At 69.5% G+C, this 113,046-nt stretch carries 100 protein-coding genes, 5 tRNA genes and 1 pseudogene (2 of these 106 cut by a window edge); 53 read left to right on the top strand and 53 right to left on the bottom strand.

Annotated features, from left to right (window positions below):
- A protein-coding gene (locus ACIPYT_RS07080; RefSeq protein ID WP_401072016.1) for a recombinase family protein crosses the window boundary here: on the bottom strand, positions 1 to 34 show its start. Its footprint begins 437 nt before the window's first position; only the first 34 of its 471 coding nucleotides appear in the window; its start codon is at positions 32 to 34; its stop codon lies beyond the left edge, outside the window.
- 52 nt (positions 35 to 86) lie between these two features.
- The gene (locus ACIPYT_RS07085) at positions 87 to 1,076 is read right to left on the bottom strand and encodes a malate dehydrogenase (protein WP_401072018.1); all 990 of its coding nucleotides are present in this window, start codon (positions 1,074 to 1,076) and stop codon (positions 87 to 89) included.
- Positions 1,077 to 1,139: 63 nt separating this feature from the next.
- Here ACIPYT_RS07085 and ACIPYT_RS07090 point away from each other — a divergent pair, with 63 nt between their 5' ends.
- Positions 1,140 to 2,018: a neutral zinc metallopeptidase gene (locus ACIPYT_RS07090; protein WP_401072020.1), complete on the top strand. Its 879-nt coding sequence runs from the start codon at positions 1,140 to 1,142 to the stop codon at positions 2,016 to 2,018.
- Positions 2,019 to 2,036: 18 nt separating this feature from the next.
- Here ACIPYT_RS07090 and ACIPYT_RS07095 read toward each other — a convergent pair whose 3' ends face one another.
- Entirely contained in the window at positions 2,037 to 2,666 is a 630-nt protein-coding gene (locus ACIPYT_RS07095; protein ID WP_401072022.1) for a hypothetical protein, read from the bottom strand.
- 48 nt (positions 2,667 to 2,714) lie between these two features.
- Here ACIPYT_RS07095 and pip point away from each other — a divergent pair, with 48 nt between their 5' ends.
- A complete protein-coding gene (gene pip / locus ACIPYT_RS07100) occupies positions 2,715 to 3,683 on the top strand; it encodes a prolyl aminopeptidase (RefSeq protein WP_401072024.1) in 969 nt (322 codons plus the stop codon).
- 28 nt (positions 3,684 to 3,711) lie between these two features.
- Here pip and ACIPYT_RS07105 read toward each other — a convergent pair whose 3' ends face one another.
- Genes ACIPYT_RS07105 through ACIPYT_RS07115 form a run of 3 tightly spaced genes read right to left on the bottom strand, consistent with a single transcriptional unit; the run spans position 3,712 to position 7,223 of the window.
- Positions 3,712 to 5,490 (bottom strand): aldehyde dehydrogenase family protein, encoded by a 1,779-nt coding sequence (locus ACIPYT_RS07105; RefSeq protein WP_401072026.1) that lies wholly within the window; start codon positions 5,488 to 5,490, stop codon positions 3,712 to 3,714.
- Positions 5,491 to 5,518: 28 nt separating this feature from the next.
- Positions 5,519 to 6,925, bottom strand: a complete 1,407-nt coding sequence (locus tag ACIPYT_RS07110; protein WP_401072028.1) for an MFS transporter — start codon at positions 6,923 to 6,925, stop codon at positions 5,519 to 5,521.
- Positions 6,926 to 6,959: 34 nt separating this feature from the next.
- Positions 6,960 to 7,223, bottom strand: a complete 264-nt coding sequence (locus ACIPYT_RS07115; RefSeq protein WP_401072030.1) for a glutaredoxin family protein — start codon at positions 7,221 to 7,223, stop codon at positions 6,960 to 6,962.
- Between the two features lie 90 nt (positions 7,224 to 7,313).
- Between ACIPYT_RS07115 and ACIPYT_RS07120 the strand changes: the two genes are divergently transcribed.
- Complete coding sequence (locus ACIPYT_RS07120) at positions 7,314 to 7,703, top strand: SIP domain-containing protein (protein ID WP_401072032.1); 390 nt, start codon at positions 7,314 to 7,316, stop codon at positions 7,701 to 7,703.
- Between the two features lie 88 nt (positions 7,704 to 7,791).
- Here ACIPYT_RS07120 and ACIPYT_RS07125 read toward each other — a convergent pair whose 3' ends face one another.
- Positions 7,792 to 8,250 carry an adenylyltransferase/cytidyltransferase family protein gene (locus tag ACIPYT_RS07125; RefSeq protein WP_401072034.1) on the bottom strand — a complete coding sequence of 153 codons (459 nt, stop codon included), beginning with the start codon at positions 8,248 to 8,250 and terminating at the stop codon, positions 7,792 to 7,794.
- 125 nt (positions 8,251 to 8,375) lie between these two features.
- Between ACIPYT_RS07125 and ACIPYT_RS07130 the strand changes: the two genes are divergently transcribed.
- The gene (locus tag ACIPYT_RS07130; RefSeq protein WP_401072036.1) at positions 8,376 to 9,587 is read left to right on the top strand and encodes a glycosyltransferase; all 1,212 of its coding nucleotides are present in this window, start codon (positions 8,376 to 8,378) and stop codon (positions 9,585 to 9,587) included.
- Here ACIPYT_RS07130 and ACIPYT_RS07135 read toward each other — a convergent pair.
- Genes ACIPYT_RS07135 through rfbA form a run of 3 tightly spaced genes read right to left on the bottom strand, consistent with a single transcriptional unit; the run spans position 9,584 to position 12,914 of the window.
- Positions 9,584 to 11,047, bottom strand: a complete 1,464-nt coding sequence (locus ACIPYT_RS07135) for a sugar nucleotide-binding protein (RefSeq protein WP_401072038.1) — start codon at positions 11,045 to 11,047, stop codon at positions 9,584 to 9,586. The two genes, ACIPYT_RS07130 and ACIPYT_RS07135, sit on opposite strands and share 4 nt — an antisense overlap.
- Entirely contained in the window at positions 11,047 to 12,045 is a 999-nt protein-coding gene (rfbB, locus tag ACIPYT_RS07140) for a dTDP-glucose 4,6-dehydratase (RefSeq protein ID WP_401072040.1), read from the bottom strand. Before rfbB ends, ACIPYT_RS07135 begins: the two co-directional genes overlap by 1 nt.
- On the bottom strand, positions 12,042 to 12,914 hold the full coding sequence (gene rfbA / locus ACIPYT_RS07145; protein WP_401072042.1) for a glucose-1-phosphate thymidylyltransferase RfbA: 873 nt from the start codon (positions 12,912 to 12,914) through the stop codon (positions 12,042 to 12,044). Before rfbA ends, rfbB begins: the two co-directional genes overlap by 4 nt.
- A gap of 137 nt (positions 12,915 to 13,051) precedes the next feature.
- Here rfbA and ACIPYT_RS07150 point away from each other — a divergent pair, with 137 nt between their 5' ends.
- The 7 genes from ACIPYT_RS07150 (at position 13,052) to ACIPYT_RS07180 (ending at position 26,495) form a co-directional block, all read left to right on the top strand.
- Positions 13,052 to 14,260, top strand: a complete 1,209-nt coding sequence (locus tag ACIPYT_RS07150) for a hypothetical protein (protein ID WP_401072044.1) — start codon at positions 13,052 to 13,054, stop codon at positions 14,258 to 14,260.
- Positions 14,261 to 14,319: 59 nt separating this feature from the next.
- Positions 14,320 to 15,642 carry a hypothetical protein gene (locus ACIPYT_RS07155; protein ID WP_401072046.1) on the top strand — a complete coding sequence of 441 codons (1,323 nt, stop codon included), beginning with the start codon at positions 14,320 to 14,322 and terminating at the stop codon, positions 15,640 to 15,642.
- Positions 15,626 to 16,888 (top strand): O-antigen ligase family protein, encoded by a 1,263-nt coding sequence (locus tag ACIPYT_RS07160; RefSeq protein WP_401072048.1) that lies wholly within the window; start codon positions 15,626 to 15,628, stop codon positions 16,886 to 16,888. Before ACIPYT_RS07155 ends, ACIPYT_RS07160 begins: the two co-directional genes overlap by 17 nt.
- A gap of 83 nt (positions 16,889 to 16,971) precedes the next feature.
- Complete coding sequence (locus ACIPYT_RS07165; RefSeq protein ID WP_401072050.1) at positions 16,972 to 17,604, top strand: hypothetical protein; 633 nt, start codon at positions 16,972 to 16,974, stop codon at positions 17,602 to 17,604.
- A gap of 107 nt (positions 17,605 to 17,711) precedes the next feature.
- Positions 17,712 to 23,042 (top strand): PKD domain-containing protein, encoded by a 5,331-nt coding sequence (locus ACIPYT_RS07170; RefSeq protein WP_401072052.1) that lies wholly within the window; start codon positions 17,712 to 17,714, stop codon positions 23,040 to 23,042.
- Positions 23,043 to 23,113: 71 nt separating this feature from the next.
- Positions 23,114 to 23,755, top strand: a complete 642-nt coding sequence (locus ACIPYT_RS07175; RefSeq protein WP_401072054.1) for a CDP-alcohol phosphatidyltransferase family protein — start codon at positions 23,114 to 23,116, stop codon at positions 23,753 to 23,755.
- Positions 23,756 to 23,924: 169 nt separating this feature from the next.
- Positions 23,925 to 26,495 (top strand): right-handed parallel beta-helix repeat-containing protein, encoded by a 2,571-nt coding sequence (locus ACIPYT_RS07180; RefSeq protein ID WP_401072056.1) that lies wholly within the window; start codon positions 23,925 to 23,927, stop codon positions 26,493 to 26,495.
- A gap of 38 nt (positions 26,496 to 26,533) precedes the next feature.
- Here ACIPYT_RS07180 and ACIPYT_RS07185 read toward each other — a convergent pair whose 3' ends face one another.
- From ACIPYT_RS07185 to ACIPYT_RS07215, 7 genes are all read right to left on the bottom strand, one after another.
- Entirely contained in the window at positions 26,534 to 31,246 is a 4,713-nt protein-coding gene (locus tag ACIPYT_RS07185) for a PKD domain-containing protein (RefSeq protein WP_401072058.1), read from the bottom strand.
- Positions 31,247 to 31,310: 64 nt separating this feature from the next.
- Positions 31,311 to 31,922 carry a hypothetical protein gene (locus ACIPYT_RS07190; RefSeq protein ID WP_401072060.1) on the bottom strand — a complete coding sequence of 204 codons (612 nt, stop codon included), beginning with the start codon at positions 31,920 to 31,922 and terminating at the stop codon, positions 31,311 to 31,313.
- A 210-nt stretch (positions 31,923 to 32,132) separates the two neighbouring features.
- The gene (locus tag ACIPYT_RS07195) at positions 32,133 to 33,272 is read right to left on the bottom strand and encodes a glycosyltransferase family 4 protein (protein WP_401072062.1); all 1,140 of its coding nucleotides are present in this window, start codon (positions 33,270 to 33,272) and stop codon (positions 32,133 to 32,135) included.
- Position 33,273: 1 nt separating this feature from the next.
- Positions 33,274 to 34,161 (bottom strand): hypothetical protein, encoded by an 888-nt coding sequence (locus tag ACIPYT_RS07200; protein ID WP_401072064.1) that lies wholly within the window; start codon positions 34,159 to 34,161, stop codon positions 33,274 to 33,276.
- Position 34,162: 1 nt separating this feature from the next.
- On the bottom strand, positions 34,163 to 35,278 hold the full coding sequence (locus tag ACIPYT_RS07205; protein ID WP_401072066.1) for a Gfo/Idh/MocA family protein: 1,116 nt from the start codon (positions 35,276 to 35,278) through the stop codon (positions 34,163 to 34,165).
- Positions 35,275 to 36,423: a DUF1972 domain-containing protein gene (locus tag ACIPYT_RS07210; protein WP_401072068.1), complete on the bottom strand. Its 1,149-nt coding sequence runs from the start codon at positions 36,421 to 36,423 to the stop codon at positions 35,275 to 35,277. The genes ACIPYT_RS07205 and ACIPYT_RS07210 overlap by 4 nt, the downstream gene beginning before the upstream one ends.
- 99 nt (positions 36,424 to 36,522) lie before the next feature.
- The gene (locus tag ACIPYT_RS07215) at positions 36,523 to 38,055 is read right to left on the bottom strand and encodes a sugar transferase (protein WP_401072070.1); all 1,533 of its coding nucleotides are present in this window, start codon (positions 38,053 to 38,055) and stop codon (positions 36,523 to 36,525) included.
- 353 nt (positions 38,056 to 38,408) lie between these two features.
- Here ACIPYT_RS07215 and ACIPYT_RS07220 point away from each other — a divergent pair, with 353 nt between their 5' ends.
- The 7 genes and pseudogenes from ACIPYT_RS07220 to ACIPYT_RS07250 all read left to right on the top strand — a co-directional run.
- The gene (locus tag ACIPYT_RS07220; protein WP_401074763.1) at positions 38,409 to 39,554 is read left to right on the top strand and encodes a low temperature requirement protein A; all 1,146 of its coding nucleotides are present in this window, start codon (positions 38,409 to 38,411) and stop codon (positions 39,552 to 39,554) included.
- 88 nt (positions 39,555 to 39,642) lie between these two features.
- Complete coding sequence (locus ACIPYT_RS07225; protein ID WP_401072072.1) at positions 39,643 to 40,623, top strand: intradiol ring-cleavage dioxygenase; 981 nt, start codon at positions 39,643 to 39,645, stop codon at positions 40,621 to 40,623.
- Positions 40,624 to 40,659: 36 nt separating this feature from the next.
- Positions 40,660 to 40,902: a twin-arginine translocase TatA/TatE family subunit gene (locus ACIPYT_RS07230; RefSeq protein WP_401072074.1), complete on the top strand. Its 243-nt coding sequence runs from the start codon at positions 40,660 to 40,662 to the stop codon at positions 40,900 to 40,902.
- A 2-nt stretch (positions 40,903 to 40,904) separates the two neighbouring features.
- Positions 40,905 to 41,696 carry a twin-arginine translocase subunit TatC gene (gene tatC, locus ACIPYT_RS07235; protein ID WP_401072076.1) on the top strand — a complete coding sequence of 264 codons (792 nt, stop codon included), beginning with the start codon at positions 40,905 to 40,907 and terminating at the stop codon, positions 41,694 to 41,696.
- 2 nt (positions 41,697 to 41,698) lie between these two features.
- The gene (locus tag ACIPYT_RS07240; RefSeq protein WP_401072078.1) at positions 41,699 to 42,121 is read left to right on the top strand and encodes a twin-arginine translocase TatA/TatE family subunit; all 423 of its coding nucleotides are present in this window, start codon (positions 41,699 to 41,701) and stop codon (positions 42,119 to 42,121) included.
- 191 nt (positions 42,122 to 42,312) lie between these two features.
- On the top strand, positions 42,313 to 42,597 hold the full coding sequence (locus ACIPYT_RS07245; RefSeq protein ID WP_401072081.1) for a hypothetical protein: 285 nt from the start codon (positions 42,313 to 42,315) through the stop codon (positions 42,595 to 42,597).
- Positions 42,598 to 42,758: 161 nt separating this feature from the next.
- Positions 42,759 to 42,947: pseudogene (locus tag ACIPYT_RS07250) on the top strand (acyl-CoA desaturase); the annotation flags it as partial.
- A 13-nt stretch (positions 42,948 to 42,960) separates the two neighbouring features.
- On the opposite strand, the gene ACIPYT_RS07255 reads toward ACIPYT_RS07250, so the two are convergent.
- The 7 genes from ACIPYT_RS07255 to ACIPYT_RS07285 all read right to left on the bottom strand — a co-directional run bounded on the left by ACIPYT_RS07255 (position 42,961) and on the right by ACIPYT_RS07285 (position 49,763).
- Positions 42,961 to 43,584, bottom strand: coding sequence for a response regulator (locus ACIPYT_RS07255; protein ID WP_401072083.1), 624 nt, complete (start codon positions 43,582 to 43,584; stop codon positions 42,961 to 42,963).
- Complete coding sequence (locus tag ACIPYT_RS07260; protein WP_401072085.1) at positions 43,581 to 44,786, bottom strand: sensor histidine kinase; 1,206 nt, start codon at positions 44,784 to 44,786, stop codon at positions 43,581 to 43,583. Before ACIPYT_RS07260 ends, ACIPYT_RS07255 begins: the two co-directional genes overlap by 4 nt.
- A 41-nt stretch (positions 44,787 to 44,827) precedes the next feature.
- Positions 44,828 to 45,664 (bottom strand): ABC transporter permease, encoded by an 837-nt coding sequence (locus ACIPYT_RS07265; protein WP_401072087.1) that lies wholly within the window; start codon positions 45,662 to 45,664, stop codon positions 44,828 to 44,830.
- Entirely contained in the window at positions 45,661 to 46,551 is an 891-nt protein-coding gene (locus ACIPYT_RS07270; RefSeq protein ID WP_401072089.1) for an ABC transporter ATP-binding protein, read from the bottom strand. Before ACIPYT_RS07270 ends, ACIPYT_RS07265 begins: the two co-directional genes overlap by 4 nt.
- Positions 46,552 to 46,695: 144 nt before the next feature.
- Complete coding sequence (locus ACIPYT_RS07275) at positions 46,696 to 48,111, bottom strand: cell division initiation protein (RefSeq protein WP_401072091.1); 1,416 nt, start codon at positions 48,109 to 48,111, stop codon at positions 46,696 to 46,698.
- 168 nt (positions 48,112 to 48,279) lie between these two features.
- Positions 48,280 to 48,801: a hypothetical protein gene (locus ACIPYT_RS07280; protein WP_401072093.1), complete on the bottom strand. Its 522-nt coding sequence runs from the start codon at positions 48,799 to 48,801 to the stop codon at positions 48,280 to 48,282.
- A 41-nt stretch (positions 48,802 to 48,842) separates the two neighbouring features.
- Positions 48,843 to 49,763 carry an AEC family transporter gene (locus ACIPYT_RS07285; RefSeq protein ID WP_401072095.1) on the bottom strand — a complete coding sequence of 307 codons (921 nt, stop codon included), beginning with the start codon at positions 49,761 to 49,763 and terminating at the stop codon, positions 48,843 to 48,845.
- Positions 49,764 to 49,826: 63 nt separating this feature from the next.
- Here ACIPYT_RS07285 and ACIPYT_RS07290 point away from each other — a divergent pair, with 63 nt between their 5' ends.
- Entirely contained in the window at positions 49,827 to 51,128 is a 1,302-nt protein-coding gene (locus tag ACIPYT_RS07290; protein WP_401072097.1) for a peptidoglycan DD-metalloendopeptidase family protein, read from the top strand.
- A gap of 69 nt (positions 51,129 to 51,197) precedes the next feature.
- A complete protein-coding gene (locus ACIPYT_RS07295; protein ID WP_401072099.1) occupies positions 51,198 to 52,064 on the top strand; it encodes an alpha/beta fold hydrolase in 867 nt (288 codons plus the stop codon).
- Positions 52,065 to 52,170: 106 nt separating this feature from the next.
- On the opposite strand, the gene ACIPYT_RS07300 is transcribed toward ACIPYT_RS07295, so the two are convergent.
- From ACIPYT_RS07300 to ACIPYT_RS07310, 3 genes are all read right to left on the bottom strand, one after another.
- Positions 52,171 to 52,243, bottom strand: a tRNA-Phe gene (locus tag ACIPYT_RS07300).
- A 68-nt stretch (positions 52,244 to 52,311) separates the two neighbouring features.
- Positions 52,312 to 52,385 (bottom strand) — tRNA-Asp (locus tag ACIPYT_RS07305).
- Between the two features lie 29 nt (positions 52,386 to 52,414).
- Positions 52,415 to 52,487, bottom strand: a tRNA-Glu gene (locus ACIPYT_RS07310).
- 212 nt (positions 52,488 to 52,699) lie between these two features.
- Here ACIPYT_RS07310 and ACIPYT_RS07315 point away from each other — a divergent pair.
- Entirely contained in the window at positions 52,700 to 54,052 is a 1,353-nt protein-coding gene (locus ACIPYT_RS07315; RefSeq protein ID WP_401072101.1) for a M23 family metallopeptidase, read from the top strand.
- Positions 54,053 to 54,139: 87 nt separating this feature from the next.
- On the opposite strand, the gene ACIPYT_RS07320 is transcribed toward ACIPYT_RS07315, so the two are convergent.
- On the bottom strand, positions 54,140 to 54,631 hold the full coding sequence (locus tag ACIPYT_RS07320) for an inorganic diphosphatase (protein WP_017204665.1): 492 nt from the start codon (positions 54,629 to 54,631) through the stop codon (positions 54,140 to 54,142).
- A gap of 42 nt (positions 54,632 to 54,673) precedes the next feature.
- Positions 54,674 to 55,312 (bottom strand): TMEM175 family protein, encoded by a 639-nt coding sequence (locus tag ACIPYT_RS07325; protein ID WP_401072104.1) that lies wholly within the window; start codon positions 55,310 to 55,312, stop codon positions 54,674 to 54,676.
- A gap of 66 nt (positions 55,313 to 55,378) precedes the next feature.
- Here ACIPYT_RS07325 and tilS point away from each other — a divergent pair, with 66 nt between their 5' ends.
- A complete protein-coding gene (gene tilS / locus ACIPYT_RS07330; protein ID WP_401072106.1) occupies positions 55,379 to 56,359 on the top strand; it encodes a tRNA lysidine(34) synthetase TilS in 981 nt (326 codons plus the stop codon).
- Position 56,360: 1 nt separating this feature from the next.
- On the opposite strand, the gene ACIPYT_RS07335 is transcribed toward tilS, so the two are convergent.
- Positions 56,361 to 56,945: a DUF937 domain-containing protein gene (locus tag ACIPYT_RS07335; protein ID WP_401072108.1), complete on the bottom strand. Its 585-nt coding sequence runs from the start codon at positions 56,943 to 56,945 to the stop codon at positions 56,361 to 56,363.
- Positions 56,946 to 57,059: 114 nt separating this feature from the next.
- On the opposite strand from ACIPYT_RS07335, the gene hpt reads away from it, so the two are divergent.
- The 10 genes from hpt to ACIPYT_RS07385 all read left to right on the top strand — a co-directional run bounded on the left by hpt (position 57,060) and on the right by ACIPYT_RS07385 (position 65,648).
- A complete protein-coding gene (hpt, locus tag ACIPYT_RS07340; RefSeq protein WP_401072110.1) occupies positions 57,060 to 57,611 on the top strand; it encodes a hypoxanthine phosphoribosyltransferase in 552 nt (183 codons plus the stop codon).
- A 74-nt stretch (positions 57,612 to 57,685) separates the two neighbouring features.
- The gene (gene ftsH / locus ACIPYT_RS07345; protein ID WP_401072112.1) at positions 57,686 to 59,686 is read left to right on the top strand and encodes an ATP-dependent zinc metalloprotease FtsH; all 2,001 of its coding nucleotides are present in this window, start codon (positions 57,686 to 57,688) and stop codon (positions 59,684 to 59,686) included.
- A 2-nt stretch (positions 59,687 to 59,688) separates the two neighbouring features.
- Positions 59,689 to 60,291: a GTP cyclohydrolase I gene (folE, locus tag ACIPYT_RS07350; protein WP_401072114.1), complete on the top strand. Its 603-nt coding sequence runs from the start codon at positions 59,689 to 59,691 to the stop codon at positions 60,289 to 60,291.
- On the top strand, positions 60,288 to 61,088 hold the full coding sequence (gene folP / locus ACIPYT_RS07355) for a dihydropteroate synthase (protein ID WP_401072116.1): 801 nt from the start codon (positions 60,288 to 60,290) through the stop codon (positions 61,086 to 61,088). Before folE ends, folP begins: the two co-directional genes overlap by 4 nt.
- A gap of 4 nt (positions 61,089 to 61,092) precedes the next feature.
- Positions 61,093 to 61,485: a dihydroneopterin aldolase gene (gene folB, locus ACIPYT_RS07360; protein WP_401072118.1), complete on the top strand. Its 393-nt coding sequence runs from the start codon at positions 61,093 to 61,095 to the stop codon at positions 61,483 to 61,485.
- Positions 61,482 to 62,033, top strand: coding sequence for a 2-amino-4-hydroxy-6-hydroxymethyldihydropteridine diphosphokinase (folK, locus tag ACIPYT_RS07365; RefSeq protein ID WP_401072120.1), 552 nt, complete (start codon positions 61,482 to 61,484; stop codon positions 62,031 to 62,033). Before folB ends, folK begins: the two co-directional genes overlap by 4 nt.
- Positions 62,030 to 62,527 carry a DUF3180 domain-containing protein gene (locus ACIPYT_RS07370; protein ID WP_401072122.1) on the top strand — a complete coding sequence of 166 codons (498 nt, stop codon included), beginning with the start codon at positions 62,030 to 62,032 and terminating at the stop codon, positions 62,525 to 62,527. Before folK ends, ACIPYT_RS07370 begins: the two co-directional genes overlap by 4 nt.
- On the top strand, positions 62,463 to 63,059 hold the full coding sequence (locus ACIPYT_RS07375) for a PH domain-containing protein (protein ID WP_401072124.1): 597 nt from the start codon (positions 62,463 to 62,465) through the stop codon (positions 63,057 to 63,059). Before ACIPYT_RS07370 ends, ACIPYT_RS07375 begins: the two co-directional genes overlap by 65 nt.
- On the top strand, positions 63,056 to 64,954 hold the full coding sequence (locus tag ACIPYT_RS07380) for a PH domain-containing protein (protein ID WP_401072126.1): 1,899 nt from the start codon (positions 63,056 to 63,058) through the stop codon (positions 64,952 to 64,954). The genes ACIPYT_RS07375 and ACIPYT_RS07380 overlap by 4 nt, the downstream gene beginning before the upstream one ends.
- A complete protein-coding gene (locus ACIPYT_RS07385) occupies positions 64,947 to 65,648 on the top strand; it encodes a DUF2520 domain-containing protein (RefSeq protein WP_401072128.1) in 702 nt (233 codons plus the stop codon). The genes ACIPYT_RS07380 and ACIPYT_RS07385 overlap by 8 nt, the downstream gene beginning before the upstream one ends.
- A gap of 143 nt (positions 65,649 to 65,791) precedes the next feature.
- Here the strand turns inward: ACIPYT_RS07385 and ACIPYT_RS07390 are convergent, their stop codons facing one another.
- A complete protein-coding gene (locus tag ACIPYT_RS07390) occupies positions 65,792 to 67,633 on the bottom strand; it encodes a DUF2207 domain-containing protein (RefSeq protein ID WP_401072130.1) in 1,842 nt (613 codons plus the stop codon).
- A gap of 105 nt (positions 67,634 to 67,738) precedes the next feature.
- Between ACIPYT_RS07390 and lysS the strand changes: the two genes are divergently transcribed.
- Complete coding sequence (lysS, locus tag ACIPYT_RS07395) at positions 67,739 to 69,265, top strand: lysine--tRNA ligase (protein ID WP_401072132.1); 1,527 nt, start codon at positions 67,739 to 67,741, stop codon at positions 69,263 to 69,265.
- Here lysS and ACIPYT_RS07400 read toward each other — a convergent pair.
- Entirely contained in the window at positions 69,258 to 70,109 is an 852-nt protein-coding gene (locus ACIPYT_RS07400) for a hypothetical protein (protein ID WP_401072134.1), read from the bottom strand. The two genes, lysS and ACIPYT_RS07400, sit on opposite strands and share 8 nt — an antisense overlap.
- Before the next feature lie 368 nt (positions 70,110 to 70,477).
- On the opposite strand from ACIPYT_RS07400, the gene ACIPYT_RS07405 reads away from it, so the two are divergent.
- From ACIPYT_RS07405 to ACIPYT_RS07415, 3 genes are all read left to right on the top strand, one after another.
- Positions 70,478 to 70,651, top strand: a complete 174-nt coding sequence (locus ACIPYT_RS07405) for a hypothetical protein (protein WP_401072136.1) — start codon at positions 70,478 to 70,480, stop codon at positions 70,649 to 70,651.
- 91 nt (positions 70,652 to 70,742) lie between these two features.
- Positions 70,743 to 72,203, top strand: coding sequence for a cardiolipin synthase (gene cls, locus ACIPYT_RS07410; RefSeq protein ID WP_401072138.1), 1,461 nt, complete (start codon positions 70,743 to 70,745; stop codon positions 72,201 to 72,203).
- Between the two features lie 56 nt (positions 72,204 to 72,259).
- On the top strand, positions 72,260 to 72,982 hold the full coding sequence (locus ACIPYT_RS07415) for a hypothetical protein (RefSeq protein WP_401072140.1): 723 nt from the start codon (positions 72,260 to 72,262) through the stop codon (positions 72,980 to 72,982).
- 36 nt (positions 72,983 to 73,018) lie between these two features.
- Here the strand turns inward: ACIPYT_RS07415 and ACIPYT_RS07420 are convergent, their stop codons facing one another.
- Positions 73,019 to 74,020, bottom strand: a complete 1,002-nt coding sequence (locus ACIPYT_RS07420; RefSeq protein ID WP_401072142.1) for a diacylglycerol/lipid kinase family protein — start codon at positions 74,018 to 74,020, stop codon at positions 73,019 to 73,021.
- 74 nt (positions 74,021 to 74,094) lie between these two features.
- On the opposite strand from ACIPYT_RS07420, the gene serS reads away from it, so the two are divergent.
- The 9 genes from serS (at position 74,095) to ACIPYT_RS07465 (ending at position 83,867) form a co-directional block, all read left to right on the top strand.
- The gene (serS, locus tag ACIPYT_RS07425; protein WP_401072144.1) at positions 74,095 to 75,378 is read left to right on the top strand and encodes a serine--tRNA ligase; all 1,284 of its coding nucleotides are present in this window, start codon (positions 74,095 to 74,097) and stop codon (positions 75,376 to 75,378) included.
- Positions 75,375 to 76,193: an HAD family hydrolase gene (locus tag ACIPYT_RS07430; protein ID WP_401072146.1), complete on the top strand. Its 819-nt coding sequence runs from the start codon at positions 75,375 to 75,377 to the stop codon at positions 76,191 to 76,193. The genes serS and ACIPYT_RS07430 overlap by 4 nt, the downstream gene beginning before the upstream one ends.
- Positions 76,194 to 76,235: 42 nt before the next feature.
- Positions 76,236 to 76,320 (top strand) — tRNA-Ser (locus ACIPYT_RS07435).
- 50 nt (positions 76,321 to 76,370) lie between these two features.
- A complete protein-coding gene (locus tag ACIPYT_RS07440; RefSeq protein WP_401072148.1) occupies positions 76,371 to 77,612 on the top strand; it encodes an LCP family protein in 1,242 nt (413 codons plus the stop codon).
- 99 nt (positions 77,613 to 77,711) lie between these two features.
- On the top strand, positions 77,712 to 78,716 hold the full coding sequence (locus tag ACIPYT_RS07445; protein WP_401072150.1) for a LacI family DNA-binding transcriptional regulator: 1,005 nt from the start codon (positions 77,712 to 77,714) through the stop codon (positions 78,714 to 78,716).
- 116 nt (positions 78,717 to 78,832) lie between these two features.
- Positions 78,833 to 80,530 (top strand): alpha-amylase family glycosyl hydrolase, encoded by a 1,698-nt coding sequence (locus tag ACIPYT_RS07450; RefSeq protein WP_401072152.1) that lies wholly within the window; start codon positions 78,833 to 78,835, stop codon positions 80,528 to 80,530.
- A gap of 53 nt (positions 80,531 to 80,583) precedes the next feature.
- The gene (locus ACIPYT_RS07455; protein ID WP_401072154.1) at positions 80,584 to 81,954 is read left to right on the top strand and encodes an ABC transporter substrate-binding protein; all 1,371 of its coding nucleotides are present in this window, start codon (positions 80,584 to 80,586) and stop codon (positions 81,952 to 81,954) included.
- Between the two features lie 3 nt (positions 81,955 to 81,957).
- A complete protein-coding gene (locus ACIPYT_RS07460; RefSeq protein WP_401072156.1) occupies positions 81,958 to 82,923 on the top strand; it encodes a carbohydrate ABC transporter permease in 966 nt (321 codons plus the stop codon).
- The gene (locus ACIPYT_RS07465; RefSeq protein ID WP_401072158.1) at positions 82,920 to 83,867 is read left to right on the top strand and encodes a carbohydrate ABC transporter permease; all 948 of its coding nucleotides are present in this window, start codon (positions 82,920 to 82,922) and stop codon (positions 83,865 to 83,867) included. The genes ACIPYT_RS07460 and ACIPYT_RS07465 overlap by 4 nt, the downstream gene beginning before the upstream one ends.
- 3 nt (positions 83,868 to 83,870) lie before the next feature.
- Here the strand turns inward: ACIPYT_RS07465 and ACIPYT_RS07470 are convergent, their stop codons facing one another.
- On the bottom strand, positions 83,871 to 84,461 hold the full coding sequence (locus ACIPYT_RS07470; RefSeq protein ID WP_401072160.1) for a TetR/AcrR family transcriptional regulator: 591 nt from the start codon (positions 84,459 to 84,461) through the stop codon (positions 83,871 to 83,873).
- 92 nt (positions 84,462 to 84,553) lie between these two features.
- Here ACIPYT_RS07470 and ACIPYT_RS07475 point away from each other — a divergent pair, with 92 nt between their 5' ends.
- Positions 84,554 to 86,842, top strand: coding sequence for a glycoside hydrolase family 3 C-terminal domain-containing protein (locus ACIPYT_RS07475; protein ID WP_401072162.1), 2,289 nt, complete (start codon positions 84,554 to 84,556; stop codon positions 86,840 to 86,842).
- Between the two features lie 19 nt (positions 86,843 to 86,861).
- Here the strand turns inward: ACIPYT_RS07475 and ACIPYT_RS07480 are convergent, their stop codons facing one another.
- The 9 genes from ACIPYT_RS07480 to rhaI form a co-directional block, all read right to left on the bottom strand.
- Positions 86,862 to 88,259: a rhamnulokinase family protein gene (locus ACIPYT_RS07480; protein WP_401072164.1), complete on the bottom strand. Its 1,398-nt coding sequence runs from the start codon at positions 88,257 to 88,259 to the stop codon at positions 86,862 to 86,864.
- A gap of 101 nt (positions 88,260 to 88,360) precedes the next feature.
- The gene (locus ACIPYT_RS07485) at positions 88,361 to 90,397 is read right to left on the bottom strand and encodes a bifunctional aldolase/short-chain dehydrogenase (protein ID WP_401072166.1); all 2,037 of its coding nucleotides are present in this window, start codon (positions 90,395 to 90,397) and stop codon (positions 88,361 to 88,363) included.
- Positions 90,394 to 90,783: an L-rhamnose mutarotase gene (locus tag ACIPYT_RS07490; protein ID WP_401072168.1), complete on the bottom strand. Its 390-nt coding sequence runs from the start codon at positions 90,781 to 90,783 to the stop codon at positions 90,394 to 90,396. Before ACIPYT_RS07490 ends, ACIPYT_RS07485 begins: the two co-directional genes overlap by 4 nt.
- The gene (locus ACIPYT_RS07495; RefSeq protein ID WP_401072170.1) at positions 90,783 to 92,228 is read right to left on the bottom strand and encodes an arabinose isomerase; all 1,446 of its coding nucleotides are present in this window, start codon (positions 92,226 to 92,228) and stop codon (positions 90,783 to 90,785) included. The genes ACIPYT_RS07490 and ACIPYT_RS07495 overlap by 1 nt, the downstream gene beginning before the upstream one ends.
- 94 nt (positions 92,229 to 92,322) lie before the next feature.
- Entirely contained in the window at positions 92,323 to 93,378 is a 1,056-nt protein-coding gene (gene rhaS, locus ACIPYT_RS07500) for a rhamnose ABC transporter substrate-binding protein (RefSeq protein ID WP_401072172.1), read from the bottom strand.
- A 25-nt stretch (positions 93,379 to 93,403) separates the two neighbouring features.
- Positions 93,404 to 94,486: an ABC transporter permease gene (locus ACIPYT_RS07505; RefSeq protein ID WP_401072174.1), complete on the bottom strand. Its 1,083-nt coding sequence runs from the start codon at positions 94,484 to 94,486 to the stop codon at positions 93,404 to 93,406.
- The gene (locus ACIPYT_RS07510; RefSeq protein WP_401072176.1) at positions 94,479 to 95,510 is read right to left on the bottom strand and encodes an ABC transporter permease; all 1,032 of its coding nucleotides are present in this window, start codon (positions 95,508 to 95,510) and stop codon (positions 94,479 to 94,481) included. Before ACIPYT_RS07510 ends, ACIPYT_RS07505 begins: the two co-directional genes overlap by 8 nt.
- On the bottom strand, positions 95,507 to 97,033 hold the full coding sequence (locus ACIPYT_RS07515; RefSeq protein WP_401072178.1) for a sugar ABC transporter ATP-binding protein: 1,527 nt from the start codon (positions 97,031 to 97,033) through the stop codon (positions 95,507 to 95,509). The genes ACIPYT_RS07510 and ACIPYT_RS07515 overlap by 4 nt, the downstream gene beginning before the upstream one ends.
- Positions 97,030 to 98,196 carry an L-rhamnose isomerase gene (gene rhaI / locus ACIPYT_RS07520; protein WP_401072180.1) on the bottom strand — a complete coding sequence of 389 codons (1,167 nt, stop codon included), beginning with the start codon at positions 98,194 to 98,196 and terminating at the stop codon, positions 97,030 to 97,032. Before rhaI ends, ACIPYT_RS07515 begins: the two co-directional genes overlap by 4 nt.
- Positions 98,197 to 98,349: 153 nt before the next feature.
- Between rhaI and ACIPYT_RS07525 the strand changes: the two genes are divergently transcribed.
- Entirely contained in the window at positions 98,350 to 99,366 is a 1,017-nt protein-coding gene (locus ACIPYT_RS07525; protein WP_401072182.1) for a LacI family DNA-binding transcriptional regulator, read from the top strand.
- Between the two features lie 28 nt (positions 99,367 to 99,394).
- On the opposite strand, the gene ACIPYT_RS07530 is transcribed toward ACIPYT_RS07525, so the two are convergent.
- Genes ACIPYT_RS07530 through ACIPYT_RS07555 form a run of 6 tightly spaced genes read right to left on the bottom strand, consistent with a single transcriptional unit; the run spans position 99,395 to position 105,309 of the window.
- Entirely contained in the window at positions 99,395 to 100,267 is an 873-nt protein-coding gene (locus ACIPYT_RS07530; protein WP_401072184.1) for a phosphogluconate dehydrogenase C-terminal domain-containing protein, read from the bottom strand.
- A complete protein-coding gene (locus ACIPYT_RS07535) occupies positions 100,264 to 101,058 on the bottom strand; it encodes a sugar phosphate isomerase/epimerase family protein (RefSeq protein ID WP_401072186.1) in 795 nt (264 codons plus the stop codon). Before ACIPYT_RS07535 ends, ACIPYT_RS07530 begins: the two co-directional genes overlap by 4 nt.
- Positions 101,055 to 101,828 (bottom strand): triose-phosphate isomerase family protein, encoded by a 774-nt coding sequence (locus tag ACIPYT_RS07540; RefSeq protein ID WP_401072188.1) that lies wholly within the window; start codon positions 101,826 to 101,828, stop codon positions 101,055 to 101,057. Before ACIPYT_RS07540 ends, ACIPYT_RS07535 begins: the two co-directional genes overlap by 4 nt.
- On the bottom strand, positions 101,828 to 102,298 hold the full coding sequence (locus ACIPYT_RS07545) for a ribose-5-phosphate isomerase (protein ID WP_401072190.1): 471 nt from the start codon (positions 102,296 to 102,298) through the stop codon (positions 101,828 to 101,830). The genes ACIPYT_RS07540 and ACIPYT_RS07545 overlap by 1 nt, the downstream gene beginning before the upstream one ends.
- A gap of 12 nt (positions 102,299 to 102,310) precedes the next feature.
- Entirely contained in the window at positions 102,311 to 104,038 is a 1,728-nt protein-coding gene (locus ACIPYT_RS07550; protein ID WP_401072192.1) for a dihydroxyacetone kinase family protein, read from the bottom strand.
- Entirely contained in the window at positions 104,035 to 105,309 is a 1,275-nt protein-coding gene (locus tag ACIPYT_RS07555; RefSeq protein WP_401074765.1) for an MFS transporter, read from the bottom strand. Before ACIPYT_RS07555 ends, ACIPYT_RS07550 begins: the two co-directional genes overlap by 4 nt.
- A gap of 204 nt (positions 105,310 to 105,513) precedes the next feature.
- On the opposite strand from ACIPYT_RS07555, the gene ACIPYT_RS07560 reads away from it, so the two are divergent.
- The 4 genes from ACIPYT_RS07560 to ACIPYT_RS07575 all read left to right on the top strand — a co-directional run bounded on the left by ACIPYT_RS07560 (position 105,514) and on the right by ACIPYT_RS07575 (position 108,298).
- Positions 105,514 to 106,242 (top strand): FadR/GntR family transcriptional regulator, encoded by a 729-nt coding sequence (locus ACIPYT_RS07560; protein ID WP_401072194.1) that lies wholly within the window; start codon positions 105,514 to 105,516, stop codon positions 106,240 to 106,242.
- Between the two features lie 95 nt (positions 106,243 to 106,337).
- Positions 106,338 to 106,427 (top strand) — tRNA-Ser (locus ACIPYT_RS07565).
- Between the two features lie 511 nt (positions 106,428 to 106,938).
- The gene (locus ACIPYT_RS07570) at positions 106,939 to 107,289 is read left to right on the top strand and encodes a hypothetical protein (RefSeq protein WP_401072196.1); all 351 of its coding nucleotides are present in this window, start codon (positions 106,939 to 106,941) and stop codon (positions 107,287 to 107,289) included.
- 34 nt (positions 107,290 to 107,323) lie between these two features.
- On the top strand, positions 107,324 to 108,298 hold the full coding sequence (locus ACIPYT_RS07575; protein WP_401072198.1) for an NAD-dependent epimerase/dehydratase family protein: 975 nt from the start codon (positions 107,324 to 107,326) through the stop codon (positions 108,296 to 108,298).
- On the opposite strand, the gene ACIPYT_RS07580 is transcribed toward ACIPYT_RS07575, so the two are convergent.
- Positions 108,295 to 108,690 (bottom strand): VOC family protein, encoded by a 396-nt coding sequence (locus tag ACIPYT_RS07580; RefSeq protein WP_401072200.1) that lies wholly within the window; start codon positions 108,688 to 108,690, stop codon positions 108,295 to 108,297. The genes ACIPYT_RS07575 and ACIPYT_RS07580 overlap by 4 nt on opposite strands.
- 136 nt (positions 108,691 to 108,826) lie before the next feature.
- Between ACIPYT_RS07580 and ACIPYT_RS07585 the strand changes: the two genes are divergently transcribed.
- Positions 108,827 to 109,651, top strand: coding sequence for a sugar phosphate isomerase/epimerase family protein (locus ACIPYT_RS07585; protein ID WP_401072202.1), 825 nt, complete (start codon positions 108,827 to 108,829; stop codon positions 109,649 to 109,651).
- Positions 109,648 to 110,772, top strand: a complete 1,125-nt coding sequence (locus ACIPYT_RS07590) for a Gfo/Idh/MocA family protein (protein WP_401072204.1) — start codon at positions 109,648 to 109,650, stop codon at positions 110,770 to 110,772. The genes ACIPYT_RS07585 and ACIPYT_RS07590 overlap by 4 nt, the downstream gene beginning before the upstream one ends.
- Positions 110,773 to 110,857: 85 nt before the next feature.
- On the opposite strand, the gene ACIPYT_RS07595 is transcribed toward ACIPYT_RS07590, so the two are convergent.
- From ACIPYT_RS07595 to xylB, 3 genes are all read right to left on the bottom strand, one after another.
- Complete coding sequence (locus ACIPYT_RS07595; protein ID WP_401072206.1) at positions 110,858 to 111,472, bottom strand: TetR/AcrR family transcriptional regulator; 615 nt, start codon at positions 111,470 to 111,472, stop codon at positions 110,858 to 110,860.
- A 70-nt stretch (positions 111,473 to 111,542) separates the two neighbouring features.
- Positions 111,543 to 112,478, bottom strand: coding sequence for an NAD(P)-dependent oxidoreductase (locus tag ACIPYT_RS07600; protein WP_401072208.1), 936 nt, complete (start codon positions 112,476 to 112,478; stop codon positions 111,543 to 111,545).
- A gap of 130 nt (positions 112,479 to 112,608) precedes the next feature.
- Positions 112,609 to 113,046, bottom strand: partial view of a xylulokinase gene (xylB, locus tag ACIPYT_RS07605; RefSeq protein WP_401072210.1) — the 3' end only. Its footprint extends 849 nt past the window's final position; 438 of the gene's 1,287 nt are visible here — the last part of the coding sequence; its start codon lies off the right edge, out of view; its stop codon occupies positions 112,609 to 112,611.

Here is a 113,046-nt window from a genome sequence, read left to right on the forward strand (position 1 = left end):
CCGTCGCAGTCGTGGGTTCTGTCGTCTCGCTCATCGCGCACCTCCGGCATCCATTCTGCCCTGAAAGCGCCGCGAACGGTGACCGATCAGAGCAGTCCGAGGGCGCGGACCGCGTCGCGTTCCTCCACGAGCTCGGCGACCGAGGCGTCGATGCGAACGCGCGCCCGCTCGCTCACGTCGAGTCCCTCCACGACCTGCCAGGCGCCGTCGACGGCACGCACGGGGAATGAGCACACGAGTCCCTCCGGCACTCCGTACTCGCCGCGAGAGACGACGCCGGCCGACGTCCAGTCGTCGGTGCCGTGCACCCAGTCGCGCACGTGGTCGAGCGCCGCGTTGGCGGCCGAGGCGACCGACGACGAGCCGCGCACCTCGATGATCTCGGCGCCGCGCTTCGCGACTCGCGGGATGAACGTGTCGTCGAGCCAGGTCGGCACGTCGCCCACGATGGCCTCGAGCGCGTCGGCGACGGGCCTGCCGGCGACGGTCGCGTGCGACACATCGGGGAACTGCGTCGCGGAGTGATTGCCCCAGATCGGCACGCGGCGCACGGTGTCGACCGGCACCGCGAGGGTCTGCGCGAGCTGTGCCCGCGCGCGGTTCTCGTCGAGGCGGGTGAGGGCGGTGAACCGCTCGGCGGGAACGCCGTCAGCGGATGCCGCGGCGATCAGCGCGTTCGTGTTCGCGGGGTTGCCGACCACCGTGACACGCACGCCCGGTGCGGCGTTCGCGGCGATCGCGGAGCCCTGCGGCCCGAAGATGCCGCCGTTCGCCGCGAGGAGGTCGCCGCGCTCCATGCCCGGTCCGCGCGGCCGCGCGCCCACGAGCAGGGCGAGGTCGCAGCCCTCGAAGGCCACGCCCGCGTCATCCGTCACCTCGACGTGGTCGAGCAGACCGAAGGCGCCGTCCTGCAGTTCCAGCGCGGCGCCCTCTGCCGCGCCCAGCCCCTGCGGGATCTCCAGCAGCCGCAGCCGCACCTTCTCGTCGGCGCCGAGCAGATCTCCTGCGGCGATGCGGAACAGCAGCGCGTAGCCGATCTGTCCGCCCGCGCCGGTGATGGTGATCGTGGTCGTCATGCGTCGAGCCTACGTCGCATCCCCTGCTCGGGGGCAGGCGTCGGGCCGGAGTACTCTCATGGCATGACCTTCAATCCCGACGCCGACGTCTCCGGCAGCACCGCCCGTCGCAAAGGCCGCGGCGCCGTCATCGCCGGCGCCGGCGGCGTCGGCATCCTGGGCATCATCGCTCTGATCGCGGGTCCGCTGCTCGGCGTCGACCTCACCGGTCTGCTCGGGGGCGGAGGAGGGGGCGGAGGCACGGAGCCCGCCGAGGGCAGCGTGATCGAGAACTGCCTCACGGGCGAGGACGCGAACGAGAGCGTCGACTGCCGCGTCGCGAGCTCTCAGCTCGCGCTCGACCAGTACTGGGGCGAGAACGTCGAGAACTACCGCGCGCCCGGGTTCACGATCGTCGACGGCGCCACGTCGACCGCCTGCGGCACGGCCTCGAACCAGGTCGGCCCGTTCTACTGCCCGCCCGACGAGACCGTCTACATCGACCCCACCTTCTTCCAGCTCATGCAGCAGCAGTTCGGGGCGTCGGCGGGCAACCTCGCGCAGCTGTACATCGTCGGGCACGAATGGGGTCACCACATCCAGAACATCACGGGTGTCATGACGCAGTACCCGAACAACGGCACCGGTCCCGACAGCAACGGCGTGCGCATCGAGCTGCAGGCCGACTGCTACGCCGGGGCGTGGATAGGGCAGATGACCGAGCAGGAGGATGCCAACGGCGTCCCGTACCTCGAGAAGCCGACCGAGTCGCAACTGCAGGATGCCGTCAACGCCGCGTACACGGTCGGCGACGACCACATCCAGGAGCAGTCCGGGTTCGTGAACCCCGAGAGCTTCACCCACGGCACGAGCGAGCAGCGGAAGTACTGGTTCGCGAGCGGTTACCAGAACGGGCTCGACGTCTGCGCGCAGCCGCTCACCCTCGCCGGCGACCGCCTCTGACTGGACACATCTCCCGACTCAGACGTCGGTGATGCTCGTCTTGCCGAGCGTCGCGGCGAGGTCGTGCTTCTTGGCGTCGAAGTAGCGGTCGGGGTCGAGCGTGATCGGCTCGCTGTCGAGCCACTGCACGTTGCCGTCGACGCGCAGCACGCCGATGTACATCGCGCGGTCGGCATCCGACGACCAGATCGTGAGCAGGCGTTCGTCTCCGGCATCCTTCTGCAGAGCGGCGAGAGCGGCGATCACACCCGCGCTGTCGGCACTGCCCTCGCGCAGGGCGGTGATCGCGCGGTCCACAGGGAATCGCGCGCTGAACCCGTGGATCACCGGGTTCAGCAGCACGCCGCCGCCCTTCACCCGCCATCGCCGTGCTCCGACGAAGATCATGATCACGCTCACGACGATGATGATGGGCGGCAGGGCGAAGGCGCCCGCGATCGCGAGTCCGCCGCGGATGCGTCCGCCGAGCATCTCCACCGTCGCGTCCGGATTCAGGTACACGAGCAGCGCCACGACGGCCATGCTCCCAGCGACGATCGCCCACCCCGTCGTCTTGCGCGGCGAGCGCTCCGAGACGAACAGGTCGGGACGTGTGGCGAACCACGCGTAGAGGTTCCGCGACTTCGACCGCAGGGGGGTGAAACTCATCCGTCCACGCTAGCGTGGAGTCGAGGTAATGCTTCGACCAGGGGGCCGATGACGATGAACCTGGATGCGCTGTATCCGCCGATCGAGCCGTACGACAGCGGCGAGCTGCTGGTCGGCGACGGCCATCGCGTCTACTGGGAGGTCAGCGGCAACCCGGAGGGCAAGCCCGTGGTGTTCCTGCACGGTGGTCCCGGCAGCGGCACCTCGCCCTGGCAGCGCCGGTTCTTCGATCCGGAGCGCTACCGCATCGTGCTGTTCGACCAGCGCGGATGCGGGCGAAGCACCCCGCACGCGAGCGCTCCCGACGCGGATCTCCGCCACATCACGACCGCGCACCTGATCGCCGACATCGAGCTGCTGCGCCGCAACCTCGGCATCGCCGCGTGGCAGGTCTTCGGCGGGTCGTGGGGGAGCGGACTCGCGCTCGCGTACGCGCAGGCGCACCCGGATGCCGTCACCGAGCTCGTTCTGCGCGGCATCTTCACGCTCCGTCGCGCCGAACTGGAGTGGTTCTACGAGGGCGGCGCCGCCGCGCTGTTCCCCGACCTGTGGGAGGAGTTCCTCGCGCCGATCCCGGTGCTGGAGCGCTCGCACATGATCCACGCGTACCACCGTCGACTCTTCGACGCCGACCCCGCGGTGCATGAGCCCGCAGCCGTCGCGTGGTCGCGCTGGGAGGCGTCGACCGTGACACTGCGATCCGACGCCGCGCAGATCGCCGCGATGTCCGATCCGCGCACGGCCACGGCCTTCGCCCGCATCGAGAACCACTTCTTCGTGCACGGCGGGTGGTGGCGCGAGGGGCAGCTGATCGACGAGGTCGCACGCATCCGCCACATCCCCGCCGTCATCGTGCAGGGGCGCCATGACGTGTGCACGCCGATGATGACCGCGTGGGATCTGCATCGCGAGTGGCCCGAGGCCGAGTTCGTCGTGGTCGACGACGCGGGTCACTCGGCGGCGGAGCCCGGCATCCAGAGCGCACTCCGGGCGGCGACCGACCGCTTCGCCGGCTGAGCACGCCACCGGCTGAGCGTCGAGGGCGTCAGGCGCGCAGCGCCCGGGCGAGCGTCTTCACGAGGCCGAGCACTCCGCCGTCGGCGCGGAAGCGCGTGAGCCCCTCGCTCACGGCCGCCCCCGTGCGCGCCGAGACGAACCAGGGCGGCGTGGGGAGGATCGTGAAGCGCCCGCCGCCGTTCACGACCGGGAGGGCGCGCGGGAGGGGGCGGAACGGCCCGCGCAGCACCGAGCGCTCCACGCGGTCGAGAAGCAGGGCGTTGTGCACGACGCCGATGCCGCTCCCGACGTCCTGGATCGTGTTCCCGGGGAACGCGCCCCACGACAGCGTGGGCGTGAGGAAGGCGAAGGCGGTCCACCCGTTGATCGCGATCGATCCGTAGCGCAGGGCGGTGATCGCACGCTCGAATCCGGCGCCCAGCGCCTTCTCGGTCGCCGGGTCGATCAGGAGGTTGGCGCCGAGCGTGCCCTGCAGCGCGTCGTTCGCATGGGCCACGGCCGCGTCGAGGAACTCCTGGCCGGTGCCGGGCAGGCCCACGATGCCGAGCACGGGCGAGAAGTATTCCGTGTTCTCGAGCGCGCTCGCGTCGTCACCCGCACCGATGTCGACCAGCATCCGGTCGCCGAGCACGAGGGCGTCGGGATACGCGTCGCTCGCGAACTCCATGCGCGACGTCGATCCGGGGTACCAGATCGGCCGCTCGGGCGCGTTCGCGTACGCCCGGCGGAGAGCGGCACGGAAGGCGTCGGCCTGATCCCAGTCCTCCGACAGGATCACGACCTGGCCTGCGATGCAGTTGTGGCCGCCGTTCTGTAGGCGCATGGTCGCGATGTGCTCGGCCTGGTACGCGAGGTCGGCTTCGGTCCACCGGCCGGGCACGACGATGATCGGCGAGACCCCGCCGAGCTCGGCCGTGATCGGCTTCTTCAGCTGCGGTCGGTCCTCCCGGCGTCGTCGGGTCGCGGCGGAGCCGGTGCCCCACACGATCGCGTCGAAGGTCGCCGCGGATCCGGTGATGTGCACGTGCACGAGGTCGCGATGCCCGGTGAGGTAGGCGCCGACAGCCGGGCCGCCGCGCACGATGCGCAGGAACCCGGGGCCGATGAGCGGGGCGAGCGCGCGCGTGAACACCGGCACGAGAGCATCCTGGGTCGGGTTGACCTTGAGCAGCGCCGTGCGGTTGTGCGCGAGCAGTTCGTACAGCACGTCGAGCACCGGGATGGAGGTGACGTTGCCCGCGCCGAGCACGAGCCCGACCCCGCCGGATGCGGTCGGCGTGCGCTGCGCGAGGCCGGCTGCCGCCCTGGCGTCGTTCGGTGTGACCCCGGGCTCGAGCCAGACCTCGCCGGTGAAGCCCGAGAGCAGGAAGCGGTCGATGCCGGTGAGCGGGAAGGCGTGCACGCGGGTGCGTCCGCCGGGCGCGCGATCGATGCGCACGTCGTCGAGCGGATTGCGTCCTGCGGCGAGCCGCGACAGCGTCTCGATCGACGCGTCGAGGTAACCGAGCACGGCGTACGGTCCGCTCAGCCACTCCTCGCCCCGGAGCGGATGCCGGGCGTCCAGACCCTTCGACGCCGCGGCCGTGACGGCCCAGTCCTCGGCCGCGGCGGCGACGTTCGTGCGGACGGCGCGCAGCAGCGTGATCCGCTGGGCAAGCGTCAGGGCGGCCCACGTCGCGGCGCCTGTGCCGAGGTCGGCGATCGCGTCGTCCAGCCGAGCCCGCTCCGCCTCATCGATCGACGGCGCGGTCGTGCGCGGCTTCGCCGAGGCCTTCGCGGGCGCGGAACGGGTGGTCGCAGAAGTCATCGGCGTCTCCTTCGGACGGGTCTCCAGCTTAAGCCGCGGGTTCCTGATCGATGTCTGCGCGGCGAAGCCGGTAGCCGCGCAGCGTCAGCAGGCTCGCCGCCATGAGAACCGCGGGCAGGATGCTGAAGCTCAGCACGATCCCGACCACGGCGGCGGGTGGCTGGGTCGTCGTGGTGCCCGCGACGGTCGACACGTACCCGGTGGCGGCGAGGGTCAGCGACACGACCGACGCGCCCAGGGCGAACCCGATCGTCTCGCCCGCGGTCCAGATGCCGGTGAAGCTGCCCGCGCGGCCGGGCCCGTTCGCACGTCGATCGTGCGAGATCACGTCGGGCAGCATGGCCATGGGCAGGCACTGCAGGCCCGCGTAGGCGACGCCGGCGACGGCCACGGATGCGTGGATCCAGGCGCCCGGTGCCCATGCCGCGCCGATGATCGTCGCCGACGCGATCAGGAACAGCGCCCCGGCGGCCGCGAACGCGCGCTCCTTGCCGACTCGGCGGGCGATGAGCGTCCAGAGCGGCGTCGCCACGAGCGCCGGGCCCACCAGCGCCGCGAACAGGAAGGTCACCGCTCCTTCGGCGCGCAGCACCCAGGTCGCGACGTACTGGGCGGCGGCGAGCATGGTGCCCGTCGCGAGAGCCTGCAGCAGGAAGGTCGACAACAGCGCCCGGAACGGCTGACTGCCGCGCAGCGTCCGGATGGCGTCCGCGTACTGGGCGCGGAGGCAGGGGGCATGGCCGACCGACGCTCGAGCGACGGGCGACGGTGCGGATGCCGGGGTGCGCCGCGCCGCGGCATCCGCCGTCCTCGCCGCGACGAGCATCCCGGCGCCGATCACGATGCCGGCGACGACGCCCATCACGAGGTATCCGGTGACCTGGTCGGGCCCGGCGCCGCGGAGCTCGGGTCCGCCGGCGCCGAACAACAGGATGGCGGCGGTCAGGACGATGACGCGCCAGCCGAGCAGTCGCGTGCGCTCGTCGTAGCTGTCGGTCAGCTCGGCCGGGAGCGCGACGTACGGCACCTGGAACAGGCTGAACGCGGTGGCGGTGGCGAGGAACGCGAGCAGCACGCACGTCGCGCCGGCGGCCGGGCCCCACGACGGCGGCACCGCGAACGTCAGTGCGAAGAACAGCGGCAGCGAGAGCGCGCCGATCACCATGAAGCCGCGACGGGATCCGGTGCGCGCGAGCTGCCGGTCGGAGGCGGCCCCGATCACCGGGTCGATCACCACGTCCCAGATCTTCGCGAGAGTGACGATGAGCCCGGCGGCGAGGGCCGCGACGCCGAGGTTGTCGGTGAGGAAGTACGTGAGCACCAGGCCCGGCAACGTGGCGTACCCGCCCGTGCCGAGCGAGCCGACCGCGTAGAGGGCGATCGTGCGCGCGGGAAGGCGGGAGGTCGCCCTGTCGGGCCGAGCCGCGGTGCTCATCGCGCCAGTGTAGCGGCGGCGCGGAGCCTAGGCGTCAGATGAGCGAGAGCTCGCGGAGCTTGGCCTCGACGTCGGCGTTGGACGGCTCGACGTGGTGCGAGGAGTCGGGGTACAGCACGACCGGGATGTTCGTACGGCCCGAGATCTCCTTCGCGACGTCGGCAGCCGAGGGGTCGGCCACGAGGTCGACGTAGGTGTACTCGACGCCGAGTTCGTCGAGCTGCTTCTTGGTGCGGATGCAGTCGCGGCACCAGTCGGCGCCGAACATCGTGATCGCGGAATCTGCGGGAGAGGTCATGCTTCCAGGGTACGGCGAGTCGAGGGCTCCGGCGCCGGATCACGACACGGAGGTTGATGAGTAAGGCAAGCCTTACCTATACTGATCGGCATGAGCGCGTGCGAGCATCTCGTGGATCCGGACTGGGAGAACATCCAGGGGGCGTTCCTCGTCGCGGGGGATGCGGCGGACGTCGCGGTGATCGCCGGCATCGCGGCCCGGCTGCCCTGGGACGCCGAGGGCGTGATCCTCGTCGAGGCCGCTGCGCGCATCCAGTTCCGCCACATCGACGTCCCGGAGGGTGTCTCGGTGCGGTGGCTGCTGCGCGGCGACGGCGTGCGTCAGCACGCCAAGGGCGAGCGGCTCGCGAACGCCGTGCACTCCTGGTGCGTGGAGTGGACGTGCTCGGAGCCGCCGGCGCAGTGGACGGTCTGGCTCGGTGCGCACACCCCGCCGCACGTCGCCCGCATGGCGCGCAGCCTGCTCGGCGTCGCGCTCTGACCGTTCGGCGACCTCCCGCGGTCTGCGGCTGAGGGCGCCCCGCCGGCGCACGGCCCGTTTCGGGGCGGACCGTGCGCGGCTCGGCGGGTCAGCGGGCCGCGAGTGCGGGTGCCGCTGCGGCGGTGGCCCCGGAGGAGATCGCATCGAGAGCGCGTCGCAGCGACGAGCTCGAGGTGTGCGCGGTGTACGGGAAGTAGACGACCTCGACGCCGACCTGGGCGAACTCGCGCTCGAGGCGCAGACCCTTGTCGGTGCCGCGCCAGTCGTCGCCCTTGAAGAAGTGCGTGAAGTGCACGTCGTTCCACGAGTCCATCTTCGACGGCGTGGTCTCGACGTACACATCGTCGACGAACGAGATGTGCTTGACGATCTCGACGCGCTCCGCTGTCGGGATGACGGGCTCGATGCCCTTCACCTGACGCAGCATCTCGTCGCTGACGACCCCGGCGATCAGGATGTCGCACTGCTGCTTGGCGTGACGAAGAAGGTTCAGATGCCCGACGTGAAACAAGTCGAAGGCACCAACGGCATAGCCGATGCGCTGCATGATCTCCCCAGATCAAGTAGTTCCCCAGAGAGCGGATCCCCATCCGCTCAGCGACTCCCACAGCCGCATTCGGGCAGTCTAGCAGGATCCGGTTTCGCTGCCCATAGCAACCCGTGGAACTATGGATGCCGCAGCGGGTGCCGCCGCGGTCGAAGGGGGAACTCGTGCAGTCAGCGGTCACGGTGATCGTGCCGACGTTCAACGAGCGCGACAACGTCGCGGAGCTCGTCGCACGCACCTCCGCCGCGCTCGCCGGCCACGACGCCGAGATCCTCTTCGTCGACGACAGCACCGATGACACCGCCGCCGAGGTCGAGCGCGTCGCGGCGACGGCATCCGTGCCGGTGCGCGTCATCCACCGTGCCGACAACAGCGGCGGACTCGGCGGGGCCGTGGTGGTCGGACTGGGGGCCGCCTCGCACGACCTGTGCATCGTGATGGACGGCGACCTGCAGCATCCGCCCGAGCTCCTCCCCGCCCTGATCGAGAGGCACGCGGCGGGGGACTCCGACGTGGTCGCGGCGTCGCGCTACATCGGCGGCGGCGACACGAGCGGCCTCGGCACGGCCATGCGCTTCGGCGTCTCGCGCGCCGCGACATGGCTCACCCGTGCGATGTTCCCGATCCGCCTCGCGCGCAGCAGCGATCCGATGACCGGGTTCTTCCTCGTCGATCGCACGCGCCTCGACCTGCCGACGCTCAAGCCGCAGGGCTTCAAGATCCTGCTCGAGATCCTCGCCCGCACGGATCTGCGCATCGCCGAGGTGCCCATGGAGTTCGCGGAGCGCCGCCACGGCACCTCCAAGGCGAGCCTGCGCCAGGGCGCGACGTTCATCGCGCACCTCGCGCGCCTGCGCTTCGGCAAGATGTCGTTGTTCGCCCTGATCGGCGTGATCGGGGCGGTCGCGAACCTCGGCATCATGTGGGCGCTCACCGCGGCCGGCGTGCCCTACGTGTGGGCGGCGATCGTCGGCGCCGAGGTCACGATCATCGGCAACTTCATCCTGCAGGAGCGCTACGTCTTCGCCGACATGCGCACGGGCGCACGCGCGCTCTGGGTGCGCTTCGCCACATCGTTCGCGTTCAACAACGTCGAGGCCGCGCTGCGCATCCCGGTGATGGCGCTCATGGTCGAGACCTGGCACATCTCGAGCGTCCTCGCGACGGCGCTCTCGCTCATCGTCGCGTTCTTCGCGCGCTTCCTGTTCCACTCGCTCGTGGTCTACGCGCCCTCGCGGAGGAGGCCGACGGATGCCGGTGAGCCGAAGCCCGACACGGCGACCCTGCGGGTGATCCGCGCGATCGACGCCGAGGCGATGAAGCCGGGCGAGCTCTAGGAGCCGGGCGCGCTCTCGGACCCGGGCGCGCTCTCGGATCCGGGCGATCGATCGGCCGCGAGGTACGCCTCGAGCGCCTCTGCGCCGTCGCGCGGCGTCCACCCGGTCGCGGTGACCCGCGTGAGGTCGAGCACGCTGTTGCGGGGGCGCGGTGCCACCGGGGCGTCCTGGCCCGCGAAGTACTCCTCGGTCGTCACGGCCGTGACGGACTCCGCGTCGTGCCCCGTGAGGCGGTACACCGTGCGGGCGATGTCGGCCCAGGACTGCGGAGTACCCGCACCCGTGACGTTGTAGACGCCGTACGGCGCCTGCGTCGACAGCAGGTGCACGATCGCTGCGGCGAGGTCGTCGGTGAACGTGAGGCGGCCGATCTGGTCGCCGACCACACGCGGCGCCACGCCGCGGTCGGCCAGCGAGGCCATGGTGCGCACGAAGTTGCGGCCGTCGCCGATCACCCACGAGGTGCGCACGACATAGTGCCGGGGCACGGTCGCTGCGACCACGTCGCCGGCGGCCTTCGTCTGCCCGTAGACGCCGAGCGGCGCGAGTGCGTCGGCCTCGGTGTAGGCGTCGGGGTTCGAGCCGTCGAAGACGTAGTCGCTCGAGACGTGCACGAGGGTGATGCCGTTCTCGGTCGCGATGCGTGCGAGCGCGGCGACGCCCGACGCGTTCGCGCTCCACGCCGCTGCGCGACCGTCGGCCGTCTCGGCGAGGTCGACCGCGGTGTAGGCGGCGGCGTTGACGATGGCGCCGTAGTCGCGCCATCGTCGGGCGGTGGCGAGGTCGGGGGAGGAGAGGTCGAGGTCTGCCCTCGTCGCGTACTCGACGTGCGCGCCGTCGCCGAGCGCGGTGCGCAGTGCGCGCCCCAGCTGCCCGGAGGCCCCCAGGACGAGCGTCGTGCGCGGCGGGATCGGTGCGACGTCGGCGAGGCGCGGGTGAGCCAGGTCCTTCGCGGAGATCTCGACCTCGGCGAGCGGGATCGGCCAGTCGATCGCGGCCGTCTCGTCGGCCAGGTTGAGGAACGAGTACGCGGCGTCGGGAGACCAGTGGTCGTTCACCAGGTACGTATACGCGGTGTCAGCCTCGAGCGTCTGGTACGAGTTGCCCACCCCGCGCGGCACCAGGATCGCGCGAGAGGGATCGATCTCCGCCGTGAAGACCGCGCCGAACGACTCGCCCTCGCGCAGATCGACCCAGGCGCCGAAGATGCGGCCGGTCGCGACCGAGACCCACTTGTCCCACGGCTCGGCGTGGATGCCCCGGGTCGTGCCGACCGCGTCGTTGAACGACACGTTGTTCTGCACCGGGCCGAAGTCGGGGAGCCCCGCGGCGACCATCTTCTCGCGCTGCCAGTTCTCCTTGAACCACCCGCGGGAGTCGCCGTGCACCGGCAGGTCGACCAGCAGCAGGCCGGGGATCGTCGTCTCGGTGACGGCGAGCGCCTTGCCGAACGCCGTCATCACTGCCCCTTGGCGGCGTAGAACGACTCGGTGGCGTCTTTCGACGGCGCCCACCACGCCTCGTTCGCGCGGTACCACTCGATGGTCGATGCGAGGCCGGACTCGAAGTCGGAGAACTGCGGACGCCAGCCCAGCTCGGTGCGCAGCTTGGTCGAGTCGATCGCATAGCGCAGGTCGTGCCCCGCGCGATCGGTCACGTGGTCGTATGCGTCGGCCGGCTGCCCCATCTGCGTCAGGATCAGCTCGACGACCGACTTGTTGTCCTTCTCGCCGTCGGCGCCGATCAGATAGGTCTCGCCGATCGCGCCCTTCTCGAGGATCGTGAGCACGGCGGACGAGTGGTCGTCGGCGTGGATCCAGTCGCGCACGTTCTGACCCGCCCCGTAGAGCTTGGGACGGATGCCGCGGATCACGTTGGTGATCTGGCGCGGGATGAACTTCTCGACGTGCTGGTAGGGCCCGTAGTTGTTCGAGCAGTTCGAGATGGTCGCCCGCACGCCGAACGACCGCACCCAGGCGCGCACGAGCAGGTCGCTGCCGGCCTTGGTCGAGGAGTACGGCGACGAGGGGTTGTACGGCGTCGACTCGGTGAAGCGCGCGGGGTCGTCGAGCTCGAGGTCGCCGTACACCTCGTCGGTCGAGATGTGGTGGAAGCGGCGGTCATGCCGACGCGCGGCCTCCAGGAGCGTGTACGTGCCGACGATGTTCGTGTCGAGGAACGGGCGCGGGTCGTGCAGCGAGTTGTCGTTGTGCGACTCGGCCGCGTAGTGCACCACGGCGTCGGCATCCGCGAACAGGCGGTCGACGAGCGCGGCATCCGCGATGTCGCCCTCCACCAGCTCGACGCGATCGGCGGGAAGACCCTCGAGCGAGGCGCGGTTGCCCGCGTAGGTGAGCTTGTCGAGCACCGTGACGTGCGCGTCGGTGTGCGCGATCACGTGGTGCACGAAGTTCGAGCCGATGAAGCCGGCGCCGCCGGTGACGAGCAGACGGGTCATGAGCGACCCCTTTCGAGCAGGGCGAGCAGGTACGAACCGTATCCGGACTTCACGAGGGCCTCCGCGCGCGTGCGCAGCTGCTCGTCGTCGAGGAAGCCCTGCCGCCACGCGACCTCCTCGGGCACGCCGATCTTCATGCCGGTGCGGCGCTCCATCGTGCGCACGTAGTCGGCGGCGTCCGTCATCTGGTCGAAGGTCCCGGTGTCGAGCCACGCGGTCCCGCGGGGGAGCACCTCGACCTGGAGCTTGCCGCGCCGCAGATACTCGCGGTTCACGTCGGTGATCTCGTACTCGCCGCGTGCGCTCGGCTCGAGGGCGCGGGCGATCTCGACGACGTCGTTGTCGTAGAAGTAGAGGCCGGGCACCGCGTAGTTGCTCTGCGGATGCGTGGGCTTCTCTTCGAGCGACACGGCTTGACCATCAGCGTCGAACGAGACCACGCCGTACGCCTCGGGCTCGGCGACCCAGTACGCGAAGACCGCGCCGCCGTCGATCTCGGAGAAGCGCTTGAGCTGCGTACCGAGGCCGGGACCGTAGAGCAGGTTGTCGCCGAGCACCAGCGCGACGCGGTCGTCGCCGATGAAGTCCGCGCCGATCGTGAAGGCCTGCGCGAGTCCGTCGGGAGATTCCTGCTGGGCGAACGAGAGCGATATGCCGAACTGCGAGCCGTCGCCCAGCAGCCTCTCGAAGTGCGCCGCGTCGTGCGGCGTGGTGATCACGAGGATCTCGTCGATGCCCGCGAGCATCAGGGTCGACAGCGGGTAGTAGACCATCGGCTTGTCGTAGACGGGGATGAGCTGCTTCGAGACGCCCAACGTGATCGGATGCAGGCGTGTGCCGGATCCGCCCGCGAGAATGATGCCCTTCATGGTCCCCCTCGAGAAACGTCGATGTCCGTGGGCGTCGCAGAACGGGCGGCCTTCCCCTGCCGCCGACGACCCCCACAGTCGTACCGTCGACTCTAGCGCGTGGTCCCGCGTGGCAGGATGTCGGTCGGGGAGGCGAGATGAAACGCAAGGCCGTGGGGGCCGTGATCGCCCAGGCCGCTCAGGCCGCGATCGGCCTGCTGCTGCAGATCCTGGTGGCGAGGCTGCTCGGCATCGAGGAGTACGGCCGCTTCGCGATCCTGTACGGAGTCGTGATCGTCGCGACGGCCGTGGTGACGGGACTGGTCGGGGATTCCCTCGTGGTGCTCGACCGTGCGTCACGGTCGATCAGGGCGGGTCTGCAGGCGGTGCTGCTCGTCACGGCGACGCTGCTCGCGATCGGCGCGTTCCTCATCGCCTGGCTCACCGGGTTCTCCGATGCGGTCGAGGCGCTGGTGTTCGCGGTCGCGCTCGCCGCGTTCGCCGTCGAGGAGATCGTCCGGCGTCTGCTCATCGCGCACATGTCGTTCGTCCGCACGGCCGTCACCGACGTCTGCGGGTTCGTCGTCGCCCTCGCGATCATCCTGGGTGTGCATCTGGCGGACGCGCTGTCGCTGACCACCTTCCTCCTCGGCATCGCGGCCGGACAGGTCGTCGCCACGGTCATCGGGTGGTTCCTCGTCCCGCGCGGTGATCGTCACTTGGTGGGTCTGCGCGGCGCCGACATGGGCGCCGTCTGGCGCTACGGCGTGTGGCGGGGCCTGCAGCAGGTGCTCAGGCCGAGCCTGTTCACCGTCACGCGGCTCCTCGTGCTCGCAGGATCGGGTCTGGTCGCGGTCGGTCTGCTCGAGGCGGCACGCACGTACACCTCGCCGCTGATCCTCGTGATCGGCGGGCTGTCGTCCTTCCTGTTCGTGCGCTTCGCCGACCAGCACAAGGCGGGGCGCAGCGGCACCGTCCGCGAGGCGGATCGCGTCGTCGGTCTCCTCCTCCTGGGGACCGTGGCGATGAGCGCGATCGCCGTCGTGCTGATCCCTTGGGTGAGCCCTCTCCTGTTCGACGTGACCGTCGACCCGCTCGCTGTGATCGCCTGGCTCGCCTACGGCATGTCCGTGGCGATCGTGACGCCCTACGGAGCGCTCGGTGCGGTCGGGGGTCGTCAGATCCCCGTCTTCCTGATCCGCCTCAGCGACACCCTGCTGGCGGTCGGCGTCGTGATCGTCATGATCATGCTCGGTGCGGAGGCCTCGGCGCTGCCGTTCGGCCTCGCGGCCGCATCTCTACTCGGCGGCATCGGGCTGCGCTGGCTCGTGCTCTCCACGGGGCGCTCGGAGAACCCGGGGACGTAGACGGGCCGCCGGGGTGCGAATGATAGGTTTAGGCCTGTCTTCGGCTGAGGGGGTTGGCGATGGAGGATGTCCCGTACGGGCGGATCCTGCGCGAGGGATGGGTGATCATCGTCGTGCTCGCAGTGCTCGGGGCGGGTCTGGGGTGGCTCGTGACCAAGCTGCTGCCCGAGACCTATGCGTCGACGTCGACCCTGCTGTTGAGCGTCGATTCCACCGAGGCCTCGCTGTTCGAGCGCAATCAGTTCAGCCTCGCCCGCATCAAGTCGTACCCGCCGCTCGTCGACAGCCCCGAGGTCATCGACGCGGTGCGCGACGACCTCGGTCTCGATGAGGACGAGTACTCCGACCGCGACCTGCGCCGCATGCTGTCGGCCGAGAACACCGCCGACACCGTGCTGCTCGTCGTGCGCGCCGACGCCCCGACCGCGACTCTCGCGACCGACGTCGCGAACTCCGCGGCGACGCATCTGTCCGAGCTCATCGGCGAGACCGAGAACAGCGAGGGCGACTCGCGGTACACCGTGGCCCTCGACCAGGTGCTGCCGGCCGTCGCGCCGCTCGCCCCGATCTCGCCGCAGGTGACGGCCATCACGGGTCTCGGCGGTATCGCCGGCCTGGCCATCGGCGCGATCGTCGCGGTCTACCGGACCACGACCAATCGTCGTCTGCGCACGATCTCCGACGTGCGCCGCGCGTCGGGGCTCCCGGTGATCGGCCAGATCCCGAGGCGCAGTCGCTTCCAGCCGGATTCGGACGCTCCGGTCATGGCGTACGAAGAGGCGGCGGGCAACCTCGTGGCGCTCGCCGGCGGATCGATGCGCACGCACGTGATCGTCCCCGCGTCCGACGGGTCGATCGACGACGATGCGGTCTCCGTCATGCTCGAGGCTCAGCGTCTCATCGGAGCGACCGCGTGCGTGATCGACACCCGCGAGGCGCACGTCACCGGTCAGGGGAACAGCCTGAACGAGGTGCTCGACGGCGGGTCCATCACCGACGCCGACGACGAGCAGGCGGTGTTCGTCGCCGACGAGCCGATCGCCTCCGAGACACTCGTGACCGAGCTCCCCGACATCGTCACCGCGATGCACGAGGAGTTCGACGTCGTCGTGGTGATCTGCGAGCCGGGCGCGTCGGCCCTTGTCGAGCAGCTCGTGCGACCAGGGGCCGGCGTGATCGTGAACGTGCGGCACAACGCCACCTCGGCATCCGACCTGGTCGCCGTCACCACGCGTCTCCGCGTCATGGGCATCCGGCCCGTCGGGGTCGTGATGGTGCACACGGGGTCGAAGGCGCTCGGCTCCATCGCGGAGTCTTGGCGGGTCTCCGACCGCGATCCGATCACCGCGGGCGTCGGAGGCTCGCATGCACGACCCGACTGAGCTCGAACGGCAGCCGCGTCAGCAGTCCGCGCACCGCCCCAGCCAGGCGAGGATGACCGCGGTCGGCGGCCTCTACGTCCTCGTCATCGTCAGTGTGATCCCCTGGCGCAGCGCCACGATCTACAGCGGTGGGGTGGATGCCGTCGTGATCGCGAAGGCGATGATCGCCGTGATCGCGCTCGTGGCGACCGTGATGCTCGCGGCGCGCACGCGCGAACGCGTGTCGATCGGCGTGGCGCCCGCCGGCGTCATCGCCGTCACCCTTCTGGTCAGCGTGCTCGGCGCCGCACTCGCCGGCAACGAGTCCGCCACGATCGTGCTGGTGGGTCGCATGTTCGTGGTGATGGCGACCCTCCTCGTCCTGCTCACGACAGTGCCCTGGGTCACGAGCATCGCGTGTCTGCTCGCCGCGATGGCGGCGGTCGCGGTCGTCGCAGCGGTCACCGGACTGCCGAGCTTCGCGGCGAGCGGGCGGCTGGGCGGCGGCATCCCGGAGATCCATCCCAACGAGCTCGCCGGTCTCGTCGCGGCGCCTCTGGTGGGACTGGTCGTCCTGATGCTCCGCAGCGGCGTGCGGCTCTGGCGGCTCGGTGCGGCGGCGGGGCTTCTGGGCATCGCGGTGCTGAGCGGATCGCGCACCGGACTGCTGGCCATCGTGGTCGGCGTCGTGGTCGCGGTTCTCGTCAACGGCATCCGCGACCGCAGCGTCCTCTACCTCCTCCTCGGCGCCCTGCCGCTCACGTACGCGATCGCCTCGTTCACCGACGTGCTCGGCTCGCTGGCGACCAGGGCGGGCTCGAACGACACATCGACCGCGCTGGATTCGCGCTTCGACGTCTGGCGGGTGGTGTTCGGCTGGGACTGGGGGGAGTGGCGCAAATGGATCGGCATCGGACTCTCGGCGAAGAAGATCCCCGTCGACATCAAGTGGCGCGACGAGCAGGTGCTCGACAGCAGCTGGGCGTCGCTGCTCGCGCAGACGGGTCTGATCGGCACCGCGCTGATCGCGGCGCTGATCGTGTGGTGCGTCGCGAGCGCCCTCATCTCGTCGCGCCGGCGCTGGCTGATCGCACCACTGCTCTCGCTCGTGCTGCTGCGCTCTGCGACGGAGAGCGGCCTGGTCGACAGTGCCACCGCGTTCATCCTGTTCTTCGTCGTCGCGACCGTGCTCACCCATCGATCGAGACACGCGGACGATCCGAAGGGGCCGCGATTTGACGACCTCGATCGGGCCGACGGCGATTGATCGGCCGGCCGAGGGCTGACCTAGAATGACGGGTGTCCGCGTCGATCATGCGACGCGATGGTGTGCCGAGGAGGGGACCACTGATGACTGAGCCGGTCGAAGAGCCGCAGCGGCGGCCGGGATGGCGCGTCTGGGCCATCGCGGGCGCGATCGTCGTCCTCCTGGTGGGCGGGATCGTCTGGGGGGTCCTCGCGAACAGCGGTTCGGATCAGGATCCGGGCGCAGGATCCGGCACCCCCGGGGCGTCTCCGACGCCTCAGCCGACCGAGTTCGAGACGCCGACGCCCGGGGCCACCGACGGCGCCGACAAGCCGGTCGACGCCGACGAGGTCGCGATCGATGAGCCGGCTCCCGTCGTCGACGGAGTCGTGGCCGAGGTCACGGCGCTCGAGGAGACCACCGCCGGCAACGACATCCCCGGGGAGCCCAGCGGGCCCGCGATCCGCGTGACCGTGCGTCTCACGAACGGCTCGGACGAACCGATCGACACCGCCGGTGCGAACACCACTCTGACGTACGGCGGCGACGACCGTCTTCCCGCGGCGGGCGTCGCTGCGGAGGATGCCACGATGTGGCCCGCGACGATCCCCGCCGGCGGCCATGCCGACGCCGTTTTCGTGTTCGCGGTTCCCTCTTCTCCTGCGGGGGACATCCGTGTTATCGTCGACGTGTTGGCGACTGCGCCAAACGTGGTCTTCGTGGGTCCTCGGCCGTAGGTCGAGGTGAAGGCGACGATCAACTGGGGAGTTACCGTTCGGTGCCGACGTAGGGGTTGAGCACGAACGTCCATCATCTGGGGAGATGAACGATGGGCAATACTGCAATGTCTTGGGGACGCCGCAGCCGGGGAGCATTCATCGCGATCGCGATGACCCTCGCCGTGGCATTCGGCTCGCTGGTGGCCATGGCGCCCGCGCAGGCAGACGTGAGTCCGCCCGAGGGTGAGCCGACCACCGTGACGGCCGATTCGCTGCCGACGGTCCAGATCAACGGCATCGTGTGGGACCAGGCCGTCGTCGGCAACGTGGTCTACGCGGCCGGAAAGTTCACCAGTGCGCGGCCCGCCGGCGCCGCCGCGGGCACGAACGAGACGCCGCGGTCGAACCTGCTCGCCTACGACATCCGTACGGGCGTGCTCATCACGTCGTTCGCACCGACCATCAACGGCCAGGTGCGTCAGGTCGAGGCCTCGCCCGACGGCTCCCGCCTCTACATCGTCGGCGACTTCACGACGGTCAACGGCACCACCCGCAACCGCGTCGCCGCTTTCGATCTCCCCGGTGGCACCCTCTCGACCTTCAACCCGAACTCCAACGGCGTGACGTCCGGCGTCGCCGCGACGAACGACACCGTCTATCTGACCGGCACGTTCGGCCGCATCTCCGGCAACGACCGCGCGGGCGCCGCCGCCTTCACCCGCAACGGCACGATCCTGCCGTGGGCCCCTGTGCTAGAGGGCCGCCAGGGACGCGTCGTCACGGTCTCCCCCGATGGCTCGCGCGTCGTCCTCGGCGGCAACTTCCAGACGCTCAACGGCAGCTCGAACCCGGGCTACGGGCTCGCGATGGTGTCGGCATCCGACGCATCCCTGCTGCCGTTCTCCGCGAACAACGTGATCCGCAACGCGGGCCTCGACGCGGCGATCCTCTCGCTCAAGTCCGACGGCGACGACATCTACGGCACGGGTTACGTGTTCGGCAACGGCGGAAACCTCGAGGGCTCGTTCCGGGCCTCGTGGTCGACCGGCAACCTCGTGTGGGTCAACGACTGCCACGGCGACCAGTACGACGTCCAGCCGATGGGCGACACGGTCTACGCGGCCGGCCACTCCCACTACTGCGGCAGCCTCGAGGGCGGCTTCCCGCAGAGCGACCCGTGGAGCTTCTACCGCGGCCTCGCCGTGTCGAAGGACGTCGCGCGCACGACGCCGTACGGCCTGAACCTCGGCTACTACGACTTCGGCGGCAACCCCGCTCCCAAGGTGCTGCACTGGTTCCCGAGCTTCAACGCCGGCAATGTCAGCGGCGCCTCGCAGGGTCCGTGGTCGGTCTCGTCGAACAGCGAGTACCTCGTCTACGGCGGCGAGTTCACGCGCGTCAACAACACCGGTCAGCAGGGCCTCGCGCGCTTCGCCGTGAAGGAGAAGTCGACGAACGCGCAGGGGCCGCTTCTGTGGAACACGGCGTGGCCCGCCACGGCTCTCGCCCTCACCGGCGGCTCCGTACGCGTGAGCTGGCCGCTCAACTACGACCGTGACAGCGAGTTCCTCAAGTACGAGGTGCTGCGCGACAACGTGGTCGTGAAGACCTTCGAGAACGTGCGGTCGAAGTCGGCCGACTGGGGCCTGCCGCCCATGGCGTACGTCGACACGACCGTCGTCAACGGCACGAGCTACACGTACCGGATCCGCGCGACCGACAACGAGGGTCACTCGATCCTCGGCGGGACCGCGACCGTCACGGCCTCCGGCTCGGCGGCCCCGAGCGCGTACCGCACCGCGGTGCTCGGTGACGCGCCACTGAACTACTGGCCCCTCGACGACTCGTCGGCCACTCTCTCGTACGACTGGGCCGGTGCCTCCGACCTCGCCGTGCGCAGCGGCGTGACCCGTGAGACCTCCGGCGCCATGCTGTCGGACTCGCGTCCGGCATCGAGCTTCAACGGCTCCGGCGACGGCTTCGCCTCGACGACCTCCGCGATCGCCGGTCCGAACAGCTTCGGCATCGAGGCATGGTTCAAGACGACCACGACGAGCGGCGGCAAGATCGTCGGCTTCGGAAACAGCTCCACGGGAACGTCCTCGAGCTACGACCGACACGTCTACATGCAGCCGAGCGGGCAGATCACCTTCGGCGTCTACCCGAACACCGAGGCGACGATCACCTCGTCCAACACGTTCAACGACGGTGAATGGCACTACGTGTCGGCCGGTCTGAGCGATGCTGGCATGGTGCTGTACATCGACGGCGTCCGGGTCGCGCAGCGCACCGACGTCACCTCGGCGCAGGCGTACAACGGCTACTGGCGCATCGGCGGCGACAGCCCCTGGTCGGGCGCCGCGTTCTTCAACGGTCAGATCGACGACGTCGCCATCTACGGCGCCCCGCTGACCCGCGAGCAGACCGCCGCCCACTACACGGCCTCCGGTCGCACGCTCGAGGGATCGACCGCGCCGAGCGACGCCTACGGCGCAGCCGTGTACTCGCTCGATCCCGCGCTCTATTGGCGCCTCGGAGAGTCGACCGGCACGACGGCCGCAGACGCCTCGGGCTACAACCAGAAGGGCACGTACTTCGGAGCGATCAGCAAGGGGACGGGTGGCGCGCTCAACGGCGTCTCCAACACCGCTGCCACCTTCGAAGGCGGTCAGGTCATCAGCCAGAACTCGTTCACGAACCCGCGTTCGTACTCGCTCGAGGCGTGGTTCAAGACGAACACCACGTCCGGCGGAAAGATCATCGGCTTCGGCAACAGCTCGAACGGCAACTCCTCGGGCTATGACCGGCACGTCTACATGACGCCGGACGGCAAGCTCATCTACGGAGTATGGGTCGGCTTCGCCGACACTCTGCAGACCTCCGCGTCGTACAACGACAACCAGTGGCACCACGTCGTCGCGACGCAGGGTGCGACGGGCATGCGTCTATACGTCGACGGGGTCGAGCAGGGCGCCAACGGCCAGACCAACGCGCAGGACTACACCGGGTATTGGCACGTGGGCGGCGACGTCACGTGGGGCCCCGGCGACTGGGAGTTCGACGGAGCGATCGACGAGGTGGCCGTCTACCTCGCGCCCCTCACCGCGACATCGGTCTCGCAGCACTACGCGCTCGGTTCCACCGGCGCACCGGCGAACATCCCGCCGACGGCGAGCTTCACGACCGCGATGACCAAGCTCGGTCTCGCCGTCGACGCCGGCGCGTCGTCCGACTCCGACGGCACGATCGCCGGGTACAGCTGGAACTGGGGCGACGGCACGGCCGACGGCTCGGGAGCCACGGCCACCCACACGTACGCGACGGCCGGCAGCTACACCGTGACGCTGACCGTGACGGACGACAAGGGTGCGACGACCACCGAGACCAAGATCGTCGAGGCGGTCGCCAACCAGGCTCCCGTATCGTCGTTCACCTCGGCCATCGCCGATCTGAAGGTCGACGTCGACGCCAGCGCGTCGAACGACACCGACGGCACCATCGCCGGATACTCCTGGAACTGGGGCGACGGCACGGCGGCGGGCACGGGCAGGACGGCGACCCACACCTACGCCGCGGGCGGCTCGTACACGATCACCCTCACCGTGACCGACGACGAGGGGCTCTCCTCGCAGACCACCGCCTCGGTCACGGCGACAGCTCCCGTCGGAGCGGTCACCTACGCATCCGACTCGTTCAACCGCACGGTGGCGAGCGGACTCGGCACGGCGGATTCGGGCGGAGCGTGGACCCTGTCGAACACGGCGTCGAACTACCTCGTGAGCGGGGCGTACGCCGGATTCCAGCAGACGGCCGGCGCTCAGCGATACGCCTACCTGACCGGGGTGTCGGCGACCGACACGGCCGTCGACGTCGATGTGGCGCTGCCGCAGCTGCCCAACGGCGGAAGCGCGTACTACACGATGTCGGCTCGTCGAGTGGGCACCGAGGACTACAAGTCCCGGATCATCGTCGCGGCGAACGGCAGCGTCACGTTGCAGCTGCAGCGCACCACGACGGTCCTCACCAACGTCCCCACGGGGCTGACGGTGAGCGCGGGTGAGGCTCTCCACGTGCGGACCGAGGCGACGGGCACCTCGCCGACGACCATCCGCGCCAAGGTCTGGAAGGTGGGGACGACCGAGCCGACCGCCTGGACGTCCACGACCACCGATTCGACGGCCGGCCTGCAGTCCGCAGGACACGTCGGGCTCGGCGTGTACCTCGGCGGATCCGTCTCGAACGTTCCGTTCCAGACGCGGTTCGACAACTTCTGGGCAGGTTCGACCACCGGCGGTCCCACGCCTCCGGCGAACCAGGCTCCGACCGCCGCATTCACGACCGCGGTGAACGGACTCTCCGTCACGGCCAACGGCTCGACCTCGGCCGACGCCGACGGCACCATCGCCTCCTACGCATGGGAGTTCGGCGACGGCGGATCCGCGACCGGAGCCACCCCCGCCGCGCACACATACGCAGCAGCCGGCACGTACCAGGTGAAGCTGACGGTGACCGACGACAAGGGCGCAACCGGAACCCTGACGAAGGCGGTCACAGTGACCGCCGCGCCGGGCAACCAGAGCCCCGTGGCGGCCTTCACGGCCACTCCGACCGACCTGACGGTCGCCGTCGACGCCTCGGCATCGGCGGATCCCGACGGCACGATCGCGTCGTACGCGTGGAACTTCGGCGACGGCTCGAACGGCACGGGGGCGACCGCCTCGCACCCCTACGCCGCAGCGGGCACGTACACCGTGACGCTGACGGTCACCGACAACGGCGGCGCCACCGGCACCCTGACCAAGTCGGTCACGGTGGTGGCGCCGGCGGGGGCGGCATTCGCCTCCGACGACTTCGGTCGGGTGAACGGCACCCTCGGGACGGCTCAGGTCGGCGGGACGTGGACGCAGACGAACGGCGCGGCGAACGTGTCGATCGACAACGGCACGGCCAAGTTCACGACGCAGGCCGCCGGCCAGACCCGCACGGCCACGCTGAACGCGGCGACCTCGACGAGCACGGACCTGACCTTCACGGTCTCGGCACCGGCTCTGCCTGCCGGAGCTCGCGTGTACGTCGCGGCACTGGCTCGCGTCGTCGGGTCGGACGACTACCGTGCGCGCTGGCTGATCGGAGCCGACGGCTCGGTGACCGCCCAGATCGCGCGTGGAGGCACCGCGCTCGTGTCGCAGAACATGACCGGGTTCACCTTCGCGGCCGGCACCGTGTACAACGTCCGGGTGCAGGCATTCGGCACGGGCACGACCACGCTGCGGAGTAAGATCTGGGCAGCCGGAACGACCGAGCCCACCGCATGGCAGCTCACGACCACGGACTCGACCGCTGCGCTGCAGACGGCGGGCCACATCGGGATCTCCACCTACGCGGGCTCCGGATTCACCAGCGTTCCGTACACGCTGACCTTCGACGACTTCCGAGCACGAGGAGTGACCCCCTGAGTTTCTCAGAATCGTACCGGAGCCTCGCGGCCGCCCAGAAGGGGCGTGCACGCGGGGCCCCGGCGTACTCGGTGTTCATCAACCGTCCGGTCGGGCGAGTCATCGCGGCCGGTGCTCACACCGCGGGTCTGACTCCGAATCAGGTGTCGCTGATCAGCGCCGCGTTCACCTTCACAGCGATCGTGCTGCTGGCCACCGTGTCTCCGTCGATCGTGCTCGGCATCGTCGTCTGGCTCCTTCTAGCGATCGGCTACGCCTGGGACAGCGCCGACGGTCAGGTCGCACGCCTTCGCGGAGGCGGATCCCTCGCGGGGGAGTGGCTCGATCACGTCCTCGATTCCACGAAGCTGGTGGCGCTGCCGATCGCGGTGGCCATCGGGGCCTACCGCTTCTTCCCGCTCCCGTCCGAGCTCTGGTTGCTCGTGCCGCTCGGGTTCGCCGTGATCTCGACCGTCACCTTCTTCGGGATGATCCTCAACGATCTGCTGCGCGGCAAGCGCGGCGTCCCGCAGGCGGCGGAGTCGGGCGGGTTCTCGGTCATGCGTTCGCTTCTCGGACTCCCGACGGACTACGGAGTCCTGTGCTTCGCTTTCGTGCTCTGGGGATGGGCGCCGGGATTCATGGTGGTGTACAGCCTCCTCGCGCTCGCGGCGCTGCTCTACCTCGGCGCTGCTCTCGCCGTCTGGTTCAGAAAGATGTCGGCTCTCGGCTGAGGCCGGAGCCCGGACGCGGAGGGCGGTTACCGGATTGTTATCAGGAGATCCACAGGCACCGTCCACGAGTTTCACGATAAGTTCTAGGATCATCCGCCACCGACGTCGGATATCACCGGAGCCAACCCGAATCGGCACCGGTGAGAAGCACATCGGAGAGATCCTTGTCATGCATCTACGTACCCTCCCTCTTGTCGTTGCACTATTCGCTCTGATCGCCCCCCTCGCCCTGCCCGCCTCCGCGACGGCCGAGAACGCCCCGGATGCCGTCCTCGTCCAGGACTCCATGGACCGCACGGTCACGGCCGGACTCGGCACGTCGGCCACCGGCACCACGTACGACGCGTCGCCGCTCGCGTCGGTGTCCGTGTCGGCCGGCGTGGCACGACTCACCGCGAGCAGGCCGGGGGCCTCGGTCACCGCCCGACCGGTGGGCGTGGCCGTCGCAGACTCCACGCAGTCGACGACGTTCACCCTCCCGCAACTCCCGAAGTCGGGCTCAGGCGTCTACGTCAGCCTGCAATCGCGTCTGACCGACACCGGCTTCTACCAGGTGCAGGTGCGCGTCGATCCGAAGGGGGTCGTCCTTCTCGAGACGCTGCGCGTGAACGACGGCGTTCAGACGTCCCTCGGTCACACGTGGGTGCCCGACCTCCGCGTCCGCGCGGGAGTGCCGTTCGTCCTCGAGACACGCGTCGCCGGCACGGATGCCGTCGCCATCGATGCGCGAGTCACCAAGGTCGGGGCCACCCCGACGGGATGGAAGCTCAGCGTCACTGACCGTTCGGCGAAGCGTCTCGCCGATGCCGGGCGCTCCGGTGTGCGACTCTACCTCTCGCGGAGCACACCCGCCCTGGCGGTGCTGGCCGACGACCTGCGGATCACGACTCCGGACGGCGAGCCGACGGCACCCGGTGAGGATCCGACCACGCCGACGGAGCCGACCGCGCCGACGGAGCCGACCACGCCGACCACGCCGACGGAGCCGACCACGCCGACGGAGCCGACCACGCCGACCACGCCGACCACTCCGACGACGCCGGATTCAGGTGCCGCCCCCGTCTGGAACGTCGCCGGCGCCCGCACGGACGCCGGATCGGCGCTGGTCGGTACGACGCGATATCCCGTCCCCGCCGGCGCCGTGTTCGTCAGCGCGACGGGTGCCTCGAACGGCACCGGCGCGGCCGAGTCGCCGTTCTCCTCCGTGCAGACGGCTGTCAACCGCGCAGGGTCTGGTGCGACGCTCGTGCTGCGCGGCGGTACCTACCACGAGTCCGTGGTGATCCCGGCCGGCAAGAAGATCACCATCCAGTCGTATCCCGGGGAAGCGGTCTGGTTCGACGGCTCCACGGCGATGAACAGCTGGCAGGCCTCCGGCGGACGCTGGTACGCGGCCGGATGGACTCAGGATTTCGATTCCACGCCGTCGTTCACGAGAGGTGAGGCCGACGGCACGGCTGCCGGATGGCGCTGGCTCAACGCCGCGCACCCGATGGCGGCGCACCCGGAGCAGGTGTGGATCGACGGTGTCGCGCAGGTCGAGGTCGGATCGCTCGCCGCTCTCAAGGCGGGCACCTTCTTCACGGATGTCGCGAACGACCGGCTGTACCTCGGATCCGACCCGGCCGGCCACGCCGTTCGCGCATCGACCCTGCCGAAGGCGCTGTCGCTCAGGGGTGAGGGGGCGGTGGTGCGCGGAGTCGGGATCCGCGGATACGCCACGTCGGTCTGGCTGATGGGCGCCGTCACCGTCGAAGCCGCCGACGCCACGCTCGAGAACGTCGTCATCTATGACAACGCGTCGACGGGCCTCTTCGTGGGTGCCTCGAACGCGACGATCCGTGATGTCACACTCGCCCGCAACGGACTCATGGGTCTCGGCGCGAACTACGCCGACGCGTTGCTGATCGACGATCTCCTGTCGGTCGAGAACAACGCGGAGCACTTCAACACCTCTCCGGTGTCAGGTGGCGTGAAGATCGCGAAGTCGCGCGGGGTCACCATCACGGGGTCCGCGCTGCTGCGCAACGACGGCCCCGGTGTCTGGCTCGACCAGTCCGTGTACGACGTGAACATCAGCGGATCGGACATGGTCGAGAACCGTGGAGCGGGCGCGTTCCTCGAGCTCTCGCAGAAGATCGACTTCGTCAACAACCTCGTGCTGCGCAACGTCGGCAACGGTGTGAAGATCAACAACACCGGCGGCGTGAACCTCTGGAACAACACGATCATCGGCGGCGATCGCGCGGTGAACATCGTGCAGGACAGCCGCAGTTCGACCGACCGGTCGGTGCCGGGGCACAACGCTCGTCGGCCGTTCCCCGACTCGACCATGCCGTGGCTGATCAAGGACATCTCGGTCAGCAACAACGTGATCGGCAGCAGCAGCGGGAACTGCACGCTCTGCGTGGAGGACTACACCCACCGGTACACGCCGGCGCAGCTCAACATTCGGTCGAACGCCAATGTGATCCAGCGCGACAGCGCCACGGCACCGACCTGGTTCGTGATCTGGTCACGGGGGACGGCGAGCGTCAATCCCTACGTGTTCTCGACCTGGAGTGCCTATCGGTCGACCACCGGGGAGGATGCCCTCTCCACGGCGATCGAAGGACGACCGGCGACCGACGCCAACGGGCGACTGCTTCCGGGTGTGACTGCCACCGCGCTGCCGCTTCCGGCCGCGGTGCGGGCCATCCTCGGTTCGATCACGCCGACGATCGGTGCACGCTTCCCCTGAGTCGAGCGCCGTCGTCGACGACCCTTCCTGCCGCGCGGTCACTGCGCGGGTCCTGCCCAGAGGTCGTCGTACGTGTAGACCACCGGGACGGCGGTCGCGCTCGCGGACAGGTAGCTGTTGACCCCGACGTAGCCGGGGGCCTGCAGCGAGGCCGTGGCGTCGGTCGTCGACAGCGACCAGGCCGTCGGCTCCGCGGTCGCGGTGCGCCAGACCTTCGCCTTCAAGGTCGTCGGGTTGGTGCCCGTCACCTGGAACCGGACGCTGAGCGAGTCGGCGGTCGTGACGGACAGGCCCGGCACGGTGGTCGACGACAGCACCGTCTCCACGCCGCCGACCGTCTTGGTCAGCCAGATCGCGACGGCGCCGTTGGAGGCGACACGGATCTTCGCCCGATAGTCGTTGTTGCTGTCGAGCTGACGACCGATGGCGGAGAAGTAGTATCCGCCACCCGTCGACGGCTGGTTGAAGGCGACCGTGAACCGCTCCTCGGTGTTCGTCGACGGCGTCGAACCCGCGAGGACCGCGGTGTAGTTGTTGCCGGCCGAGAGCGTCACTGTGCCGCCGGTGCCGTTGACGCCGAACTTGCTCAGCGCGGTCGCGCTGCTCGGGAACATCGTCCACGCGCCGCCGTTCGTGGCCGCGCCCCAGCCGTTCGTGCCCGTTCGGGTGAAGGTGTCCTGGGCCCAGACCTGAGGAGCGGTCACGACGACCGACGCCGTCGCCGTGGCGGTCGCGCCACGATCGTCGGTCACCGTCAGCGTGACGGTGTACGAACCCGCGCTCGCGTACGCGTGCGTCGCCGTCGCGCCCGTGCCGTCGGCGCTGCCGTCGCCCCAGTTCCAGGAGTACGACGCGATGGTGCCGTCGGCGTCGCCGGACCCCGATCCGCTCACCGAGGCCGTGAGGTCGGTCACGGATGTCGTGATCGCCGCAGTGGGCGCCGCATTGCGTGCGACGGTCACATCGCGGGTGGTGGTGGCGGTGCCGCCACGATTGTCGGTGACCGTCAGGCGCACCGTGTACGTGCCCGGTGCCGCGTAGGTGTGCGAGGCGGTGGCTCCGGTGCCGGTGGATCCGTCGCCGTAGGCCCACGCGTACGACGAGATGGTGCCGTCCGGATCCGTCGAGCCCGACCCGTCGACCTCGACCTTCAGCAGGTCGGTCGTACTCGTGAACGCCGCCGTCGGGTCCTGGTTCGGAGCGAGCGACGTCGTCACCGTGCGGGTCTTGGTCGCCGTCGCCCCGCTGTCGTCGGTCACGGTCAGCGTCACGGTGAACGTCCCCGCGGAGGCGTAGGTGTGCGACGTCGTCGCACCCGTCGCCGTGGCTCCATCGCCGAAGTCCCATGCGTACGCGGCGATCGACCCGTCCGGGTCCGCAGATCCGGAACCGTCGAACGCCACATCGAGATGAGTCGCGGTCGCGGAGATCGCGGCCGTCGGGGCCTGGTTCGGGGCGACCGTCACGGAGCGCGTCAGGGTGTTGACGAGCGACGTGCTGTCGGTCACCGTCAGCGTGACCGTGTAGGTGCCGCCGGAGGCGTACGTGTGGTTCGCGGTCGCGCCAGTGGCCGATGCGCCGTCGCCGAAGCTCCACGCGTAGGTGAGGGCGTCGCCGTCGGCATCCGTCGACCCGCTCGCGTCGACCGCGAGACGGAGCTTGTCCGCCGTCGAGGTGAAGGCGGCGACCGGCGCGCGGCCGGGCAGCGTGCGTCCGCTCGCGGTGTAGTGCTCGCGGATGCGGCTCTCGGAGAGCGCGGTCGGGTACACGGCGACCTCGTCGAGCGTGCCCGCGATGTAGTTGCTCGCCGTGCTGCCCCAGGTGCGGTCTCCGCCGATGCGCCAGTATCCGCGGTAGTTCTCCGCATTGGGCATCGAGTTGCTGCCGACTAGCTGGGTGTCGACCCACAGCTTCATTCCCGAGGCGCCCTGCGTCGCGACGACGTGGTGCCACTTGCCGTCGTTGTAGGCGGCCGAGCTCACGAGCGTCGTCTGCGGCTGACCGCTGCCGAAGGTGAGCTTGCCATCGCTCTGCATGATCACGTGCCGGTCGTACGACGAGCTCAGGCCGCTGGTGGTGTTGCCGAAACCGATCAGCGTTCCACCCTTGTTGGTCGTGGTCTTGATCCAGGCCTCCGCGGTGTACGACGTCGGTGCGGTCCACGGCTCCTGCGCGACCACGAGTGCGTTCGTGCCGTTGAAGGTCGTCGCGGTGCCCGTGCCGATGGCCGCGGCCTGCCCGCGCGTGACCGTGCCCGACTGGTTGCCGGTCGTGCCACCCGCAGCGGAGTCCGCAATGGTTCCCGCCGCCGTCTCGTTGAGACGCCAGAACAGGTCGGGCTTGTCTGTCGACACGGCGGCGCCGTACGTGTCGGTCGGTGCCGCGGTCCACGCCGCCGAGCGCCCGCTCGCGAGGTAGTGCGTCTGGATGTCGGCCTGCGACAGCGCAGTGGGGTAGACGGCCACGTCGTCGATCGTCCCGGCGAGACCGGCGTTGGTCGGCTTGTTCGCGAACCCGTTCGTCTGATCGGCGCCGATGCGCCAGTAGCCGTCGTAGCTCTTGGGCGAAGTGCGCGCCTGGTCGCGATCGACGCGCTTGCCGTCGACGAACAGCTGCATGCCGGAGCCGTCGACCGTGCCCACGAGGTGGTGCCAGCTGCCGTCGTTCACGCTCGACCTGCTGAGGATCGTGCGGTAGGAGCCGTCGTTGATCGCGAAGTTCACGCGGCCGGAGTTGTCGAGGTACAGCACGCGGTCGGTGCCGCCCGAGGTCGACGTACCGGTCGAGGCGTCGCCGAAGCCCACGATGCGGCCGCCCTTGGTGTTGGTGGTCTTGACCCAGGCCTCGACCGTGACCGCCGCGTCGGATGCGCCGACATCCTGCGTCGTCATCTTCGGGGAGCTTCCGCCCGCCGAGGTGATCGCACCCGTCGAGTCGTTGAGGAGGGCGCCGCTCGCGCCGAGCGTGAGGCCGGAAGCCGTGCCGGGCGCGTCGCCGATGTCGTCGGACAGGCGCGTGCCGGTCGTCTCATCGAGACGCCAGTAGTGGCTCGCGCCGCTCGCCCGCACGGCCGCGCGGTAGGCGGTGGTCGGCGCGCTCGACACGGTCACGTAGGGCGACCACGCGCTCCACTGGACGTTGCCGTCGGCATCCTTCGCCCGCACCTGGTAGCGCACCTGCGCTCCCGGCGTCTGCCCGCTGTCGGTGATGCTCAGGCTCGGGAGGTTCCAGAACCGTCCGTCCGTGCGCGTGAAGGTCGCGATCTTCACGGAGGGACTGCGGAACACGTCGTAGGTGATGGTCGCGTTGTCGCGATCCCAGACGCTGCTGAAGGGGACGCGCACCACGCCGGCCTCGTTCGAGTACGGTGCGGGAGTGAGCCCCGCGTTGTAGATCGGTCCGACGGCGTGCGGCGAGACGCTGGTCTTGCCGAAGCGCACCAGTCCCTGCTGCGCGACGTTGTTCACCTTGGGGAACTCGCCGCCCAGGACGACGTAGTTCGCGTTGCCTGTGACCGACCAGGCGGCCTGGCGCGCGCTCGTGTACGTGCCGAACTCGAGGTCGGGGTACCAGTTGAGCTGCTGCGTGTACGGCAGGCCCGTGAAGTCCCAGCCGTAGGCGTCCTTCTTGGTGATTACCCCCGAAGGGGTCGTGCTCTCGGCCGTCGCCTTCATCCAGCGGGAGCGCGGGTTCGTGTCGCCGAACGCCCCCACGACGCTGCAGTCGTGCTTGTGCGACACCGAGTAGAGCACGCCGTTCTGCGGGAAGCTCGCGTACGTGTCGCCGAGGCAGTCGTTCACCCAGTTGATCGCTCCCGTGTACGGGTCGGCCGCGAAGGTGCCCTCGAAGGACGCGCCGGCGCCGAAGGCGTAGCCCGTGCCGTACACCTGCGTGCCATCCGTGGAGAGGCTCGACACGGCGCCGTTGAGACCGGCGGTACGGATGCGGTCGGTCGCCGCCCAGGGCATCGCGGTTCCCGTCGCGGCGTCGATCGAGGCCATGCCGTACGCGGCCGCGCCGTTGAGGGTGGTGAACGAGCCACCGATGATGATGCGTGAGGAGTCAGGGCTCGTGAGCATGTCCCAGACGAAGCCGTCTCCCGCCGCGGACGGCGCCCACGGCGTGATGGTGCCGGTCGTGGTGTTCCAGGCGGCGAGCTCGCTGCGCGCCTGGCCGCCGCTCGAGCGGAAGTTGCCGCCGATGTAGACGTTGTCGCCTGCGAAGGCGAAGCCGCGCACCTGGCCGTCGGCGCGCGGCGCCCAGCTCAGCATGGCACCGGTCGCGACGTCGAAGGAGGCCACGTGCGCGCGGGCCTGCCCGTCGACGGAGGTGAAGTCGCCGCCGAAGTAGACGGTCTTGCCGTCGGGGGTCACGCGCACCACGAGGCCCTGCGCGTCGAAGGAGTGGCTGAAGTTCGACACCGGGTTCCCGGTCGTGATGTCGAAGGCGAACACGTTGTTCGCGTCGATCTCGCCGGGGCCGCCGACTGCGACCCCCGGCGGACGCGCCTTCGTGAAGCTGCCGGTGACGTAGACGGTGTTGCCGGCGACGGCCTGGCTCCAGACCACGCCGTTGATCTGCCATGTGGGCAGCACATCGGCAGTGACGGTGTCGGGTTGTCCCGGGGTCTCCGCGTGCGCCGACTCCGCGGGCAGAGCGATCATCGCGAGCGTCGCGAGCGCGGTCGCCGCCGTGGCGAGCATGGCGACCAGACGGCGGAGGCGGGTGCCTCCACGAGCAGTGCGGTTCATGGAGGTTCCCCGAGGTGAGAAGCGGTCGGATCGTGCGAGGTTGAAGGAGTTCGCGGTGGACATGTCAGTCGAGCCCTCCGCGGAAGACGGCGGACGAATGGTCGCCGTCGAAGTCGACGACGAGTGCGACGTCGTCGCGGGCATCGCTCGGGAGCGCGAACGCGTAGGAGGCGGTGGCGCTCTTGCCGGCAGCGAGGACACCGGCGAAGTCGACGGCCTCCGCTTCGGCGGCGTACACCCGCACGGCGGCGGTTCCGCTCGCGTCGAGGAGCGTGAGCACCGAGGTGCCCAGGTCGATCTTCGCGGTCGAGCCGTTCGTGATCGTGATCGTGAGGCGCGCGTACTCGCGGTCGGGGAAGCTGCCCGGACCCTGCGCGGTCTCCTTGGCGAACGACACGTCGTCGATGCGGACCGTCACGCCGTCGTCGTAGGTGACGGGCGCGCCGGTGTCGGCGGGCTCCGCCGAGATGGTCGGCGCGGTCGTATGCCCGGCCCGCTCGATCTTGGCGACGGGCTGATCGGCGGTGTCAGAGCCGGGATCGGTCGATGCATCGCCTCCCGTCGTCGCTCGAGGCGCTGGCGATGACGTCGTCGTCTGCTCAGCGCCCTTCGACGCCTCAGCGTCGGCGCTGCACGCGACGAGACCGACGCAGAGCGCCAATGCCGCGACGGACATGAATGCACGCGCAATCACCATGATTGTCGACTCCCCAGATTCCCCAATCAGGGTTGCCGACGAAGGCTCGTCTGTGACGAGTCAGTCGGCCGGCGTCATCCCCAAATGACGCTTTCCCCAGTGAGCGTGATCGTATCATGTCCGCCGAATGGGGGACAAGACTTTCTGAGACGAATATTCCGCGGGATGTCCCGCAGAGCCGGAGAGGTGTCAGCGGCTGATCGCCGCGAGGATCCCCTCGGCGTAGCGCGCGGCGGAGAAGGCGTCGGCCACGCGGTCGGCATCCGTGGTGGCGCGTGCGGCGAAGGTCGGCCAGTCGTCCAGCGTCGCGGCGATCGCCTGTGCGAGCGCCGCGGGATCGCCCGGGGTGACGAGCGTCGCGCTCTCGGATGCCCCCGCGGCTTCGGGGAGGCCGCCGACGCGACTCACGACAGCCGGGCGAGCCGCGAGCGCCGCCTCGACGGCGGTATTGCCGAACGTCTCGTCGACGAGCGAGGTGATGAGGGCGATGTCCGTTCGTGCGAGGTCGTCCCACACCGAGCTCTTGAACCCGTGGAACGTCACCCGGTCGCTCAGACCGCTGTCCGCCACCTGCGCGTGCAGATCGTCGAGGTAGGCCTCGTTGCCCGGGAACACGGCCCCCACGATGTCGAGCCGCAGGTCCCTACCGTCACGCACGAGAGCGTCGAGCGCCTGCACCGCGACATGCACGCCCTTGCGGTGAGACAGGCGCCCCACGTACACCAGACGCCCCGGCGATCCGAGCGGGACCCGTGGTGGTGTGACCTCGGCGGGCCCCCGAACGGTGTTGTGCACGACCACCGTCTTGCGCGGCGTCGACGGTGCCGCGTTCGCGAGCACGGTGCGGGTGAACGCACTGTTGGCGATCACCCGATGGCTGAACAACAGAGGGAGGTACAGGGCGCGTCTGACGAGTCCGGCGACGGAGCCCTCTCCTTCGTGCACATGGCACACGGTGTAGCGCCGACTCCACCGACTCAGCACGAGCCAGAGCGGGGGAGTGATCGTGTTCACGATCACCGCGCCCGGGTCGACCCGCCGGATCAGGCGGAGCCCCGGGCCGATCGCTCGCACCGCGGTGGTCACGAGACTCACGAGTCCGCGGGGGTTCAGCAGCCCCTTGCGCACGATCGGCGTCGCGCACGGGACGACCTCGGCGCCGGCCTCCCGGAGGAGGGGCACGAGAGGCCCGTCGGCCGGCACGGTCACGACGACGCGTCGGCCTGCGTCGACGAGCGCCCGCGCGGTCTCGAGCACCATCCGGTCCGAACCGTAGAGATCGGCCCCGGGGTTCGCGATCAGGACGACGTTCGGATCACCCGTGACCATGTCAGCGCTGCGGCCAGAACTCGTCCACCAGGCCCACCGTCGACGCGATGTTCGCTCGACTGGACGCACCGAACACGATGGATTCCAGGTTCGGCAGACCGCACACCCACTCGATCGCCTCGCGCGGCGGGATCGCCCCGCTCGCGAACACCGACATCGCCACGGCCCGGAACGGACGCTTCTCCATCGCCTCGCGGTAGCCGTCGACACCGCCCGACATGCGGAAGCCGAGCTTGTTGATGTTCGAGCAGACGATGGGGTTCTCCACCCCGGCCCGGTCGAGGTCGTCGAGCAGACGGGGGAGATTCATGGTGATGAAGCCGGGTTCGGCGTTGTAGCGCTTGCGTACGTGATCCGCGAAGATGCGGAACGCATCCGTGAATCCGAGGCCCGAGAGCAGGTCGACCACGACGTTCTGCAGCCAGATCACCGGGGTGTCGAGACCGTCGAACATCTTCATCTCGGCGTCGATCAGCAGGGTCGTGACCCCTTCGATGTCCTTGCGGGCGAGGGAGGAGGTGCCGCGCGCGATGCTGTCGAGCAGACCCTCTTCAGGCAGGAATTTGCGGATCGCGCCGAGGAAGCCGTCTTCCGTGACCGCGTTCGCATACTTGTGCGCGTACGGCATGCACGGGAAGAAGGTCATCTCGGGGTAGCGGTCGGGGTTCGCGCGCACACGGTCGGTGACCTCGGAGATGCGGTCGTGCGTCGTGCACATGAAGGTGTGCACGCCCTCATCGTACGCGGCGTCGAGCACGCCCATGATCGCGTCGGTGGTCTGGAAGCGCATCTGCTGCGCGCGGGCCTTCTCCTCCGACATGTGGTTCACGCCGAAGAACTGGTTGTCTCCGAAGAGCAGACGGTCCATGGTGCGGGTGGTCGTCGTCATGTCATTTCCCTCCACGCAGAGCGCTCAACGCCGCGGCGATGCGCCCCTTCGGTGCCGTCTGCACGGCGAAGTCGGATGCGGCGTCAGCCGTCAGGCGCGAGTCCTCGCGCAGGGCGTCCTCGCTGATCATCGAGATCACGCGGTCGGTGATCGCGGCGGAGGCGAAGTCGTTCGTGCCCGCGGATGCGCCCGCGATGACGCGCTGCACGAAGGAGTCGAGCTGGGCGCTGTACTCCTCACCTCGCAGGTAGAACCAGGGCGCCTCGGTGAGCTCGGTCGTGTAGCGGACGTTCCATCCGACCTGGTACCCCTCGGGGATCGTCGCGGTGTCGCGCAGGTAGACGTGGATCTCCTGACGGTCGGCGTAGATGCGCCCGTCGGTGCCCCAGAGGGTGATCTTGGTCGTCATCTTGCGCTGCGACTCGTCGGACCAGTTGGAGATGATCTGCGCGGTCCCCTGCGCGTAGTGCAGGGTGCTCGCCACCGCATCGTCGATCTGCGCGGAGAAGATGCTCGTGAGCTGGCTGCCGCTGACCGACTCGGGTGTGCCGAGGTACCAGGTGAGCAGGTTGAGCGGATGCGCGGCGTAGTCGTAGAGGCATCCGCCGCCGGTCGCGCGCTCGCTGCGCCAGGTGCGGCCGGCGGGCTTCAGCACCACGGGCCCGTACGCCTCGGCGAGGGCCGTGTTGATCGTGCCGATCGCGCCTAGGTCGAGCAGGCGCTTCACCTCGAGGAACGCGCCGACGAAGCGGTTGTGGTAGCCGACCTGGGTGACCAGGCCCTTCTCGGCGGCGAGGGCGGTGAGCGTCTCGCTGTCGGCGGGGTCGATCACGAGCGGCTTCTCACAGAAGACGTGGATGCCGCGCTCGAGCGCGCTCCGGATCATCCCGGCGTGCAGGTGGGTCGGAGTGGCGATGATGATCGCCTGCGGGCGCGCCTCGTCCAGCATCCTGTCGAGGTCCTTGTAGGTGGTGACCCCGGTGTACTTGGCGAGGATGTCGAGGAGGTATCCGGTCGCGTCGCACACCCCCACCAGGTTCACATCGGGATGCGCCTTGATCATCGACAGGTGCGAGAGCCCCATCTTCCCGAGCCCGACCACTGCGACATCGATCATGCCTTCACCCCTGTCTCGTTCTGCTCATGTCCTCGCCGCGCGAGAGCGGTGCGCAGAGCCTGTTCGTACTCGGCGCCGATCTTGGCCCACGTGAACTCCGCGTGGAACCGCGCGCGGCTCGCGGCCCCCATCCGCCGCCTCCTGCTGTCGTCGGAGAGCACGTCGTCCAGCAGCCCGGCGAGATCGTCGGCTCCGGTGAAGTAGGCGTTGTCGGGTCCCGCGACCCAGGTGTTGTACGGGTTGTCGTGGGCGATGACGGCGTTGCCTGCGGCCATCGCCTCGACGAGAGACGGGTTCGTGCCGCCCACCGTGTGGCCGTGCAGGTACACGGCAGAGTGGAAGCGCAGTGCCTGGATGCGGTCGGGGTCGAAGATCGCTCCGGGGAAGACCACTTCGTCGGAGGCCGCGGCGCGCACCGCCACATGATACGGGTCGTCGTCCCCGTAGGGGCCGACGACGACGAGCGGCATGCCGCGCCTGGTCGAGGACCATGCCTGCACGATCTCCAGCACGGAGTTCTCGGGGATCGGCCGGCACACGATCATGGCGTATCGATCGGGCTCGAGCCCGAGCTCTTCGACGGGAGCGGTCGGAGCCTCGACCACCTCATGCGCACCGTAGGTGATGGTCTGCACGCGCCGACGACCGAAGTGCCGACGGAGGTAGGTGGCGATGACCGGGTGGTCGGCGATCAGCACGTCTCCTACCCATCCGGCGAGGCGCTCGTTCGCGAGCAGGATGCCCTGCTTGACGATGCCCCAGCGCTTGCGCGTCCACTCCATGCCGTCCATGTTGATCACGTTGGGGATGCCGCGCAGGCGCGGCACGACGTCGAAGACTCCGGTGTTGTAGCCGAACGTCAGCCACACGTCGCCGTCCTGGTGCTCGCGCATCGCGTGCCGCACGGTCGTGAGGTCGAACGCCGAGGTGCCCTTCCAGCCCTCCCGCGGCTCGTGGACGAGGACGCGCTGGAGCCCGTTCCATTCGTCGACGGTCGTGGGTCCCTCGCCGGGCAGCTGGCAGTAGACGATGACGTTCCAGCCCTGATCGCGCAGGTACAGACCGACGTTCTCGGCTGCGGTCTCGAACCCTCCGTAGGCGGCCGGGACACCGTGGGTGCCGAGAATCCGGACGGTTGATGGCACGTTGATTTTCCCCTCGATTCGGATGCTGTCGCACCCCTTGCACTGCGTCACGGCTCATCGACCCGCCTCCCCGGCGAGCTGAACCACAGTGTCCTGTGACTAGTATGCCCCGCTCGGCTGCACCATGACCTTGGCCGTGCGCCACATGATCTGGAGGTCGTTCATGACCGACCAGTTCTCCACGTAGCGGAGGTCGAGGCGGACGCTCTCGTCCCACGACAGATCGCTGCGACCCGACACCTGCCACAGTCCGGTGATGCCGGGCTTGATGTACAGGCGTCGGTACACGGTGCCGTCGTAGGCCGTGACCTCGCTGGGGAGCGGGGGGCGCGGTCCGACGACGCTCATGTCGCCGACGAGCACGTTCCAGAACTGCGGCAGCTCGTCGAGCGACAGCTTGCGCAGGATGCGGCCGACGCGCGTCACGCGGGGGTCGTCCTTCATCTTGAACAGGAGGCCTGCGCCCTCGTTCTGCGACTTGAGCGCGGCGAGCTGCTGCTCGGCATCCGTCTTCATCGAGCGGAACTTGACCATCTTGAACGTCCGGCCGTCCCGGCCGACGCGCTCCTGGAAGAAGAAGAGCGGGCCCGGGGAGTCCAGCTTCACAAAGAGAGCGAGCACAGGCGTGATGAGGGCGATCGGGATGAGCGCGACGGTGGCGACGGCGATGTCGAGCGCGCGCTTGAGGAGGTGGCGGCCTCCCTCGTACGAGGGGATCTGCACCTGGATGAGCGGCAGGCCCTCGACGGGGGCGAACGAGATGCGGGGGCCGGCGACGTCGGTCAGCCGGCTCGACAGCACGAGCTCGGCGGCAGTGCCTTCGAGCTGCCAGCTGAGCTGCTTCACGAAGTCGGGGTCGCCCTCGGGTCTGCTCGCGACGATGATCGTGTCGGCGCCGAGCTCCGCGGCGACCGTCGCGACCGAGTTGATGTTGCCCAGCACGGGGAAGCGTGCGCCGTCGACCTCGACGTCGCGGGCGTTGCCGTCGAGAAGGGTCGCGCCGACCAGCTGATAGCCCGAGCCGCCGATCGGGTGCAGGGTGCGAGCGACGTACTCCACGTCGTCGCGGTTGCCGACGACGAGCGTGCGCGCGACGAAGAGTCCGCGCGCACGCTGCGCCGCCAGCCAGTTCCGCCACACCCAGCGGGTGATGAGCAGAGTGAGACCACCGAGCGGCAGACACACGATCAGCACGAGCTGCATGGTCTGCCAGCCGAGTACGACAGCGAGCATGGCGATGATCCCGAACGCCAGCCCGGTGGCGTGCACGACACCCCGGTACTCGGTGGCGCTGGCGCGGAACAGCGCTGCATCACGTGTATGCAGGGCGCTGAGCATCAGATACCAGAGCGCAGCCAGCGGGATGCCGTTCCTCAGGGCCTCTTCCCCTGTGACACCGGTCATCAGCTGGATCGCTGCTGTGATCGCGACGGCGGACAGGATGACCCCAGCATCCGACACGCGCAGTCGCATCCGATAACGCCGCTCCCACTGGCGGCGTCGCTCCAACGTTGCGGACGCGCGCGGCGTGACCACCGTGCGCGTGACCGACTTGGTGGCTCGCGGGGCGGCGATCGGCGAGAAGACCGAACCCGTACGAGTGATGCTCAGAGCATCCTCGACGGAAGTCATGCCGAGGCCTCGTGAGCCGAGTGTGTACGCAGAAATCCCCAGTGCGTCATCTGTTTCCCCAGTGTTCCCCAGAAACCGGGAACCCCACGTCCCCGGAAACGCCTGCAACCCGACCCCTCGGGACCTGCCGAATCCGTGATCCCACATCACGGTCGCTCACACCGTCCCACACGGTGCGTACTTGCAGCAGGTACTGCAGACTTCGTTCACTCTAGCGGAACCGAACGTTCAACGGAAGATAATTCGGGCGTGTGGATGAACAGATCTCCCGGTATCTCGATACATCAGGAGGGGGCTGTCGGTATCGTGACCGCGTGAGCCCCTCCACGACGCCGCGCTTCCACCTCAGCCGGATGCGCCCGCGCGACCCTGCGCAGCCTCACCGTGCCGCCAGCTCGCTCGAGCTCTTCTTCGACCTGGTGTTCGTCGTGGCGGTGAGCATCGCCTCGTCCCAGCTGCACCACGCGCTCGCCCACGCGGAATTCGTGCACGGGGTCACCTCGTACGCGATGGTGTTCTTCGCGATCTGGTGGGCCCGGATGAACTTCACCTGGTTCGCGACCTCTTTCGACACCGACGACTGGCTGTACCGCGTCACGACGATCGTGCAGATGGGCGGAGTGCTGGTGCTCGCGGCGGGCATCCCCGCGGCGTTCGAGCACGGCGACTTCACGATCCCGGTCATCGGGTACATCGTGATGCGCGTCGCGATGATCGCGCAGTGGCTGCGCGCCTCACGCGGCGCGGGGGAGCTGCGCGCAGCCACGCGCCGATACGCGTTCGGCATCGCCGGCGTGCAGGTGCTGTGGGTGCTGTTCCTCCTGATTCCGGCGGGCCCGGCCCAGCTCGTGGCGTTCGTCGTCTTCGCACTGATCGAGGTCGTGATCCCGATCTTCGCCGAGTACCGTCGGCAGACGCCCTGGCATCCGCATCACATCACCGAGCGCTACGGCCTCTTCACCCTCATCGTCCTCGGCGAGAGCCTCCTCGCCTCCGCGAACGCGATCGTCGACGCGAGCCACGAGCTCGAATCGTTCGCCCCGCTCGTCTCGATCTCGATCCTCACGCTCGTGGTGACCGCATCCCTGTGGTGGATCTACTTCTGGCCGCCCCACCACCGGGCGATCACGACGTTCGCGCGGTCGTTGCGGTACGGGTACGCACACTTCGTCGTGTTCGCCGCGGCTGCGGCGTTCTCGTCCGGTGTGGAGGTCGAGCTCGATGTGCTCACCGAGCAGAGCGATCTGTCGAGCGTCGCCGCGTCGTTCACCGTGACGATCCCGATCGCGGTGTTCCTGCTCGGGGTCTGGTGGATCGCGATCCGCGAGTATGCGGACGCGGTGGTGAACACGGTCGTGCCGGTCGGTGCGGCGCTCGTACTGCTCGACCCGGTGCTGCCGATCCCGGTCGCGATCACGGCGCTGGTCATGGTCGTGATCGTCGTGGTGCTGGTCCTGCGCCCGCCGATCGACTCGTCGAGCGTAGAGCGTCCTTCATAGGTTTCGCATAGTCGAGGCATAGCCCGCTGATGGTCGGCTCTCGCACGATGGGGTCATCGACACCCCGTCCCGAGAGAGGAGCACGATCATGAGCCGCATCCCCGAACCCGTCCAGACCCCCGAGGGCCCCACCTACGAAGGCCGCCTGCTCGACCGCGCCGACGAGGAGGTGGTCGACCAGGGAGCGGCGTTCGACATCCGCACCCTCGTCTCCCGGCGCGGTGTCCTCGGACTCGCAGGGCTCGGCGTCGGCGCTGTCGTGCTCGCGGCGTGCGCGCCGACCGCGTCGAGCTCGACCGGCGCCGGCGCGACCGCGACGGCGACCGCGACGCCCGAGTCCACGACCGACACGACGGCGCCCGCGGGCGAGATCCCCGACGAGACGGCCGGTCCGTATCCCGGTGACGGGTCGAACGGGCCCGACGTGCTCGAGGAGACGGGCATCGTGCGGCAGGACATCACGACCTCGATCGACGGCGGCGCCACCGCCGACGGCATCCCGCTGACCGTCGAGTTCCAGATCCTCGACATGGCGAACGGCAACGTGCCGTTCGAGGGCGTCGCCGTGTACGCCTGGCACTGCACCGCGCAGGGAGAGTACTCGATGTACTCCTCGGGCCTCGAAGACGTCACCTACCTGCGCGGCGTGCAGGTCGCGGATGCCGACGGACGCGTCTCGTTCACCTCGATCTTCCCCGGGTGCTACTCGGGGCGCTGGCCGCACATCCACTTCGAGGTGTACCCCGACGTCGACGCGATCACAGACTCCGCCAACGCCATCGCGACCTCGCAGATGGCTCTGCCCGAGGATGCCTGCACCGCCGTGTACGCGGATTCGCGGTACGACGGCTCCACGCAGAACCTCGCCCAGACCAGCCTCGCGAGCGACAACGTGTTCGGCGACGACGCGGCCGCGCTGCAGCTCGCCACGATCTCGGGCGACACGGGCAGCGGGTACACCGCCTCTCTCGTGGTCGCGGTCGACACCACGACCACCCCGAGCGCCGGCTCCGCGCCCTCCGGCGGTGCCGGTGGTCCCGGCGGCGGCGGCGAACCGCCCGCACGCTGACCCCATCCCGACCCGAAATCCCGAACGGAGAGAACAATGCTGCAGAACCTCACGGGCTGGCACGCCCTCATCATCCTCGCGATCGTCGTGCTCATCTTCGGCGCCGCGAAGCTCCCCGCCCTCGCGCGCAGCGTCGGCCAGTCGATGCGCATCCTCAAGACCGAGGTCGCCGAGCCGGCATCCGCGCCCACGCCCGAACCCGCCGCGCTGACCCCCGCGCCGGTCGCCGCAGCATCGAGCGACCACGGCACGCGGCCCGACATCCGCACCGGGGAGTAGCCGTGACCGCGCTCGCCGCGACGGCAGTGGATGCCGGGCCCGGCGCCCGTATGCCGCTCTCCGCGCACCTGCGGGAGGCGCGCAACCGTGCCTCCCGTGCCGCGGTCGCCCTCCTCGTGGGCGTCGTGGCGGGCTATCTGCTCTCCGACCAGATCATGGATCTGGTGCGCGGGCCGATCGAGGTGCTCGCGGCCTCCCGCGACGCGAGCCTCAACTACGACAGCATCACCGGCGCGTTCGACCTGAAGCTCAAGATCGCCCTGTTCGCCGGTGTCGCCCTGTCGAGCCCCGTGTGGATGTACGAACTGCTGGCGTTCCTCGCTCCCGGGCTCGATCGCCGTGAGAAGCGGTACACGTTCGGGTTCATCGCGGCATCCGTGCCGCTCTTCGCGGTCGGGTGCACGACGGGCTTCCTGCTGTTCCCGCACATGGTCGAGCTGCTCGCGGGGTTCGCGTCGACCGACGACAGCACCCTCCTGCAGGCGTCGGCCTACGTCGACTTCATCCTCAAGATCGTGGTGGCGACCGGAATCGCGTTCGTGCTGCCCGTTTTCGTCGTGGTGCTCAACCTGCTGGGAGTGCTGCCGGCGCGGCCGATCGCCGCGAGCTGGCGCATCGTGGTCGTCGCGATCGTGCTGTTCAGCGCGATCGTGACCCCCGCGGCCGATGTGCTGTCGATGTTCCTGGTCGCCGTGCCGATGGCGTTCCTGTTCCTCGCCGCACTCGTGATCGCGTGGTGGCACGACCGTGCGATCGCGCGTCGGACGGCGCTCGCTCCCCTGACGGAGGTCTGACCGTGTTCGGACTCACCATCGAGAAGCTCTTCCTCGTCGCGCTGCTCGCAGCCGTGATCATCGGCCCGCGCCGACTCCCCGGCGTCGCGGCGCGCACGGCCGCACTGATCGGGCGGGCGACGCGGATCGCCCGCGAGGCCGCTCGCCGGGTGGAGGAGGAGACCGGGGCGTCGGCCATGCGGGACGACTGGCGGGCGCTCGACCCGCGGCGCTACGACCCGCGTCGCATCATCCGCGAGGCCTGGGAGGCCGAGCCCGAGGCGGCGACGACACCTGAGCGGATGCCGGAGGGCATGCCGCAGCAGGCCTCGACGGACGAGGTGCGGACGTCGACCCCGCCCGTGCCGTCAGCGCCCGCGGGCACCTGGGTCGTGACCGGATCGTCGGCGCATCCGCGCCGCGTATGGGTCCCCGCGGAGCAGTAACGCGGGCACAGGAAGCGCCGACCTGCTAGACTGTGTGACGCACCGTGCGGTTGTGTCCCCCTCTGGACCACCACGGAGCCACTGATCAGGGCCATCACGGACCACGCACATCGACGCGCGCGGCTTCCGCCCTCGATCTCACGACTTGCGGGCCGCGAACGCGCGCCCGCCGCACAGCAATGAGTACCAGCATGACCACGACCACCTTTCCGCCCTCCGATCCGTTGACCTGGAAGCAGGCCGACGTCGACGTGCACGTCGCGACCCGATCCGGCGAGTTCGCCGGTTTCGTCGAGTTCGACGGCACGGCCCACCTCGCCCACGACCACCGCGGCGTCGAGCTCGGCGTCTTCGACTCCCTCGACGACGCCCGGCGCGCCCTCGAGGGCGCGCAGGCTCCGACGCGTCGCGCGCTCACCTTCCCGTTCGCCCTCCCGCGCGTGCTGCGGCGCCGACCTCGGCGCGCCCGCGCCTGACGTACGGAGGGGCGTGCTCGCCGAGCGGCGACCATGCTTTCCGGGGAGGCTTTCTGAGAGTGGATCGCAGGATGCTGAAGTATTCCCTGAGACGCATGGGGCGCGCGTTAGCGTGAGATAAGCGTTGGGCGATCTGCCTTGGGCTTTCCACAGCTCAAGGGCTCCCGCGTCCGCATCTCTCCAAGGCCCGCGAGATCGTGCGCGACTACTGCGCGACCCACGACGTGCCGTACACCGAGACGAGTCTCGCGCAGTCCTACGCGATCGTGATCGCCTATCTGAACCGCGTCGGCCTCGCCGCGAGAGACCCGTTCGACTGCCCGGCCAGCGCCCAGTTCGGGCGCGCGTAACGGCTCGCCTCCTTCACAGCATCCCGAGTTCGATCGCGAGCGTCACCGCGCGGGTGCGGTCCGAGACGCCGAGCTTCTCGAACACGTGGAGCAGGTGCGTCTTGACGGTCGCTTCGCCGATGAACAAGTCGCGGGCGATCTCGGGGTTGCTGCGCCCCGCGGCGACGAGTCGCAGCACCTCGAGCTCGCGCGGGGTGAGCTGCGGGCGTTCGTCTCGTTCCGAGCGCATGCGCGTCACCAGAGTCGACGCGATGGCGGGCGCGAGCACCGTGTGGCCCTCGGCGACCGCGCGGATCCCGGCCACGATCTCCTCGTGCGGAGCGGCCTTGAGCAGGTAGCCGCTCGCTCCGGCCTCGATCGCGCCGAGGATGTCGTCGTCGGTCTCGTAGGTCGTCAGCACGAGCACCCGCACGGTCGGGAGCTGAGCGGTCAGCAGCGCGGTCGCCTCGATGCCCGAGACGCCCGGCATCCGCAGGTCCATGAGCACGATGTCCGGGCGCAGCTCGGTGGCCAGCGCGACCGCCTCCGCACCGTCGGCGGCTTCGGCGACGACCTCCAGCCCCGGGTCGAGGTCGAGAAGCCCGACGATGCCGGAGCGGACGATCGGATGGTCGTCGGCGACGATCACGCGGATCACGGCACCTCCTGCACGGCGGCGGGGATGAGAGACGCGGGGGGAGAGACCGGGACGCTCACCGAGAGATCGGCTCCGCCGTCCGGGGCGTCGGCGACCGTGAGTGCTCCACCGACGAGCGCGACCCGATCGCGCATGCCGGCCAACCCGAAGCCGAGATCGTCGTCGATCGACACGCCGCCGAGCCCACGGCCGTCATCGCGGATGCGCAGACGCGCCCGATCGTCGACCACCAGGGTGAGCGAGGCGGACGCGGCACCGGAGTGCTTGCGCACGTTCGCGAGCGCCTCCTGGGCGCAGCGGAGCAGCACGACCTGCACGTCTCGCGGCAGCGCGGCATCCGACGCGGTCACGTCGATGCGCACTCCCGTCTCGCGCATGAAGCGGTCGGCCAGGCGGCGCAGCGCCTCCGACAGCGAGTCCGTCGCCGGCGCGGGCGACGTCTCCGCCACGAGCGCCCTGGCCTCCAGGAGCGCATGGCGCGCGGCATCCTCGATCAGCCCGATCGCGGCGGGGGAACCGTCGACCTTCGCGCGCTCGGCGAGCATCACGATGCTGGCGAGGCTCTGCGCGATCGTGTCGTGCACGTCGCGGGCCAGCCGCGCGCGCTCGGCGGTGGCTCCGGCCTCGCGACTCGCGGTCTCGAGTCCGGCCTGCGCGGCCGTGAGCTCCGCGAGCAGGCGTTGGCGCTGCACGCCCCATTCGGCGATACGGGTGATCCACATCCCGAGCGCCAGGCTGAAGGCCGTCGACAGCCCGCAGGTCAGCGCTCCGGCGGCGATCGCATCGGCCCGGAACCCGCCCCACGCCGAGTAGGCGACCGTGAGGACGATCCCGTTGCCGATCGTCACGAGGATCGCCTGCCGCGTCGTGATCGACGTCATCCAGAGTAGAGGGAGCACGAGCGTCTGCAGGATCAGCATGTTCGGCTCGAGCGAGACCCCGAGAGCGAGCAGGGAGACGAGCGACACCTGCAGCGCGGCGGAGGTCGCGGCCGAAGGATCCGCGACGCCCTCGTTGATGCCCACGTAGGGGCGGGCGCCGAGCGCGTAGACGAGGAACACCGCGACGGCGATCCCGATCAGCACCCAGCGCGCGCCGGGAAAGCGCTCCGGCAGCGCGAACGTCAACGCCGAGACCGCGACGAGCAACGCGCTCGCGGCGATGTCCCACCCGAGGCGCTCTCTGCGGATGCCGCGACTCATGCGTCCCACTCTTCCACGGGCTCCGGACGCCGACGACGCGCTCACCTGTCGCGACGGATCCAGCGGAACGTCGCACGGCTCAGCACAGCCCCGATCACGAGCCACACCGCGATCGCGATCGCGATCGAGCCGAGCTGCCAGTCGCCGCCCGGTTCCGCGGCGCCGAACGACTCGGGCAGGAGCGCCGCGCGCATGCCCTGAGCGATCCATTTCAGCGGGAACACGGCCGACACGTTCTGCAGCCACTCCGGCAGCGTCGAGAACGCGATGTAGACCCCCGACACGAACTGCAGCAGCAGGACCACCGGGATCACAACGGCCGAGGCGGTTTTGCCCGAGCGCGGGACGGCCGACAGGGCGATGCCGAGGAGGCTGCAGCACAGCAGACCCAGCACGAACACCCAGGCGAACCGCCCCCACGCCTCGGCGCCGGTCGGCAGATCGACGCGATACAGCACGATCGCGACCGCCATGAGCAGACCGATCTGCAGGATCGCCGTCACGAACACCTGCCCGATCTTGCCGATGAAGTACGTGACGGGGGAGATCGGCGTGCTGCCCAGGCGCTTGAGCGTGCCGTCGCTCTTCTCCACCGCGATCTCGATCGACAGCCCCTGCACGCCGGAGAGCAGGATGCCGCCGGCCACCAGCCCCGGCAGGTAATAGGTGGCCATGCTGACGGCATCCGGGCCCTGGCCGATGTCGCCCGTGAAGATCGTCGCGAAGATCAGGTACATCACGGTCGGGAACAGGAAGGTGAAGAACACCTGATCGCCCGCCCGGAAGTACTGGCGCAGTTCGAACCCGATGCGGCGGACGCCGAGTCGAGCGGTGCGTGCGGGGCCGAAGGCCGTGCGTGGAGCGGTCACCGAGGTCATGACTGCTCCTTCGCTGCGGCGAGCAGACGTTCATCGGCGGCGCCGTGCTCGCGGATCAGGTCGAGGTACACGTCTTCGAGCGTGGGCCGCACGATCTCGAGGTCTCGTGGCTCGCCGTCGTCACCGTGCAGCTCGGCGACGAGGGCGCCGGGAGTCGTCGTGCGCTCCTCATGCAGGGCGCCTGCGGAGTCCCGCCAGCGCACCACCGGCACCCGTGCCTCCGCTCCGCCGATCTCGTCGACGGGGCCGATCGCCGCGAGGCGTCCGCCCACGATCACCGCGGCCCGGTCGCCGAGCTGGGCGGCCTCGTCGAGGTAGTGCGTGGTGAGCAGGATGCTCGTCCCCTCGGCCTTGAGCGAGCGGATCAGGTCCCAGAACTGCCGACGCGCCTCGGGGTCGAACCCGGTGGTCGGCTCGTCGAGGAACAGCAGCTCGGGATGCCCGATGATGCCGAGGGCCACGTCGAGCCGGCGCTGCTGGCCGCCCGAGAGGCGACCGGCCCTGGTCCGCTGCTTCTGCTCCAGGCCGACGGCCGCGATGACCTCGTCGACGTCACGGGGACGAGGGTAGTACCCGGCGAACTCGGTGAGCAGCTCGCGCACCGTGAAGGTGCCCGCCTCGCCCGTGGACTGCAGCACGATGCCGAGTCGCGCCTTCCACTCGAGTCCGCCGTGCTGCGGGTCGACCCCCAGCACTCGGACATCGCCGGACGTGCGGTGCCGGTAGCCCTCGAGGATCTCGATCGTCGTGGACTTGCCCGCGCCGTTCGGGCCGAGCAGGGCGAAGGTCTCGCCGCGGCGGATGTCGAAGGTGATGCCGTCGACCGCCGTGAAGCCGCCGTACGACTTGCGGAGGTCGTCGACCTCGATCACGCTGCTGTCTGTCATGACTCCAGCGTGCCCCCACGAGCGTCGTCGCGGTATCCGTGGGGCGAAGGATCCGTGCATCCACCGATCGGTGGACGTGCCGGGAACCGAACGGGGGCCCGGGCGGATGATCCGCCCGGGCCCCGTCTCACCGGAGTCGGATGCTCAGCGCGAGGCCTTCTCGTCGGCATCCACGACTTCGATCGTGATCTTGCCGTCGATGGTCTCGGAGTCCTCGTCGTCGAGTGCCTCGTCGCCCAGGAACTCCTCGTCGCCGGTCTCGACGTCGACGTCGACGCCCTCATCGTCGATGAGCTCGGCGGCGAGGGTCTCGTCCTCGGAGTCGGCGACAGTGTTCGGCACGGCGATCGCCGCGGGGTCGTCGCTGAACACGCCGTCGGGGCGGATCAGCTCGCGCACCTCGGCCATGAAGCTGGCGAGCTGCTGCTGCTGCCAACGGAGCTGACGGGCGTGGTCCTCGGCGTCGCGCAGCACGGTCGAGGTGTGCTGGGTGACGGAGTCGACGATCTTCTGCGACTTCACCCGGGCACGGTCGAGAGCGTCGCGGGCGCGCACCTGGGCGTCGGCTTCGATCGTCTGCGCCTGTGAGCGCATCAGGCGCTCGTAGTCATCGGCCTTGGCCGAGATGCGCTGGGCGTGGTCGAGCGACGCGGCGACCTGCTCGTTGGCGTCGGTCGTGATGCGCTCGGCGTGTGCGACGGCCTGGTTGTGCAGCACGAGGAACTCCTGCTGCGCATCGTCCTGGCGACGGGTCAGCGTCTCTTCGAACTCGAGCACGCGGGCGTTCATCTCACGCACCTCGCGCTCGGCGTCGGCGCGCAGCTGCGTGGTCTCGCGGGTCACGAGCGAACGGAGCGCCGCCGCGCCCTTCTCCGCCTCGGTGCGGATGGCCGTGGCCTCCTGAGACGCCTGGTGGACCTTCTCGGCGGCGTGCGCGGCCTCGCGCTCGATGGTCGCCTCGTGCGCCGTGTACTCGGTGTCGATCTTCAGGCGCACCTGGTCGGCATCGTGCTGGGCCTGCGCGATGATGCGCGCGACGTCGGTGTCGGCCTCGGCGCGCTGCGCGGTGACCTCTTCGCGGGCGGCGGCCATCAGCCGGTCGGCCTGCACGGCCGCATTCTGGATCAGGACGTTGGCCTGCTCCTCGGCGACGCGGAGGATCGTCTCGAACTGCTCGCGCGAGGGAGCGTCCTTGCCTTCGGCACGAGGCGCGTCGACGAGCTCGTTCGTGAGCGTCGTGACCTGCTGCTCGGCCGCGTCGGCCTGGGCCTTGGCGGCGGTCAGCTCGGCCTCGAGCGCTTCGCGCGCGCTGCGCTCCTCGTCGCGCACCGACTCGACGGCATCCTCGTGGCGTGCCTCGGCGTCGGCGAGATCGGACTTCGCCTGCTGCAGCTGGTTGCGCAGGGCGCTGAGAGCGGCGTCGACCTCTGCCTTGTCGTAGCCGCGGAACGACGCGGTGAAGCCGCCCTGCTGCGGTGCGGACTGCTGTTCGCGAGGCACGTCTTCGATCAGCTTGTCGAAGAAGTCGGGGGTGCGGTCGTTGTCGGGGGATTCACTCATGATCAGCCTTTCCGGCGCGTGTCACAGGGACTGAGAACTGTGATGAGGCGGGATGCCGCGATGCCGAAAGGGGGCCGAACGGCGCATCGACGACACAGCACAGCCTAGTTGCGCGGAGGGCGATCCGCCCACCCGATGTGGTGAACAGCGGATGCTGAGCGCGAACGCTCAGGAAGGGAGCTCGGCGAGCTCCCAGATCGGGTGCTCGCCGTCGCGGCGCTCGAACAGCGACCGCGCCTCCGGACTCGTCGACTCGATGCCGACGGACGCCGCGGCGTCACGGACTCGCGCGCGCAGCTCGTTCCAGAACTCGGCGGTGTTCGGGCGTCCGAGGTGCTCGCCGAACCGTTCGACCTGCAGGCGCATCCCGTCGACCACGGGGCGAAGGCGGGCGACGGCGTCGTCGGGTTCGAGGAAGCGGATGCCGTAGGAGCCGTCGTCGAGCAGGGCGAAGCGCCGAGGGTCGTCGCGCACGATCTCGTCGACCAGCGCACGCGCCCGCTCGGCGGGGGCGTGCAGCACCACGGTGGCGCCGAGATCGTCGAGGATCTCGAGGATGCGGTCCTCCTCGAAGCGGCGGCCCGACATGCGTCCCCTGACCTCGGTCGACCGGCGGATCCAGCGCGGCACGATCATCGCGAGGACGATGATGGCGACGATCAGTGCGCCGATGACGAGCGGATTCTCCACGACACCAACCTACGACCTCGCGCGGCGGCCCCGCGGGCCGATCAGCCCAGCAGCACCATGATCAGCACGAGCACCGGGAGGCAGCCGAGGGTCGTGAGGAACACGGTGTCGCGCGAGACCGACTCGGCGATGTCGTAGCGCTGCGAGTAGTTGAAGACGTTCTGCGCGGTCGGCAGGGCCGCGAGGATCACGACGATCAGCACCTCGGCGGGCGAGAGACCGAACACGTACTCGGCGACGAGCCAGGCGAGCACCGGCATGGCGACGAGTTTGAGCACCGTCGCCAGCACCACGTCGCGGCGGCGGCCTCTGGCGCCGAGCACGCGCTGTCCGTGCAGCGAGATGCCGTAGCTGATGAGGAGCACCGGCACCGCGGCATCCGCGATCAGCTGCGCGGGATCCATCACGATCGGCGGAAGCGTGATGCCCGAGACGGAGACGAGTGTCCCGAGCAGCGAGCCGATGATGATCGGGTTCGTCGCGGTGCGCCTCAACGTGCGGCCGATCGAGACCTGCTCGCTCGTGACCGCGTCGAGGATCGACAGCGAGATCGGTGTGAAGATCAGCAGCTGCATCAGCACGACCGGAGCGGGGTACGCCGCGCTCCCGAGCAGATACAGCGACAGGGGGATGCCGATGTTGTTCGAGTTGACCTGACCTGCCGCCAGGGCTCCGATCACGGTCTCACCCACAGACCTCTTCCACCACAGGCGCGCGACGAGCGCGTACACGGCGATGATCACGACGGCGGCGATCGCCGAGACCGGCAGCAACGCCGAGAACAGCATCTTCGCGTCGGCATGGGCGAGCACCGTGAACAGCAGGAAGGGGGAGAGCACGAAGAAGATGAGCCGACCGAGCACATGGCGGGCGTGCGGGCCGAGCAGGTCGATGCGACCGATCACCCAGCCGAGGGCGATCGCCACGCCCACCACGGCGAATCCGGTGAGCGTATCGAGCATGCATCGAGAGTATCGAGGCGCGGCGTCCGCCCAGAACATGAGTCGTTCCGTACTTTTAGACTCATGAACCAGACGACCCGCCGCCCGCGGCCCTCTGCCCGTGCATCCGCCCGGGCGTTCGCCGCGATCGTGGCGGCGCTCGCCGTGGTGGGCGCGACGCTCGCCTCCACGACGCCCGCCGAAGCGGCGGTCGAGTTCGTCACGCCCGTGAACGGGAGGGTATCGGACGTGGCGGGTGGCTGCCCCGCGGGCTCGCGCCCGACGCACCAGGGCGTCGACATCAATCAGAACGCGAACTCCGTGATCTACGCCGCGGCAGGCGGAACGGTCATCACCGCGGTGAACTCCAACGCGACGACCGGGTACGGCAGCCAGATCGTCATCGCGCATGCCGAGGGTTACACCACCCGGTACGCGCACCTCGTGTTCGGCACCGTGACGGTACCGGTGGGCACGGTCGTGACGCAGGGGACCGCGCTCGGCCTGGTGGGCAGCACCGGTCAGAGCACGGGGCCCCACCTCCACTTCGAGATGTACCGCGACAGCGTCAACGTCACCAACAGCTACTTCATCTGCGGGCAGGGCTCGGTGACGGCGCTGACGCCGCTGCTTCTCAAGTCGTACCCCGTGAACGCCGACATCAGCGGCGACCGGTTCGCCGACATCCTCGCCGTGTCCACGGTCGGTCGGATGGTCCTGTACTGGGGCAACGGCAAGGGGAACCTCGGCACGATCCCGTTCGGCACCGGCTGGGACTCGACGCGCTCGATCATCCGTGGAGACTTCGACGGCGACGGGCTGGGCGACATCCTCGCCATCCGCACCGACGGAACCATGTGGTTCTACCGCAACCTCGGCCTCTACAAGTTCGATGCGAAGCAGGTCGGCTGGGGGTGGGGGAGCCTGCGGCTGGTCTCCGGGGGCGCGGACTACAACGACGACCGCCGCGCCGACCTCATCGCGATCGGCGCCGACAACCGGCTCTACATCTACCCGGGCAACGGTGCGGGGGGCTTCAATGCGGCGATCTCGATCGGCCAGGGGTGGAGCAGCATCGACAGCATCATCGCCGGCGACTTCGTGATCGACGGACGAGGCGACCTGCTCGCCCGCGACACGGCCGGACGGCTGCTGCTGTTCCGCGGCAACGGCACGAATCTGGAGTCGGGCACGCAGGTCGGCAACGGGTGGAGCGGCATGACGGCGCTCACGGGCGGATCCGACTACACGTCGGACGGTCTGCCCGATGTGATCGCCAGAGACGCGGCCGGCAACCTCTGGCTCTATCCGTGGCGGGGCTCTGCGGGCTTCGGCGCCCGCATGAAGATCGGCAACGGCTGGAATGTGCACAGGCTCATCAGCTGACACCTCTGGCGGCTGAGCGGACAGGCGTCGTACGATCCACGGGAACGCTCGCGACGGAGGAGATCGGCGATGACCACGCACACCCTCGCACTGCCCGATGCCGACATCGTGTACGACGTGCACGGGCCGCTTCCCACCGCCGACGGGCGTCCGCCGCTGCTGATGATCGGGCAGCCCATGGACGCGAGCGGGTTCCAGGCCCAGGTGGCGTTGTTCCGTGATCGCACGGTCGTGACCTACGACCCGCGCGGACTCGGGCGCAGCGTGCGACGCGACGGCTCGACCGAGAACGATCCTGTCGTTCAGGCCGAAGACGTGCACGCGCTGATCGCGGAGCTCGACGCGGGGCCGGTCGACATGCTCGCGAGCAGTGGCGGGGCCGTGACGGCTCTCGCGCTCGTCACCGCGCATCCGCATGACGTGGCGACGCTGGTGGCGCATGAGCCGCCGATCGACGCGGTGCTGCCCGACGCGGACGCGGTGCACCGTGCCCGGATCGCCTACACCCGCGCGTACCAGCAGAGCGGATGGGGCGCCGGGATGGCCGCGTTCGTGGCGATGACGTCGTGGGAGGGGGAGATCACGGACGACTTCCTGGCGCGCCCGCTGCCGGACCCTGCCGCGTTCGGCATGCCGACCGATGACGACGGCTCCCGCGACGACCCGCTGCTGTCGGAGCACTCGTGGGCCGTGCCCCTCTACCGGCCGGATGCCGCTGCCCTCACGGCGGCGCCGACACGCATCGTGGTCGCGGTCGGCGAGGAGTCGCTCGCCGTGTACACCGGACGCACCGCGCTCGCGCTCGCGGAGCTGCTCGGCCAGCAGGCGTCCGTGTTCCCGAGTCATCACGGCGGATTCATGGGCGGCGAGTTCGGCTACGCCGGGCAGCCCGAGGCGTTCGCCGCACGACTGCGCGAGGTGCTCGACGCGGCGTGAGGCGTCGAGCCGATTCCAGACGTCAGTGCGCGTCAGGGCAAAGCAAAACCCCCGCCATGTAGAAGCTAGGCGAGGGTTTCTAGAACCATTGTAATGATGGTCCTTGTGGCTCCGACGGGCGTCGATCCCGTGACCTCACGATTTTCAGTCGTGCGCTCTACCAACTGAGCTACAGAGCCATGCGACCGGTGAACCTGTCGCATCTAGACGAAAGGCCCTCTTCGAGAAAAGGACCAATCGCTCAGAGCGACCCTGACGGGACTTGAACCCGCGACCTCCGCCGTGACAGGGCGGCACGCTAACCAACTGCGCTACAGGGCCATACTTGTTTTCAATTGTATCGGATGGAGTGACCCCAACGGGATTCGAACCCGTGCTACCGCCGTGAAAGGGCGGCGTCCTAGGCCGCTAAACGATGGGGCCGAAGGCTCGTCCCGGGGGACTTCCTTGCCGACGCTCAAGCATAAGGGATGCGTCAGGCAAATTGCGAATCGAGGGCGAGTCCGCCCGCGTCCCGGGCGTGTTCGGGGCACGATGGGGGTGGCCACCGGCATCCGATCCCGCTGTCCGCGCCCTGGTGCGGATGTGAAGGTTGTTGTTAGTGTGGCTTCTGTGAAACCGGCGGAAGGGGCCGTGTGAACGACAAGCTCACTACGAAGGATGCTGCCCTCGCGGCATCCGACGACTGCGGCTGCGCGCCCACGCCGGCCGAGAGTCGTGCGCTGTGGCCCCACGGTCCGCTCAGCCGTCGCGGCGCGCTCGGGCTCGGCCTCGGCGCGCTCGGTGTCGTCGCACTCAGCGCCTTCGGCATCGGGGCCGGCACGAACGCGGCCTACGCCGCCACGTACCCCAGCTGGGACGACGTGCAGGCCGCCATGAAGAACCAGGCCGCGAAGGCCGCCGAAGTCACCCGCATCGAGGGGCTGATCGCCGCTCTCACGCAGAAGGTCGCCGACACGCAGGCGGCCGCCGAGGCCGCCGGCGCCGAGTTCGACGCCGCGCAGCAGGCGTACTTCGACGCCATCGCCACCGCGGACGCGCTGCAGGCGCAGGCCGATGCCCAGGCGGTCGTGGCCGACGACGCCACGCGCAAGGCGGCCCAGCTCGCGGCGCAGCTGTACCGCAACGGCGGCGACGACACCGCCCTCGAGCTCTTCTTCTCCGGATCCTCCGACAACGCCGACGAGCTGCTCTCGCGCCTCGGCACGATGGACAAGGTCTACCAGTACAACCAGACGGTGCACGACAACGCCGTCGCCGAGCGCGACTCGGCCCAGTCGCTCAGCGACCAGGCCGTGGTCGCCCGCGACGAGCGTGACCGCCTGCAGCAGATCGCCGAGCAGAAGATGATCGCCGCGCAGGAGGCTGCCGTGGCAGCGCAGGTGGCGCTCGACGAGCAGTCGGCGAACCTCGCGACTATGCAGGCGCAGCTCGCGGCTCTCAAGGACAAGACGGCCACCACGGTCGCCGGCTACAAGGAAGGCGTCCGCGTCGCCGAGGAGGCGCGTCGCCGCCGCGAGGCCGAGGAGGCTGCTGCGAACGCCGGCGGCAACAGCGGCGGGGGAGGCACGCCGGGAACCGGAGGGTGGGTGCGCCCGCACGGCGGCCACCGCAGCGCCGGATACGGCCCGCGCCCCAAGCCCTGCGCCGCCTGCTCGGGATGGCACTACGGCGTCGACCTCGCCAACGGATGCGGCGCGGCGATCTACGCCGCCAAGTCCGGCACCGTCGACTACGCCGGTCCGAAGGGCAACTACGGCAACTACATCCGCATCCAGCACGGCGGCAACATCGCCACGGGGTACGCGCACATCCGCAACGGCGGGTTCACCGTGCGCAGCGGGCAGTGGGTCGAGGCCGGCCAGGTCATCGCCTACGCGGGCAACACCGGCGCATCGGTCGGCTGCCACCTGCACTTCGAGGTCTACATCGGCGGCGCGTACACGAACCCGATCAATTTCCTCGCGGACCGCGGCATCTCGGTCTGACTCCGGGGCGCCGGCGCTCCGCGCCCACGCAGAAGACCCCCGGCCGCAGAGCGGATCCGGGGGTCTTGCACGTGCGGGCTGCGGGGGTCAGTGACCCTGCTCGCCGAAGCGGACGATCGCCTCGTCGAGGATGCGCTGCGCCTCGGCGGCGTTCCCCCACTCGTCGACCTTGACCCACTTGTTGGGCTCGAGGTCCTTGTAGTGCTCGAAGAAGTGCGCGATCTCCTTCTTCGTGTACTCGGCGATGTCGTCGATGTCCTGGATGTGCGCCCAGCGCGGGTCCTTCGAGAGCACGGCCACGAGCTTGTCGTCGCCACCGGCCTCGTCGCTCATCTTGAGCACGGCCACAGGGCGCACCTCGACGACGACGCCGGGGTAGATGGCGTGGTCGAGAAGCACGAGCACGTCGAGCGGGTCGCCGTCCTCGCCGAGGGTGTTGTCGAAGTAGCCGTAGTCGGCCGGGTAGCCGAAGGTCGTGTAGAGCACACGGTCGAGGTGCACTCGCCCGGTCTCGTGGTCGACCTCGTACTTCACGCGGCTGCCGCGCGGGATCTCGATGACGGCGTCGTGTGCGCCCATGAGTGTGCTCCTCAGAAGAAAGGGTGGATGCCGCCGACCAGCCTACCCGCGACCGGCTCTGCGCCGCCCGGCGACCCGGGTGATCACCCTCGTCACCGCCCCGGTGGCCAGCAGCAGGAACATCCCCGCGTAGCTGTGGTCGGGGAGCAGCAGCGCGATCGCGAGGGCGAGGCCGAACAGGATGATCGCGGAGAGATCGCCGATCACGCCCGCACGGATCGTCGCCGGAGGGGCGGTGGTGAGCCCGGGGTTGCGACCCAGGTAGAGCCAGGCGCCGAGTGTGGTCACCTGCGTCAGGATGAGCGTGCCGATGTACACCACGGTCTGCAGGGCGTCGGTCGACATCTGGCCGATCATCGCCGTCGGGACGGGCAGCCACACGATCGTCAGCATCCATGCGATGTTGATCCACAGCAGCGGGCCGGTCATCCACTCGACGTCGCGGTATTGGTTGTGGTGTCCGATCCAGAACGTCGCGATCAGCACGAAGCTCAGTGCGAAGCTGAGCAGCTGGCCGGAATGCTCGCCCAGGAACTCGGACGTCGTGAGCTCGCCCTTCGCCGCCTCTCCCACGGCCTCCATGAGGGGGAGGATGAGCAGGGTCATGGCGATCGCCACCACGGCGTCGACGAACGCCTTGAAGCGTTCAGGGCGGAACCGCCGCGTCTCGTCATCTGCCACGGCGCCAGACTAGGGCGCGGCGCGGCCCGCGCGCGAGAGGTACGCGCCGTCATCTACCGTGGGACCGTGCCTTCGCTTCCTCCCGCCATCGCCGAGATCCGCCTCGCCGTGCGCACCGCGCTCGCCGATCTGCCCACGGGATCGACCGTGGTCGTCGCTCTGTCGGGCGGCGCCGATTCTCTCGCGCTCGCGGCGGCGACTGCCTTCGAGGCGCCGAAGCTCGGGCTGCGAGCCGAGACGATCACGGTCGACCACGGTCTGCAGGAAGGCTCGGATGCCGTCGCGGCGCGCGCCGCCGAGATCGCCTCCGACCTGGGGCTGACCGCACACGTGGTGCCGGTGGTGGTCGATCGGGCGGACGGACCCGAGGCCGCGGCGCGCACCGCACGGTACGCGGCGCTGCGGCAGGCCGCGAACGGGGCCGCCGCGGTCCTGCTCGGACACACCCTCGACGATCAGGCCGAGACCGTGCTCCTCGGGCTCGCGCGCGGGTCGGGGGCCGCGAGCCTGCAGGGTATGGCCCCGGTGCGCGAGGACGACGGGGGGCTCCGCTGGCTCCGACCGCTCCTCGGATCGCGCCGCGAGACCACTCGGGCGTTCTGCGCGGCATCCGCCCTCGAGGTCTGGGACGACCCCCACAATCTCGACGATCGGTTCAGCCGCGTGCGCGTGCGCGAGCGGGTGCTGCCGGTGCTGGAGGCCGAGCTGGGCCCGGGCGTCGCTGAGGCGCTGGCGCGCACGGCCGAGCAGCTGCGCGAGGATGCCGCGGCGTTCGACGAGATGATCCACGAGACCATCGAGGACATCGTCGAGCACGCCGAGGCGGGCATCTCGGTCAGCGCCGCGGCCCTCGCCGCGAACCCCGCCGCACTGCGAAACCGCATCATCCGACTCGTCGTCGACAGCGAGTTCGGGGTGAGCCTCACGAGGGTGCAGACCGTCGAGGTCGCGCGCCTCGCGACGGACTGGTCGGGTCAGGGCCCGATCGACCTGCCCGGGTGCGCGGCCGCGCGCCACGGCGGACGCATCGTCTTCACCGCGCGCTGAACTACTTCTTCCCGCCGAAGAGCCCGCCGAGCAGGTCGCCGATGCCGCCGCCCGACGAGGATCCGCCGCCCAGGACTCCGCCGAGGATGTCACCGATGCCGCCGCCCGAGCCGCCGGAGGACTTGCCGCCGCCGAGGAGGCCGCCGATCACATCGCCGATGCCGCCGCCCGACTCGGCCTGCCCGGCATCCGCCTTCTTGCCCTTGTTGGCGTTCGCGATGAGACCCATCACGATCGGCGCGAGGATCGGGAGGAGCTTGCCGAAGTCGATGCCGGCGGTCTCCTTCGACTCGGTGAGCTTCTGCGTGACCTTCTTCTCGTCAGCGCCGAGGATGTGCGAGACGATCTTGCCGCCGTCGGCCTGGTCGATGTCGTCGACCTTCGAGGCTGCGCCGGCCCCTTCGTGGCGCTTCAGGGCGCCCTCGATCGCCGACGAGCCCTCGGTCGTCGAGGCGTTCTTCGCGAGCCCGCCGAGCAGCACGGCCCCGCCCTGCTCGACCGCGGCCCGTGCCTCATCGGTCGAGACACCGAGCTTGGCGGCGATGTCGTCGATCGGGACCTGCTTCAGGATGTCGTCGAGAGCCATGCGATTCCTTCCGTCGGGGGCATCCGCCCTTCTCACCGCTCACAGTAGTGCGGATGCGGCGGCGAGGGGAGGGGCGAGGTCCGAGCATCCGTCGACGTCGCCTAAAATCGATCCATGCGCGCCGCTGAGATCCAGGACGACCTTGCACAGATCCTCGTCACCGAGGAGGAGATCATCGCGAAGCTCGACGAGCTCGCGGCCCGCGTCGCGGAGGACTACGCCGGGAAGGACCTGATCCTCGTCGGCGTGCTCAAGGGTGCGGTGATGGTCATGGCCGACTTCGCCCGCGCCCTGCCTTTCCACGCCCCCATGGACTGGATGGCCGTGTCGAGCTACGGCGCCAGCACGAAGTCGAGCGGCGTGGTGCAGATCCGCAAGGACCTCGACACCGACCTGCACGACAAGCACGTGCTCATCGTCGAGGACATCATCGACTCGGGTCTCACGCTCAGCTGGCTGCTCGAGAACTTCGAGTCCCGCGGGGCCGAGTCGATCGAGGTGCTCGCGCTGCTCCGCAAGCCCGAGGCCGCGAAGGTCGAGATCGACTGCAAGTACGTGGGCTTCGACATCCCCACCGACTTCGTGGTCGGATACGGCCTCGACTACGACGAGCGCTACCGCAACCTGCGCGACGTCGCGGTGCTCGCGCCGCACGTCTACTCCTGACGCCGTCCCGCGACGTACGCCGTGGGTGAACGCACAGCGACCCCCTAGGCCACGCGCGATACGCTGATCCGACCATGGATGTCAAGAAGCTCACGCGGAACCCGCTGATCTACGTCGCCCTGATCGGCCTTCTGCTGCTCGGCGGATTCCTGCTGATCTCCAACCTCGGCGCGCCGAAGCAGATCACCACGCAGGAGGGGTTGAAGCTCCTCGCGGGCGACACCGTCACCGAGGTCGTCACGACCGACGGCGACCAGCGCGTCGACATGACCCTGTCGAAGGAGTTCGAGGGGTCGAAGGACGTGCAGTTCTATTACGTCGACGCGCGCGCCGACGAGGTCGTGACGGCCATCAACGCCGCCGACCCCAAGGACGGCTTCAACGACAGCGTCCCGCGGGCGACCTGGTTCGACGGCATCCTCTCGCTCCTGCTCCCGCTCGTGCTGCTCGGTCTGCTGTTCTGGTGGCTGCTCTCGTCGATGCAGGGCGGCGGCGGCAAGGTCATGCAGTTCGGCAAGTCGAAGGCGAAGCTGGTCAACAAGGAGACGCCGACCGTCACGTTCGCCGACGTCGCCGGCGCCGACGAGGCCATCGAGGAGCTCCACGAGATCAAGGAGTTCCTGCAGGACCCAGCCAAGTTCCAGGCGATCGGCGCCCGCATCCCGAAGGGCGTGCTGCTGTACGGCCCTCCCGGAACCGGCAAGACGCTGCTCGCCCGCGCCGTGGCCGGCGAGGCCGGGGCCCCCTTCTACTCGATCTCGGGGTCGGACTTCGTCGAGATGTTCGTCGGCGTCGGTGCCTCCCGCGTGCGCGATCTGTTCACGCAGGCAAAGGAGAACGCCCCCGCGATCATCTTCATCGACGAGATCGACGCCGTCGGCCGTCACCGCGGCGCCGGCATGGGCGGCGGCAACGACGAGCGCGAGCAGACGCTCAACCAGATGCTCGTCGAGATGGACGGCTTCGACCCGAACGCGAACGTCATCGTGATCGCGGCGACGAACCGCCCCGACATCCTCGACCCCGCACTCCTGCGCCCCGGCCGCTTCGACCGTCAGATCGGCGTGGACGCCCCCGATCTCAAGGGCCGTCAGAAGATCCTCGAGGTGCACAGCAAGGGCAAGCCGCTGTCGAAGAGCGTCGACCTCGAGGTCGTCGCCCGCAAGACCCCCGGGTTCACCGGTGCCGATCTCGCGAACGTGCTGAACGAGGCCGCCCTGCTCACCGCCCGCTCGAACGCGCAGCTCATCGACAACCGTGCCCTCGACGAGGCGATCGACCGCGTGATCGCGGGGCCGCAGCGTCGCACGCGCGTCATGAAGGACCGCGAGAAGCTCATCACGGCATACCACGAGGGCGGGCACGCGCTCGCGGCGGCCGCCATGAACTACACGGATCCCGTGACCAAGATCACGATCCTGCCCCGAGGCAAGGCGCTGGGCTACACCATGGTGCTTCCGCTCGACGACAAGTACTCGGTCACCCGCAACGAGCTGCAGGACCAGCTCACGTACGCCATGGGCGGCCGTGTGGCCGAGGAGATCGTGTTCCACGACCCGACCACCGGCGCCTCGAACGACATCGAGAAGGCGACGTCGATCGCCCGCAAGATGGTGCTCGAGTACGGCATGACGACCGAACTCGGACCGGTCAAGCTCGGCACGGAGGGCGGAGAGCCGTTCGCCGGACGTGACATGGGCCGCGGACGCGAGTACTCGGAGACGATCGCCGAGCGCATCGACACCGAGGTGCGCGCCCTGATCGAGCAGGCGCACAACGAGGCGTACGAGGTCATCAGCGACAACCGCGACATCCTCGACAAGCTCGCGCTCGCGCTGCTCGAGGAGGAGACCCTCGACCACAACCAGATCGCCGAGATCTTCGCCGAGGTCAAGAAGCTGCCCGAGCGCCCGCTCTGGCTCTCGAGCGACGAGCGACCCGTGTCGGAGCTGCCGCCGATCGAGGTCCCGAAGAAGGTCATCCCGGTCGCTGCCTCGGTGGAGGAGCCGCAGGCCGCACCTCGCACGCAGCCGGGCGCGGCGGGAGCCGGTCAGGCACGACCCGCGACGGCCTGATTGTGACGGTCGACCGCACCCGCGTCGAACGACTCACGCGTGAGCTGCTCGAGGCGATCGGCGAAGACCCGGATCGCCCGGGTCTCCGGCAGACCCCGTCACGGATGGCCGATCTGTACTCGGAGTTCTTCGCGGGCGTCGGAGAGGATGCCGCGGCACCCCTCGCCCATACGATCAGCGTCGCTCGCGGGCCGGCTCCCGACACTCTGCCGTCGGGGGCGGTGCTGCTGCGCGACATCCGCTTCCGCTCGGTGTGCGAGCACCACCTGCTGCCGTTCGCCGGTCGTGCGCATATCGCCTACCTTCCGGGCGAGCAGGTCGTCGGTCTCGGCGCGCTCGTGCGGGTCGTCGAGACCCTCGCGACCCGTCCCCAGGTGCAGGAGCGTCTGGGCGAGCAGATCGCCGACACGATCGCCGAGAGCCTCGACACGCGTGGTGTGCTCGTCGTGCTCGACGCCAGCCACGGCTGCGTGACGATGCGCGGAGGTCGCCAGCCGGAGGCGTCGACGCTCACGATCGCTGCGCGCGGCGAGTACACCGACACGGCGGCACGCGCCGAGCTGATCGCGCTGATCGGCGCATCGACGGGAGCCTCGCACGCATGACCGGCATCTGGGGGATCGTCAACGTGACGCCGGACTCGTTCAGCGACGGCGGCCGGTACCTCGACGTCGATCGGGCGGTCGCCCACGGGCTGCGTCTGCGCGACGAGGGGGCGACGGTGCTCGACGTGGGCGGGGAGTCCACCCGGCCCGGGGCCGAGCGTGTGGGGGCCGACGTCGAGCAGCAGCGGGTGCTGCCCGTGATCGAGCGTCTGGTCGCGGCCGGCGCCCCGGTGAGCGTCGACACCCTCAACGCATCGACGGCCGAGGCCGCGGTGCGGGCGGGCGCCCGGATCGTCAACGACGTGTCGGGCGGCCTCGCCGACGCCGAGATGCGCGCGGTGGTCGCGGCTTCGGGGGCGGACTACGCGATCGGGCACTGGCGAGGCTTCTCCGACGACATGTACGCCCACGCAGAGTACCGCCGCACCGCCCGTGAGGTGGCCGCAGAGTTGAAGGCGCGGATGGGCGAGGCCGCGGCCGCGGGGATCGCGCCGTCGCGCCTGATCGTCGACCCGGGCATCGGGTTCGCCAAGGTCGGCGCGCAGAATTGGGACGTGCTCCGCGGACTCGACGAGATCGTCGCCCTCGGACCCCGTGTGCTGATCGGAACGTCACGCAAGCGGTTCCTCGCCGACACGCTCGCGCACGGTGACGGCGAGGTCACCGAGCAGCGGCGCGACCTGGCCACCGCGGTCACGAGTGCGCTCGCGCTGCGCGCGGGTGTCTGGGCGGTGCGCGTGCATCAGGTCGCCGCGACCCGCGACGCACTCGCCGTCGCCCACGCCTGGGAAGGATAGACGCATGGACGACCTCGACGAGATCGTGCTCACGGGCCTCACCGTGTTCGGCAGGCACGGCGTCTACGACCACGAGCGCGAGAACGGTCAGGAGTTCACGATCGATCTCACGCTGCGGATGCCGCTGCGCGACGCCGCGGCATCCGACGACGTGACCGACACCGTGCATTACGGCGAGCTGGCCGAGAAGGTGGCCGCCGTGGTCGCGGGGGAGCCGGTGAACCTGATCGAGACGCTCGCCGCGCGCATCGCCGACGTGGCGCTCGACGATCGGCGCGTGCACGCCGTGACGGTCACCGTGCACAAGCCGCACGCCCCGATCGCCCTGACGTTCTCGGACGTCGCGGTCACGGTGCATCGCGCGCAGCCGCGCATCGGCACGGAGGTCCCCGCATGAGCCGCGACCTGACCACGCCGCCGCCGCTGCCCGCGCCCGGGCCCGGCCGCGACGATGCCGTCGCCGTGGTCGCGTTCGGAGCGAACCTCGGCGATCGGGAAGAGACGATCCGCGAGGCGGCCGCGCGCATCGCCCGGTTGCCGCTCGTGTCGGAGGTGCGCCTGTCGCCGTTGCACGAGACCGTGGCGGTGACCCTCGACGGACCCGATCCGGATGCTCCGGGCTATGTGAACGCGGTCGCGCTGGTGACCACGCGCCTCGCGCCGTCGGTGCTCCTCGGCATGCTGCACGCGATCGAGGAGCAGCACGGCCGGGTGCGGCACGAGCGGTGGGGCGACCGAACCCTCGACCTCGACCTCGTCGCGTACGGCGACGAGACCTCGGACGACGACAGGATGCTGTTGCCGCATCCACGCGCCGCGGAGAGGTTGTTCGTGCTCGAGCCCTGGCTCGATCTCGATGCCGACGCCGTGCTCCCGGGGAGTGGGCGGGTCGCCGATCTCGCGGCGGGTCTGCGTCGCTCGACGGACGACCGGCACGGGCGATGAGACGCACGTCGATCGGACTCCTGGTCGTGCTCGCACTGCTCGCGGGCGGCGCCGGGTTCGTCCTCGACCACGTGCTCACCGCGGCGGGTCGCGTCACCTTCACGCCGTCGCTGCTGCTGCCCCTCCTGCTGCTGCTGATCGGCGCCGCATCGCTCTCGGTCGCCTGGCCCGTGCGCACGAGTGTGCGCTCCGGCATCCGCATCGATCCGTTCCGCGCCACGCGCGCCGTGACCCTCGCCCGCGCATCGAGCCTGTTGGGCGCGATCATGGCGGGGTTCGGCGCAGGGCTGCTGGTGTTCCTCCTGTCCCGCCCGATCGATCCCCCGGTAGGGTCGACTGTGGCGATGCTCGCGCTGATCGGGAGTGCGGTCGTGCTCGTGGTCGCCGCGCTCATCGCCGAACAGTTCTGCACACTGCCGAAGGATCCTGATGACTCAGAACCCAGAGACCGAGCCGACGACACCGGCCCCGCTGAACTCGGCGGAGGTCACTGACCTCGGCGCCCTCGATCAGGGCACGTACACGCAGCTGCGCACCGTGCGCAGCGAGGCGCGCCTCGAGCTCGACGGCACCTGGCACCAGATCTCGCCGCGCTACGTGGTGTCGCAGATCGTGCAGAACCTCCTCTTCCTGGCGTTCGTCGCGGCGGTCGCCATCGTGCTCGCGCTCGTGCTGCACCAGACGTGGGCGTGGATCCCGGCCGGGGCGATCGCCGTCGTCGTGCTCATCACGCTCGTGATCCTCCCTCGTCAGGCGCGCGCGATCGGCTACATGCTCCGCGACGACGACATCGTGTTCCGCAAGGGCATCCTGTGGCAGCGCATGATCGCGGTGCCCTACGGCCGCATGCAGCTGGTCGACATCACGCAGGGTCCGCTCGACCGGGCCTTCGGCGTGACCCAGCTCAAGATGGTCACGGCCGCCGCGACGACCGGCGTGCAGATCCCCGGTCTCACGCAGGGCGCGGCGGAGGCGCTGCGCGACACGCTGATCGAGGTCGCCGAGACCCGCCGGACCGGCCTGTGAGCGAGCCGCAGCTCCCGCCGCCCGGAGCCACGGCGCCCGCGCCGCGTCCGTCCGGCGACTCGTCGTCGCTCGCCGACGGCGAGTGGCACCGGATGCATCCGCTCACCCCGCTCTTCAAGGGCGGGCTGGCGCTCATCATCGTCGCCGGTATCGCGATCGCCAACCTGCGCGACCGGCTCATCGCCTGGTTCGTCGACCTGTTCACGCCCGAGGAGGCGCACTACGACCAGTACGGCGGCGACCCGGTGGAGTGGGTGCTCGCGAACAACCTGATCCTCGTGGTGCTGCTCGGCGTGCTCGCGCTGGCCGTCGTCCTCGTCGGCATCTTCTGGTTCGTGTGGCGGTTCCAGCAGTTCCGCATCACCGGCGACCACGTGGAGGTGCGCAAGGGCATCGTCTTCCGCTCGCACCGTCGCGCCCCGCTCGACCGCGTGCAGGGCGTGAACCTCACACGTCCGTTCCCCGCCCGCATCATCGGCCTCGCGAAGCTCGAGGTCGTCGGTGCCGGAAACGACTCGAACGTCGACCTCGAGTATCTGGCGACATCGCGCGCCGAGTCGGTGCGCGCCGACATCCTGCGGCTCGCGTCGGGCGCCCGCGCCGCGCGGCAGTCGGCGATCGCCGGCACGCAGGGCGCGACCGCGGATGCCGGTGCTCCGGCCGCTCCGTCCTCGACGCGAGCCCAGATCGTCGGCTCGGTGAACGCCGGCGTCAACGACCTGATCAGCGGGGTCGACCTCGCCGATGTCGAACCCGAGAGCGTCGTGAAGATCCCCGCCGGTCGTCTGGTGGGGTCGCAGCTGATCTCGAGCGTGCTGTGGATCGTGTTCTTCGGCCTCATCTTCCTCGTGGCGTTCGGCGCGATCCTGATCGGTTCGCTTCTCGACGGAGAACCGCTCGGCAGCGTCATCGGTCTGGGGCTCGGTCTCGGAATGGGCATCCCGCTCGTGATCGCCGTGGTCGGTATCACCTGGGCCCAGATCTCGAAGTCGCTGCGGTACTCGATCGCGCCCACGCCCGACGGCGTGCGGATCACCTACGGGCTGCTCACCACCGTGACCGAGACGCTGCCCCCGGGGCGCATCTTCGCGGTCGAGGTCACGCAGTCGCTGCTGTGGCGACCGTTCGGCTGGTGGACGATCCGGATCAACCGCATGAGCGGGAAGAGCGCCGCCCAGCAGCAGTCGGGTTCGGCCCAGCAGTTCAACGTCGTGCTGCCGGTCGGCAAGCGCGCAGACGTCGAGCGCGTGCTCGGACTCATCCTGCCGGATGCGCCGGTCGCCGACCTCCCGGTCGTCTGGGACCACGGCATCCTCGGACCGATCGACGGAGACCCCTACGTGCGGATGCCGCGACGGGCCTGGTGGCGGCGCCCGCTGTCGTGGAAGCGCCAGGGGTTCTACCTGACCGACTTCGGTCTTCTGCTGCGCCGCGGTGTCATCTGGCGCAAGCTCGCCATCTTCCCTCTCGCGAGGCTGCAGGGTGTGTCGCTCTCGCAGGGGCCGATCGACCGCGCGCAGCGGGTCTCGGGCGCGCAGATCCACTCGGTGCAGGGCGCGATCACGGGGTATCTCACCGGACTGGAGCTTCCCGACGCACGGTTCCTGATCGACGGTGTGACGGCTGCTGCGGCCGCGGCGGCCAAGGCCGACCACTCGCACCGGTGGGGTGAGCACGCGGTCGGTGCGCCCGCCGCGCAGACGCCACCGGCGCCGCCGGCATGGTCCGCCGCTCCGCCCGCCGCTCCACCGGCTCCGCCCGCTGGTCTGCCGGCTCCGCCTGCCGGTCCTCCGGCTCCGCCCGCTGGTCCGCCGGCTCCGCCTGCCGGTCCTCCGGCTCCGCCCGCCGCTCCACCGGCTGCGCCTCCGGCTCCGCCCGCCCCTTCCCGTGACTGACCCGACGGCTCGCGACGGACGGCTCGGTGTCGGCATCATCGGGGCGGGACGCGTCGGACCGGTGATCGGCGCCGCGCTCGCCGGCGCAGGACATGCGATCACGGGGATCACGAGCGGGTCCGACGATGACCGTGCGTCTGCCGTGCTCCCGGACGTCCCCGTGCTCGATCCGCTCGAGATCGTGCGTCGTAGCGAGCTGGTCGTGCTCGCGGTGCCCCACGAGCAGCTGCCCGATCTGGTGGCCGGCATCGCCGAGGTCGGTGGCTGGCAGATCGGCCAGCTCGTGCTGCACACGGATCCCGGGTACGGCATCGAGGTGCTGCGTCCGGCAGCGGAGCGAGGGGCGATCCCGCTCGCCGTTCATCCGGCGATCACGTTCACGGGCACGTCGATCGATCTGCGTCAGCTGCAGGCCGGATACGCCGCCGTGACCGCGCCGGCGGCAGTGCTGCCCATCGCCCAGGCCCTCGCGGTCGAGATCGGCTGCGAGCCCGTGGTCATCGCCGAGAGCGACCGCGCAGCCTACGCGGACGCGATCCAGACGGCGACCGAGTTCTCGCGGTCGATCATCGCCCAGTCCACGGCTCGGCTGTCGGACATCGGCGTCGACAATGCGGGCGGATTCCTCTCCGCGCTCGTGCAGTCCACGGTCGAGCGCGCGCTGCGGGACGCCTCACCTCCGCCGCTGATCTGACCGCCCCGCGTCAGGGCCGGCGCGTCTGCAGGACGGCGGCACGCCTGCAGGACCGTGGCACGTCTGCAGGACGGGCGGGCGGGGACGCTCCGGCATCCGTGCTCTGATCCTGCAGATGTCCCGCCGGACGGACGGCCTGTGGCTCAGCGTCCCCCGGAGAACCCGCCTCCGCCGCCCCCGCCGGAGAATCCGCCTCCGAACGAGCCGCCGGCGCTGGAGGAGATGCTCGCGTTCGGCGCCGTGTACGTGGCGGCCGCGGTGGAGCTCGCCGTGAACGCTGCCAGCCGCGTGTACACGAACGGCGCGGTCGGGTCGCCGATCCAGGCCGCTCCCGTGGCACGGTCGGCATACGCGCGCTCGAGCACCGCCCCCCACTCGCGCTCCATGCCGAAGAGCATGGCGTAGGGGAGGAGGCGTTCGTACACGTGGATGACGTCTGCGCCGCCGTCCTGCCGGCGCTCCGCGCCCGAGTACGACTGCAGCATCCGGAGTCGGTCGGCCTCGGCCACTCGGATGAAATCCTCGACGCCCCGGAGGTGTTCGTACTCGCGGGCGCCCTCCGCGGAGAGGACCGTGTGCTTCGAGAATCCGTAGAAGCCGGACAGCAGCACGAGGAACAGCCCGAAGCAGATGGCGACGAACGCGGGGATCGCGGTGACGCGCCCCGCGATGATCCCGAACAGTCCGATGCCGAAACCTGCCGCCGCGACCGCGATCGCGATCCATTGCAGTGCGATCGCCACGGTGCTCCGCGCCTTCTCGGTGAGGCCGCGGTCGGCCGCCGCGGTGACTCCGCTCGCCGCCAGCGTCGCCATGCGTCCGGCGAACGACTCGCTCGACGTGGGGAGGTCGGTCACGCCGTCGGCGTCGGCGTCGGCGAACAGCGCCTCGAGCGCGTCGGCGTCGAGCCGATCGGGGATGCGGGCCTCGGGCCGTCTCCGCAGGCGCGGCTCTGCGTCGGACTCACCCTCCTCGATGCGCAGGCAGCCACGGACCGCGAGGTGCACGATCTCGGCGGGGACGGCGTCCTTCGCCCCGGGGACGATCGCCGCGGCCAGCAGGGGAGGCATCGAATCGGGCACGTCGTACTGCGCGACCACGATCCCGGTCGCTCGGCGTCGCGCCCTGCGGAACGCCGACACCCCGAACCAGCTCCCCACCGACAGACCCGCTGCCGCGAGCGCCGCGATCGCGGGAACCGTGTCGGTCACGGGGTCGGGGCGACGCGCCTCGGGCTGGGTCACGGTGCCGCCCTCGATGCCGACGGCGACCGTGACGCCCTCACCGGCGGTCAGCCCGTCCGCCTCGACCGTGAAGGTCGTGCCGTCCGCCGAGGTCGACAGCGGGCACTCGGCGCGCGAACCCGCTACCCCCGTGTAGCACCGCGCGTCGCCCGTGAGACGGTCGGTCAACCCGTCGTCGAACACCACGTCGGCGCGGAACGACTCGATCGGCTGCGTGCTGTCGAGCGGCAGCAGATCCCAGTAGAACTCGTCCACGCCCGTGTCGGCAGCGAGGATCACATCGCGCATCTCGTACTCGATCACGTAGGTGGTGAGTCCGTGCACGAAGTCGTCGTCGCCGGTGAGGACGTAGAGCAGACCGTCGTCCTCGTCGGTCTCGTAGGGGACGGCCGCACCGTCTTCGTCGGTCACGGACAGCACGCGGGCGTCGAGCCACGCGTTCTCGTAGCTCGTCGGCAGCCCGTACACGATCCCGCGGTTCTGGTCGGTGTCGGGAAAACGTGCCGTCAGCGTCTCGGTCACCCGCATGCGGGCTCGCCCCTCGTCGTCGAGGCCGACCTCGTACCTGGCATCCCAGGAGGCGTAGGCGAAGTCGTTCACATCGGACTCGGAGTCGGCTGCAGCCGAGGCGGTCGTCGAGGTCGTCGCGGATGCGGGGATCGCCGTCATCACGGGGGAGGCGGCGACCGCGAGAACGAGGCCGGTCGACGCGAGAGCACGGGCGAGACGATGGGCTGCCATGCGTCGAGGCTACAGAGTCGTCTCGACGGACCTCTCGCCGGGGACGCCGCGGGGCGGATCGCGCGCGCTCGGTAGACTGGAGGCGACTTTTCCAAGGAGCCCCGAATGACTGACGCGTCCGCCGCGCCCGAGCAGCCCACCGACGCCACCGACGAGGACGTGCACGAGCAGAAGGCCGTGCGCCTCGCCAAGCGCGAGCGTCTGATCGCGAAGCGCGCGGATGCCGGCGGGGGCGCGTTCCCGGTCGGCGTGCCGGTGACGCACGGCATCCCGGCGCTGCGTGCAGAGTACGGCGAGCTCGAGGCCGGAGCCGAGACCGGTGTCGTCGTGGGCGTCGCAGGGCGCGTGGTGTTCAGTCGCAACACGGGCAAGCTGTGCTTCGCGACGCTCCAGGCCGGTGACGGCACGCGCATCCAGGCGATGATCTCGCTCGCGAACGTCGGCGACGAGTCGCTCGCCGACTGGAAGGAGTACGTCGACCTGGGCGACCACGTCTTCGTGCACGGCGAGGTCATCTCGAGCCGTCGCGGCGAGCTGTCGATCATGGCCGACGGCTGGGCGATCGCCGCGAAGGCGATCCTGCCGCTCCCGAACGCCTACTCCGAGCTCAGCGAAGAGGGGCGGGTGCGCAGTCGCTACCTCGATCTCATCGTGCGCGAGCAGGCGCGCACCACGGTGCGCGCCCGTGCGGCGGTGAACGCGAGCCTGCGGGCCACGTTCGGCAGCCATGACTACCTCGAGGTGGAGACGCCGATGCTGCAGGTGCAGCACGGCGGCGCCTCGGCTCGGCCGTTCATCACCCACTCCAATGCCTTCGACACCGAGCTGTACCTGCGCATTGCGCCGGAGCTCTACCTCAAGCGCGCGGTCGTCGGCGGGATCGAGCGGGTGTTCGAGATCAACCGCAACTTCCGCAACGAGGGGGCCGACTCGACGCACAGCCCCGAGTTCGCGATGCTCGAGGCGTACCAGGCGTACGGCGACTACGAGCAGATGGCCGAGCTGACGCAGGAGCTGGTGCAGCAGGCTGCGATCGCGGTCGCGGGATCCACCACGGTCACCTGGGCCGACGGCACGGAGTACGACCTCGGCGGCCAGTGGGACCGCATCTCGATGTACGAGTCCCTGTCGGCCGCCTCCGGTCGTACCGTGACCCCTCAGGACGCGGTCGACGACCTCATCGCCTTCGCGCAGGAGAACGACGTCGACCTGCCCGCGCAGGCGACTCACGGCAAGCTCGTCGAAGAGCTGTGGGAGCACTTCGTGAAGCCCGGCCTCGTGCGTCCGACCTTCGTGATGGACTTCCCGGTCGACACGTCTCCCCTCGTGCGCGAGCACCGTTCGATCGCGGGAGTCGTCGAGAAGTGGGATCTCTACATCCGCGGGTTCGAGCTCGCGACGGGATATTCCGAGCTCGTCGATCCCGTCATCCAGCGTGAGCGCTTCACCGAGCAGGCGAAGCTCGCGGCTCGTGGTGACGTCGAGGCGATGCCCGTCGACGAGGAGTTCCTGCGGGCGCTCGAGCACGGCATGCCGCCGTCCGGCGGCATGGGCATGGGGATCGACCGGCTGCTGATGGCGATCACGGGGCTCGGGATCCGCGAGACGATCCTCTTCCCGCTCGTCAAGTAGACGCATTCCGGAACGCCCATTCGGGCAGGACCGCGGAGCGCATCATCGTGTCGAGGATCTCGGCGAGCCCATAGCCCGCATCGATGTCGCGTACGAGTTCGAGGTAGTGGGCGGAGTGACTCGACCGACCCAGCGCCCAGGAGAGCCACGCGGCCGCGGTGAGCGGTGCGGGGCGCGATGACCGGGGTGCGGCGGCCGCGGCGGCGCGTACGACCGACAGGGCGCGCTGCAGTCGGTCGAGGTCGGGTCGCGGCCCCTGGCCGAGGAACAGGTCGCCGATATCGTCGGGGATGGCGGCTCCCGTCTCGGCGAACGCGAACTGCGCGTCGAGCGTGCGCAGCCCGCCGGCGAGGTCGGTGCCCCACTGCGCCAGCGCCACGTCGCGGAACAGCGGGCGATCGAGGCACCACAGGAGAGCGGCGACAGTCGTCGCGGGCAGATCGTCGGGTGCGTCGAGGACGGATTCGAAGAGCGCCGGGATGTCGCCCAGCAGGAGCAGCGACGCGAGCACCTGAGGGTCGCCGGCCGGGAGAGTCTTCTCGCCGGCCCCGTCGATCAGAGCGTCGATGTCGCGGAGCGCGCGTCCGACCCGCTCCTTCCGGGCGAGGTCGACGACCGGCAGCGCGGCCCCGGCCCGCTGGTCTCCGGACACGTCGCGGGCATGCACGCTCACGGGGTCGAGTTCGACGAGAGAGCGGAGCCGCGGCTCGTGGTCGAGGTAGCTCGCCCAGCCCGACGGCGTCACGCACAGCGCGTCGACGATCGAGAGCCCGGCGTCGGCAGCGCATCCCAGCACCTCGTCGACCTCTACGACGAACGGGAGCACGAGGCCGTCGGGGGTCACGACGGCCTCGTCGTCGGTGTAGACGACCGCGGCGAACCGCCTCCGTCCTCTCGACGCGCGCGACGAGAGCCACGGCGGTGTCGGCGTAGGCGGTCAGGTCGGCCTCGCCGCGGGGGAGGTCGAGTCGCATCGCACCGCAGGTGCGGGATGCGTGGAAGGGGACGAGCACGAGGCTCTCGGCCGGGGTGAAGCCGACCAGCGAGGGGACGATGCCGAGGAACTCGGCGGAGCCGGAGGCGTGGAGAACGGTTGTCATGTCGAGAGTGTGTCGGCGCCGACGCCGCCGCGGGGCTCGTCCACAGGGGAACCCGCCCGATCCGCGAAGGCGCCTGAATGTGGAGGAGCAGTGCCTCGCGTACCATGGGAACATGGAGAACTTCTGGCTCGCTGTCGCCTGGTCGATCCTTCCGACCATCGGCGTGAGCGCCGTGTTCTTCTTCGTGATCCGGAGCATCCTGCGCTTCGATCGCACGGAGCGCAAGGTGCACGCTCGCATCGAGGCCGAGGAGCGGGCAGCTCGCGGCCTGCCGCCGCGCTCCTGAGCGACGTCCGACCCATCGGCTACTGTGTAGCCAAGCTGCCGGGGCGCGTCTCGGCCTCCGGCGATCGCCGCCGCCTACCGAGAGGGAGACGATGACGACGGAGACCTGGGGGTGGTGGATCACCGGTTTCCTCCTGGTGCTCGACCTCTCGATCCGCATCACGGCGATCATCGTCATCCCGCGCAATCGCAAGCCCACCGCCGCGATGGCCTGGCTGCTCGCGGTGTTCTTCATCCCGTTCGTCGGCGTGTTCCTGTTCCTCCTCATCGGGAACCCGCGACTGCCGCGTGCGCGGCGACGCAAGCAGGACCAGATCAACGAGTACATCGCCGAGACCAGCGAGCACCTGCACTTCGGCACACTGCGACCGCACGCGCCGAGCTGGTTCCCCCCGCTGGTCGAGATGAACCACCGGCTGGGCGCCCTTCCCATCTCGGGCGACAACGGTGCGCACCTCATCAGCGGCTATCAGGAGTCGCTCGACGCGATGGCCGAGGCCATCCGCGGCGCACAGGACTACGTGCACGTCGAGTTCTACATCCTGCAGTCGGACTCGTCGACCGACAATTTCTTCCGTGCGCTGGAAGAGGTCGCGGCGCGCGGAGTCCACGTGCGCGTGCTGCTGGATCACTGGGCCAACCGCTGGAAGCCGAAGTACCGCTCGACGATCGCGCGCCTCAACCGCATGGGAGCCGACTGGCACCTCATGCTGCCGGTGCAGCCGCTCAAGGGCCGCATGCAGCGCCCCGATCTCCGCAACCACCGCAAGCTCCTGGTGGTCGACGGAAAGGTCGCGTTCGTCGGATCGCAGAACATCACCGATTCGACCTACAACCTGCCGAAGAACATCAAGCGCGGCCTGCACTGGGTCGACCTGATGGTCCGGGTCGACGGCCCGGTCGTGCTCAGCGTCAACGCGATCTTCCTCAGCGACTGGTACAGCGAGACCGACGAGGTGCTGCAGGAGATCGACATCTCGCACGCCGAGACCGGCTCCGGAGACCTCGACTGCCAGATCGTGCCGTCCGGGCCCGGGTTCGAGGTCGAGAACAACCTCCGTCTGTTCCTCGGCCTGCTCTATGCCGCGAAGCACAAGATCATGATCGTCAGCCCGTACTTCGTGCCGGACGAGGCGCTGCTGCTCGCCGTCACGGCGGCCGTCGACCGCGGTGTCGACGTCGAGCTCTTCGTCTCCGAAGAGGGTGACCAGGCCATGGTCTACCACGCGCAGCGCAGCTACTACGAGGTGCTGCTCAAGGCGGGCGTGCGCATCTGGATGTACCGCAAGCCGTACATCCTGCACACCAAGAGCCTCACGATCGACGACCAGGTGGCGGTGATCGGCTCGAGCAACATGGACATGCGCTCGTTCGGCCTCAACCTCGAGGTGTCGATGCTCGTGCGCGGCGAGGAGTTCGTGTCGGAGATGCGAGAGGTGGAGGACGAGTACCGCTCCCTCAGCCGCGAGCTCACGCTGGACGAGTGGATGCGCCAGCCCCTGCGCTCGACAGTCCTCGACAACCTCGCGCGCCTGACGTCGGCGCTGCAGTAGGCGGACTCACAGCCGAGGCCCTCGCCGCGGAATATCAGGGCCGGTACCCTGAGGGCATGACCTCCTCGTCGCGTGCCGTCACCGCGCTCTCGTTGCTCGCCGCTGCGCTCCTGTTCGCCGGATGCGCGTCGGACGCTCCCGGGTCGTCGACGCCGACGAGCAGTCCCGGGTCGTCGGCCGGAGCCGTGGACGGCGACGACATGGACGACATGGAGGGCGCGCTGCTCGACGACGGCCGGATGTTCGCTGTCGTCACCTGGGGATCGTCGACATGCGTGCCGCAGGTCGACGAGGTCACCGCGAACGGTCAGACGGTCTCCGTCTCCCTGGTCGACGTCGACGCGGATGCCGTCTGCACGGCCGATATGCAGCAGCGCGCGAGCGTGGGCGCGCTGCCGGACGGCGTGGACCCGACCCAGGACATCACGCTGCAGGTCACCTACGGCGATCTGAGCGACGTCGTCGACCTCGACGGCGACCCTGAGGCCACGGGGACTCCGGGGTCGTCGACCGAGTACCTGCCGTCGGCCGGATGGGTCGACGACGGCACACTCGTGCTCCTCACCTGGGGGTCGTCGAGCTGCGCACCGATCGTGGAGAGCCTCGACGCGGCGACCCTGACCGCGACGTTCGTCACCGACGACACCCGCATGTGCACCATGGACATGGCGCCGCGCGTGACGCTCCTCGCCTTCGGCGATGACGCGGTCGACGACGACGCCACCACGCTCACGCTCGTCGGGGACGCGCTCGACGGCACGGTCGAGATCCGGGGCTGAGTCCGACTGCCGCGCGGCCGAACGACCGCATCCGTCTCAGAGCGTCGTGACCGGATGCCCCGGCGGCAGCGCGAGCACGAGAGCCGACGGGTCGATGCGGCACGTGATGCGCACGGCGGCGCCGAACTCGTCGCCGTCGAGCTCGATCGGGATCGGCGACGGCGCCGCGGCCTCCGCCGCCGTGCCGCGGAAGTAGTGCACCGACGCGTCCTTGCCGCGTCGGTCGAGCACGCGCCGCCCCGCACGGAATCGGCGCAGCACCGAGTTGTCCCACCAGATCTTGCGCCACACGCCGAGCCACCCCAGCACGCCGGTCGGCTGGATGACAGCGACGTCGAGCGTCGCATCCGTGATCGAGGCGTCGGGGATGAGCGCGATGCCCGCCGGCAGCGTGCCGCAGTTCGCGAAGAGGATGCTGTGCACCTTGGTCGTGTGCAGGCGTCCGTCGTCGATCTGGAACACGGCGCGGAAGGGCTCCGCCGTCACGAGTGAGCGCGCCGCGCCGTCGACGTAGGCGATCCAGCCCACCGACCGCTTCAGGTCGGGGCGGGTGTTCGCGATCATGTCGGCGTCGAGTCCGATCCCGGCGAGCACCACGAAGGCGTGCTCCTCCTCGTCGTCGCCGTCGGCGCGGGTGAGTCGTGCCCATCCGATGTCGATCGCGTGCCGGAAGTCGCCCAGCGCAGCACGGATCATCTCGTCGGGACCGGTCAACGGCAGGCCGAGGTTGCGAGCGAGGAGGTTCCCGGTACCGCTCGGCAGGATGGCCAGCGGCACTCCGGTGTTCGCGATAGCCTCAGACACCGCGCGTACGGTGCCGTCCCCACCCGCCACGAGCACGACGTCGACACCTCGCTCGAGGGCCTGCGCCGTGGCCCGCTGTCCCGCATCCTCGATCGTGGTCGTGTAGAACGCCGGATGCTCCCACCCGGCCTCCATCGAGAGCGTGCGCACGCGCGCGCGGAGGTTCTTCTCGTCGACCTTGATGGGGTTGTAGACGAGAGCCGCCTGGCGTCGGGCGGGGGCGCTCTTCGTCATGGCGCTACTCTAACCCCGCCCGCGAGCGGCTCCGGGCCACCGGAGACAGGGGGGACGACGCATAGACTTGGGGCATGATCGACCTCGCACTCCTCCGCGACAATCCGGAGATCGTCCGCCGTTCACAGGTCGCCCGCGGCAATGACCAGGGCACCGTCGACGAGGCGATCGAGGCGGACCGATCGCGCCGGGCGGCGCTCGCCGCCTTCGAGGAGCTCCGGGCCGAGCAGAACGCGTTCGGCAAGCAGGTCGCGAAGGCGCCCAAGGAGGGGAAGGCCGCGCTCGTCGCGCAGGTCAAGGACCTCGCCGACCGCGTCAAGCAGGCGCAACAGGCATCGAACGAGGCATCCGAGAAGGCGGCGCAGGCCCTCGCCCGCATCGAGAACGTCGTGATCGACGGCGTGCCCGCCGGAGGCGAGGCCGACTTCGTCGAGCTGCGTCGCGTGGGCGAGGTGCCCGCGTTCGACTTCGAGCCGCGCGATCACCTGGAGATCGGGGAGATCCTCGGTGCGATCGATATGGAACGCGGTGCGAAGGTGTCGGGCGCCCGGTTCTACTTCCTCCGCGGGATCGGGGCGCGCCTCGAGATCGCGCTCATGAACCTCGCGCTCGACAAGGCCCTGCAGAACGGCTTCGTGCCGCTCATCACCCCGACACTCGTGCGCCCCGAGATCATGCAGGGCACCGGCTTCCTCGGCGAGCACGCCGACGAGGTCTACCACCTCGACAAGGACGACGACCTGTACCTCGTCGGCACGAGCGAGGTCGCGCTCGCCGGGTATCACAAGGACGAGATCGTCGACCTCGCGCAGGGCGCGCTGCGCTACGCGGGATGGTCGACGTGCTATCGCCGGGAAGCCGGCTCGCACGGCAAGGACACCCGCGGCATCATCCGCGTGCACCAGTTCAACAAGCTCGAGATGTTCGTCTACACGACACCGGAGGATGCCGAGGCCGAGCACCTGCGTCTCGTGGCGCTGCAGGAGGAGATGCTGACGTCACTCGGCCTCTCCTACCGCGTGATCGACGTGGCGGCCGGTGATCTCGGCTCCAGCGCGGCGCGCAAATACGACATCGAGGCGTGGGTGCCCACGCAGGGCGCGTTCCGCGAGCTCACCTCGACCTCGAACTGCACGACCTATCAGGCGCGACGGCTCGACGTGCGGCATCGTCCGGAGGCGGTCGACGGCCAGACGGCGAAGACGCAGCCGGTCGCCACGCTCAACGGCACGCTCGCGACGACGCGGTGGATCGTGGCGTTGCTCGAGACACACCAGCAGGCCGACGGGTCGGTGCGCGTACCCGAGGTGCTGCGCCCGTACCTGGGCGGTCTCGAGGTGCTGGAGCCCGCGGCATGACCCCCTGGCTCATCGGCCTCGACGTCGACGGCACGATCCTCCTGCAGGACGAGACGATGAGCCCCGGTGTGCCCGAGGCCGTCGCGCGGCTTCGCGACGCGGGCCATGAGGTCACGATCGCGACGGGGCGGAGCTGGTCGGCGACGCAGCGCTACGTGGAACTCCTGGGGCTCACCCCCGACTACGTCGTCTGCTCGAACGGCGCCGTCACGATGCGCCGCACGGACGACGGCTGGGAGCGCTGGCACATCGAGACGTTCGATGCGACGCCCGTGCTGGCGCTGCTGCGCGCGCGGCTCCCCGAGGCCCGATACATGGTGGAGCTCGGGTCAGGACAGCGCCTGTACACCGAGCACCTCGACGACTGGACGCTCGACGGGGGACGCCAGGTCGACTTCGACGAACTCGTCGCCGAGCCCGTGTCGCGCGTCGTCGTGGTGTCGCCGGGGCACGACGAGGAGGACTTCCACCGTCTCGTCTCCGACGCCGGGCTCAACGAGGTCTCGTACGCGATCGGCTGGACCGCATGGCTCGACATCGCGCCCCAGGGCGTCGACAAGGGGACGGCTCTGGAGCGCGTGCGCGCCGAGCTCGGTGTCGAGGGGCCACAGGTGCTGGTCGCCGGCGACGGCCGCAACGACATCGGGATGTTCGAGTGGGCTCGGGGGATCGGCGGACGCGCCGTGGCGATGGGTCAGGCGCCGAGCGAGGTCGTGGATGCAGCGGGCGAGATCACGGGCGACGTGGTCGACGGCGGTCTCGCCGACGCGCTGAACACGCTTCCAGCACCTGCCCAGGTCAACGCGGGAGAATAGAACTCGGCTAGACTCACGGCTTGTCGACGGATTCGTCCGTCGGGAGGGTTGTCCGAGCGGCCGATGGAGCTGGTCTTGAAAACCAGTGGGCAGAGATGTCTCGTGGGTTCGAATCCCACACCCTCCGCTTCCGAGACCGGTGTCCGCGCACCGCGACGCTGAACCGAAAGGCCCCGAGTGAGTCCCAGCACCCGACGCCGTCGTACCCTCGCACGTCACGGTCAGCAGCGCACCCCGGGTGCCGTCAGCCAGCTCCTCAAGTTCATCGCGATCGGTCTCGCCGTCGTCCTGGTCAGCGGCGTCGGCGTCGCAGCATACGTCGTCTACGACCTGTCGAGCACCGTCACCGCGAATGCCGTCGAGCTCGAGGGCACCGAAGCGCTGCCTCCCGACATCAGCGAGTACGAGGGCGGCTTCAACCTCCTGCTCACGGGCGTCGACACGTGCGAGGAGGACTATGCGGAGTACTTCGGCGACCGCTGCACCGGCTCCGACTCCGAAGGCACGCTCAACGACGTGAACCTGCTCGTGCACGTATCGGAGGAACCGCGGCGCATCACGGTCGTCAGCTTCCCGCGCGACCTCATGCTCGCGATCCCGGAGTGCGAGGACGCCGAGGGCAACGTGAACTCGGCCATGAGCAAGCAGCCGCTCAACACCTCGTACACCGACGGCGGCCTCAACTGCGTCGCGAAGACGATCTCCGAACTCACCGATCAGGAGATCCAGTTCGCGGCATCCGTCACCTTCGGCGGCGTGATCGAGATCACCAACTCCATCGGTGGCGTCGACGTGTGCCTCGCGACGCCGATCAAGGACCGCTACACGGGCCTCGACCTGGCGGCGGGCACGCACACGGTCAAGGGCCTCCAGGCGCTGCAGTTCCTCCGCACGCGTCACGGCGTCGGCGACGGCAGCGACCTCGGCCGGATCGGCAACCAGCAGCAGTACATGTCGAGCATGGTGCGCAAGCTCATCAGCGGTGAGATCCTCGGCAACGTGCCGATCATGCTGAGACTGGCCAACACGGGGCTCAGCAACGTCGAGGCCAGCACCTCGCTCGCCGACCCCATGAAGATCGTGCAGATCGCCCTCGCTGTGAAGGACGTTCCGTTCGAGGACATCGTCTTCCTGCAGTACCCGACCGTGACCGATTCCGACAACCCCAACAAGGTCGTCGCGAACAAGAGTGCGGCGCAGACCATGTGGGATGCGATCAACCAGAACGCGCAGCTGCAGGTCACTCATGAGAACACCTCGAACGACGGGGTCGTCGTGAGCGAACCGACGCCCGCGACAGACGACGCCACCCCCGCCCCCGACGCCTCGGCGGACCCGACCACGGTCGTCGCGCTGCCCGACTCGATCAAGGGCAACTCCGCCGCGCAGCAGACCTGCTCCAACGGCAACGTGCGCTGATCCGCACCACCTTTCAAGAACCGCTCTCCCCATCGGGGTGAGCGGTTCTTGCGTTCCCGGCCGTCACCGTCACGCAAGATCTTGCGTACACTTTCCTCCATGTCGAAGCGTCTGGCGGAGGTCGCCCGCAAGGTCGGGGTCAGTGAGGCCACGGTCAGCCGCGTCCTCAACGGCAAACCGGGCGTCTCGGAGGCGACGAGGCAGGCCGTGCTCACGGCCCTCGACGTACTCGGGTACGAGCGGCCGACGAAGCTGCGGGGCGAGCGCGCTCGACTGGTCGGGCTGGTTCTCCCCGAGCTGCAGAACCCCATCTTCCCGGCCTTCGCTGAGATCGTCGGCGGAGCGCTGACCCAGAACGGGTATACACCGCTCCTGTGCACGCAGAACGCGGGAGGCGTCACCGAATCCGACTACGTCGACCTGCTCCTGGCGCAGCAGGTGTCGGGGGTGATCTTCCTCGGCGGCAATTACACCCAGGCCGACGCGACGCACACGCACTACGAGAGACTCCGGCAGGTGAACCTGCCGACCGTGCTGGTCAACGCCAGGGTGCCGCAGCTGCGCTTCGCCACGGTGTCGACCGACGATGCGGCTGCGGCCGAGCAGGCCGTGCTGCACGTGCATCAGCTGGGGCATCGACGCATCGGCCTGCTGCTGGGTCCCGAGGACCACGTGCCGTCGCAGCGCAAGCTCGATGCGGCACGGCGACTGCTGGAGCGGCTGGGATCGCCCCTGCGCGACGACCTGGTCGTCCGCGGCATGTACTCGCTGGAATCCGGCCAGGCGGGAGCCGCCCGCCTGATCGCGGCGGGGGCGACCGCGATCGTGTGCGCGAGCGACCCGATGGCGCTGGGTGCGGTGCGCGCGGCTCGTCGCGGCGGTCTGGCCGTGCCGGCCGACGTCAGCGTCGTCGGCTTCGACGACTCCGCCCTGATGAGCTGCGTCGACCCGCCTCTCACCACCGTGCGTCAGCCGATCGAATCGATGGGCCGTGCGGTGATCGAACTGCTGCTCGCGCAGATCGCCGGCACGGCGCCGGTCGGGGACGAGCTGCTCTTCGAACCCGAACTCGTGCTGCGCTCCTCCACCGGTCCGGCCGCCTGATCCTGCGCCTCCGGACGGTTCTTCTGCACGCTTCTGCGAATCAGAAATTTACGTATAAAAATTAACTTCTTGCATCAATCGTTCGGAAAAGCTACATTCTTCTCATCCCTTCACCGATGAGGAGTTCTGTGGACACCGAGGTTCTGCGCCAGTCCGCTCCCGCGCACACCGTGCACCCGCCCGTCGACGAGGGATGGTGGCGCACAGCCGTGATCTACCAGGTCTACGTGCGCAGCTTCGCCGACGGCAACGGCGACGGCATCGGTGATCTCGCCGGGGTGCGCGCGCGACTGCCGTACCTCCGCGACCTCGGTGTCGACGCGATCTGGTTCACCCCGTGGTACCGCAGCCCGCTGGCCGACGGCGGCTACGACGTGGAGGACTATCGCGAGATCGATCCGCGGTTCGGCACGCTCGCCGAGGCGGAGCGGCTGATCGCCGAGGCGCTGGAGCACGGCATCCGCACGATCGTCGACATCGTTCCGAACCACGTGTCCGACCGGCATCCGTGGTTCCGCGAGGCGCTCGCCGCGGGACCGGGGAGCGCCGCCCGCGAGCGGTTCTGGTTCCACCCCGGGCGCGGCCCGCAGGGCGATGCGATGCCGACCGACTGGGTGTCGAGCTTCCAGGGCGAGACGTGGACGCGCACCCGCGGTGACGACGGCGCACCGGGCGAGTGGTACCTGCACCTCTTCACGCCCGAGCAGCCCGACCTCAACTGGAACCACCCCGACGTGCGCAGGGAGCACGAGGAGATCCTCCGGTTCTGGTTCGACCGCGGCGTCGCGGGCGTGCGCATCGACTCGGCCGCCCTGCCCGTCAAGGACCCGACGCTGCCCGATCTCCCACCTGCCTCGGCGACGACGCGCGAGCATCCCCACATCGACCGCGACGAGCTGCACGAGATCTACCGCGAATGGCGCGCCGTCGCCGACGAGTACGAGGGCGAGAGGGTGCTGGTCGGCGAGGTCTGGCTCGACGACGCCGAGCGCTTCGCCCGCTACCTGCGCCCCGGCGAGATGCACACCGCCTTCAACTTCGGCTTCATGACCCAGCCGTGGAGCGCCGCGGCGATGCGATCGTCGATCACGCGCACGCTCGCCGAGCACGCCCCGGTCGGCGCCCCCGCCACCTGGGTGCTGTCGAACCACGACGTCACGCGCCCGGTCACGCGGTACGGTCGCGCCGACTCGTCGTTCGCGTTCGACCGCAAGAGGTTCGGCACCCCCACCGACGTCGAGCGGGGACTCCGCCGCGCACGTGCCGCCGCGCTCCTGATCGCCGCGCTGCCGGGCAGCCTGTACATCTACCAGGGCGACGAGCTCGGTCTGCCGGAGGTCGAGCTCCCGCGCGAGGTGATCGACGATCCGATGCACTTCCGCTCCGGCGGCGTCGACCCCGGACGGGACGGATGCCGGGTGCCGCTGCCCTGGAGCGGCGACGCGACCCCCTACGGATTCGGCGGCGCCCCCTGGCTTCCGCAGCCCGCCGACTGGGCGTCGCTGTCGGTCGAGGTGCAGGAGCACGACCCCGCGTCGACGCTGCACCTCTACCGGGAGTCGATCGCGCTCCGCCGCGACACACCTGACCTCGTCGACGGAGGGTTCGAGTGGCTCGAGCTCGGCGCCGACGTGCTCGCGTTCCGTCGCGGCGACGGCACGCTGAGCGTCACCAACCTCGGATCGACCGCGGTGCCGCTGCCGGCGCACCACGGCGTGATCCTCGCCAGCGCGCCGATCGACGCCCTGCTGCCGCCCGACACCACGGCCTGGCTCACGGTGCGGCCCGGGTCCGAGCTCCGTCGCGGCGCCTGAGTCCACACACCTGCACCACACACACCCGCACCACACACAGAGAAGGACAGACGATGAAGTCACCGAAGAGAGTCCTGGTCGCCGGCGTCGCCGCGATCGCGACGGTCACCGCGCTCGCCGGCTGCAGCGCGAGCGGCGGAGAGGGGAGCGCCGACGGCCGCACCGAGCTGCGCGTCGCGACGTTCCCTCCCGGCGCCGATGCCGCCGCGTACGAGGCGTTCGCCGCTCAGGAGAAGCAGTTCGAGAAGGAGCATCCCGACATCGACGTGGTCGGCGTCGAATACGAATGGGAGGGGCCCACGTTCGCCGTGCAGCTCGCGGGCGGCAGCCTCCCCGATGTCTTCACCGTGCCGTTCACCGACTCGAAGACGCTGCTCGAGAACGGCCAGCTCATGGACGTCACCGACGCGATCGACGAGCTGGGCTACACCGACAAGTTCAACCCCATCATCCTCGAGGGTGTCACGGGTGACGACGGCAAGATCTACGGCTTCCCGCGACAGGCCTACGCGGCGGCTCTGCACTACAACCGCGACCTGTTCGAGCAGGCCGGACTCGACCCGGACAGCCCGCCGGAGACCTGGGACGAGATCCGCGAGGCCGCGAAGAAGATCACGGATGCCACGGGCAAGGCCGGCTACGCGCAGATGGCCATCAACAACACCGGCGGCTGGCAGCTCACGTCGCAGACCGTCGCCCGCGGCGGCCGCACCCAGACCGACAACGGCGACGGGACGGCCGAGTCGACGATCGACAACGACGCCACGAAGGCCGCGCTGCAGTTCCTGCACGACGTGAAGTGGGAGGACGGCTCGTTCGGATCGAAGGTCGACCTCGACTGGGGATCGATCAACCAGGAGTTCGCGGCTGGGAACATCGGCATGTACACCTCCGGCTCCGACATCTACACGGCTCTCGTGCGCGACTTCGGCATGGACTCGTCGATCTACGGCATGACGGTCGTGCCGATGGAGGGCGACGACCCCGGCACGCTCGGCGGCGGGGACATCGCGGTGATGAGCCCGACGATCGACGAGAAGACCAAGGCCGCCGGCGTCGAGTGGATCGACTGGTACTACATGCAGAAGCTCATGGACGAGGATGCCGCGGTGCTCGACGCGAAGACGCTCGACGAGTCGGGGCAGGCCGTCGGCACGCCGCTGCTGCCGGTGCTGAGCCGGGAGCTGTACGACGAGTCGCAGCAGTGGATCGCCGACTACATCAACGTGCCGGTCGAGCAGATGAAGCCCTTCAGCGACCGCATCTGGGACCAGACGCCGGTGGGCGAGCCGAAGGTCAAGACGCAGGAGGTGTACGCGCTGCTCGACGCCGTGGTGCAGACCGTGCTCACCGATCAGAACGCCGACATCGACGCGTTGCTCGCCCAGGTGCAGACCGATGCGCAGGCGAAGCTCGACGAGTGATCCATGACGGTGACACTTCCTGAGCAGCGGGCGGCGGTGGAGACCTCTCCGCCGCCCGCTGTGCGCCCCGCCCGGCGGCGCTCTCCCCGCACCTGGTACCGCGGCGGCGGGCTCGCGAACCTGCTGTTCCTGCTGCCGATGCTGTTCGTGTTCGTGTTCTTCTCCTGGTCGCCGATCGTGCAGTCGGTGCTGATGAGCCTGCAGAAGACGAATCTGATCGTGTCGGAGTGGGTCGGCCTCGACAACTACGCCGCGGTGATCGGCGATCCCGAGCTCGGGCGGGCGGTGCTGAACACCCTGTGGTTCGCGGTGCTCGCTCTGCTGTTCGGCTTCCCGCTGCCGCTGCTCATGGCCGTGCTGATGAGCGAGGTGCGTCGCGGCAAGGGCGTCTACTCCGCGCTCGCGTACCTGCCGGTCGTCATCCCGCCCGTCGTCGCGGTGCTGCTGTGGAAGTTCTTCTACAGCGCCGACCCGTCCGGCGTCTTCAACACCGTGCTCGGCTGGGTCGGCATCCCGCCGCAGCCGTGGATCCAGGATGCGGTGCAGGCCATGCCTTCGCTCGTCCTCGAGGCCACCTGGGCCGGCGCCGGAGGATCGATCATCATCTACCTCGCGGCACTCCTCGGGGTCCCGCCTGAGCTGTACGACGCGGCCGAGGTCGATGGAGCGGGGATCTGGAAGAAGATCTGGCACGTCACGCTGCCGCAGTTGCGCGGCATCCTCTTCATCATGCTGATCCTGCAGGTAATCGCGACCGCGCAGGTGTTCCTCGAACCGTTCCTGTTCACGGGCGGCGGGCCGGCGGGGGCCACGAAGACCGTGCTGCTGTACATCTACGACAAGGCGTTCCGCAACAGTCTCGGCGGCGATTACGGCGAGGCCACCGCCGTGTCGGTGCTGCTCGCGATCGTGTTGGCGCTGCTGTCGTGGCTGTACTTCCGCCTCACGAACCGATGGAGCACGACATGACGCTGATCAGCCGGGTCTCGACCCGCGCCGCGGAACGGGCCGCCGAGCGGGCCGCCGACAGCACGGGCGACCGCACGGTCGTCTCGGCATCGGAGCGGCGGCGCCCCGGCATCCGATTCGGGATGTCGCTCACACACGTGTTCCTGACGGTGGCGCTCGTGGTCGCAGGTCTCGGGCCGATCCTGTGGCTGGCGAAGTCCGCCGTCACCCCGACCCAGGACACGCTGCAGCAGCCGTTTGCTCTGTGGCCGAACGGCATCGACTGGGCGAACCTGTCGACGGCGTGGAACGACATCCACATCGACCAGTACTTCCTGAACACGGTGATCATCGCCGTGGGTGCGTGGTTCGTGCAGCTGCTCGTCGCGACCACCGCGGGGTATGCGCTGTCGGTGCTGCGCCCGGCCTATGCGCCGATCCTGAACGCGCTCGTGCTCGCGACGCTGTTCATCCCGGGGATCGTGCTGCTGGTGCCGCTGTATCTCACGATCGTGAACCCGACGCTGCTGGGCGAGGTGAGCCTGCTCAACACCTACCTCGCGGTGTGGCTGCCGATGGGCGCGAACGCCTTCAACATCCTGCTCGTCAAGAGGTTCTTCGACGGCCTGCCGCGGGAGGTCTTCGAAGCGGCGCGCACGGACGGCGCCGGTCCCTTCCGCCTCTTCTGGTCGATCGTGCTGCCGATGTCGAAGCCGATCCTCGGGGTGGTGTCGGTCTTCGCGATCATCGCGGCCTGGAAGGACTACCTCTGGCCCATGCTCGTGCTGCCGGATCCTGCCGTGCAGCCGCTCTCGGTCAGGCTGCCGGCCGTGCAGTCCCAGACCGAGCTCGACGTGTTCCTCGCGGCGCTCGCGATCGCGACGCTCATCCCGATCGCGATGTTCCTGCTGTTCCAGTCGGTCTTCCTGCGGTCGGCCGGACTCGGAGGCGCCGTGAAGGGGTGACCGTCAGGGACGCGTGTCCGAAGCGCTCGCCGGAGCGAGCGCGTCGAGCAGCGCCTCGATGATGCCGGGCATGTCGACCGTCGGGTCGACCATCCACTGCAGCTGCAGGCCGTCGGACACCGCCTGGACGACGCGCGCGAGCGTGTCGGGATCGAGAGCCGCCCGTGCGGCGCCCCCGTGGTCGAACGTCTCCGCGATGCTCGCGCGGAGACGTTCGCTGCGTTCCAGGAAGTAGTCGTGCGCCGGGTGATCGGGGTCGGCCGCGTCGACCGCGAGGCGGGAGAACAACTCGACGACGCCCGGCACCTCGGCGTTGTGCCGGATCACGTCGAGGAAGGCCGCTCTCGCGGAGATCGGATCGAGCATGCGGGCATCGCTCTCGTCGTGAGCGTCGCGGGTGCGGAGGACGGCGGTGAACAGCTCCTCCTTCGAGCCGAAGTAGTGCAGCAGGGCTGCGGGGGTGACGCCCACGCGCTCGGCGATCTGCTTCAAGGAGGCGTTCTGGTACCCGTCCCGCCCGATGACCTCGAGCGCGCTCTCGAGGATCTCCTGTCTGCGGGCGACGCCCTTCGCGTACGAACCTCGTCGTGCCATGCCTCGACCCTAATCCTGAACACTGTTTGAATTCCAATACTGACTGACGTATGGTTTTCGCAGGACACCGCCGTCACTGCGAAAGGACCCCCATGACCGACATCTCGGCATCCGATCTCACCCTCGACGAGAAGGCCGCGCTCACGAGCGGCGCCGACTTCTGGACCACGAAGGCGGTCGATCGCATCGGACTGCCGTCGATCATGATGACCGACGGGCCGCACGGTCTGCGCAAGCAGGCGGGCGGCACCGACCACCTCGGACTCGCCAGCAGCGTGCCCGCCACATGCTTCCCGCCCGCCGTCGGGATCGGATCGTCCTTCGACCCCGAACTCATCGAGCGGGTCGGCGCGGCGATCGGCGTCGAGGCGGCGATCGAGGACGTCGCGGTCGTGCTCGGACCGGGCATCAACATCAAGCGCTCGCCGCTGTGCGGGCGCAACTTCGAGTACTACTCCGAAGACCCGATCGTCTCGGGGGTGCTCGGCGCCGCCTCCGTGCGCGGCGTGCAGTCGCAGGGCGTCGGCACCTCGCTCAAGCACTTCGCGGCGAACAACCAGGAGTTCGACCGGATGCGCGCGAGCTCGGACGTCGACCCTCGGCCGCTGCATGAGATCTACCTCCGCGGGTTCGAACATGTCGTGACGGAGGCCCGTCCCTGGACCGTGATGTGCTCGTACAACCGGATCAACGGCGTGTACGCCTCGGAGGACCCGTGGCTGCTGACGCAGGTGCTCCGCGACGAGTGGGGCTTCGACGGGCTCGTGGTCTCCGACTGGGGTGCCGTGAACGACCGCGTCGCCGGTGTCGCCGCCGGGCTCGACCTCGAGATGCCCTCATCGGGTGGACGGACGGATGTGCAGCTCGTCGCCGCCGTGCGCGCGGGTGCGCTCGACGAGAGCGTGCTCGACACGGCGTCCTCGCGCGTGATCGACCTCGTCCGCAAGGCCGGAGACCGCCCGGCGGTCGTCGGGCCCCTCGACGTGGACGCCCACCACGCCCTCGCCCGCGAGGCCGCCGGTCGATCGATCGTGCTGCTGAAGAACGACGGAGCGATCCTGCCGTTGACGCCCGCGCAGCGCGTCGCCGTGATCGGCGCCTTCGCGATCGAACCGCGATTCCAGGGAGCCGGCTCCTCGCTCATCAATCCGACCAGGATCGACGTCGCGCTCGACGAGATCACCGCTGCGGGTGGCGACAGCGTGACATACGCGCCCGGCTTCGCGGTCGACGGCGGCGCCATCGCGGCATCCGGTCGCTCCGCCGAGGAACTGCGGGCAGAGGCCGTCGAGGCCGCTGCCGCCGCGGACGTCGCCGTGGTGTTCCTGGGGCTTCCCGCCGCAGAGGAGTCCGAGGGCTTCGACCGCGATCACATCGACCTCCCCGCCGTGCAGCTCGCGCTCCTCGACGCCGTCGTCGCGGCGAACCCGAACACCGTCGTCGTGCTGTCGAACGGCGGGGTCGTGGCACTGCCGTTCGCCGACCGGGTGCCCGCGATCGTCGAATCGTGGCTGCTGGGACAGGCGGGGGGCGGTGCGATCGCCGACGTGCTGTACGGCGCCGTGAACCCCTCGGGCAAGCTCACCGAGACCGTGCCCGTGCGCCTCGAGGACAACCCGTCGTACGGCAACTTCCCCGGCGAGTTCGGGCACGTGCGCTACGGCGAAGGCATCCTCGTGGGGTATCGCTGGTACGACGCCAAGGGCCTCGACGTGACGTTCCCGTTCGGACACGGGTTGTCGTACACGAGCTTCTCGTACGGTGAGGCGTCGGCTGCCGTGCGCGGCGACGGTGGCATCGCGGTGTCCGTGGACGTGACGAACACCGGTGACCGCGACGGCCGCGAGATCGTGCAGGTCTATGCGGCGCCGGTGCGCTCGGCCGTGCAGCGCGCGCCGCGCGAGCTCAAGGCGTTCTCGTCGGTCGCGCTCGCTGCGGGGGAGACCCGCACGGTCGAGCTCGTCATCCGCCGAGAAGACCTCGCCTACTGGGACGTGCGCGTCGACCGCTGGATCGTCGAGGGTGGCGAGTATGCGATCGACGCGGCCGCATCGAGCCGTGACATCCGCTCCACCGTCACGGTCGCGATCGAGGGCGACGCGGTCGCGCTGCTGCTCACGATGGAGTCATCGATCGGCGACGTCGTCGCGCATCCGGTCGCGGGTCCGATCGTCATGCAGGCTCTCGGCGGGCTGCTCGGAAGTCTCGGCGCGGCGGATTCGTCGGCGGCGTCGATGATGCCGAACGACGAGGCGATGCAGAAGATGATGGCGTCGTTCCCGATCGGAAGGCTGATCGGGTTCCCGGGGGTCGACGTCACGTACGAGCAGGTCGAGCAGCTGCTCGCCGGAGCGAACGCGGGGGTGCTGCCGCAGGGCTGATCGGCTCAGCGCTCAGCGCTCAGCGCGGGTCGTAGCGCACCGGTGCGTGCGTCGTCGCGACGAGAGCGCGAAGGTCCTCGAGCGCGACAGGAGTGGCGCCGAGCGCGCGCGCCTGCACGAGCACGTTGCCGAGCGCGGTCGCCTCGACCGGACCTGCCAGCACCGGAAGGCCCGTGCGATCCGCGGTGGCCTGGCACAGAAGGCGATTGAGTGAGCCTCCGCCTACCAGGTGGATGCTGTCGATCGGGCGACCGGTCAGCTCCGAGGCCGTGCGCACCGCCGCGGCGAACGCCGCTGCGATCGACTCCACGATCGACCGCGCGAAGGCGGGACGCGACGTCGGGGCGGTGTCGCCCAGGAGAGCGGCGATCCGCCTCGGCATGTCGCCCGGCGCGCTGAGCGACGCGTCGTTCGCATCGAACAGCGGCACCTCGACATCGACGGCAGCGGACTCGGCCAGCAGCTCGGGGAGGGAGATCGCCGCGCCGTCCTCTGCCTCCCACGCCCGCACCGTTTCGCTCAGCAGCCACAGACCCGTGACGTTGTGGAGAAAGCGGAAGCGTCCGTCGACACCGAGCTCGTGCGTGAAGTTGGCTTCGCGTGCGGCGTCCGTCAGCACCGGCTCGGTCAGCTCGACGCCGACCAGGCCCCAGGTCCCGCACGAGATGTACGCCGACGTCGGTGCCGACAGCGGCACCGCGACCACCGCCGAGGCCGTGTCGTGCGAGCCCACGGCGACCACGGGGATCTCCGCGCCGACGCGCGCTGCGAGCTCCGGGCGCAGCATGCCGATCACGGTGCCGGGATCGACGAGCGCCGGCAGCACGGCCGTCGGGATGTCGAGGCGTTCCGCAAGATCGGCATCCCACGCCCCCGACGCGACCCCGAGGAGCCCGGTGGTCGAGGCGTTCGTCCGTTCGGCGACCATGACTCCGGTGAGGAGACAGGCGATGAGGTCGGGGATCAACAGAGCGGTGTCCGCCTCCGCGAGACCGGGGTCCACGCGGTACTGGTAGAGGGTGTTGAACGGAAGGAACTGCAGGCCGGTGCGGCGGTACAGCTCGGCGAACGGAACGATCCCGTGCACCTCGTCGACGCCTCGCCCGGTGCGGGTATCGCGGTAGTGGAAGGGATCGGCGAGCAGGATGCCGTCGCGCACGAGCCCGTAGTCGACCGCCCATGAGTCGATGCCGATGCTCTCGATCCCGGGCTCGCGGCGCACGGCCTCGGCGAGGCCGTCGACGACGTGCTCGTACAGCGCGTCGAAGTCCCAGTGCAGACCGTCCTCGCGCTCGACAGGCCCGTTCGGAAACCGCGAGACGAGCTCGAGGTCGAGCCGGCCCTCGCCGACGCGGCCGATCATGACCCGGCCGCTCGTCGCGCCGAGATCGACGGCCGCGACCGCCCGCAGCGTCACGCGGCGGCCCCGGCGCGTTTCGTCTCGTCGCTGCGCTCCTCGCTCAACGACCGGCTCCGGTCGTTGAGCGAGCGCAGCGAGACGAAACGCATGGCGCCCACTCATCGCAGGAACGCGGCCGCGACGCCGGAGTCGACCGGGATGTGCAGGCCCGTGGTGCGGCTGAGTTCAGGGCCGGTGAGCACGAACACCGCGTCCGCGACGTTCTCGGGCACGACCTCGCGCTTGAGGATCGTGCGGTTCGCGTAGAACTGGCCGAGGTCCTCCTCGGCCACGCCGTAGGTCGCGGCGCGGTTGGCGCCCCAGCCCGAGGCGAAGATGCCGGAGCCGCGCACGACGCCGTCGGGGTTGATGCCGTTGACCCGGATGCCGTACTCGCCGAGTTCGACTGCGAGCAGGCGCACCTGGTGCGCCTGGTCGGCTTTCGTGGCGGAGTAGGCGATGTTGTTCGGCCCCGCGAACACGGAGTTCTTCGACGAGATGTAGATGATGTCGCCGCCGAGCTTCTGGTCGATCAGCACGCGCGCGGCGGCCTTCGAGACGAGGAACGAGCCCTTCGCCATGACGTCGTGCTGCAGATCCCAGTCCTTCTCGGTGGTCTCCAGCAGCGGCTTCGACAGCGAGAGGCCGGCGTTGTTGACGACGAGGTCGACGCCCCCGAACGCGAGCATCGCCTCGCTCAGCGCGGCCTGCACGGCCTCCGCATCCGCGACGTTCGCCGCGACGCCGATCGCGACGTCCGTCGAGCCGAGCTCGGCCGCGGCGGCCTGCGCCTTCTCGAGGTCGAGGTCGGCGACGACGACGCACGCGCCCTCTGCGGCGAGGCGCGTGGCGATGGCCTTGCCGATGCCGCTGGCGGCGCCCGTGACGAACGCGATGCGCCCCTGGTGGGTCTTGGGCTTCGGCATCCGCTGGAGCTTCGCCTCTTCGAGCGCCCAGTACTCGATGCGGAACTTCTCGGCGTCGGAGATGGGGGAGTACGTCGAGAGCGCCTCGGCTCCGCGCATGACGTTGATCGCGTTGACATAGAACTCGCCCGCCACGCGGGCGGTCTGCTTGTTCGCGCCGTACGAGAACATGCCGACGCCCGGTACGAGCACGATGAGCGGGTCGGCGCCGCGGATCGCGGGAGACTCGGGCGTCGCGTGCGCGTCGTAGTACGCCTGGTAGTCGGCGCGATACTCCTCGTGGAGCTCGTGCAGGCGGGCGATCTGCTCCTCGATCGATGACGTGGCCGGCAGGTCGAGGATGAGCGGCTTGACCTTGGTGCGCAGGAAATGATCGGGGCAGCTCGTGCCGAGGGCCGCGAGCTCGGGGGCGCGCTCGGAGGCGAGGAAGTCGAGCACGACCTCGGAGTCGGTGAAGTGACCGACCATCGGCCGATCCTGCGAGGCGATGCCGCGGATCGTACCGGCCAGGGCGGCGGCGCGTTCGCGACGCTCGGCATCCGGCAAGGCGTCGAAGCCCGGACGCACGCCGCCGAACGGCTCTGCCTTGCCGTTCGCCGCGATGTACTCCGCTGCAGTGTCGATGATCCACAGGGAGTTCGCCTCCGCTTCCTCGGAGGTGTCGCCCCAGGCGGTGATGCCATGGCCGCCGAGGATCGTGCCGACGGCCCGCGGGTTCTGCGCCTTGATGGCGGCGATGTCGAGTCCGAGCTGGAAGCCGGGGCGGCGCCACGGCACCCACGCGACCCTGTCGCCGAAGATCGCCGCGGTGAGAGCTTCGCCGTCGGCGGCGGTCGCGATCGCGATGCCGGAGTCGGGGTGGAGGTGGTCGACGTGCGCGGCGTCCACGAGTCCGTGCATCGCCGTGTCGATCGACGGTGCGGCGCCGCCCTTTCCGTGCAGGCAGTAGTCGAACGCCGCGACCATCTCGTCCTCGCGGTCGAGACCGGGGTAGACGTCGACGAGCGCGCGCATGCGGTCGAGGCGCAGTAAGGCGAGACCCTGCTCGGTCAGGGTGCCCAGGTCGCCGCCCGACCCCTTCACCCACAGCAGTTCGACCGGCTGACCCGTGACGGGGTCGATCTCGGTGCCCTTCGCGGAGGTGTTTCCTCCCGCGTAGTTCGTGTTCTTCGGGTCGGCGCCCAGGCGGTTCGACCGCGCGATGAGGTCGGCGGCGGTGGGGTTCGTCATGAGGTCTCCAGGCCTGGGTAAGCCGGCCGGGTGAGGGGCCGCGCGGGGTCGTCGGTGGGCAGGGCGGCGAGCTGGTCCTCGAGACGGAACACCGGGGTCAGGAACCGGGGCCCTGCGCCCGATCCGTCGTCTTCGAAGAAGGGGGCCATGTCGGACTGCCAGCGAGTGTTGACCTCCGTCTCCTCCATGGCGGCGAGGGCACCCGCGGCATCCTCGGCTTCGAAGTATCCGATGAGGAGGCCGTCGGGATCGAGGAAGAGCGAGTAGTTGCGCCAGCCGGATCGTTCGAGCGCACGCAGCATGTCCGGCCAGACCGCGGCGTGACGCTCGCGATACTCGGCCATGCGCTCCGAGCGGATCCGCAGGCGGAAGCAGATGCGGTCCATCAGACCTCCCGGAAGTCGATGCCGAGCAGGGAGGCGGCGGCGCGGTAGTCCTCGACCCTCGACCCGATCGAGAGCGACCAGTGATGCCCGATACCGGTTGCCGACCAGGCGTCGACCCACTCTCCCGGGTCCCTTCCGAAGTCGACGCGGCTCGTCGTGTTGCCGATCTCGAGCAGCGGACCGGGAACGACCGTGCCGGTGGAGGCCACGAACGACAGCGATCCGTCGCGGTCCTGCCCGAGTCCGAGGAGCGTCACCGGGCCCGACTGAACGTCGAACTCGACCGACACGCCCCAGCCGCGCTTGCCGTGGTACACGCCCAATCCGCGCAGCAGCGGGTCGCGGCTCGACACCGCGAGGTGCGCCGGACCGTCGTGTCCCATCTCGACGACCCCGTCGTCGAAGTTCAGCGCCTGGATCTCGCAGAACGAGCCCCCGGCTCCGACGACCTGGGTCGCGAGCTGCGCGACGGTCGTGCGGAGTTCGTACTCTCCCGTCGTCGGGATTCCGCGAGCCGTGAGCAGCGAGGCGCCGAGGATCATGCCCGCGCCCAGGCGTTCATGCAGCTCTCCGCCCCACCCGCGGTGGTAATAGGCGAGGGAGTCGAGCTCGAAGTCGTCCACCAGTCGATCGAGACCGATCGACACGCGAGCTCCCCAGGCGAAGTCCTCGTCCTTGACCGACTCGTCGAGCGTGAAGATCTCCTTCGCCAGCTCCATCCGCTCGCGTACCTGGGCGTCGGTCACCTCGTCGACCCGCACACGCAGGTCGTCGAACTCCAGTACCTCGACGTGCGAGCCGAAGGTCGTCGGGAGCAGCGTCAGGTCTGTCGACACATCGAGCATGCCTGGATAGAGGTGTCCCATCAGGCCGTGCCGCGCGTGCCGCAGTGCGGCGCGGATGTGCGCCGCGTTGATCCATCGCTCGATCCTGGCCCAGGCCGACTCCTGCCGGAGCCATCCCGAGACGGAGCGGAATTCGATCCCCGCGCGCCGGAAGACGTTGCCGACCTCCGGCACGGGGCACTGACCGCAGTAGGCCAGCCAGGCCCCCGTGTCGAAGGCCGCGTGATCCATCTTCTCTGTCGGCTGCAGGTCGATGACCAGCACCGGGGATCCCGCGCGCTGGGCGATCGGGAGCACCATCGACGAGGTCAGGTACGTGGTTAGGAAGAGGACGATGAGGTCGCAGTCCGCGGTGCGCAGCGTCTCGCCTGCGGCGGCGCCCTCCTGTGCATCCGAGATGAATCCGACGTCCACGACATCCGCGTCCATCGCCTGGAACCTCTCGGACACGTACCGCGACGATTCCTGCAGCTGCGGCAGGAGTCCCGGGAACTGCGGCCAGTACGTGCCCAGGCCACCGGCTACGAGGCCGATGCGCGGCCTGCGGCGCTGCTTCGCGGGCAGGAGGTCGACGAGGGTCGACGACGGAGACTGCGACATGGTTCTTCTTTCATTCGTGCTCGGCGACGGAGCGCCGGAGGGAGCGCGGACGGGGACTGCTGCGGCCCCGGAACGGAGCCGCAGCAGCCGACGACTAGAAGTCGTAGTCGTCGATGTTCTCGGCGTTGAAGACCGTCGGCGGGCCGACGATCACGACGCCGTCGGCTCCGACCTCGCGCTCGCCGAGGTCACCGGCCTCGAACGTGTCGCCCTCGGCGCCGGTGATGTCGCCGTCGGCCAGCGCCTTGCCGGCGAAGGCGGCGACGTATCCCAGCTGTGCGGGATCCCACAGCGCGAACTCCGTGACGGTGCCGTCCTTCACGAACGGCCGCATCTCGTTCGGGAGACCGAGGCCGGTCAGCGCGACCTTGCCCTTGTACTCCGACGTCGACAGGTAGCGGGCCGTCGCGGCGATGCCGACGGTGGTCGGCGAGATGATGCCCTTGAGGTTCGGGTGCGCCTGCAGCAGTCCCTGAGCCTCCTGGAACGACTTGGTGTCGTCGTCGTCGCCGTACACCTTCGCGACGAGAGTGATGTCGGCGTAGTCGGGGTTCGAGTCGAGCTCCTCCTCGATGTACTTGATCCACTCGTTCTGGTTGGTCGCGTTCGCGGTGGCCGAGAGGATCGCGATCTCGCCCGAGCCGCCGATCTGCTCGGCCATGAGCTCGACCTGGATCAGTGCGACGTCCTTCGCGACCACCTGGCTGATGAAGAGATCGCGGCAGTCCGGGTTCGTGTCGGAGTCGAAAGCGACGATCTTCGCGCCACCCGATCGTGCCTCCTCCAGTGACGGGCACACGGCGTCCGGGTCGTTGGCGGCGATCACGATGACGTTCGTGCCCGCTTGCGTCTCGGCGTTGATGAACGACACCTGGCTCGATGCGCTGGCGTCGAGCGGACCGACGACCTGGCTCTCCGCGAAGCCGGCAGCCTTCGCGCCGTCCTCACCGCCGCCGAGCACGACGTCGGTGTACGGATTGTTCAACTGCTTCGGGATGAACGTGATGGTCTGTTCACCGTCGGCTCCGGAGCCTCCGTCCGCGCCGCCGGAGGCGCCGGCGGCGCATCCGGTCGCGATGAGGGCGATGCCGGTGAGAGCTGCGATGCCCGAGAGACGACGTCGTCCTGAGCGGGTGCGGATCCACTGCATGTTTCTTCCTTTCCTGGGGCGCCCGCTACGAGGCGCGCACATGCCCCGAGCCGGCGGCGCGGGGAAGTTCTCGGCGCACGCGCCGATCGTGACGCCAAGCGCTGAGTGCTTCGCCGATGCTCGGCGCGATCACGGAGGCGATCAGCAGGGAGCCGGTGACGATGATGAGCACGACCTCGGAGACCCGGCCGAGACGCAGCGCGTAGTTGACGACGCCGATGAGCAGCACTCCGGCGACGACCCCGGGGATGGTCCCGCGACCGCCGAAGATCGACACTCCGCCGAGGAGGACTGCGGCGATGACCGCGAGCTCGAGTCCGCTGGCGTTGTCGGAGCGCGCGCTGGAGTAGCGCAGGGTCCAATAGATGCCCGCGAGGGCCGAGACCGACCCGGTGCCGACGAACAGCCAGAACTTGGCCTGCGCGACCTTGATCCCCACGAAGCGGGCCGCCTCCTTGCTGAAGCCGATCGCGGGCAGTGCGCGTCCGAACGCCGTGAGGTGGAGGAGCACGCCGAAGAACGCGACGACGAGGACGACCCCGATCATGACGGTCGGGATACCCGTGGCGCCGAGCTTGGAGGTGAAGAACGCGGTGAGTTCTGCGGGGAAGTCCGCGACCGCGTTGTCGCCGATCACCACGAGAGCGAGACCGCGGAACAGCGCCAGTGTGCCGATCGTGACGGCGAGCGAGGGGAGGCCGGCGAAGGCGACGAGCGCGCCGTTCACCGCTCCCGCGATCGCTCCGACGACGAGGCCGATCACGAGCACCAGCCCGATGTCGAGACCCGCCTGCCAGAGGACGCCGATCACGGCGCTCGTGAGACCGGCGGTGCTCGCGACGGAGAGGTCGATCTCGCCGGTGAGGATCACGAGCGTCATGGGCATCGCGATGAGGAGCACCGGGATGACGTCGAGCAGGAGGAACCCGGTGGTCACCGGGGAGGCGAAGCGAGGCACCGTGATCATCGCCCCGGCGACCACGACCAGGAGTGCGTAGATCATGATCGCAGGGCGCCCCAGGAGCAGGCGCTTCCATCCGGTGCGCCCGTGGGGCTCGGTCTCGAGGACCCCCGCGGCGATCACGGCGGTGGTGGTGGACTCAGACATCTCGGGCCTCGCTCAGTCGGAGCTTGCGTGCGGTGCGGACGGCGGCGATGCGATCGACGAGGATCGCCGCGAGGATGAGGATGCCGACGACGGCCTGCTGCCAGAACTTGTCGACGCGCAGGGCCGTCAGAGCGCTCGTGATGGTGGTCAGGAGCACGGCCCCGATCGCGGCGCCGGCGACGGATCCGCTGCCCCCGAAGATCGCCACACCGCCGACGACCGCGGCGGCGACGACGTCGAGCTCCATGCCGGTGCCCGTCGTGGCGCCGACGGAGTTGAATCGGGCCGCGTAGAGGACCCCGGCGAGCCCGGCGAGGAGCCCGTTGACCACGAATGCCGTCATCACCCGACGGGAGACCGGGATGCCGAACACTCGCGCGGCCTCCGGGTCGGAGCCGATCGCGTAGAGATCGCGGCCGGAACGAGCGCCCGAGAGATAGATCCCGACGCCGACCACGACGAGGAGGGCGAGCAGCGTGATGATCGGGAATCCGAGCACGGTGTCGACGGCGAGCGCACCGAAGGCGTCGGGCCGGTCGCCCGCGAAGTACTGCGTGCCTCCGGCCCAGGCGTTGTTGATCCCGCGGTACACGTAGAGCGTGCCGAGGGTGATCACCAGTGCCGGCACTCCCGCGACGGTCACGAGGAAACCGTTGATCGCCCCGAGCAGCGCGCCGAGGGCGAGGCCCGCGAGGAACACGAGCGGGATGGGGATGCCGTCCACGTGTGCGAACAGCGTGCCGGTCAGGAACGCGACGAGTCCGAGGATGGAGCCGACCGAGAGGTCGACGTTGCGGGTGAAGATCACCATCGCCTGCCCGACCGCGAGGATGATCATGATGGTGGCGTTCAGCAGCAGGTCTTTGACGCCCTGCGGGCTCAGGAACAGCGGATTGGCCGCGTAGGTCACGACGACGAGCACGACGAGGGCCGCGGCGACCGGGGTCTCTCGGCGGCGCAGTGCGGCGGCGATCGGCGATCGGCGCGTCGACCGCACCCGGTCAGGTGCGAGGGCGGTGGTCATTCGGCCATCTCCATACTGTCGGCGGTCGCAGCGTGCATGACGCGCTCCGGGGTGGCGTCGGCACGAGAGATCTGCGCCGTGATCCGGCCTTCGCGCATGACGACGACGCGATCGGCCATGCCGAGCACTTCGGGCAGTTCCGACGAGATCATCAGGATCCCGATGCCGCGTCCCGCGAGGTCGGAGATCAACCGGTGCACCTCGGCCTTGGTGCCGACGTCGATGCCGCGCGTCGGCTCGTCGACGATCAGCAGCCGGGGCTCGGTCGCCAGCCATTTGGCGAGCACGACCTTCTGCTGGTTCCCGCCCGACAGCGTCGAGACGGCGAACTCCGGCGATCCGGTCTTCACCTGCAGCCTCGTCGACCATTCCTCCACCGCTCGGCGTTCGGCACGATGGTCGATGATCCCGGCTCGGCTGAGTGCGTGCCGAAGCGTGAGAGTGAGATTCCGTTCGACGGAGAGCTCCATCACGAGTCCCTGCTTGCGGCGGTCCTCGGGGACGAATCCGATCCCGGCGTCGATCGCGGCTTGGGGATCGCCGGCCCGCAGGCGCTTCCCGTCCACCTCCACCGCGCCGGAGTCGTAGGGGTCGATGCCGAAGACGGCGCGCGCGACCTCGGTGCGCCCCGCGCCGACGAGTCCGGCGAGGCCGACGATCTCGCCGGACCGCACCTGAAGGTCGATGTCCTGGAAGACACCCGTGCGGGAGAGGCCGGTCACATCGAGCACGATGGATCCGATCTCCGCCTCCTGCTTGGGGAAGAGCTGGTCGATGTCGCGTCCGACCATCTCGCGTACGATCTCGGCGACGGTGGCCTCGGCCGTGGCATGGGTGCGGATGTACCTGCCGTCTCGCATCACGGTGATGCGGTCGGTGAGAGCGAAGATCTCGTCGAAGCGATGGGAGATGAAGAGGATGCCGGCGCCGTTGTCGCGCAGGGCCCGGGCGACTCCGAAGAGACGCTCCACCTCGACGCCGGACAGCGCGGCGGTCGGCTCGTCCATGATGAGCACGCGTGCGTCGATGGAGATGGCCTTCGCGATCTCGATGAGCTGCTGGTCGGCGATGGAGAGTCCTTCCGCCGGCCTGTCCGGATCGATCGATACGCCGAGCCGGTCGAAGAGACGTTCGGCCTCCGCGCGCATGGCCGATCTGCTGATCAGGCCCAGCCGACCCCGTGGCTGTCGCCCGATGAAGATGTTCTCGGCGACGCTCAGATCGGGGAACAGCGTGGGCTCCTGGTAGATCACCGAGATACCCGCCGCCTTGCTGTCGGCGACGGTGCGGAACGAGACGGCGGCTCCCTCGACGAGGAACTCCCCGGCGTCGGGGTGGTGGAGGCCTGCGAGGATCTTCACGAGCGTCGACTTGCCGGCGCCGTTCTCGCCGACGAGTGCGTGGATCTCTCCCGGGAGCAGCTCGATCGTGCCGTCGGCGAGGGCCACCACGGGGCCGAAGGTCTTCGCCGCACCGCGGAGCGAGAGGAGCGCCTCCGGCGCGGTCGTGGATGCGGCGGTCATGCGCCCCACCCCGCCTGCACGCCGCCGACGCGTTCGGTGGCGATCTTCTGCTGGTAGCCCGAGGCGGCGTAGGCGGCCATCGGGTCTGCGGCGAGGCCGCGGCTCTCGCGCCACTCGGCGAGGGCGGGGCGTACGTCGGTGTAGAAGGCATCCATGAAGACCGCGTTGGCGGCGAGCACGTCACCGGATCTCTGCGCGGCGGTGAGCGTGTCGCGGTCGACGAGCAGGGCCCGTGCCGTCATCTCCTGCACGTTGAGCACCGAGCGGATCTGGCCGGGGATCTTGTCCTCGATGTTGTGGCACTGGTCGAGCATGAACGCCACGTCGGGGTTGTCGAGTCCGCCGCCGCGGACGACCTCGAAGAGGATGCGGAACAACTGGAATGGGTCCGCGGCGCCCACGATGAGGTCGTCGTCGGCATAGAAACGGGAGTTGAAATCGAAGGAGCCGAGCTTGCCGAGGCGCAGCAGCTGCATGACGATGAACTCGATGTTCGTGCCGGGCGCGTGGTGACCGGTGTCGAGACAGACCATCGCCTTGTCGCCGAGAGCGCTCACCTGCGCGTAGGACGTGCCCCAGTCGGGGACGTCAGTGTGGTAGAACGCCGGCTCGAAGAACTTGTATTCGAGCACGAGTCGCTGGTCGTCGCCGAGTCGTGCGTAGATCTCCTGCAGCGACTCGTGCAGGCGATCCTGCCGACCGCGCATGTCCGACTGGCCGGGGTAGTTGGAGCCCTCGGCGAGCCAGATCTTCAGGTCGCGGCTGCCGGTCTCGTCCATGACGTCGATGCAGGCGAGGTGGTGGTCGATTGCCTTGCGGCGAATCGCGGCGTCCTCATGGGTCAGCGCGCCGAACTTGTAGTCGTCATCCTGGAAGGTGTTGGAGTTCACGGTGCCGAGCTCGACGCCGTGCTCTTCCGCGTACGCGCGGAGATCCGCGAACGAGTCCACGAGATCCCAGGGGATGTGCAGGGCGACCTTGGGGGCCAGGGCCGTGTAGCGGTGGACCTGCGCAGCATCCGCGATCTTCTCCCACGGGTCGCGCGGCGTGCCGGGAGTGCCGAACACCTTGAACCGGGTGCCTGAGTTGCCGAACGCCCAGCTCGGGAGTTCGATGCCCTGCGCCTCGAGAATGGCGAGGTTCGCGGAGGAGAGGATGCTCATGATGACTGCCTTGTCGTCGTGGTGCTCGCGTAATGAATCGATTCAATACGCGCTAGAGACGAAAGTAGGCCATCAGTTGACCGCTGTCAAGCGATCGTGGCACTCTGGGGTAAACCGATGATGAGTCGTTTCATCCGGGGATCTGGAGAAGTCATGACGGTCAGCATCCGCGAGGTGGCAGAGCGGGCTGGTGTGTCGGTCGGCACGGTCTCGAATGTCCTGAATCGTCCGGAGAAGGTCTCCGTCGACACGGTCGAACGCGTGCAGGCGGCGATCGACCGACTCGGTTTCGTCCGCAATGACGCTGCGCGGCAACTGCGTGCGGGGCGCAGCCGTACGATCGGCCTCGTGGTGCTCGACATCCGCAACCCGTTCTTCGCCGAGATCGCACGTGGCGCCGAGGAACGCGCGGACGAGCACGGGCTCGCGGTCCTCGTGGCGAACAGCGACGAGAAGGCCGAGCGCGAGGCGCGCCATCTCGACCTCTTCGAGGAGCAGCGGGTCGCCGGTGTACTGGTGACGCCCGTCGGAGACGCGGTGCCGCGGCTCGCCCGTATGCAGGACAGAGGTACACCGATCGTCCTGGTCGACCGGGAGTCTCAGGACGAGCGGTTCGCATCCGTCGCCGTCGACGACATCGAAGGCGGTCGCGTGGCCATGCAGCACCTGCTCGACATCGGCCGTCGTCGTGTCGCTTTCGTCGGAGGACCGGTCACGCTGCGCCAGGTCTCCGACCGGCTGCGAGGAGCCCAGTCCGTGGCGGGTGCCGCCGGACTCGGTCTCGAGTTCATCGCGACGGCTGCGCTCACCGTCGACGAGGGACGCCGCGCGGGGCGGCAGATTCTCGAGCGGACTCCCGAACGGCGGCCGGACGCGGTGTTCGCGGCCAACGATCTGCTCGCGCTCGGACTCCTGCAGAGCCTCGTGATGACGGGAGATGCGCGTGTACCGGACGACATCGCGCTGATCGGGTATGACGACATCGACTTCGCAGCGGCCGCGGTCACCCCGTTGAGCTCTGTCCGTCAGCCGGCTGCCCTGATCGGGTCGACTGCCGTGGACCTCTTGCTCGCCGGAGCTCGCGACGCCGGTGAGGTTTCACGACGGCCCCTCTTCCGCCCGGAGCTCGTCGCCCGGGCGTCGACCGGCGGGACCGCACCCCTCCGGTAGCCGGCGAGTGGCTACCGGAGGGGGCTTCTCAGCGCTCGATGTGGTCGAGGTGCAGCATGCGCGCGAGGTTCTTGTCGAGCTCGTCGTCGCGGAAGATCTTCTTCCAGTCGTCCTTGATGATGCTCTCGCGGCCGTACTCCATGGCGATCAGGCACGCGTCGGAGAACGGGTTGTCGCCGCGCAGACCGTTCGCGAGGGCCACCTGGGTGTGTCCGTAGAGGATGCTGCGGGCAGCGGCCTCGGGCACGCCCATCGTGTTCACGGTCTCCTGCAGGGCCTCGTTGAGGAGGTCGCCGATCATGCAGGCGACGGTCTCGACGAGGGTCGGCTCGAGCTGCGCGAGCTGCTTGATCGTGACCCAGTGCACGTCGATCACCGGGGCGTAGATCGCGCGGACCGTGGCCTCGACGATCGCCTTCTTGGCGTCGTCGTCGCTCTCGATCGCGGCGATCGCGTCCTGCGGTGCGGCGATGCCGCCGAACGTGTCGGCCCACTGCTCGGGCGTCTCGCGCTGCAGGAAGAGCGACGGGTGGCAGGGGTGGGCGACGGCCTGGATCACGTCGTCGCGCGTCGTGAGCAGACCGGCGTACGCCGCGGCCGGGTCGAGGGTGAGCAGGATCGCGCCGCTGCGGAGCTGCGGCACGAGCTCGGCCGAGACGGGGCCCAGCGCGAGGTCGGGCACCGCCAGGACGACGATGTCGGCGTCGGCGACGGCGGTGGTCGCATCGGTCAGCTCGCGACCGGCGTCGGTCGTGCGCTGCTGGCCGGCGGGGGAGTTCTCGACGTACCAGACGGTGTGGTCGGTCTTCACCAGGTTGTTGGACACGCGCATGCCCATCTTGCCGCCGGCGCCGATGACGGCGATCTTGTAGGTCGCGGTGCTGGTCGTCGTGTCGCTCATGATGTGCTCCTCAGGTATTCGAGTGTGGTGCGGGTCCAGTCCCGCTCCTGTCGGATGGTGGTCTCGGGGTCGCCCTGCCAGGGCAGCCAGTGCTCGACGATCTCGTTGATGCCCCGCTCACGGGGACGCACGGCGGCGAGCAGCTGCGGGTAGTCGTGGAGTCCGGTGCCCATGGCGGCGCCGGAGTACGTGAAGCCGACCCAGCCGTCCTGACGCGCGAATGCGAAGTCCTTGACGTGCACGTTCGCGACGTGCGGAGCGCTCAGCAGCACGCAGGCCGTGGGCTGCTCGAGGCGCGCGACGACGTTGGCGGGGTCGAGGCAGATGCCGAGGTGCCGGCTGCCGACGCGCTCGACGAGGCCGGCGAGCTCGACCGTCGCGAGCTGCTCGTAGGTCTCGAGCGCGAGGGTGACGCCGGTGTTCTCGAAGGCGCGGATGCTACTGCGCAGCCAGGTCTCGGCTTCTGCGAGGGTCGGCCGCGAGTCGGCGCTGTAGACCATGCTGCGCACGAGACGGGCGTCGAAGGCGTCCGCGAGGGCCAGGAACCGGCTGAGGTGCTCGGGCTGGATCCCCTTCGTGCCGAGCTCGATCGTGAGACCGAGGTCGCGGGCGGCACGAGCGGCGTCGCGCAGCTCGGGCTCGCTCATGGTTTCGAGCGGAGCGTAGTCGCAGATCTGGAAGAGCTCGACGCCCTGGGCGGCGGTGTCCTCGAAGGCGCCGATGAGGCTGAGCGGCTCGGGGGCGCGTTCGGAGTGCTGCCAGAAGTAGGCGTATGTGCCGAGGCCGATCATGTGGTGACCATTCGTCGGGTGGCGAGGGTGGTGGCTTCGTCGAGGACGGTGACGAGGGCGTCGGGGTCGTGGGCGAAGCGGCCGAGGAAGACGCCGTCGACGGTGTCGCCGAGAGCGGTGAGGAGTCCGGGGCCGGCGGCGCCGCCGTAGATGATGGCGGAGCCGGTGCGGGCGGGGTCGGTGTCGATCGCGTCGCGGAGGGCGGCGGTGACGGTGCGGATGTGGTCGTGGCCGGCGGGTTCGGGGGCGCCGATGGCCCAGACGGGTTCGTAGGCGACGATCACCGCTCCCGCGGGGGCGCCGTCGAGCGCGGAGCGCAGTTGGGCGACGGCGACGGGGGCGGCATCGGCGGGGTCCTGGTGGTCGGTCTCGCCGATGCAGAGGAGGGGGGTGAGGCCGGCGGTGAGGGCGGCGCGGGTCTTCGCGGCGGTCTCGTGCGCGGACTCGCCGAACAGGCGGCGGCGTTCGGCGTGGCCGATCTCGGCGATGGTCGCGCCGATCTCGGCGAGCTCGGTCGCGGTGACCTCGCCGGTGAACGCGCCCGCCGGCTCGCCCGACACGTCTTGTCCGCCGATGCGGACGGGGGTGCCGGCGAACGCGGCCAGGGCGGGCAGGATCTGCAGGTAGGTCGGGGTGATGAACAGCGAGACCGTGCCGGTGGTGATGGCGTCGTGGGCGCGTACGCGCGCCGCGACCTCGTCGAACCAGGCGGTGGCGCGTTCGTGTCCGAAGTAGGTCTTCAGGCTCACCCCGACCGTGACCTGGCTCATCAGCAGGAGCCCGTGGTCTCGTACTCGGCGATCACGGCGACCTTCTCCGCCGACGCGCTCGTGGTGTCGAACCGGTAGCCGAGCCACTCGCGCACGAGGCGGCGGGCGAGTTCGATGCCCACGACCCGCTGTCCCATGGTGAGGACCTGGGCGTTGTTCGACAGCACGGCCCGCTCGACCGAGAACGAGTCGTGCGCGGTCACCGCACGCACCCCGGGCACCTTGTTCGCGGCGATCGCGACACCCAGACCGGTCCCGCAGATCAACAGAGCCCGGTCGGCCTCGCCCGCAGCGACGAGCTCGGCCGCGGCGATCGCGACCCGCGGGTACGCGGTGTGCCCATCGGCATCCACCCCCACATCCACGACCGAGACCACACCCGGGTTGTTCTCGAGATCCTTCTTCAGGATCTCCTTGTAATCGAAACCGGCGTCATCGCAGCCGATCACCAGACGCAACTGGTCACTCATGGTGGTGTCCTCTCAGTTCGATGCATCGGCGAGCAGTTCGCCGAGGGCGGTGACGATCAGCGCGAACGAGATCGCCCCGGGGTCGGGGGTTCCGACGGCGTGCTCGCCGTGGGTGCGGGCGCGGCCCATCTTGGGCAGCAGGTCGGCGGATGCGGCAGCCGCACGGGTCGCGGCGTCGGCGGCGGTGGTCCAGGCGGCGACGAGTGTCGCGTCGCCGTCCACCGCACCGGTCAGCGTCGTCGTGAAGGGGACGAGAGCGTCGACCATGGTCTTGTCGCCGACCTCGGCTTTGCCGTACGACTGCACGCCCCGCACACCGGCGTCGACGCCGGCGGCGATCGCCGCGGCATCCGGTCGTCCGGCGTCGCCGAGGCGGGCGGCGACCGCGTGGAGGATGACACCCCAGAGCGCCCCTGAGGTGCCACCGGCCTTGTCGGCCCAGGCGTCGGCCGCCCGGGCGAGGGTCGTCTGTGCACCGGCGCCGGCATCGGCCGCGTGGATGCCGGCGGCGAGGGCCGCGTGGGATCCGCGTTGCATGCCGATGCCGTGGTCGCCGTCTCCGGCGATGGCGTCGATGCGGCCGAGCTCGTCGACATGCTCGTCGATCGTGTCCACGAGCACCTGCAGCGCCCGACGAACGGCCTGCGCGACGGCCTGGGACTCCTCGTCACCGGGCGCGATCTCCTCGTCGGCCTCGGCCGACACCTCTGCGATATCGGCGTGGGCGGTGGGGGTGACGGATCCGCGGCGGTAGGCGGGGGCGTCGACCGGGGTGTCCCACAGGCGCTCGAGTTCGTCGTTCAGCCAGAACAGGGTGAGGGAGGTGCCGGCCATGTCGAAGCTCGTGCAGTACTCGCCCACGTGCGGATCGACGAGCACCAGCCCCGCGGCCTCGAGCAGCTCGGCGATGCGCCGGTAGACGACGAACATCTCCTCGTACTTCAACGCCCCCAGCCCGTTCAGGATCGGCACCACCCGGGCACCCTCGACCTCGACCCCGTCGGGGATCTCGGTGAGCAGGCGCTGAACGAGCAGCTCGGCGAGGCCGTCGGCGGTCGGGATGTCGGTCTCGTCGATCCCCGGCTCGCCGTGGATGCCCAACCCGACCGCCATGCGCCCGGCCGGGACCGTGAACAACGGAGCCGCAGCGCCCGGGAGGGTGCACCCGGTGAACGCGACCCCGAACGACCGGGTCCGCTCGTTCGCGAGAGCCGCGACCCGGGTCACACCGTCCAGGTCGTACCCGGCCTCCGCCGCGGCGGCCGCGGTGCGGAACACCGTCAGGTCTCCCGCGATCCCGCGCCGCTTGTGCGCCTCCGCGACCGGGGCGCTGGCGATGTCGTCGGTGACCGCGACCGTCTGCGTGGGGATGCCCTCCGCACGCAGACGGTCCTGCGCGGCATCGAAGTTCAACACGTCACCGGCGTAGTTGCCGTAGGAGAGGAACACCCCCGCGCCCCGGTCGACGCTCTTCGCGATCGCGTACACCTGCTGGGTCGAGGGCGACGCGAACAGGTTGCCCATCGCGGCACCGTGTGCGAGACCCTGACCCACCAGGCCACCGAACGCGGGATAGTGGCCCGAACCGCCGCCCACGACGACCGCGACCTGACCCGCGGGCACGACCGTGCTGCGCACGACACCCCCGGGCACCCGCCGCACCGACCGGGCGTTCGCCGCGACGAACCCCTCGATCATCTCGTCGGCGAAATCCGCCGGCTCGTTCCACAGACGCGTCATGAGTTCACGGCCTCCTCGGTCGGGGTGGTCGACGCTGCAGGGGTCGTGGCGCCGCGACGGGCGAGCACGACCATGAGCACGGCCGACAGGAGCATGAACCCGCCGACGATGATCATCGGCACCTGGTAGCCGCCGGTCCAGTCGTGCACGGCGCCGGTGATGTACGGGGCGCTGAAGCCGGCCAGGTTGCCGATCGTGTTGATCAGTGCGACGCCGGCTGCAGCGGCGATGCCCGTCAGGAACTGCGTGGGCAGGGTCCAGAAGTTGGGCAGAGCGGCGAAGATCGCGCACGCCGTGATCGTGATGACGGCGATCGTGGCGGCCGGCGACCCCGCGTACAGCGCGAGAGGGATCGAGACGGCGCCTGCAATGGCGGGGACGGCGATGTGCCAGGTCTTGAGGCCGCGCTTTCCGGCATCCCTCGACCAGAAGTACATGACGATGGCGGCGGGCAGGTACGGGATGGCCGTGATGAGGCCCTTCTGCAGCACGTCGAAGGTCACGCCGCTCTGTCCCTGGAAGCCCTCGATGATCGTTGGGAGGAAGAAGCCGAGGGCGTAGAGGCCGTAGATGAAGCCGAAGTAGATGAACGACAGCACCCAGACACGACCGCTGCGGAAAGCGAACCGCACGGAGACGTGCTTCTCGCCGCCCGCCGTCGTCTTGCGCTCGGCCTCGAGGGCGTTCGTGAGCCAGGCCTGCTCCTCGAGCGTGAGCCACTTGGCGTCGGACGGCTTGTCCTTGAGGTAGAACCAGGCGATGATGCCGACGACGATCGCGGGGATCGCGACGCCCATGAACATGAAGCGCCAGCCTTCGAGGCCGAAGAACGTGCCGTGCTGCTGGATCAGCGCGCCGGCGAGCGGAGCGCCGATGACGGTGGTGAGCGGCTGCGCCAGGTAGAAGAGCATGAGGATGCGGCCGCGGTACTGCGAGGGCACCCAGAGGCTCAGGAAGAGGATCGCGCCGGGGAAGAATCCGGCCTCGGCGACGCCGAGGAAGAAGCGCAGGGCGACGAGCTGCTCGAAGTTCTGCACCCAGGTGAAGAGCAGCGCGACGATGCCCCAGGTGACCATGATGCGTGCGAGCCAGCGGCGGGCCCCGAACTTGTGCAGGGCGAGGTTCGACGGCACCTCGAGCAGGATGTAGCCGATGAAGAACACGCCGGAGGCGAAGCCGAACTGCGCGGCGCTCAGGGCGAGGTCGTCGTTCATGCCGTTCGGGGACGCGAAGCCGATGGCGGTGCGGTCCAGGTAGTTGATGAAGAACATCAGGGCCACGAACGGCACGAGCCGTATCGCGACCTTGCGGATCGCCGACTTGGCGACGGGTGATTCTTCGGTGAGCACGGTGTCCACGGTGACTCCTCAATCGACGGTGATTCGTGCGCTCGGGAAAGGCGCAAGGTATATATTGCCCAACCGGTTGACCAATTTCAAGTCCCATTCCGATTTCTTGCCGGTAAGTTGTGAAGCATGCCCGCCTTTCCTGGTGAACCGGTCGACGAGATCGCCGCCGCACTCACGACGATCCCCTCGGGATCCCCTGTGTCGGAGGTGGCGCGCCGTCTGCTCGACCTGTTCACGGGGGGCTCCATCCCGCCGGGAACGCGTCTGCCACCCGAACGGCAGCTCTCCGCCACTCTGGGCGTCGGACGCTCGGCCGTGCGCGAAGCGCTCGCGGCGCTCGAGATCCTCGGCATCGTCGATGTGCGCCCGGGGTCGGGCACATACCTGCGCGGGGCGGCGAGCGAGCTGCTGCCGCAGACCCTGCGCTGGGGGCTGCTGATCGGGGAGCGCAACACCGCGCAGCTCCTCGAGCTCCGGGAGGGGCTGGAGATCTTCGTCGCCCGCCTCGCCGCCTCGCGCGCCGACGGCGCGACGATCGCACGGCTCGAACGCTGCGCCGAGCGGATGCGCGACAGCATCGGCGATCTGCCCGCGTTCGCCAAGGCCGACCTCGAGTTCCACCAGGTGCTCGCCGAGGCCGCCGGCAACGAGACCTTGACCGACCACGTCCACGTGGTCCGATCGTTGCTGCAGGTGTACGCCGACCGTGCCGTGCACGACCGGGGCCACGCAGAACATGCCGTCGCCGAGCATGAGGCGGTGCTGGAGGCGGTGCGCCGGGGCGATCAGGATGCCGCGGCATCCGCCATGGCCGTGCACATGTCGACCGCGACCGCCCGTCTGCTCGACGCCTGATGCCCGTGCCGGGGGAGGATCTGGCCCCGGTTCGTGACATGCCCCATGATCCGTTACGATGGCTAGGTGCATCCGGTCATCACGGCCAGATGCCTGGAGACGTCGCATAGTCCGGCCTAGTGCACCACCCTGCTAAGGTGGAGACCTCTTTAAGGGGTCCAGGGGTTCAAATCCCCTCGTCTCCGCAGATGACATCCCTCGCTTCGGCGGGGGATTTCTGCGTTTCCGGGCCGCGGCTCGCCGGGTCGGCGGCGCTGGTGCCGAAAACAGCGATCCCCCTCACGGTTCGGGCCGTGAGGGGGATGCGAGGTCTCGCTGATGTTCGGGGGCGAGCGGATGCGATCCTGACGCGGGATCCCCATCCCGTGTCGCCGGTCCCCAGAACGGCCGGACGCATTCGCTCCGTCGTTGGAGACGTTTCACTCTTGCACGCGTACGCGGGGGAGAGCGGAGACTTTGTGCTCGATCACCAACGCCGGGTCCGTCGATCGCTGAGACTTGTGTCTACTTCCACTAACCAAAGGTCTACATGCCGTGTCGACTTTCATCGAAGCTCAGACTCCAGGCCGTGTTCCGAGCTGAGACGATCGTGGTGGGCAGCAGCCCGGTGGTACGTCGAGGCGGAGCTCTTCGCACGAGGAGGGTGAGCGGCGCAAGCCCGTCCTCGAATGTCCGACGCGATGCGACGCTGATCGCATGAAGCTCGTTTCGTATGCAGGTCAGCAGCTGGTCACCACGGACGATGTCGCCGACACCCTCGTGGTGCTGGCAGCGGCGATCGCCAACGAGGGGGAGTCGGAGGCGCTCCAGATCCCCATCGTCGTCGACGGGCGGGCCGACACGGCCGAGCTCGTGGTCGGGCTCGGCAACGATGTGCTGGTCGGCCCGAGCGCCTCGGAGGATGCGGATCCCGACTTCAGCGAGCAGGCGGCGAAGATGCGCTCGCACCCGCGGTTCCCGCGTGACGGAGCGTCGGAGGTCACCCCCTCGACGATCGACTGGGGCGTCGACGCGATCGACGACATCGAGTTCGACATCCGTTCCTGACCCGGCTGACACCGCCCGTCGGTAGAGTCGCAGCATGTCTGCCACCAGCGTGCTGTTCATCGGAGGGACGGGGATCATCTCCTCGGCGGCCAGCGATCTGGCCGCTCGTCGCGGCATGGAGGTGACGCTGCTCAACCGCGGGCGCTCGCGCCGCGAGCCCGCCGACGGCATCGAGGTGCTGACGGCCGACGTGTCGGATGCCGCGGCGGTCGACGCCGCGATCGCGGGCCGCGAGTTCGACGTCGTGGTCGACATGATCGCGTTCACCCCGGAGCAGGTGCAGCGCGACATCGACCGCTTCGAAGGGCGCACGGGGCAGTACGTGTTCATCAGCTCGGCGTCCGCATATCAGAAGCCCGTCGCGCGCCTGCCGATCACGGAGTCGACGCCGCTGCGCAATCCGTTCTGGCAGTACTCGCGCGACAAGATCGCGTGCGAGGACCTGCTGACCGCCGCCTACCGCGACCGCGGCTTCCCCGTCACGGTGCTGCGGCCGTCGCACACGTACGACAAGTGGACGATCCCGGCTTTCGGAGGATGGACGGCGATCGACCGCATCCGCCGCGGCGAGGAGATCGTCGTGCACGGCGACGGCACCTCGCTGTGGACCCTCACGCACTCGAGCGACTTCGCGGTCGGCTTCGTGGGGCTGCTCGGCAACACGCTCGCCTCCGGCGACACATTCCAGATCACGAGCGACTTCGTCTACACGTGGAACGAGATCTACGGGATGCTGGGGCGCGCCGCCGGCGCCGAACCGCGTATCCGCTACGCGACGAGCGCGGCGATCGAGGCGATGGCGCCCGAGCGGGCGGGGCAGCTGACGGGCGACATGACGCACTCGGTCGTGTTCGACAACTCCAAGATCCGACGCGTGGTGCCCGACTTCGCGCCCGTCGTCGGATTGCACACCGCGGCGCGGGAGATCATCGACTGGCACGACGCGCACCCCGAACTGCAGCGCGTCGACCCCGCGACGGACGCGCTGTTCGACCGGCTGCTCGGCTAGACCTCGGCGAGAACGGCCAGCACGTTGCCGGCGGGATCGCGGAACCAGGCGATGTCGGGTCCCTGGCCCGGCTGGCCGTGCGAGATGCCCTTCTCGTCGGTGCCGAGCTGCGGGTCGTCGTAGATCTTCGTGACGACGCCGCGGGCGTTGAGCTCGTCGACCGCGGCGTCGACTTCGGCGACCGGGAAGTTGAGGATCGTGAAGCTCGCGGGCGTGTGGTTCGGCTTGGCGTACACGAGGATCGACCCGCCGTCGCCGAGGCGGATGTCGAGGAATCCCATGTCGTTGGTCCGGACGTCCATGCCGAGCGTGTCGGCGTAGAAGGCTCGGGCGGCGTCGATGTCGTCGACGCTGAAGCCGCTGAATGCGTGGGTGCTCTGGAATGCGGTCATGCGTTCAGCATGCGCTCCTCCCGGGCGGCTGTCCATCGGGGCGGAGAATACATAACTTCCGCGTGGAGGTTTCTGCTAGTCTGACCGCGGGCAGAATGCGCTGCCCATCCCCGAAGGAAGACGAAGGAAGGTCACCGTGGCCCTGCCAGAAGCATCGGTCCAGCTGTACACGCTCGCGGCGGAGTTCTCCGCCGACATGGGAGGCTCGCTCGACAAGCTCGCCGCGATCGGGCTGCGCAACGTCGAGGCATTCGACTTCGTGCGTCGCCCCGATGAGATCCGCGCCGCGCTCGACGCCTCCGGCTTGGTCTCGCCGACCGGTCACGCCCCGCTGCTCTCCGACGAGCTATGGACGCCCGACGGCTCGATCCCCACGCCCGCGCCCGAGGTCGTCTTCGAGGCCGCCGCGAAGGTCGGCATGAAGACCGTCATCGACCCGTTCGTCGCGCCCGAGCGCTGGTTCACGCTCGAGGGCGTCACCGACATCGCCGATCGCCTCAACGCGCTGACCGAGACCGCCGCGAGCTTCGGCCTCGAGGTCGGCTACCACAACCACGCGCAGGAGTTCGTCGAGAGCTTCGACGGCGAGACCGCCTACGAGCGCTTCGTGGCGCTGACCGACGAGCGGGTCGTGCTCGAGCTCGACCTCTACTGGGCGCTCGTCGGCGGCCAGGATGTCACGGCCCTCGTCTCCCGTCTCGGCGACCGCCTCGTCGCCGCGCACGTCAAGGACGGCGTCGCGCCCGAGAAGAACCCCTTCGCGCCCGGCGCCGAGGAGTTCGGCTCCGACAGCCTCGACCAGCGTCACGCCGGCACGGGCGACGTGCCCCTCGCCGACTCGCTGCGCGCGGCATCCGCCCTCAAGTACGCGATCATCGAGTACGACAACGCCCCCGGCGACGTGTTCGCCGACATCGCCGCGAGCTACTCCTTCCTCATCGAGGGCGGGTTCGCCCGATGAGCGCGGTCGGCATCGGCATCATCGGCGTCGGCGTCATCAGCGACACCTACCTGCAGAACCTCGCATCGTTCCCCGACACCGAGGTGCTCATCGTGGGCGACCTGCTGCTCGACCGCGCCCAGGCGCAGGCCGAGAAGTACGGCGTCCCCGCGTTCGGCTCCGCCGACGACGTGCTCGCTCACCCGGGCGTCGACCTCGTGATCAACCTCACGATCCCCGCCGTGCACATCGAGGTCTCCCGTGCCGCGATCGCCGCCGGCAAGCACGTGTGGACCGAGAAGCCGCTCGGGCTCGACCGCGAGGGCGCAGCCGAGCTGCTGCGCGAAGCGGATGCCGCGGGTCTGCGCGTCGGCTCGGCACCCGACACGCTGCTCGGCCCGGGCTTCCAGGCCGCGCGTCGTGCGATCGACAGCGGCGTGATCGGCCGTCCGCTGTTCGCACAGACCGTGTTCCAGACGCAGGGCCCCGACCTGTGGCACCCGAGCCCCGCGTTCCTGTTCGCGCAGGGCGCCGGTCCGCTGCTCGACATGGGTCCGTACTACTTCTCCGCCCTGGTGAGCCTGTTCGGACCGGTCGACCACGTCGCCGCGGTCGGATCCAAGGCGCGCGAGGAGCGCGAGATCCACACGGGTCCGAACGCCGGGACGACGTTCCCGGTCGAGGTGCCCTCGACCATCCAGATCGTCACGGCGTTCGAGGCCGGCGCCCAGGCGCAGAGCCTGCTGAGCTTCGACTCGGCGCTCGAGCGCCACGGCATCGTCGAGATCCACGGCACCGACGGCACGATCGTGATCCCCGACCCGAACACGTTCGCCGGTCGCATCGCCTACGTGAAGCCGCTCGGCGTGATCCGTGACGGCATGTCGTTCCAGCAGGAGTGGATCGAGATCGAGCACGCCGACCTCGAGGTCGGTCGCGGTCTCGGCGCTCTCGACATGGTGCGTGCGATCGCGGAAGGCCGCCCGCACGTGGCATCCGGAGAGCTCGGCTTCCACGTGCTCGACGTGCTGCTGTCGGCGCAGGAGTCGGCCGCCACGGGTGCTGCGGTCACCGTGGAGAGCACGGTCGCCCCCGTGCCGTTGCTGCCCGAGGGCTTCGATCCCTTCGCCGCGACGCTCTGACGAGCGCACACTGCGCGAAGCGGGCCCGTCGACGTCGAGTCGGCGGGCCCGCTTCGCTGTTCGCTCTGCGACGTTCCGTCGTCGCTCAGGCGGAGTCGTCGCCCGCGAGGAGGGCGTCGAGCATCTCGAGTGCCGCCTCATGGTCGACGGAGGGGTCGAGCAGCCACTGCGTCTGCAGGCCGTCGGATGCCGCGATGACGAGTGCGGAGACGAGGTCGGGATTCAGGTCGGCGCGGAGCTCGCCGATCTCCTGGAGCTCGCGAACCCTCGCGGCCATCTCGATGCGCAGACGCGAGAAGCGGTGCGTCGCGAACTCGTAGGCGGCGGAGTGCCCCTCCTCCAGGGCCGAGGCGACGAGCGTCGAGTACAGCTGCACGAGGCCGGGGATGTTGCGGTTCTCCTCGGCTGAGACGCGCATCATGCGTGCAGGGCTCATGCCGGGCGGCTCCGGCTTCTCGACATCGGACCGCCGCTCCGACTCGCGGTACACCGCGACGAGCAGCTCCTCCAGTGAACCGAAGTAGTGCGTGAGGGCCGCGTGCGTCACGCCGACCTCCTGCGCGATCGCGCGCAGGCTGGTGCGTTTCGCCCCCCGCGTCGCGAACACCTCGATCGCCTTGTCGAGGATCTCCTGTCGGCGCGCGATGCCCTTCGCGTAGCGCCCTGGACTGCGGGGCCCGTCGGCGGAAGGAGCGGTCATGCTCCGATGATAGCGAGGATCGACGCCAAAACCTCCATTCGGAGGTTACTGTCTCGCAGCCGAGAGATCCCTACGGACCCACCCGGTTCAGCAGTTCCTCGCCCGCGGTCAGACGAGCGACGTTGTCGTCGATCAGCGCACTCGCACCGATCGGGCGGTTGCCCGCCACGTGCGGGGTCAGGATCAGGTTCGGCGCCTCCCACAGCGGGTCGCCCGCGGGAAGAGGCTCGACCCTCGTGACGTCGAGCGCGGCCACGCGCAGGCGTCCCGATTCGAGCGCGGCGATCAGAGCGGGCTCGTCGACGGTCGCTCCGCGTCCCACGTTCACGAACGCGGCCCCGTGCTTCAGGGCATCGAACACGTGGGTGTCGAACAGCGCGTCGGTCTCGGGCGTCGCGGGCACCAGCGACACGAGCACGTCGGTCTCGGCGAGCACGTGCGCGGCATCCGCATCCGTGTGCACCGTGAACCCGGCGCGGGTGCCGGCGCTGCGGGCGATGCCCTGGACCTCCGCGCCCAGCATCCGCAGCACGGGCGCGAGGGTCGCGGCGATCGAGCCGAAACCCCAGATCGTCACGCGGGCGCCGGCGAGGGTGTACTGCGCGCGAGTCGACGAGGCGCTCTGCAGGTCGTTGTACTCGGCGTCCCAGCGCCGCTCGTCCTGCGCGTCGCGCAGCCCGTCGAGCCGACGCACCGCGGCGAGGATCAGCGCGAGCGCGTGCTCGGCGACCGGCCCGTCGTGCAGCGAGCGCCCCGAGCAGATGGGCACGTCCGCCGCGAAGCCGGAGCGCAGCACGACGTCGGCCCCGGCGGCCAGCGCCTGCACGAGTCGCAGCCGCGGGAGGTCGCGGGCCGCCTGCTCGAGCTGCGCGCCCGCGTTGTGCCACACCACCAGAACCTCGGCGTCGCGGTGCTCGACCGGGATCTCGGAGCGGACGTCGTACACGACGGCATCCACGTCGCCGGCGAGCGACAGGTCGAGGGTGTCGGGGATCAGGATCTTCATTTCGCCTCCGCCTCCACCGTATCGAGATCCCGCACGTGCGTTTCGCTCGGCCTCGTGCGCTCCGCTCGGCCGGACTGCCCGAATCCGGCCGAGCGAAGCGGAGTTCTCCGAGTGAAGTGGCGCGGCGACGTCAGGAGAGGATCGCGGATGCCTGGCGCGCAGCGCCCAGGGCGACGTACTCGCCCGGCTCCGGCACCTCGACGGGCAGGCCCAGCACCTCCGGGGCGATGCGACGCACCGCCTCGGACTGCGCGCCGCCGCCGATCAGCACAGCGCGATCCAGAGGGATGCCGAGCTCCCGCAGCGCATCGAGTCCGGCGCCGAGGCCCCGCAGCATCCCCTCCACCGCGGCCCTGGCGAGGTTCTCGCGGGTCGTGGATGCCAGGGTCATGCCCGACAGCGTCGCAGTGGCGTCGGGGAGGTTCGGCGTTCGTTCGCCCTCGAAGTACGGCAGCAGTGCGAGCCCGGCGGCTCCGGGTGCGGCCGCCAGTGCGAGGGCGCTGAACTCCTCGTGCGAGACGCCCAGCAGTGCGGCGGTCACGTCGACGACCCGTGCGGCGTTGAGCGT

It is taken from the genome of Microbacterium sp. NPDC089695 (genome assembly GCF_044749085.1).
GTDB lineage: Bacteria > Actinomycetota > Actinomycetes > Actinomycetales > Microbacteriaceae > Microbacterium.

Excerpts from the sequence above, each read along its gene's own strand:
- ACIPYT_RS07115 (WP_401072030.1), bottom strand. The coding sequence starts at position 7,223 with ATGACCTCTCCCGCAGATTCCGCGATCACGATGTTCGGCGCCGACTGG.
- ACIPYT_RS07195 (WP_401072062.1), bottom strand. The coding sequence starts at position 33,272 with ATGGTCACGGGTGATCCGAACGTCGTCCTGATCGCGAACCCCGGGGCC.
- ACIPYT_RS07090 (WP_401072020.1), top strand. The coding sequence starts at position 1,140 with ATGACCTTCAATCCCGACGCCGACGTCTCCGGCAGCACCGCCCGTCGC.
- ACIPYT_RS07085 (WP_401072018.1), bottom strand. The coding sequence starts at position 1,076 with ATGACGACCACGATCACCATCACCGGCGCGGGCGGACAGATCGGCTAC.
- ACIPYT_RS07475 (WP_401072162.1), top strand. The coding sequence starts at position 84,554 with ATGACCGACATCTCGGCATCCGATCTCACCCTCGACGAGAAGGCCGCG.
- ACIPYT_RS07550 (WP_401072192.1), bottom strand. The coding sequence starts at position 104,038 with ATGACGCGTCTGTGGAACGAGCCGGCGGATTTCGCCGACGAGATGATC.
- ACIPYT_RS07190 (WP_401072060.1), bottom strand. The coding sequence starts at position 31,922 with ATGTCCGTCGCGGCATTGGCGCTCTGCGTCGGTCTCGTCGCGTGCAGC.
- ACIPYT_RS07095 (WP_401072022.1), bottom strand. The coding sequence starts at position 2,666 with ATGAGTTTCACCCCCCTGCGGTCGAAGTCGCGGAACCTCTACGCGTGG.
- ACIPYT_RS07485 (WP_401072166.1), bottom strand. The coding sequence starts at position 90,397 with ATGACGAACCCCACCGCCGCCGACCTCATCGCGCGGTCGAACCGCCTG.
- ACIPYT_RS07555 (WP_401074765.1), bottom strand. The coding sequence starts at position 105,309 with ATGTTCTTCATCAACTACCTGGACCGCACCGCCATCGGCTTCGCGTCC.
- ACIPYT_RS07130 (WP_401072036.1), top strand. The coding sequence starts at position 8,376 with ATGCCGCAGCGGGTGCCGCCGCGGTCGAAGGGGGAACTCGTGCAGTCA.
- ACIPYT_RS07445 (WP_401072150.1), top strand. The coding sequence starts at position 77,712 with ATGTCGAAGCGTCTGGCGGAGGTCGCCCGCAAGGTCGGGGTCAGTGAG.
- ACIPYT_RS07270 (WP_401072089.1), bottom strand. The coding sequence starts at position 46,551 with ATGACAGACAGCAGCGTGATCGAGGTCGACGACCTCCGCAAGTCGTAC.
- ACIPYT_RS07450 (WP_401072152.1), top strand. The coding sequence starts at position 78,833 with ATGAGGAGTTCTGTGGACACCGAGGTTCTGCGCCAGTCCGCTCCCGCG.
- ACIPYT_RS07200 (WP_401072064.1), bottom strand. The coding sequence starts at position 34,161 with ATGACGACGACCACCCGCACCATGGACCGTCTGCTCTTCGGAGACAAC.
- ACIPYT_RS07125 (WP_401072034.1), bottom strand. The coding sequence starts at position 8,250 with ATGCAGCGCATCGGCTATGCCGTTGGTGCCTTCGACTTGTTTCACGTC.
- ACIPYT_RS07430 (WP_401072146.1), top strand. The coding sequence starts at position 75,375 with ATGACCCCCTGGCTCATCGGCCTCGACGTCGACGGCACGATCCTCCTG.
- rhaI (WP_401072180.1), bottom strand. The coding sequence starts at position 98,196 with ATGAGCATCCTCTCCTCCGCGAACCTCGCCATTCTCGAGGCGCAGGGC.
- ACIPYT_RS07455 (WP_401072154.1), top strand. The coding sequence starts at position 80,584 with ATGAAGTCACCGAAGAGAGTCCTGGTCGCCGGCGTCGCCGCGATCGCG.
- rfbB (WP_401072040.1), bottom strand. The coding sequence starts at position 12,045 with ATGACCCGTCTGCTCGTCACCGGCGGCGCCGGCTTCATCGGCTCGAAC.
- ACIPYT_RS07185 (WP_401072058.1), bottom strand. The coding sequence starts at position 31,246 with ATGAACCGCACTGCTCGTGGAGGCACCCGCCTCCGCCGTCTGGTCGCC.
- rfbA (WP_401072042.1), bottom strand. The coding sequence starts at position 12,914 with ATGAAGGGCATCATTCTCGCGGGCGGATCCGGCACACGCCTGCATCCG.
- ACIPYT_RS07495 (WP_401072170.1), bottom strand. The coding sequence starts at position 92,228 with ATGTCGCAGTCTCCGTCGTCGACCCTCGTCGACCTCCTGCCCGCGAAG.
- ACIPYT_RS07290 (WP_401072097.1), top strand. The coding sequence starts at position 49,827 with ATGAACCAGACGACCCGCCGCCCGCGGCCCTCTGCCCGTGCATCCGCC.
- ACIPYT_RS07545 (WP_401072190.1), bottom strand. The coding sequence starts at position 102,298 with ATGAGTGACCAGTTGCGTCTGGTGATCGGCTGCGATGACGCCGGTTTC.
- ACIPYT_RS07205 (WP_401072066.1), bottom strand. The coding sequence starts at position 35,278 with ATGATCGATGTCGCAGTGGTCGGGCTCGGGAAGATGGGGCTCTCGCAC.
- folK (WP_401072120.1), top strand. The coding sequence starts at position 61,482 with ATGAGCCGCGACCTGACCACGCCGCCGCCGCTGCCCGCGCCCGGGCCC.
- lysS (WP_401072132.1), top strand. The coding sequence starts at position 67,739 with ATGACTGACGCGTCCGCCGCGCCCGAGCAGCCCACCGACGCCACCGAC.
- ACIPYT_RS07160 (WP_401072048.1), top strand. The coding sequence starts at position 15,626 with ATGCACGACCCGACTGAGCTCGAACGGCAGCCGCGTCAGCAGTCCGCG.
- ACIPYT_RS07170 (WP_401072052.1), top strand. The coding sequence starts at position 17,712 with ATGTCTTGGGGACGCCGCAGCCGGGGAGCATTCATCGCGATCGCGATG.
- ACIPYT_RS07225 (WP_401072072.1), top strand. The coding sequence starts at position 39,643 with ATGAGCCGCATCCCCGAACCCGTCCAGACCCCCGAGGGCCCCACCTAC.
- ACIPYT_RS07540 (WP_401072188.1), bottom strand. The coding sequence starts at position 101,828 with ATGAGCCAGGTCACGGTCGGGGTGAGCCTGAAGACCTACTTCGGACAC.
- ACIPYT_RS07590 (WP_401072204.1), top strand. The coding sequence starts at position 109,648 with ATGAGCGCGGTCGGCATCGGCATCATCGGCGTCGGCGTCATCAGCGAC.
- ACIPYT_RS07580 (WP_401072200.1), bottom strand. The coding sequence starts at position 108,690 with ATGACCGCATTCCAGAGCACCCACGCATTCAGCGGCTTCAGCGTCGAC.
- ftsH (WP_401072112.1), top strand. The coding sequence starts at position 57,686 with ATGGATGTCAAGAAGCTCACGCGGAACCCGCTGATCTACGTCGCCCTG.
- ACIPYT_RS07105 (WP_401072026.1), bottom strand. The coding sequence starts at position 5,490 with ATGACTTCTGCGACCACCCGTTCCGCGCCCGCGAAGGCCTCGGCGAAG.
- ACIPYT_RS07600 (WP_401072208.1), bottom strand. The coding sequence starts at position 112,478 with ATGAAGATCCTGATCCCCGACACCCTCGACCTGTCGCTCGCCGGCGAC.
- ACIPYT_RS07285 (WP_401072095.1), bottom strand. The coding sequence starts at position 49,763 with ATGCTCGATACGCTCACCGGATTCGCCGTGGTGGGCGTGGCGATCGCC.
- ACIPYT_RS07460 (WP_401072156.1), top strand. The coding sequence starts at position 81,958 with ATGACGGTGACACTTCCTGAGCAGCGGGCGGCGGTGGAGACCTCTCCG.
- folP (WP_401072116.1), top strand. The coding sequence starts at position 60,288 with ATGACCGGCATCTGGGGGATCGTCAACGTGACGCCGGACTCGTTCAGC.
- ACIPYT_RS07165 (WP_401072050.1), top strand. The coding sequence starts at position 16,972 with ATGACTGAGCCGGTCGAAGAGCCGCAGCGGCGGCCGGGATGGCGCGTC.
- ACIPYT_RS07390 (WP_401072130.1), bottom strand. The coding sequence starts at position 67,633 with ATGGCAGCCCATCGTCTCGCCCGTGCTCTCGCGTCGACCGGCCTCGTT.
- ACIPYT_RS07320 (WP_017204665.1), bottom strand. The coding sequence starts at position 54,631 with ATGGGCGCACACGACGCCGTCATCGAGATCCCGCGCGGCAGCCGCGTG.
- ACIPYT_RS07510 (WP_401072176.1), bottom strand. The coding sequence starts at position 95,510 with ATGACCACCGCCCTCGCACCTGACCGGGTGCGGTCGACGCGCCGATCG.
- ACIPYT_RS07370 (WP_401072122.1), top strand. The coding sequence starts at position 62,030 with ATGAGACGCACGTCGATCGGACTCCTGGTCGTGCTCGCACTGCTCGCG.
- ACIPYT_RS07230 (WP_401072074.1), top strand. The coding sequence starts at position 40,660 with ATGCTGCAGAACCTCACGGGCTGGCACGCCCTCATCATCCTCGCGATC.
- ACIPYT_RS07525 (WP_401072182.1), top strand. The coding sequence starts at position 98,350 with ATGACGGTCAGCATCCGCGAGGTGGCAGAGCGGGCTGGTGTGTCGGTC.
- ACIPYT_RS07405 (WP_401072136.1), top strand. The coding sequence starts at position 70,478 with ATGGAGAACTTCTGGCTCGCTGTCGCCTGGTCGATCCTTCCGACCATC.
- serS (WP_401072144.1), top strand. The coding sequence starts at position 74,095 with ATGATCGACCTCGCACTCCTCCGCGACAATCCGGAGATCGTCCGCCGT.
- ACIPYT_RS07335 (WP_401072108.1), bottom strand. The coding sequence starts at position 56,945 with ATGGCTCTCGACGACATCCTGAAGCAGGTCCCGATCGACGACATCGCC.
- ACIPYT_RS07490 (WP_401072168.1), bottom strand. The coding sequence starts at position 90,783 with ATGGACCGCATCTGCTTCCGCCTGCGGATCCGCTCGGAGCGCATGGCC.
- ACIPYT_RS07420 (WP_401072142.1), bottom strand. The coding sequence starts at position 74,020 with ATGACGAAGAGCGCCCCCGCCCGACGCCAGGCGGCTCTCGTCTACAAC.
- ACIPYT_RS07110 (WP_401072028.1), bottom strand. The coding sequence starts at position 6,925 with ATGAGCACCGCGGCTCGGCCCGACAGGGCGACCTCCCGCCTTCCCGCG.
- ACIPYT_RS07260 (WP_401072085.1), bottom strand. The coding sequence starts at position 44,786 with ATGAGTCGCGGCATCCGCAGAGAGCGCCTCGGGTGGGACATCGCCGCG.
- ACIPYT_RS07415 (WP_401072140.1), top strand. The coding sequence starts at position 72,260 with ATGACCTCCTCGTCGCGTGCCGTCACCGCGCTCTCGTTGCTCGCCGCT.
- ACIPYT_RS07470 (WP_401072160.1), bottom strand. The coding sequence starts at position 84,461 with ATGGCACGACGAGGTTCGTACGCGAAGGGCGTCGCCCGCAGACAGGAG.
- ACIPYT_RS07570 (WP_401072196.1), top strand. The coding sequence starts at position 106,939 with ATGAAGCTCGTTTCGTATGCAGGTCAGCAGCTGGTCACCACGGACGAT.
- ACIPYT_RS07595 (WP_401072206.1), bottom strand. The coding sequence starts at position 111,472 with ATGACCGCTCCTTCCGCCGACGGGCCCCGCAGTCCAGGGCGCTACGCG.
- ACIPYT_RS07265 (WP_401072087.1), bottom strand. The coding sequence starts at position 45,664 with ATGACCTCGGTGACCGCTCCACGCACGGCCTTCGGCCCCGCACGCACC.
- pip (WP_401072024.1), top strand. The coding sequence starts at position 2,715 with ATGACGATGAACCTGGATGCGCTGTATCCGCCGATCGAGCCGTACGAC.
- cls (WP_401072138.1), top strand. The coding sequence starts at position 70,743 with ATGACGACGGAGACCTGGGGGTGGTGGATCACCGGTTTCCTCCTGGTG.
- ACIPYT_RS07180 (WP_401072056.1), top strand. The coding sequence starts at position 23,925 with ATGCATCTACGTACCCTCCCTCTTGTCGTTGCACTATTCGCTCTGATC.
- ACIPYT_RS07245 (WP_401072081.1), top strand. The coding sequence starts at position 42,313 with ATGACCACGACCACCTTTCCGCCCTCCGATCCGTTGACCTGGAAGCAG.
- ACIPYT_RS07155 (WP_401072046.1), top strand. The coding sequence starts at position 14,320 with ATGGAGGATGTCCCGTACGGGCGGATCCTGCGCGAGGGATGGGTGATC.
- ACIPYT_RS07515 (WP_401072178.1), bottom strand. The coding sequence starts at position 97,033 with ATGACCGCCGCATCCACGACCGCGCCGGAGGCGCTCCTCTCGCTCCGC.
- ACIPYT_RS07215 (WP_401072070.1), bottom strand. The coding sequence starts at position 38,055 with ATGACTTCCGTCGAGGATGCTCTGAGCATCACTCGTACGGGTTCGGTC.
- hpt (WP_401072110.1), top strand. The coding sequence starts at position 57,060 with ATGCGCGCCGCTGAGATCCAGGACGACCTTGCACAGATCCTCGTCACC.
- ACIPYT_RS07465 (WP_401072158.1), top strand. The coding sequence starts at position 82,920 with ATGACGCTGATCAGCCGGGTCTCGACCCGCGCCGCGGAACGGGCCGCC.
- ACIPYT_RS07505 (WP_401072174.1), bottom strand. The coding sequence starts at position 94,486 with ATGTCTGAGTCCACCACCACCGCCGTGATCGCCGCGGGGGTCCTCGAG.
- ACIPYT_RS07375 (WP_401072124.1), top strand. The coding sequence starts at position 62,463 with ATGACTCAGAACCCAGAGACCGAGCCGACGACACCGGCCCCGCTGAAC.
- ACIPYT_RS07530 (WP_401072184.1), bottom strand. The coding sequence starts at position 100,267 with ATGAGCGACACGACGACCAGCACCGCGACCTACAAGATCGCCGTCATC.
- ACIPYT_RS07150 (WP_401072044.1), top strand. The coding sequence starts at position 13,052 with ATGAAACGCAAGGCCGTGGGGGCCGTGATCGCCCAGGCCGCTCAGGCC.
- ACIPYT_RS07535 (WP_401072186.1), bottom strand. The coding sequence starts at position 101,058 with ATGATCGGCCTCGGCACATACGCCTACTTCTGGCAGCACTCCGAACGC.
- folB (WP_401072118.1), top strand. The coding sequence starts at position 61,093 with ATGGACGACCTCGACGAGATCGTGCTCACGGGCCTCACCGTGTTCGGC.
- ACIPYT_RS07295 (WP_401072099.1), top strand. The coding sequence starts at position 51,198 with ATGACCACGCACACCCTCGCACTGCCCGATGCCGACATCGTGTACGAC.
- ACIPYT_RS07275 (WP_401072091.1), bottom strand. The coding sequence starts at position 48,111 with ATGAGTGAATCCCCCGACAACGACCGCACCCCCGACTTCTTCGACAAG.
- ACIPYT_RS07135 (WP_401072038.1), bottom strand. The coding sequence starts at position 11,047 with ATGACGGCGTTCGGCAAGGCGCTCGCCGTCACCGAGACGACGATCCCC.
- ACIPYT_RS07560 (WP_401072194.1), top strand. The coding sequence starts at position 105,514 with ATGCCCGCCTTTCCTGGTGAACCGGTCGACGAGATCGCCGCCGCACTC.
- ACIPYT_RS07575 (WP_401072198.1), top strand. The coding sequence starts at position 107,324 with ATGTCTGCCACCAGCGTGCTGTTCATCGGAGGGACGGGGATCATCTCC.
- rhaS (WP_401072172.1), bottom strand. The coding sequence starts at position 93,378 with ATGCAGTGGATCCGCACCCGCTCAGGACGACGTCGTCTCTCGGGCATC.
- ACIPYT_RS07120 (WP_401072032.1), top strand. The coding sequence starts at position 7,314 with ATGAGCGCGTGCGAGCATCTCGTGGATCCGGACTGGGAGAACATCCAG.
- ACIPYT_RS07220 (WP_401074763.1), top strand. The coding sequence starts at position 38,409 with ATGCGCCCGCGCGACCCTGCGCAGCCTCACCGTGCCGCCAGCTCGCTC.